The sequence below is a fragment of the Trinickia violacea genome (assembly GCF_005280735.1).
Taxonomy (GTDB): Bacteria; Pseudomonadota; Gammaproteobacteria; order Burkholderiales; family Burkholderiaceae; genus Trinickia_A; species Trinickia_A violacea.
Map to the genome: position 1 here is coordinate 1 of NZ_CP040078.1, position 110,947 is coordinate 110,947.

The window sequence follows — 110,947 nt, forward strand, 5'->3', positions numbered from 1 at the left end:
ATGAAGGCAGGGATTTCGGGGACTATGCTGTCCATGGCGATGCTTTCTGGATGTGCATCGATCGTAAGTGGCACGAACCAGATTGTGTCCGTGCAGACGGTGAAGGACGGTGACCAGCTTGATGGTGCGTCGTGCAAACTTGAGAATAGCAAAGGTGTTTGGTTTATTAAGACACCGGGCTCGGTGGTCGTTCATCGTGCATATGGTGACCTCAGCGTGAGGTGCGAAAAGGATGGCATTGACCCGGGACTCGCTACGGTCAAATCGCATACGAAAGGAATGGCTTTCGGCAACCTCCTATTCGGCGGCGCGATCGGTGTCGGTGTAGATGTGGGTTCCGGGGCTGCTTACGACTACCCTACGGCCATTACCTTGAGCATGGGTCACACGTCGGTGATTGACTCGTTTCCGACCAAGGCGACTGCCACCGCGTCGCCAACAACAGCAGCTTCGATCACCACGGCAGGACCGCCGCAATCGGCTCCCGTCTCAGCGCATGTCTCGACGAACCGTGGCAAGGAAGTGAGACTGTCGTGGCATGCGACGTGGAGCAAGCGCTGCGTCGGCGAGGAAGCGCCTAATCTGACGTTCATCCACGAACCGGCTCACGGACGTGTCGAAGTGCGCAGCGAACCGGTCCAACTTGCCAATACGGCATCCATGTCTGCCCCGTGCGACGGCGCGACGGTCCTCGGTATAGTGGTGTACTACATCCCGAATACCGATTATCTCGGGCAAGATCAAGTCGAGTATAGAATTGCTTCGCGATACCGGACGTATACGCGCGAAGTTTCGATCCAGATTAACTGACGACGCGACCGGCAAAACATCGCGACAATCCATTGCACATGAGAATACGCGGCCGATTTGCGACGCGACCATCTCTTGTGGGTCGATGCCGTGTGAAAACGCATTGATCGCCTAGACGGAATCAACGTATTCAGGACGGGCGATTCATGAAGCGATTCGTTGAAGGTGATGACCGCAAGCAGGTAACGCTACTGCCCGAGTGTCTGGACGATTTCGTTGCCGAGGACAACCCGGTCAGGATCGTCGAGGCCTTTGTTGAAGAACTTGAACTGGAAACACTCGGTTTCGTCGGCGTTACGCCATCAACAACGAGCCGCTCGTCCTACCATCCGGCAGTGCTACTGAAGATATACATCTACGGCTACTTGAACCGGATTCAATCGAGCCGCCGCCTTGAGCGTGAATGCCAACGCAATATCGAGCTGATGTGGCTGACTGGCCGTCTCGCGCCGGACTTCACAATGCAGCACGGAATCTGCTCCCCCCGACTTCGCGTTTCATGTTTCCATACAGCCTCGACCCAAAGCAGTCAGTTAATCTTGCCTAAAGCGGCCATTCCGAAATAGTCAGGTGCGGTGCAATTTGATCAACTCAGGCGCATACCAATGAAAATCGGCTGTACTTGCGGCGCGGTCATCATCGACCAAACCGATTACCTCGCCTATAAGGGGCACCTAGTGGCTGACGAGGACTGGGAAGACTTTGCCGAGTCGAGTCGATCGCTTGGCGAGATCGATCAGTCGTTCGTGCGGCACTGCTATCAATGCACGTCGTGCGGCAGACTGTACGTCGACGATCACGATCGGCGGTTGCTGGCATTTGTGCCCGAAACGACAGTGCCCCAATCGGCGCTGAAGTCTATCAAAGGGACTCTGTGGAAGGCACCGTTGATCGGCAGGTGGACTTCCGCGCCACTCGCCGGTGAATCAAAAGGAAACCTTTACTGCAACGGCGGGGACGGCGTCGTTGAGCAATACGACACTTGGGAGGCGCTCGAACAAGCCTACTTTGCGTTGTTCTTTCGGCTGAAAGGGCTCGGTTTGCTCAGATCGGCGCTGCTTCATAACGGCAGCAAGCAGGTCCATGCGTGGGCAGATACCGACCACTAGTCGCATGTTCATGCGTGGGCATCCAGGCGATTTCGACAGCGGGCGCGAGCGACCGAAATTTGCCGACTTCTGCTTAGCTTAATGCCTTGATTTCGGGGAATAATCGGTGGATTCCGATGGGACCCATTCAGCACTTTCCGCATCGAAGGTGTAACCGGCGATCGGCATTACGCTCAGTTGGTAAAGTTCATCTTTCTCATCGCGTATCGCCAGCCAAGCAGTTGGCTGAACGCCATAGACTTGCTCAGCATCTCTCTTGGCCTCGTTCACAGTCGGGTACCAGTGATCGCCTTCAACTTGGCGCTTCGAAAAAGAGAAGTAACGGATGAGCAAAACACCATCCGTCAGCCCAAGGATCAGGATCGATTCTATGTTTGGCAATTCCTGGGAGTTGGCCTTCGCCCACAAGCGCATCGTTTCCTCGAAAGTTTTGCTTTCGCGCCAATTGTCAGCGATCTAGCCATCGAAGTCGAATGACCGGTTGAATCCGCAGCGGCACTCTGCTCACCAGCGTTCGGCAGCACGCGACCCACTGCAGCCGGTCGCCCGGTCGGGCATCCAAGGGCAGCTAACAGGGTCATCCGGTCATCCACGCCCGCTTCTCGGGGGGAAGCAGTTCGGCCACTCCTGACATTCGCGTATCCGCCATCGTGAGGCGGCGGCTACAGACTGCATTCCTGACGTTCGCTCGTCAGCAGCTGCGAGTGACAGCTCTCGCTGCAATCAGATGCGTACTTGCGACCTCTTGCCGACATTCGGATCAACGCGACGGTAACGGTCGCTGTCAAGGTCAGGCGGCCGCTCATCGACGCCGGTTCCCTCGCTGCTTGTTGCGGGCATTCGGATCAGCTTTCGTTGTGCGGAACGGTTATGCGGCGACGGGTGCGGGCCTCAACGTCGTACACGTTAAAGTCATTCATCGTTCTGCCATAGAGGTGCAGACTGACCGCGCGGGGCCGCTCAGTTGGAACGCCGGTAACGTGAATGTGATCGGGATTGGGTACGAAGCTGGTTACGGATCCGCTCCGTAACAGGACGATACCCCCACGCACCAGGTCAATCTCTTTGTCGGCTCCTCGATCTGGTGACACCCTCACATAGGCGCGCTCCTCCAAAACGCCTTCGACCACGCCGACGACACCCCAACTTCCATGGTCGTGCACCGGTGTCCATTGACCTGGAAGCCAAACGAGTGCGTACAGCGAGAGCGCTTTATTCGGGGCCTCATAGATGAGGTTACGGGTATAGCCCGCGTCGCTGCTCAGATAGTGATGCGGTCGCAAAAACGTACTGGCATGCACGATTAGATCGAGCATCAGCGGAGCGAGCGCAAGTACGCAGTCGTCCGGCTCCGACTGGAGATCACAGCGAGCGGTGGCTTGGTTGATGAAGCTGTCGAGAACGTCTGAGGTCATGGGTATTTTGTGCCTCGATTCGGCTTAGTGCGGTGTGCCTCAGGATCTTCCTGTGGGGAGCGTTCCGGGCTCCAACCCGCGAGCGCCGTACGTACCGCATTTGGGGCTATTGCTACTCTTTGTGCCGTTCGGGAGCGCACATAGCGAGGTACGCCAGGCGCTGACCCGTCGACACAGCGCGGCACGGTGCAGAAATACTCAACACGGCGTCAGGAGCAGGGGACCGTAGCAAACAGCATGCCACCGTTCGGCGAACTCGACGATCAGAGTCGCGTTCTTTGACACCCCGTCGACCCCGGCACCTGAATGTCGGGAGAGGCCTGCGGATTCAACCGGTCGATGCAACACACTAGTCGCTGCGTAAGCAGTGGAGGTGTTGCAAATGAAGCAGAGACGGCGGATTTACTACACAGACTGCCAGAAGGCGTTGATGTGGGAGCGGTGGCGCAAAGGCGACACGCTTCATCAGATTGCCAGACTGTTCGATCGCTACCACTCGTCTATACAAGGGATTCTCGCGAAGACCGGCGGAATCCAGCCAGCACAACGACACCGCTCCAGGCTTGCCTTGACGCTTGCCGAACGAGAGGAGATTTCCCGCGCAGTAGTCGCCGGCCACTCAATCCGATCTATAGCAGCCCGACTAGGGCGTGCCCCATCTACTATCAGCCGCGAGGTCCGGCGAAATGGTGGAAGCCAGTGCTATCGGGCGAACCAGGCTGACCAGCTCGCGTGGGAGCGCGCACAGCGCCCAAAGACATGTAAGCTCGTCAGAAATCGAACGCTCGCCCAGGTGGTGGCCAGCAAGCTTCGACTGCAGTGGTCGCCAGAACAGATTGCGGGTTGGCTTAAGCACGTGTATGCGGTCAACAAGGACTATCAGGTGTCGCACGAGACAATCTATCGGAGCCTTTATATCCAGGCCCGTGGTGCGCTTAAAAGAGAGCTGCTGGAACACCTACGGCGTTCACGCGGCATGCGTAGATCGCGCCAACACACACTGAAGACCGAAGACCGTACGAACATCCGGGATGCCGTATCGATCAGTAATCGCCCTGCCACGGCAGAGGATCGCGCGATACCCGGGCACTGGGAAGGCGATTTGCTGTTCGGCAGCGCCAACAGCCAGATTGCAACACTCGTCGAACGCCGGACCCGGTTCGTGATGCTGGTGAAGATTGCCAGCAAGGACTCTGAGGCTGTAGTCAACGCTCTAATAAGGCACGCCGGCAAGCTGCCGCAGGAATTGTACAAATCGCTGACTTGGGATCGTGGCACAGAGATGGCTGATCACAAGCGCTTCACTGTCGCGACCGACATCAAGGTCTATTTCTGCGATCCTCAGAATCCTTGGCAACGCGGCACGAACGAAAACACGAACGGGCTCTTGAGACAGTACTTCCCAAAAGGAACCGATCTCTCTGTCTATTCGCAGGCGAAACTCAACGCCGTCGCCAGGCGACTCAACGAACGTCCGCGTAAAACACTAAACTTCGACACACCAGCTGAACGATTCCATCAAGCCGTTGCATCGACCGGTTGAATCCGCACCGAGCTTCGGTCGTACGGCGCCGATGTTCGATCGTCTCTTCTTGGGCGAACCCGGAAATTCTTCTCCCACTGCCGAGGCCCAGTGTCGGAGGGACATCGAATTTCCGTAGTCGACCCGTCTGAGCCATTCAAGCGCCACCGACGAACGTCCGATTGTCGGCATAGTACGGACCCTTTCGATGGCGCCACGAAAACCGCGCGAAAACAGGGGGACTGTCATTCTTCCGGCGCGTTCCCGGTGATCGATGGAAGACTGAACTCGAATGTTGCGCTGTATCCGGCATTGTTCATCGCACGCAGTTCTCCGCCGTGAGCTCGAACAATTGAACGGCATATCGACAACCCAACGCCCATGCCCTCAGGTTTCGTGGTGAAAAAAGGCTCAAAGAGCTTGCTGGCGTTCTCAGCATCAATCCCCTTTCCCGAATCTTGCACCGCGACAATCACACTGCCCTCGTCGCTGCGGCGCAACTCTATCAAGAGCTCGCGAGCCCGATCCTCAACGTTGACCATCGCCTGGATGCCATTCATGATCAGATTAGTCATCACTTGCGCCAACTGGATCCGATCGCCGAGGACGACGGGCAGGCCTGTCGCAAGCTTCGTTTTCAACGTAACGCTGTGATTCAAGACCTCGCGTTGCACGAGGGGGATAACGTCGTTGACCACCTCGTTGATCTCAAGTCGCGTCATCTGTGGGGGTGTCCGCTTGGCTAGCATGCGCACGCGCCGGAAAAGTTCCGCCAAGCGTTTGCTTTCATTAACGACGCGTCGTAGGCAGGTCAGTGCCTCCTCCAAGTTGGGCGCGTCCCGGTCGAGCCATCGCAGAGACGCTGTGGTGTAAGCGGTGATCTCGCAAAGCGGCTGCGCAAGTTCGTGAGCCAACGATGCACCCAATTCCCCCGCCGTCGTCAAACGAGCCACGTGGTGCAGCGCTTCTTCCTTCCGCTTGCGTTCAGTAATATCGGTGCTCGTTTCGAGCGTCGCGATCGGTCGACCCTGATCATTTCGCAGCAGCGCCCAGCGGGTTTCCACTGCGGCTTGTAACCCATCTCGCCGGGTATTGATCAATTCTCCCTCCCAGCGGCCCGTTGCAAACAGAGATTCCTTGATATCACCAAGCGCCACGGGAAAACGCGTGCGCAGGACAGAGTCAGCAACCTTGCCGAGCACCTCTTCCTTCTTCCATCCGTAAAGCGCTTCAGCGCCGTTGTTCCAGTAGGTAATGACGTCATCCATATCGCGAACCATCACGCTATCGCGGGTGAGGTCGAGAAGCTGCGCCTGCTTCCGATGGAATTCACTTAGTTGGCGAGCCCGGTGCACGAGCGAGGTAACAACGAGGGATGTGGTGAGGAAAGCAACCAATGCTGCGACATCCTGCACGCTATTTACTCGGAAGCTGAAGATCGGTAGCGTAAAGAAAAAGTCGAGGCAGCCAACAGCAATCACCGAAAATATGGCTGAGCAAACGAGGCAGTTCATTAGAGACAGCAGCAAGATCTCAATCAGATAGACAAACGCCGCGACCGTCAAGCCGACACCAAATCGGAAACACAGCCATGTCGAAAGCGCCAAGCCAATGCCACCGCCGGACAAGATTTTGGCAATCGCGCGCGATCTAGCGATCCGGTCGGCCTTCGTGTCTGGGTGCATCATTTGGTACGCACGGTACGCAAAGCGATCGTTCATTCCAGTATTGAGTTTCATGGGAACCCCAGTCGCCGATCCGACAGCTCCGTCAGACGCAGACGGTGAACCACGCGGTCGTCTTCTCCCCTATTAGCAGAATTGGGGCGCCATTCTGACTCCGCCGTGCGAGCTTACTCGCATCAGCCCCCCTGTCCATCGGCGGCAACCCTCCTGTGAGTCCTCACCTATCGCTAAATCCCCTTTTTTCCGCTTCACCTTGGCTCAGCTGGATCGACTGATGCCGATTTCGTCTTCTCACATACCATTTCGTAACGGCGGTAAAGACTGCTTAGGGCTTGAGTCGCGACATTCGCAATGACCAGCCGCAATGTCCGAAGTTGGCCGAACCCGGAAATTTTTTGCCACCGCCAGGCTCTGTTGTCGGAGTAACCTCGAATTTCGCTAGCCGCCCCTGAAGGGACATCTGCGCCCGACTCGCAGCCGTCCGCTCACAGGCGTGGAGCGGTCCTCGTCGTCACTGACGATCACCACGCAGTTATTTGCGTGCGGGTCTATGCCACAATAGTTCATGTCGCTCTCCGCAGGGTCGAAGTGCTTTTCGCAAACTGACTATGAAGCGAATCCTGATCATTAAAGTCACGTCCCTCGGCGATATTGTGCAGGCGCAACCGGTTGTTTCCGACCTGCGGCGCGCCTTTCCCGGCGTGAAGGTCGACTGGGCCGCCGACGAGATGTTTGCCGACGTTGCCCGCTGGAACGTCGGAATAGATCGAGTCCTTTGCGCACCGTTGCGCCGCTTCAAGAAGGAGCGCAGATGGGAGAACCTGAAAGCGATCGCTTCGGCGATTGTCGAGCTGAGGCGGGAACGATACGACGTCGTGATCGATATTCACGGCGTTTATAAAAGCGCCATCATTGCTGTTCTGGCGCGCTCATCGCGCCGTCTGGGCTATCGGTCGCGCGATCTCGGCGAACGCGGCGCGGCGTTTGCCTATACCGGACGGTTTTCCCGCCCGGAGTGCCATGCGTGGCACGGCATGCGCGTGAGCGTCGCCGAGGCGCTTGGCTATCGGCTGGAGGGGCCGCCAGTCTATAACCTGCAGCTGCCACGTGCCGAAGCGGACGTGGGTGCCACACGCACCGCTCCTCCGGTCGCGATTCTGTTTCACGCAACTTCCAATGACGAGAAGAAGTGGCCGGCGACCCACTGGGCCGCTGTCGCACGCGAATTGACCGAACGAGGCTTTCGTGTCGTATTGCCGTGGGGCACGCCGAAAGAACGGAGTGAGGCCAGCCTGATCGCGTCGCAGGCGCCAAGCGCCGCGCTGTTACCACCGATGAGTGTCGTCGAAATCGCGCAGGCGATCGAGGCCGCCGCGCTGGTCGTCGGCGTAGACACAGGCTTTGTTCACCTCGCACACGCGCTGCGCAAGCGCACAGTGATGATTTTTGTGGCGACGTCGCCGGAGCATTGCGGAATCCATAGCCCGCCCCATTCGGTGTCGGTTGGCGATGGCCGGAGCGCGCCCTCAGTTATGGACGCGCTCCGGGCCATAAACAACGTGCATGGCCAATAGAGCTCACGCGATTCCGACATCCGAGACGCACACCGCAAGCGGGGGCTGGCATGCGGCCGCCGAGTTGGGCGCAAGCGTCACGGCAGCGCCGTCGTACTGGCGCGCCGCGCCGCGTGAACATCCGCATCTGTTCGAGGACACCCGCTACGGTGCACGCTGAACGACACCCTTCCGTTCGCGATGTACGGCTGCCCCGGCTTCGCCGAGGCGCCGTACCCGGAACGTCGGCCTGCTCGCTCTAGATTTGCAAATGCTGGCTGACGTAATCGATGAAAACGCGCAGCTTTGGCGACGAATAACGGCTTGCCGGCCACAAGATCCAGAAGGTGACGGTCTGGTCGATGAAATCGTCGAGCACGATCTGCAACGCACCGCTCGCCAGTGCCTCCCGCACGAGGAAGGTCGGCAGGAAGGCGAGGCCCTTGTTTTGAAGCGCCAGAAAGCCCAGCACTTCAATGGTGTTGCTGACGAAGGTTTGCGGCAGCTCCGGCTCGGCTTCCGACGCAGCAAGCTGAAACGGCCAGCGCTCCAGCTTGCCGCTAGCGGGAAATTTATGCAGTAGACAAGCGTGTCGAACGAGTTCGGAAGGGTGCGCGGGTATGCCGTGCTGCTTGAGATAACCGGGCGAAGCAACCAGCACCTGACCGCACGAGCCGAGGCGCCGCGATACCAGCCTCGAGTCGTGCTGCTCGCCGGTGCGTATGACCGCATCGAAGCCTTCTTCGATGACATCCACCATGCGATCGGAGAGATCGACATCGAGCTCGATGTCCGGGTACTGCATCATGAACCCGTCGAGCGCCGGCATGATCAGCCCAGAGAGTTGCGGCGTGCTGATCCGCAGCCTGCCGCGCGGACTGCCGGCGGCGTCGGACAACTCGGCTTCCGCCGCTTCGACTTCGCCGAGGATGCGTCGGCACCTTTCCAGAAACAACGCACCTTCGGACGTCAGCGTGATGCTGCGCGTGCTGCGGTGAAAGAGCCGCACGCCTAGTCGTTCCTCGGTGCGCGCAATGCTTTTGCCGACAGCTGAAGACGACACGCCGAGCAGACGTCCCGCCTCGGTAAAGCTGCGGGTCTCTGCCACCTGCACAAACATCGCAATCCCGCTGAGGCTGTCCATTAGCGCGTCCCGAGGTCTTTGAAAGACATTGGCAAATGTCTCAATTGCGGACTGAAGTGTCCTAGATATTCGGAACCTTAGCCTATTTTTCTCATGTCAGTCCGTCCATACACTTCTCCTCAAGGTCGAAAGCCCGCTGTTGATCAAGCGTCACCAGCCTCTCAATCTCGAGGAAATCATGTCCAAGCTTCATTCCGCAGTCAAAGTCGGTCCTTACGAATTTGCCCATCGCGTGGTGCTGGCTCCGCTCACCCGCATGCGCGCCGAAGAAGGCGCCAAGCCCGGCCCGTTGATGGCCCAGTACTACGCCCAGCGCGCGTCGGAAGGCGGTTTCCTGATCGGTGAAGCGACGATCGCCGCACCCAACGGCAACGGCTACCTCGGCGCGCCGGGTCTCTACGACGACAGCCAGATCGCCGGCTGGAAGCTCGTGACCGATGCCGTGCACGCCAAAGGCGGCCGCATCTTCCTGCAGCTGTATCACGCCGGGCGCCAATCCAACAGCCAGTTGCAGCCGGGCGGCGCTGAGCCGGTGGCGCCGTCCGCGGTGCCGCACGGCGGACTCGCCTATACCGAAGCAGGCTGGACCCCGAACACGCCGAGCCGCGCGCTGACCATCCCCGAAATCGCCGAGCTCGTCGAGCGCTTCCGCACCGCCGCCATCCGCGGCAAGGAGGCCGGATTCGACGGCGTTGAACTGCACGCCGCCAATGGCTACCTGTTCGATCAATTCCTCCAGGACGGCAGCAACAAGCGCACCGACATCTACGGCGGATCGTTCGAAAACCGGGCCCGCTTCCTGATGGAAGCCACCCAGGCCGTCATCTCTGTGTGGGGCAGCGACCGCGTGGCTGTGCGCCTCGGTCCGAGCGGCACCTGGGGCGATATGTCCGACAGCGATCCGGAGGGTCTCTTCACCTACGTCGCGCAGGAACTGGCCAAACTCGACCTGGCCTACCTGCACCTGATCGAGCCGCGCGTGCTGGGCAACGTCGACGACGCGAGCAAGGATCAGAACCCGGTCGCCGCGCAACGGATCCGCAAGCACTACACGGGGACCATCATCGCCGCCGGCGGCTTCAAAGCCGCTACTGCCGAAGCCGTCCTGCAGACAGGCGACGCCGACCTGGTTGCCTTTGGCCGCGATTTCATCGCGAACCCGGATCTGCCTGAACGCTTGCGCCTTCAGCTGCCGCTGAACCCGTACGACCGCCCCACGTTTTTCGGGGGCACCGACGTCGGCTATACCGACTACCCGCTCTATAGCCATGACGCGGTAGCAGCGTAAGCGGAGCGCACGATGACCTCCACGCCCCAGTCCACGTCCCTTGCGCCGTTGTACTGGCTGGCGCTGGGAACGTTCGCAGTCGGCACCGAGAGCTTCATGATTGCCGGCCTGTTGCCCGACATTGCTTTGGATCTGCATACGAGCATCGTCGCAACAGGCCAGCTAGTCACGGTGTTTGCTTTGGCCTACGCACTCAGCTCGCCGGTCCTGACGGCACTGACCGGCACGTTCCATCGGCGCACGCTGATGATCCTGGCACTGTCGGCATTCACGCTGGCGAACTTCATCGCCTGGGCCGCCCAAAACTATTGGGAATTGATGGCGGCCCGCATCCTGCTCGCCGCAGCCGCCGGTCTGTATGTTCCCGGAGCCAACGCACTGGCCGGCGCGATCGCCGGTCCGGAACGGCGCGGCACGGCGCTCGCCATCGTCAACGGCGGCATTACGATCGCGGTCGCCTTTGGCGTGCCGCTGGGCGCATTGGTCGGAGAACGGCTCGGCTGGCGGATGACCTTTGCGGGCGTCGCCGCCCTGTCCGCCGCGGCTACGGCCGGGTTGCTGTTCGGCCTGCCGCGCAACATCGGCGCACGATTGCCGACTGCCACGCTGCGCGAGCGTCTCCATGTCGCACGTCAGCCGGTCATCCTGATGACCTTGCTCGTCACTACGCTGTGGGCCATGGGCGCCTATACGATCTATACGTACCTGGCGCTGTTCGTTGCCAAATCCACGCCGTTGCATGGCGCGCAAATCGGCTACGTGCTGTTCACCTGGGGCGTTGCGGCAGCCATCGGCGTGTTCATCGGCGGCAAGGCGGTGGATCGCCTCGGCCACGGCCGCGTGATCATCCCCTGCCTGAGCGTGTCGATCCTCGCCTTCTCGCTCATGTCGGCGAGCGCGCACTGGCTGCCGACGACGTTGGCGCTAATCCCCGTCCTGATCGGTGTTGTGGCCTGGGGCATTTCTCACTGGTCCTTCTACCCCGCTCAGCAAGCAGGGCTGATCAACCTCGCTGGCCTGCGAGGCACGCCCATTGCCCTGTCACTGAACGCTTCGTTCATGTATCTCGGCTTTTCGCTCGGCGCCGCGCTCGGTTCCCTGACCTTGAGTCTCACCTCGGTAAACAACCTTGGCTGGACCGCTGCTGCGTGCGAAGCCGCAGCGCTGATGCTGACAGCAAGCATCGGGGGGCATTTGGTCAGGGTACGTAAAGGAGCGATCACTGCCGCATAAGGTATCGCTACCTCGATAAAATCATGCACCACGTCCTGAACCGCTCGACGATCGACATTCCTCAGAGAGGTCATCGCAATACTGATCTTCTGGATTTCTCGTGGCTTCAGATAACGAAACGCCTCCGCAGCTTCGTCCTCGCCGAGAGCCATCAGCAGCAGCGCCCGAAGCAATATACAGCTTCCTAAACGCTGCGAGAATTTCCGACGGAGGAACGGCGCAACCGTGATCGCGCATCGTCTGCGAATATGTCATGGGTCCCTTGGGCATCGACATCGGCTGGCGTCAACATCGAGCCACACGCGGCTACCAGTAGGTTAGGAACAGCCACGCCAGAAAGAGAGCGCACGCTAGCAAAACTAGCGCGCTCAGCGCTCGCCTAGGCATAGGCTACATCCGCTATTTCTGCCGGCACTAACGAGTGTTCATCAGTGTCCGGTGCAAGTTCAGCGTTGCCAAGGCGGAAGGTCGAAACGATTTGTGCCAAGCCACTCGCTTGCTCACTAAGCGACTGAGCCGCCGCTGCGGCTTGTTCCACGAGCGCCGCGTTCTGTTGGGTCGCCGAGTCCATTTGCGAAATGGCATTGCCAACTTGCTGGATGCCGGAGCGCTGTTCGCTCGAGGCCGCAGCGATCTCATGGATGATCGAATCCACGCGCTTAACCGCTGTGACGACCTCACGAATTGCGGAGCCTGCTTCGGACACCATAACCGAACCATTGCCCACTGTCGCAACAGACTCTTGAACCAAACGCTTGACATCCTTTGCCGCCGTAGCGGCGCGCAGCGCCAGGGTGCGCACTTCGCTAGCTACGACGGCGAACCCCCTGCCTTGTTCACCGGCCCGGGCCGCTTCCACTGCCGCATTGAGCGCTAGGATGTTTGTCTGAAATGCAATTCCCTCGATGACGCTCACGATTTCGCCGATCTTGGCCGACGAGCTCGAAATCTCCTGCATCGTTCCAATCACTTTTTCAACCGCCTGACCGCCACGATCTGCAATTTCGGAGGCCGTATTCGCCAGTTCGTTGGCACGCGAAGCGTTGTCGGCGTTATTCGTCACCATCGACGTCATTTGCTCCATGCTGGAAGCGGTCTCTTGAAGCGATGCAGCCTGTTCTTCGGTGCGCTGAGATAGGTCGGTGTTTCCGACGGCGATCTCCTGAGTGGCGGACTTGATCGATTCTGCAGAAGTCCTGATTTCTCCGACCGTGCGTGCGAGCTGCGAGCGCATCTCTTCCATCGCATACAACACGCTGCGTTCGCTTGTTCCTGTCGTCTTTATCCGAACACTGAGATCGCCGCGAGCGATGCGGCGAGCAGTCTCGGCTGCATACTCGGGGTCGCCTCCGAGGGTACGATTCAGGGAGCGGTTCAGCAGGATGACGACTGCCGAGAGCATGAGCCCGGCGATCGCCAGGATCGCCCCTGACTGAATCAGCGAGTGGCGAAACGCACTATCGATGTCGTCGGTGTAGACGCCGTTGAGGAAAACCCAACCCCAAGGCTTGAAAGTCGAAACCCGTGTGAGCTTCGGTACCGGTTTTTCCTCGCCCGGGCGCGGCCACACATAATGAATGAAGCCGGCCCCGCTTGCCTTTGCCACATCGACGGCGTCCCGATACAGCAATGTGCCGTTCGCGTCCTTGAAATCGCCGAGCGCCCGGCCGACAAGCTCGGGCTTGAACGGATGCATGAGCATCTTCGGCTCGTCAGTCATGACCGTGTAGTAACCGTCTTTGCCAAAGCGCAGGCCTTTGATGCGCGCCAGTGCCTCTTTTTGTGCAGCGTCTCGCGTCATCACGCCTTGTTTTTCCAGGTCGGCATATTCGCTTACGAGGCTGATGACGTTGTCCGCGTTGTTCGCCAAGTCGCTCTTGCGTTCTTCGATGCGCACGACGCGCGACGACCACGCTTGGAAAGCCGTGACCGCGATCAGGCATGCGAGACTCAGGTACAGGGGCAGCCACAGTTTCTGCGCAAACGTTTTCGTTCTCATAGTCGACTCATCGCACAGTTCCAGCAGGGATGCCGTGGATGACGGCATATTCCGCAACTACTTAATTAGGGTAAACACCTAATCCGTTCAACGCCAGGGCGCGCTTAGTCGCGATGCCATAACGCGCACCACCACAGTTTTGGCTCTCGGAATCGCCAGAACCGTTTGGCCGACAGACGCTGTCGGTTTTTCTCAGCATCTCTAATTAATGTCTAGCGAAATAACGAATTTCGAGCCGAACGCGTCACAGTGATGTGTATGGGCTCGTAGCCAGACAAAGCTCTCGTTGATCGTACGCCCGTCAAAGTCTGCAGATCGAACTGGTGGTTTCACACACTAAAGACTCCGAAGCGGCCGCGTGTTGATTAGGGTTTGCCCCACTCAAAACAATTCGAAACGAAGCCGTTATTGACGTTGATCTCAACGATGTGGGCGTTGGTTCAAACATGAAAAAGCAAACGTTTGGCCGAAGTCTGTGGCTGTCGTTACTTCCGAGCTTGATCTGTTTGGCCGTGATTCCCGGGGTCGACGCATGGTTACTGCGTCAAGTGCATCGAACAAACCTTGCCCCGGTTTTTCGCGGTCCGGCCAGGCGTAACCTTTCTGGCCATCCTCTGCTCGAGGGATTGCCTGCGCCCGGTCGTGAAGGCGACGTTTGACGCGAAGTCGGGACTCGACACTATTTGCTTGGGCTGAGTTCCGAAACGAAATAGCCTGCTGCGGAACGCTGAACATGTTAGACGCTGAAATTGCCGCGACACTGCTTAACCGGCGGGACCGCAGTCACGCGCAACCCGAATGCCATTCGCCGCTCGCGCTCTTGCAAGAGGGGAAACTTAACTTCAAGCATGGAAGCGGCGACGTTCGCTCTGCAGATCCAGCCGAAGACTGGTGCCTTAGCATCGAATGGCTGACGTTCTCCGACGGCTCCCACGCCTTACGTGTCGCCATCCCGAATGAACGAAGCTGTTGGTCGCCATGGGCAGCCACCGAGTCGACCCAGTAACACGACGTCAGTATTTCGCGCCAGGTCGAGGCTGCAGAGCCGAGACTGCGATGTGAGATTCGAAGCTTTCACAAGTCACTGCAGGAGATGAACGTGAACATGGTGAAGACAGAGATCGAACAACTCGAGAAGGCACTGAACGCGTTGGTGCATCACCCGCAACTCATCCGCCGCGACTATTGGACGTCGCAGATTGAAAGTGTGTTGGAGCGGACCGGCCTGTCCCCGCAAGATCGAAAACGCCTGCAAGCCCTGCGCGATTTGCTTGGTTTCCTGACGGGCGAGTGTACTGCTATATCGCCGTAGCGCGGCCCCGGCATGCCGAGTCGTCGATGACGCAAGGGCGATCAGTCTGCGGTGAACGCTGTGTCGTGTCGCCACCAGAAGTCGTCATCGCACTCGGCGATCTCTACATCCATTTGACTGCAGCCGCCCAACGTGGCACCTACGGGCTGAAAGTCCGTGACGCACAAGTGAATGTCGGTTGTTGCCGAAAGAGCTGTCGTTAAAAGCAACACCGGCGATCGTCGCTTCATGGCCGGTGTCTGCCCGATGCGGTCGGTCCTAGTCGACCTAGGGTGTGTGAAAACGCGCTGATCGCCTAAACTGAATCGACGCGTTCGTTGAAGCGCTCGAATAGAGCGCAAACGCGCCAACGAGTTTAGTTGCGATCGCTCGTCGTTGCTCAATAACGCGCCAATGAAGGTGTGGATGCTGGCATCTTGCGCGCGTGGGTAGCCTGTTCAAAGCCGTACGTGTACCGGATGAGTTGCGGCTCGCTCCAGGGTCGTCCGATAAATTCGATGCCTACAGGTACGCCACGCGGTGCGTCATCCGTTGGCGAAGCAAACCCAGCGGGAACGACGATCGATGGGAAACCTGTAAGCGCAGCCAGAATACCATTACGCTCGCTCTGATCGTACTCTCCAATCGGTACCGGCAAGCGTTTTTGATGCGGGTAGACCGCCGCATCCAAATGATTTTCAGCCATCAAATTTGCAAGATCAATCTTGAGAGCATGAATTTTTATCAGCCGGTCCTTGTAGGCGGTTTCATTTAGGCCATTTTTATAGCTTTGAGCTGACAGCAGGAATTTTTGCAAAGATTGATTCGTCTTCCCAGAATTAATAATATCATCCAATGAATGCGCGGGCGCCTTGGGGCTATAGGTATTCAAATAGCTGTTGATACTGCTCTTATATTCATATTTCTGAACATCAAGATCCGCGTTCAATCTATCGGTATCCAACTCAGGTGCTGCTATAGGGACAACGATTGCCCCGTTTTTCTTCAGCATATCGATGGCATTTGCCATCACTCGGTTAACCTCCTGATCCTCGGGCCCCTTGCCGAAAAGCGCTTCCAGCACGCCGATGCGCGCCCCTTTCAGCCCAGTTTTGTCCAGAAAAGCCGTGTATGTTTTGGGTATGTGGCCATCGCTCAACGCCGTAACCGGATCGGCCGCGTCATAGCCGGCCATGACATCGAGCATTCGAGCGGCATCGGATACAGAGCGCGTAATCGGCCCCGCTTCATCCTGCGTGAAGGACACCGGCACAATGCCGGCGCGGCTAACCAGTCCGAGAGTCGGGCGAATGGACACCAGGCTATTGGCAGAGGCTGGCGAACGCAGTGAATTTGCGGTATCCGAGCCAGTACCGACGGTTGCAAAATTGGCAGCAAGTGCCGCCGCTGTACCACCGCTCGACCCACCGGGCGTCAATTTTAGATCGTATGGATTCTTGGTTTGCCCACCCAGCGAACTCACAGTGACACCGCCCAGGGCAAATTCCTGCAGGTTGGTCTTGCCAAGGATCAACGCGCCATTTTTCTTCAGTTGGCTTACTACATAGGCATCTTGCGGGGGCTGTGCGCCTGCTAATGAAGCGGAACCCGCAGTGGTCGGCATATCGGCGGTATCGTAGTTATCTTTTAGTACTGTTGGTATGCAGTACAGCGATGATATTTTTCCGGTACGTTTAAACTGGCGATCCATTGCGTCGGCTTGCTCAAGAGCGTCTGGATTAACATAGAGCATTGCATTTAATGCGGGACCTTGTTTGTCATACGCCTGAATTCGATCCAGATATTGCTGCACCAGACTATGACAGGTCAGAGTGCCACTTCGCATCGCCTGATGAATGCCGTTTATGGACGCGTCCATCAAGCCAAATGAAATACCTGCGCAATAACCTACCGACGGTAGTAAACCCGCCACCAATGCCATAGCAAATGGAACTCGCTTGAATGGTTGCCTCACTTGGCTGCTCCTGATTTATCGGAATGTTTGTGGAAACGACAATTGTGTGTTGTTGGGCCGACATCGATTACCTGGAAACGCGGTGCGTACTGAACCTGACGATGGCCGGCTGGCGGGTAGCGCCGCTCAGATTTCTGCAATGCGCAATAGATTGGTCGTGCCGGCCTTGCCAAACGGCATGCCTGCCGCAATGGCGACCTGATCGCCCTCACGGACCACGCCTTCCCGCATGGCGATTCCGCGCGCGACGGTGACCATTTCATCGATCGACTCGATATCCGCACTGACGGTGGAATGCACGCCCCACACCAGCGCCAGGCGCCGTGCTGTGGCAAGCCGCGGCGCGATGCTCAGAATCGGCGCCAGCGGTCGCTGCCGCGCCGCGCGCAAGCTCGTGAAGCCGGACGTCGTATAGGTAATCGTGGCCGCCGCGCCGAGCGTGTGCGCGACATTGCGCAGCGCCGCACAGATTGCGTCGCCACGCGTCGGTAGCGGGAGTTCCTCATGAGCGTCGATGAGGCTCCGATACAACGGATCACGCTCGGCTTCGCCGATGATCCGGTCCATGATCGAGACGGCCGGGACCGGAAAGCTGCCGCTCGCGGACTCCGCCGACAGCATGACCGCGTCGGCCCCATCGAAGATCGCGGTCGCAACGTCGGACGCCTCGGCGCGTGTAGGCACCGGCGCCGAGATCATCGACTCGAGCATCTGAGTCGCGACGATCACTGGCTTGCCGTGATCGCGACACGCGCGAATGATCCGCTTCTGCACGCCCGGCACGCGCTCGGGCGGCAGCTCGACGCCCAGGTCACCACGCGCCACCATGACAGCGTCGGAAACTTTGACGATCTCGTCCAGCTGTTCAAGCGCCGCGGGCTTTTCGAGCTTCGCCATCAACCATGCGCGATCGCCTACCCACGCACGGGCCTCGATCATGTCTTGCGGGCGTTGAACGAACGACAGAGCGATCCAATCCGCCCCCAGGGACAGGGCGAATTCAAGATCGATCAGGTCCTTTGCTGTCAGCGCCGGGATCGGCAAAACGGCGTCGGGTACGTTGACTCCTTTGCGGTCCGACAACACGCCGCCGTGCGTGACGCGCGTGCGGATCGACTCGCCGTCGCTGTCGAGCACTTCGAGTCGAAGCTTGCCGTCATCGAGCAGCAGCGATTGGCCGCGCTTCACTGCCTCGAACAGCTCCGGATGGGGCAGACAGACCCGCTCGGCATCGCCAACAGCAGGGTTTCGGTCAAGCACGAATCGCGCGCCGGGCGTCAGAGTGACTTTGCCCGACGCAAAAGTGCCGACCCGCAATTTGGGGCCCTGCATGTCGGCGAGGACCGCGATCGGCCGCCCGGACACGCGCTCGACCTCCCGCACGATTTCATAGCGCCGACGATGGTCATCGTGCGAGCCATGGCTGAAGTTCAGCCGAAACACGTCCACACCGGCGTTGAAGAGCTCGGAAATCGTTTGGAGGTCAGAGGTTGCGGGTCCGAGGGTTGCAACAATCTTGGCTTTTCGTAGGCGAGGCATGATTGGTCACCAGAATGAACAGCGGTTAGCGCCGACTTGCGAGCGCGGCATGGCTCATCACTTGCTGGCGATTTCATGCCCGGACAGCAATTCGATCACCCGGCACAACGCGGAGTGGTCGAGCTTGCTCATGCCGTTCGCGGCACAGGCGTTCATCAGTTCCTGCGCGGATGCGGTATGAGGCATGGAAACGCCAAGCGCCTTGGCACCCTGCAAGGCCAGGTTGAGATCCTTCTGGTGCAGCTCGATGCGAAAGCCCGGATCGAAGGTGCGCTTGATCATCCGCTCGCCATGCACTTCGAGAATCCGCGACGCCGCGAAGCCGCCCATCAGTGCCTGGCGCACTTTCACCGGATCCGCACCGGCCTTCGACGCAAACAGCAACGCTTCCGACACCGCCTGGATGTTCAGAGCGACGATGATTTGATTGGCCACCTTGGTGGTCTGGCCGTCGCCGTTGCCGCCGACGAGCGTGATGTTCTTGCCCATCAACTCAAATAGAGGCTTGACCTTGTCGAACGCCTCCTGCGAGCCGCCGACCATGATCGTCAGCGATGCGGCCTTTGCTCCCACTTCGCCACCCGATACTGGCGCATCGAGATACGGGCTGCCTAGCGCGTTGATTCGCGTCGCGAATTCCTTCGTCGCTAGCGGCGAAATCGAACTCATATCGACCACGATCTGGCCGGCGCCGAGCCCCTTCGCCACGCCATCGTCGGCAAACAGCACGGCGTCGACGTGCGGCGTATCAGGCACCATCACGATCACTATCTCACTCTGGCGCGCGACCTCTTCCCCGCAGTGACAGACCTTGCCGCCAGCCGCCACGAGCGCGTCAGGCACTGGATTGCGGTCGTGCAGAAACAGTTGGTGACCGCCTCGTTGCAGGTTGGCCGCCATTGGGGCGCCCATGATGCCAAGACCAATGAATCCCACTTTAGCCATAACTTCCTCTTCTGAATGTTCAGGTTTTGCAAAAGACCGTCGGGAGCAAGTTTCCCGCCGGAAGGTCAGACGAGCACCTCGGGGTTGATGCAATTCCGCGGCCGTTCGCCGTTGAGAACGCCGAGCACGTTCCCGACCGCGATGTTGCCCATTGCAATTCGCGTTTCGATGGTGGCTGACGCGATATGCGGGACGATGACGACATTCTCGAGTTCCAACAGCCCGTCCTCGAGGTCTGGCTCGTTCTCGAACACATCGAGCCCCGCGCCCCAAATCATCTTGTCCCGCAGCGCAGTGACAAGCGCGCGCTCGTCGATGAGCGGACCACGCGCGGCATTGATCAGGACTGCCGTTTTCTTCATCAGAGCAAACTCTCGCGCGCCGAGATAATGCCGGGTCTCCGGCGTCAGGGGCAGATGCAGCGACAGGAAATCCGATTCGCGCAGCAGGGTTTCCTTATCCACGAAGGTGGCGCCTAGTTCGTCCTCGAGCGTTCGATTCGGATGCGCATCGGTGTAGATGACCTTCATGTCGAACGCCTTCGCCTTACGGGCGAATTTCGCGCCAATCCGCCCGAGGCCAGCCACGCCAACCGTCTTGTGGTCGATATCCTGGCCGATGAAGGCCATTGGCGCCCAGCCTTCCCAACGGCCCGCGCGCACATAGCGCTCGGCTTCCGAAGTGCGGCGCGTGACCGCGAAGAGCAGCGCCCATGCGTGAGCTGCCGTGGCGTCGTCGAGCACACCGGGAGTATTGGTCATGACGATCTTGCGCGCCGTGGCCGCCGCAACATCGAAGTTGTTGAACCCCACCGCGTAGTTCGCGAAGATTCGGCACTGCGGCCCGGCAGCGTCGAGGACCGCCGCGTCGACGGTATCGGTGAGCAGCGTGATGACCGCGTCGCGACCCCGCACGGCCTCGAGCAACTCGTCACGTGTGAGCGCGCGGTCGTGCGGGTTGACTTCGACGTGGTGAACGGCGCGCAGCGCATCGATGTTTTGCTGCGGAATCATTCGGGTTACGTAGATATTCGAGTGAGCCATGAATCGTTCTCTAGCTGAAATGTTGAAAATAGATGGACCGATCAACCAGCAAGCCCAAGCAGCCGGGCGGCCACCTGCTCGGCCAGCGCCTGATCGTCGGCCGGCGCGAGCCCGCTTACGCCAATTGCACCGAGCACTCGCCCGTGCGCGTCGGCAAGCAACGCACCGCCCGGCAGCGCAGTAAGCAGCGGGTCGCAAAAAAAGCCGATTGGCACATCGTCGGCTCGCAGCCGTTCGAGGAAGGCAACCGTGCTCGTACCCATCCGGGTACAGGTGTAAGCCTTCTGCTGCGCGAGCTGAATGCTGCGGACGGGCGCCCCGTCCATCCGACGGAACACGATCAGAAAACCAAATGCGTCGCACACGGCAACGCAGACCGGCTTGGCGTACGCACTGCGCGCATGCGTGCATGCGGCAGTGAGCAGCTTGTCGGCAATTTCCAGCGATAGGCTCTGCATGGTCTTCTCTCCTTTCCTGACTTAGCTCTGGTTGACGGCACGCTGCGACTCGTCGAGCTCGGCTCGACCTTCTTCGTTGACGAGCGCAGCGCTCGGAGCGATACCCGAACGACTCCGGGTCCGCTTGTAAACCCACGCGGTCAGCATCGGAGTGAGTACTGCGGTCACGATTACCGACGCGGCGACCTGAACGGTCGCGGCTGGCGCGATAGCTGCGTAGCTGTGGTCGGAAAGCGCGATGGCCTGCGGCGTACCGGCAGCATTGCCCGCCGTGCTCGACGCGGCGGCACCCGCGACGCCGGTGCCACCGAGCAGGCGGTCGGCGACGATACAGACGAAGCCGGTGACCACGAACACGGCAATACCAAGGACGATGCCCGGCGTTCCGGCCGTGAAGACCGATTTGAGGTTGATCCCCTGCCCCAGCGTAAAAGCCATGAATGGCACGATAAGCGGCTCGTGCTTGCTGAAGAAATCGCGCAATTCGCGGTCTAGATTGCCAAGAATTGCACCGGCGAAGATGGGCGCAATGACCGATAGCATCGTCAGCCACGGAATGTTCGCGAGGCCCGCCCCCACAAGCACCAGCATCGTCACGAAGGGGCCGGTCTCGATGCTTTGCGCCACGTACGTGCCGGAGTCTTCCTTATTGCCGAAAGCGCTTGTCAGCGCGAGGAACATCCCGCCATTGGTGTCGTTCATCGCGGCAAGAATCGCCAGTGTCGACAAGCCGAGGAGATTGCCGTGGAACAGGTGTGCAACGGCGAGCGCGATCGCGATCGCAATGCCGACCTTGGCGAACAAGATGCCGAAGCCGCGCTTGAGCATGGTTGGCGCGGCGTGCAGTGTCATCTTGGTGCCGACCGTGAAGAGGTACATGGCGAGCACCGTCGGATAACCGACATTGGTCAGCGCCTGCGTGAACCCGCCGATCTTCAATGCATTCGGAATGAAAGTGTTGATTGCCATACCGATAAAGAGCGGCACGACCATCAGGCCGCCGGGCACTTTGTTGATAGTCTGAAATATGCGCATGATGCGTTCATCTCCTTGGGTACTGCATGAGTCCCTGGCGACGCCGTCGGCGCCGCCTCTCCTGGTGGTGCTCCGTCATGTCCTCCGCGTGCGCGGGTGCGCCGCCTGGAGCTGGCAGCGAAAAGCGGTCGGGTACACCCGCCCGGTGCGGCGTTCGATCATCAGCGCTTGCGTGCCAGCGGATCGGGCGAGTTGCCTGGCATATCTATATTAGGAATGCGAACTATCTACATTGGATTCCTCAGTGCGGCACCGCGCATGTCACCTCGCGCTATGGCTGTCAAATCGCCAGCACGAGCACGCCAACCGTCTGGCCGGGGGTAGGCGAGGTCATATCGGCCGTCGGCACGAGCGCTACAAAAGCGTGAAGTCCACGGACACGAGCCCTGCTATCCGTCCGCCGGCGGTGCCCGCGGTCTTCGGGAAGAACATCCCGGTGTAGGAGCCGGTCGTCACGACCATCTCCGGCGTGAGCGCGATACCGCGCCGTTGCGTGCAGTGGTTGACGAGCCACGGGAGCAGCCTGCGCGGATCGCCAGCGGGATTCGCAGGGCGCTCCTCAGCGATATTTGCGCCCTCGAACTGAAAGCGCAGCGCCGGCGCGACGAACGGGAAGTCCTCCTGATAAGGCACCCACTCGCCCACCACAAGCGCGCCGTGATTCTGCAGATCGGCGAGTTGCGCGAGCTTGTCCACCTCGGGCCACGCAGCGTACCGGCTTGCCACGATCTCGATCGCCGCCGCCATCGATCCGATCGCGGCATGCACCTCTTCATCCGGATAGGGGTCGCTGCGCGCCTCGAACGCTCGTGCAAAGCGGAATGCAATTTCCAGCTCCAGTCCGAGCGGCGCGAACGCGCGGCGCGGCAGTCGCGCGCCGCTCACATGCAGATCGCCGGCCGGCAGCGGCGCGCCCTGAATCGGACCCGTCGGCGATTTCGCACCGACCTTCCAACCGCCGGTCCGCGCGCCACGCAGCGCCAGAACTTCGTGCTGGATCGCGTATGCGGCATCGGCGTCGGCGGGCGCGAGGTCGGCCGGCAAGGCCTCGATGACGGTGTGATCGCCGCGTGCCTGTGCGAGACGGCGGCTCAGAATGGTTTGGTCGGTCATGGTCGGTTGTGCTGCAAAAGTGGAGTCACACGCCAGCCTGTCGGGCCGGCTGAGCGCCGGGGGCGGCGCTGAATTCAAATTTCCATTCGGGTTGCATGCGCGACGCGAGGACTACGCCGAGCGCCATCAGCACCATGCTGACGACGAACGGCAGCTCCCAGTTGCCGAAGCGATCGATCAGAAAGCCCGACGCCACAGGCGAAATGATCGCTGCGAGGGCCGAGCCCGTATTCATCATCCCGCTCGCGGTGCCGGAATGCTCCGGCGCGATGTCCATCGGAATCGCCCACATCGGACCGATCGTCATCTCCGAGAAGAAGAAGCCGGCGGCAAGACACGTCATCGACAGATACAGGTCGTGCGCGAACATCAACGGCACGAGCGAGACGAGCGTGAGCAGCATGCAGACAGACACCATCCAACTGCGTGCACGCTTCAGGCTGCCGGTATGGTGGTAGAGCTTGTCGGTCACGATGCCGCCCAGCGTGTCGCCCACTACGCCCGCAAAGAAGACCACCGAGGCAAACAGCGCGGACTTCTGCAGATCGAGGTGGTAGCTGTGCAGGAAGTACTGCGGTATCCAGCTCAGGAAGAGCCACAGCGTCCAGCCGTAGCAGAAATAGACGATCGTGACGGGCGCCATGCGCTTGAAGAGCCGTCCCCACGGCACGCGCGCGACCTTCGGCTTCGGCACGGGCAGAACGTCGAGTTCAGCGCGGGTGATACGCCGGTGATCCGCCGGATGCTCGGTAAAGGTCAGGGCCCAGGCGACGACCCAGAGCATGCTCATCACGCCGCTGATGTAGAACGCTTCGCGCCATCCCCAGTGCACCATGACGATGACGATGACGCCCGGTGCGACCGCATTGCCGATGCGCGACGCGGCATGCGTGATGCCCTGTGCAAAGCCGCGCTTTTCCTTCGCTACCCAGCGCGCCATGGCCGTGGTCGAGGCGGGAAACGTCGCGCCCTCGCCGAGCCCGAGCAAGAGACGCGCGGCGAGCAGCGACATCAGGCCGCCCGCGAACCCGGTCAGCAACGTCGCCAGTGCCCAGAGCGCACCACAGAAGATCAGCGTGCGTTTCGCGCCGAATCGGTCGCTGATCCAGCCGCCGATGATCTGAAACGCGAGATACGGATAGGCAAACGCCGAGAAGACCAGGCCGATTTCCGTATGAGAAAGATGAAATTCCTTGCCGAACCCGGCTGCCGCCGTACTGACGTTGACTCGGTCGAGGTAAGTGATGAAGTACATGATGCTTAGCATCACGAGAACAACGCTGGTCGCGCGAATCGCACGAAACCGCTTCATGATCTGTCTCCGTTGCTTTACGTCGACGCGCTCAAAATGGCGCACCGGGTCCGTCTCGATGAGCGTTCGCTCACGAACATGTCGCTTTAAGCCACTACGTTCTGTGCGTAGCTTGAGTTGAATAGTGAAAATGCGGCGATACCGGATGCCGTTGCATGATGGGTGGCGAGAACACGCGCACCATGCTCGTGCGACTGCGGTTGCAGTTGAAAAAGGTCGGGAGGCGATCTCGACCTCCCGTGACGCGTCAAGCGATCGATCAGGCGGCTGCCTTCAGCGTGTTCGCCTTTGCCTGCGAAGCAAGGAAAGCCATGGCCTCGCCCACGCCGCTTGCAGCGAGCGGCACGCCGGCGAGCTTCAGCCCCATCTCGCAGCCCGCAAGCGTCGCCATCAGCGTGAGGTCGTTGCAGTCGCCGAGATGACCGATACGGAACATGCGCCCCTTCAACTTCCCGAGGCCGGTGCCGAGCGACATGTCGAAACGGTCATAAATCGTCTTGCGCACTGCGTCCGCGTCGATGCCCTCGGGCGTCATCACGCCGGTCAGCACCGGGCTGTAGACCGCGGGATCGGCGCACTGGATCTCGAGCCCCCATGCGCGCACCGCGCGGCGGCACGCTTCGGCGAGGCGCTGATGACGCGCGAACACGTTGTCGAGCCCTTCGCCGAGAATCATCTCGATCGATTCCGCGAGGCCATACAGCAGATTCGTGTTCGGCGTGTACGGCCAGTAGCCGGTCTTGTTCATCTCGACGATCTCGGTCCAATCCCAGAAGCTGCGCGGCAGCTTCGCCGTCTGACTCGCTTCGATCGCCTTCGGCGAGATCGCGTTGAAGCTGATGCCGGGCGGCAGCATCAGGCCCTTTTGCGAGCCGGAAACCGTCACGTCGACGCCCCACTCGTCATGCCGATAATCGGCCGACGCGAGACCCGAGATCGTGTCGACCAACAGCAGCGCCGGATGCCCCGCCGCGTCGATCGCTTGGCGCACCGCCGCGATGTTCGACGTGACGCCGGTCGAGGTCTCGTTGTGCACGACGCACACGGCTTTGATCGTGTGTGCGGTGTCGGCTCGCAGACGCGCTTCGATCCGCTCGGCATCGACCCCGCGCCGCCACCCTTCGATGCCCGGCAGGCCGAGAAACTCGGGCTTGAGGTCGAGCTTTTCCGCCATCTTTTTCCACAGCGTCGCGAAGTGCCCGGTCTCGTACATGAGAACGGTGTCGCCGGGGCTCAGCGTGTTCGAGAGCGCCGCTTCCCAGGCACCCGTGCCCGATGCCGGATAGATCACCACCGGGTGTTGCGTCTTGAAGATCTTCTTGATCCCCGAAAGCACCTGCAGCCCGAGAGCGCCGAACTCGGGACCGCGATGATCGATGGTCGGGTAGCTCATCGCCCGCAGAATGCGGTCGGGCACGGGACTGGGCCCGGGAATCTGCAGGAAGTGGCGGCCAGCGGGGTGAAAGTCTAGCTTGAGCATCGGTCTTGTCCGGTTGAATTTTGCATGCAAAATACTTTAGCACCGGAATCCGGGAAGAGGAAGAAAAACTTTCCGCGACAGCAAGGAGGCATATCTGGTGGGGTCAGACGGGACCCGATGCTCGAAAGTGAGCGATGCGGTAAGATGGAACAAAAGACAAAAAAAGGATTTTGTATGCAAACGACATCCATTCCGCAGGAGCCGGCTTCGCTGCACCTGCTTCCGAAGGTTGAACGGCAGCGGTTGCACGACACGGTGGTCGAGCATCTGCGCGGCTTTATCGTCGAAGGCATGCTCGCGCCGGGAACGAAACTCAACGAGCGCGAGTTGTGCGAGACGCTTGGCATTTCACGCACGCCGCTGCGCGAAGCGCTCAAGGTGTTGGCGGCCGAGGGGCTGATCGAGATTTCGCAGAACCGGGGCGCGACGGTGTCGCGCATGACCGAAGCCGAAATCCGGGAGACGTTCGAAGTGATGAGCGGACTGGAAGCGTTCTCAGGGGAATTGGCGTGCCAGCGCATCACGCCGGCCGAACTCGCCGAGATCAAGGCGCTGCATTACGCGATGCTTGCCTGCCGCGCGCAGAACGACTTGACCGGCTACTACAGCCGTAATCAGGAGATTCACGACCGGATCAACGAAGCCGCGCGCAACACGGTTCTTCGACAGACGTACGTGGCGGTGAACCGGCGGCTCCAGGCCCTTCGGTTCCGCTCGAATTTCCAGACCCAGAAGTGGGATTGCGCAGTTCACGATCACGAGGAAATGCTGAAGGCACTCGATGCGCGCGATGGCAAGCGTCTCGCCGAAATTCTTCGCCAGCACCTGCTCGACAAGCGGGACGCGATATTGCAGGCAGGTCAAGCCAACGAGCCTTGACGCACCAGCACGCGTGTTGGAGGCGCCGCATGCGTCGGTCCTTCCACCCGCGGCTCGCTGGCGCGCAGTGCGTATGCGGCGGTCGGCGGCCACCTCATCCCCCCAGCCGCCCGCTGCTCTGGCGTAGGTGTCCATTCGACGTCAATGTCTTCAAACGTAACATTTGCAAATCCATGCTGGAGTAGTTCTCTCCAACCGGCTTCGCACCTGGTGCGCGAATCACCAAAGCGTAAGTGCGTTAGGTACGCCTTCGCAATGGGTCGAAATACGTTTAGGAAAGCTTCCCCGACTTCGCCGAGCAGAAAGGCTCGGCCAATGATGGCGACAAACCTACCGCCCCTACGCAATACCCGGCGGATTTCACGCATGACTTGCTCTATGTCGTCCATCAACATCAAAGCCATGTGCGACAGGACGTAGTCCACCGATCCGGTTTCAAGCGACAACTTTTGCGCGCGCTCGTTGATCAACCTGATATTCGGCGGCAACACCGCTCGAGCGGAAATCTTTCAAATAGGCTTCTACTTGGGAGTTCATGGTTGCGTAACCGGATCACTTAGGTTCTGGTTTTACTTCAAGGCTTCGAGTCGTCATCTTCGCCGAGAATCGTCAGCAAACTCGTCCTCAATGTCGAATGTGTCTTGCTGGCCGACCAGCGACTGCTGCCGGCGTATGCTCGGAACCACGCCGACGGCGCTCGCCGCAAGCAAGGCGCGGTGCAATGCCTGAAGGCGACACGTTTCCGCGAAAATCGAACGATGGATGCCGCAAGCAAACGCATCCGGCGACGCGAAGCACATCACTTGCGAGGCTGAATGGTCGCCATCGCGAGACCCGCTCCTACGAACGCGCACGCAGCGGACACCAGCGCGACGGCGCGCAGCGCATCAGCAATGGCGTCGGCTTCCGCCAGCGCCACGGGTGTCCGAGGCGGCGTATGGGCATCGCCCATTGCAGCCCCGGCTTGCGCATCCGGCTCCAGCAACTGCCCAGTCTGGCGTGCGTCCACAGGAACATGCCGTTCATCGAGCCGCGCCGTCAGCGCCGCGTGGTGCGACCACACGAACACGATACCGAGCACCGCAATCGCCAGCAGGCTCGCCACGCGTGCAACCGCGTTGTTGATGCCGGATGCGATACCTGCGCGATCGCCCGGCACCGAGCCCATCACGGTCGTCGTGAGCGGCGCGACCGTGATCGTCATGCCGAGCCCGAGCACGGCGAGCGCAGGGAAGAACCCGGCCCAATAGCTGCCGCGCACGAACGGCAGCGCGAGCATCACGAACCCGATTCCGGCGACGCCCGGGCCGGCGCTCAACAGGACCCGTGAACCGAAGCGGCTCGTCAGGCCGCCGGTAAAGCGCGACAACAAGCCGATGATGACCGGCATTGGCAACAGCGCCGCGCCCGCTTCGGTTGCGGTGTAGCCATATGCGCGGATCAGCGTGAACGGCAGGAAAAAGAATGCACCGCCGAGGCCGAAGTAAAGCAGCAGCGTGACGAGGTTGGCGCCGGTGAAATCACGCGAGCGGAACACGTCGAGCGGCATCATGGGGATGCGGCTCTTCGCTTCGATCATCACGAATGCGGCCAGCACGAGCACGCCGCCGCCGATCGCGCACAGTACGAGCGGATGCGCGAAGCCACGCGCCGAGGCCTGGGTCAGACCATAAGTGAGGGCGGCGAGCCCCACTGCCGCGGAGAGCGCACCGGGCCAGTCCAACTCTTGAGGCGCATCGAGCTTGTGGCTGTTCGGCACCGACGAAATCGCGAGCGCAATCGTCGCCGCTGCAAGCGGGACGTTGAGGAAGAAGATCGCGCGCCACGACAACGCGTCGACGAGCGAGCCGCCCGCCACCGGCCCCACCGCCGACGTGATCGCACCGACGCCCGCCCAGGTGCCGATGGCCCGTCCGCGCGCTTCGCCCTCGAATACGGCGCCGATGATCGCGAGACTGCTGGGTACCAAGAGCGCCGCGCCAATGCCCTGCACCGCGCGCGCGGCGATCAGCGAACCCGCGTTCGGCGCGAGCCCGCAAGCGGCGGACGCCAGCGTGAAGAGCCCAATGCCCGCGATGAACACCGTGCGGCGGCCGAGCTTATCGCCCATCGATCCGCCCACCAGCACAAGGGACCCGAGAAAGAGCAGGTAGGCGTTGACGATCCATTGCATCGCCGCGACGCTCGCGCCGAGCTCGCTCTGGATGGCGGGCAGCGCGACATTGACGACGGAGCCGTCGATGAACGCCATGCTCGAGCCGAGGATCGTCGCGGCGAGCGCAAGACGCTTGCGCCGGCACGGACGGTCGACCGCGGTGGGCTGAGTGCGGATGACGAGCTCGTCGCACGGGCTCGCTTGCGCAGCGACGACGTGCGCGTTTTTTTGGTCGCTATCGAGAAGATCTGGGTTGGCCAAGATTGCTCCCGTGCCGGTCGATGGCGACTAGCATAGCAACCGAAGAGCAGGACCGCTCAGGCGGCCGCTCCTGGCGGCTTGTTATGGCGCGCAAGGAATCGATCCAGTTGTCCAGCAAACGCCTTGCTATCGTGTGGCGTGTACGGTGCCGGGCCGCCCGTCGCGACACCCGAGCTGCGGAGCTGATCCATCACGTCGCGCATCGTGAGGCGCTCCTGGATATTCTCGCGGGTAAACCAGCTTCCGCGCGGGTCGAGCACGTAACCACCCTTGTCGAGGGCAGCGGCGGCGAGCGGTATGTCCGCCGTAATCACGAGGTCGCCTTTCGTGACCAGCTCAACGATGCGGTTGTCGGCGGCGTCGAAGCCCGCCGGCACTTGCAGTGCCTTGATAAAGGGGGAAGGCGGCGTGCGCAAATACTGATTAGCGACCAGCGTGACGCACACTTTGGCACGCCGCGCGGCGCGATAAAGCATGTCCTTGACGACAACCGGGCAGGCATCTGCGTCGACCAGCACTTGCATCGCGGGACTTCCAGAAGAATGTTGGGACCGTCATCTTACCGCCCGCACGCCGGTTATCCGATTTATCGCCGACGGGGTCTTGCGGGCATAAGCCGGCCCTCTAAGGGCGGGCGGACCGGATGCAGTTGCGTCGCCGATGGGCGCGAACGGCATCCGGTAGCCGGCGTCAATCAAGGCGTGCCGGGTGGCTGGCCCTGGTCCCTGGCCACCTGCGCTTCTTGAGCGATCTGTCCGCGAAGCGTCTCGAAGCGCTTCAGCACATTGGCTCCAAAAAGCGGATCGGGGCTAGCCGGTACGGTCGCATCCACTGCCGCCCAGTCCTGTTCTGTCAGCACCTGCGCAGCGCGAGGCATCACGTCTCGCTCTTCAGTGGAAATGTGATGACGGTAGTACACAAGATACGTGGCCACTGCTGCCTCCAGAGCCACGCGCGGGATGACCTCATCTCCCGCAGCTTGATTAAGGCGATTCAGGAGTTCCTCGCCGGCCGCAGCAATCACGCGATGCTCCTGAAGAAGGCGGTTCACTACCAATAGGGTCCCGGGATCCCGTTCGGCGAGCCGTTCGTACGCAACATCCTCCCGCGGATGATGAACACGATCGGAATAATTCCGCATGTAGTAGAGGATATTGCCCATAAGAGCGTAATCCGGGTCCTCGCCCCGGTGGAACGCAGTGAGTTGTTCTTCCAGAGTGTCGAGCAGCGCTGCGAAATGAATGTGCTCGGTGTGCCATACAGCGAGTGGGTCGGCCATGGCGCGCTCCGTGGAAATGGGCCAAGTACACGATAGACCGTCTGAAACAAAGCGCGGATGCATTCCTTGGGGCGTCATGTTCCGCAACGCCCAGCGCGATCAGTGCAATTGAAATGCTACTGAGTCCAACCCGAGAAAGACTGACATAGGTCAATTCATTGCGGTATCAGTGCGCGAAGATCGAACCGGAACAGATGGCAGGTGAGACTTGCGTCCCACGGCTGGGCCTTCGAATGATTCGGCGGCTGACCGGGCCGCGTGTTGAGCCGCCGTCTGAACGTCCATGCGACTCGACGCACGGATGTGCGTCGAGCGATTCAAGCGCGGTGCTGCCGCCCACACCGCAACTTTCAATTTCAACCGTGCAACCGGCGAGCCACGTCCACCACGCGAGCCCCATAGAGCTTCGCGGTTTCCAAATCGCCCGCCGCCATCTCCTCGACCGACGCGTCCGCAGGCGATTGCACGAGCAGCCCGACCGAACCGCCGAGGTTGTTGACGTCATGGCGCGTGGCGGCCTTCGTGTTCGCCGGCGGCAGCCCCAAGCTCACCCACACGCCGCCGTGTTGCGACGCGAGCGTCTGCAGGTAGATCAGCGTCACTTGCTTGTCGCCATTGAAACTCGCGCTGTTGGTGAAGCCGCCGAACACCTTGTCCTGCCATTCGCGCGTGAACCACTTCTTCGACGTCGCGTCGGCGAACTTCTTGAACTGCCACGGCACCGAGCCCATGTAGGTCGGCGCGCCGAGGATGATGGCATCGGCGTTCGATAGCGAAGCCCAGCCGTGATCATCGACGTTGCCGTCCGAATCCACCACGATCAAGTCGGCGCCGGCGCCTTCGGCCACTGCCTCGGCAACGCGCTTGGTGTGTCCGTATCCCGAGAAATACACAACGATGGCTTTCGCCATAAAACCTCCTGTTCGAAGAATGAAATGAGTATCGAAGGAATGCGCAAGGATGATGTACGACGCATGGTGCCGGCTTCGGATATCTGGCACGAAGCCTATGCACTGACATTAATGTTACTACATCAGTTACATTTTAGCATGCGAGCACTGTCGGCGATGACGTGCAATCAAATTAACCGCACACGCGGAAACGTTGCAATCAGAGGCGAACGAGTTCGATAGGCCCGAACCACGTCACGGCGAAGTACCCCGAGCGAGTCGAGAACTTACCGTCGGTCCAGCCTTCCGGCACCTTGAAAATGGCGGCGACGCCCGACTTCAGACCGGTCACGTCGCAATGCACCGGATGGCGGACGATTTGTTCGAGATCGTCCTTCGACGCCAACATCACATAGTCGGTCGTGCGAATCCAGCGTCCGTCGGCGGTCGTGAAAAGCACGTAGTGCCCTTTGGACTTCTCGATCTTGAGCAACGGAACGGTCTGCCCGTGGACTGACTCGCCCCACGTTCCGACGAGACTGTCCGGATCGTTGCGTGAGCACGCGGCAAGCGCGACGGCCAAGGCAAGGATAAAAAGCGGTCGTTTCATTGCAGCGTGCGGGAGAACTGGCTGTATATCGCGAGGATGCGGGTTGACGTGACTACCCATGCAGGTAAACGGCCTGCACGAGCGTTTCTTGAGGCGGGGAGGAGACCCGCTTTCGCGGGCTAGACGCGCAGTAGTGTCTGCGGATCGGGTTCGCCGTCGAAGTACTTGCGCAGCGCTTCGACGAATACGGCGTTGTCCTCGGTCGCGCGAGCAAAGAGCGTGATCGACGAGCGAAACTTGAGGTAGTCCGGGTAGCCGAAGATCTCCTTGATCGAACGGCCTTCGACGAGATTCACGAGCCTGGTCGATTCCCGCAGGCGCTCGCCAAGCACGGGGTGGCGCAAATAAGCCTGAGCCTCGGCCAGCGACGAGATCGCATACCGCTGCGCCATCGCGCTCTCTCCGAGCCCCTCGATCTGCGGAAACACGAACCACATCCAGTGGCTTCGCTTGTGGCCGGCGCGCAATTCCTCCGTCACCAGCGCGTAGACCCGATCCTGGGCATCGACAAAGCGCTGAAGGTCATAGGCATCATCCATCTCGCCCTCCATATCGGCTGGCGCGGCTTGCCGCTCGCGATGATTCATTCTCGCGCCCGCCCGCGGCGCACGCAATTGCAGCGCAAGAATCGGCGTGCCGCCCTCACGCGCGCGAGAGGCGCAGAGAGTCAGCGCGCTTTAGCCTTGGTTGACGTCGGTCGACAGCTTAGTTGCCAGCATTCGCGGCAAGGCGGGCGGCCTGGGGCCGCCGCCACAGCCGCACGGCCAGCCCGGCGCCCGACGTCACCACCGCCAGCGCCGTGACCGCCATCCAGCCCCATTGCGCGAGCAGCATGCTGCCGAGCGCGGCGCCCGCCGACATGCCGATGAACATGCCGACGAACAGCACGGCGTTCAACCGGCTGCGCGAATGCGGATCGATGCCGTAGATGATGGTCTGGTGCGCGACCAGCGTGACCTGAAAGCCGAGATCGAAGCCGACCGCGCAAATCGCCAGCAGGACCAGCTGCGCGCGCGGCGGCATCAGCGGCGCGAGCGCCATCGCCGCGAACGACACGATGGCGAGGCTCGCGCCGAGCCGCGTGACGAGTTCCGGTCCGCGGCGATCGGCGAGGCGCCCCGCGAGCGGCGCGGCCAGCGCGCCGGCCGCGCCCGCGAGGCCGAATGCGCCCGCCGCTGCGCTGCCGAGGTGGAACGGCGCGCCATGCAGCATCATCGCGAGCGTCGACCAGAATGCGCTGAAGCCCACCGCGATCATGCCTTGCGCGAACGCGGCGCGCCGCAGCGCGGCGTGATGCTGCCACAAATGCCCAAGCGAGCCGAGCAGCTTGCGGTACGAGAGGTGCGTCGTGGGCGCGAAGCGCGGCAAGCCGCGCCAGGCCGCCACGCCGATGGCCGCCACGCTCGACGCCGCGATCAGGAACATCGCGCGCCAGCCGAAGTGCTGGGCGACGTAGCCGCTCACCACGCGCGACAGCAGAATGCCCAGCAAGAGGCCGGTCATGACGGTTCCCACGGTCTTGCCGCGATGCGCATCGGGCGCGAGCGTGGCCGCGGCGGGGACGATGTCCTGGGCCATCGTGGCCGCCACGCCCATCGCGAGACTCGCGGCCAGCAGCAGGCCGATCGACGGCGCGGCGGCGGCGAGCAGCAACGCCAGAACCAGCGCCGCCGCCTTGTAGAGAATCACGCGGCGACGGTCGAACCGGTCGCCGAGCGGCGCGAGAAACAGGATGCCGAGCGCGTAGCCGAGTTGCGTGAGCGTCGGCACCAGGCCAACCATGCGCGCCGAGGCGCCCATGTCCGCGCTCAGCACGCCGAGCATCGGCTGGCTGTAATAGAGCGGCGCGACCGAGAAAGCCGCGCCGGCGGCCAGCAGCAGCACCAGCTGCAGGGGAAGCGCCGGGGTTTCAGCGGGGATCTTGATTTCCGCGGCGACCGTTGCATCCGCGTCGTGCATGGTAGACATCGAACGTATCCCTTTGATTTACGAATTGGTCGAGAGTGTGCTTGTTGAATCCGCGTGACGGTAGTAGCACGCGCCGAACATTTGCTATACGCTCGACGCATGACCAAACCACGCCCCTCCCCGCCGCTCGCCGGCGGCTTCGCTTCGTCCGCGACCAGCGATCGTCTCCAGTTGATGGAGACCTTCGTGCGCATCGTGGAGGCCGGCAGTCTGTCGGCGGCGGCCGCGCAATTGAACGCGACGCAGCCGACCATCAGCCGCCGTCTCCAGGCACTCGAGCAATCGCTCGGCGTGCGCCTCCTGCAACGCACCACGCACGTGATGCGCCTCACCGTGGACGGCGAGCGCTGCTTCGAACGTGCCAAAGAGCTGCTCGCGAGCTGGGCGTCGTTCGAAGCCGATGTGCGCGGCGCGCAGGAGGAACCGGAAGGCACGCTGCGCATCACCGCGCCGCATGCGTTCGGCCAGGAGCAGTTCGTCGTGCCGTTGGCCGCGTTTCTGCACCGGTATCCGCGCGTGTCCGTGGAGTGGCTGCTGCGCGACGACGTGCGCGACTTCGTCGCGGCCGGCATCGATTGCGCGATCCTGGCCGGCGAACCGGCAGACCCGGCCGTCGTCGCGATCAAAATCGCCGCGGTGCCGCGCATCGTCATCGGCTCGCCGTCGCTCTTCGAAGGCGCGCGCGTGCCGCAACACGCCACCGAGCTCGCCGACTTGCCCTGGCTCGCCTTGCGCACGTACTACCGCAACGAGGTGAAGCTGACGCATAAAACGACGGGGGAAGTCGTGAGCATCCCGATCCGTCCGCGCGTCAGCACCGATAATCTCTACGCGCTGCGAAGTTCCGCGCGTCTTGGGCTCGGCATCGGCATTGGTTCCGCGTGGCTGCTGCACGACGATCTCGCGCAAGGCAAGCTGCTGCACCTCGCGCCGGATTGGCGGGCCCCTCCGTTGCCGGTATATCTGACCTATCCTCACGCGCAGTTCTACCCGTCGCGGCTCGTGCGCTTTGTCGAGATGATGCGCGAGGCCGTGCCGGGCATCGTCGAGGGATGAGCAGGGGTTACTCAAGCTCGGCGCCCTTCAGCTCGGGGATCAGGAACAGCGTCGCGATCATATCGAGCCCATAGAGGCCCGCGAGCAGCGCGATGGCGAATGGGAAGGAATAGCGGCTTGCCAGCGAGCCGACCACGACCGGCCCGAAACCGCCGACCGCCCGCCCCAGATTCCACAGCACGTTCTGCGCGGTGGCGCGCGCGGCGGTCGGATAGCCTTCGGACATCAGCGTGCCGTAGCCGCCCACCATGCCGTTGACGAACACGCCCATCAGCGCGCCGGCCCACAGCATGGCGGCGGGCGTCGACAGATGCGCGTACGCGATGACCATGACGACCGCGCCGATCTGATAGAGCAAGAACGTCGGCTTGCGGCCGATGCGATCGGCGAGCTGCCCGAACACCCAGATGCCGGCCATCATCCCGACGACAGTCGCGGCCGTCCACACGCCCGACTTCGTGAGCGAAAAGCCCATCTGCTTCGAGAGAAACGTCGGCAGCCAGATCATGATCCCGTAGTAGCCGAAGTTCTGGACCGAGCACAGGATCACGATGCCGAGGCTCGTGCGCGCCGTGCGGCCATCGGCGACCAGCAGTCGGAATGCGTTCGGCTGTTTCTCAGGGGACTTCGCGCGGCGCACGAACACCTCGGGCTCATGCAGCCGGTTGCGCATCACCCAGGCGACCAGCGCCGGCAGCACGCCGACGAGAAACATGCCGCGCCAGCCGATGTGGAGCAACAGCAGCGGCGTCAGCAGCGCCGCCAGCAGCACGCCGGCCTGCCAGCCGAGCGCGACATAGGACGACACCCGGGCGCGTTTGCTCGCGGGCCACGCTTCCGCCGCGAGCGCCATGCCGATGCCGAACTCGCCGCCGAGCCCGATGCCGGCGATCGTGCGGTAGGCGAGCAGGTCCCAGAATCCGCGCGCAAACGCGCACATCCCCGTGAAGATGGCGAACAGCAGGATGGTCCACGTCAGCACGCGCACGCGGCCGAAGCGGTCGGCGAGCGCGCCGAAGATGAGGCCGCCCGCGACCGCGCCGATCAGCGTCCAGGTGACGAGCGCGCCGCCCTGCCCGCTCGTCAGCTGCAAGCCGGCCGTAATGGCGGGCAGCATGAATCCGAGGATGAGCAGGTCGAAGCCGTCCATCGCGTAGCCGATGGCGGAGCCGGCGAGCGCTTTCCACGCGTAGCCGCTGACCTGCTCGGAGCGCGGCGAGCCTGCCGTGCCGACTGTCGAAGAATTCATGTCCGCTTCCGTGCCGTTGGTTTTGAAAACTGCGGGCATTCTACGGAAATCAATATAGACCTTCAGGACAGGCGTTTTTCGGCACGGGAATTCTCCGTCATGAACACAACGTCCGATCAGGGCGTCCAGCGATACACAGTGATGCTGGAGCCCTTGACGTTGTTCTTCGTCACGACGTACTCGCCCGTCGATCGAAGGTAGGCCCGGATGCCGTACATCGAATCCATGGCGCTGCCGGCGTCCACGGCACTGCTGTTGGTATTGACCAGCGTGGCGTCGAGGCGGCCTGTGGCGAGGTTGAAGGCGTCGATGTTCGGCAGGGCTTGCCCGCTGCTGCTGAACCAGTAGCTGACGAAGAGATAGCTGCCGGCCGCGTCGATCGACTTGGCGTCGACGTGGGGGAGATTGATCACCGGATTCGGCGCGGTGGTGTTGCCCGCGCTCCAGCCGTGATACACCTCGATCCGCGTGCCGATCGACGTCCAGTCCGTGCTCCCGACGATGCCCTGCGCGAGAATCATCGTGTCGCTGTCCGCGAGGTAGACGATGCGCGTCAGCGGCTGGATGCTCGCGGGAATGCGGATCGGGATGCCAGGCCCCCATGCCGGCTTGCCGCTGGCGTCGAAGCCGGTCAGCGGGTAGTGGTAGATGTAACCGGTCTTGTCCAGGCCGGCCCACACGCCGCCCTTGCTGTCGATACAGAATCCGCTCGTGACCCGCAGGGTCGTATTGAACGCGGCGCCCGGAATCGAGGCATCCGGAATCGCGATGTAGCCGTTCGCCGCGTTGAAATGGAAAAAGTAGAAGATCGGCGGGTTTTGGCCGGACGCCACGAGGATCCGGTTCGCGCCGACGGAAACGAGCTGCCCGAAGTGCTCGTCGCGCTGGGTATCGCTCATGTCGATGCGCGGGTCCGACGGGTAGGCGAACGGATCGACGGTGTTCGCGACGAAGGTGCCTCCCGCGCTGCCTTCGTAGAGGTTGGTGCCGCCGTAGAACAAGGCGCCATCGGTAACCGGGTCCGGGGCGGCGACGCCCTCGAAGTTGAGGGACTGAAGCGTCCACTGCAGGTCGCCGGCACCGTTGTACGCATGAATGTCGGTGCCGCCGTTGCGACCGAGGTCCCAACTGCCGCCCCACGGGTTGTTGAGCACGTAGAGATTGCCGGCCGTGTCCTTGCCGATGCCGACGACGCGGGTGAAGCGCTTCGCGCCGACCTGGCCTTTGATTCCCGTCGTGGTGTCGAGATAACCGCCTTGAATGCCGAAGGTACCGGCCAGCGTCGGCCTGCCCGAGAGGGTGTAGCGCTTGATGTTCATGTCGGGGCCCTCGTCCCCGACCATGAGCTGCCCCGCCGACGCATCGAAATAGAGCGCCGACGGCTGCGCCCCGCCGGGCATCTGGATGGTGTTCAGCAGGGCGCCGGTTGGGCCGAACTCGTCGATCGCGCCCGCACTCTTGCGTGCGACCCAAACGTTGCCTGCGCTATCCAGGGCGAGCGCACCTGGGCCTGAGATGTCGATGTCCCGCTGCCAGACACCGCCGGTGGTATAGACCCGGACGCGATTGCCGTAGAAGTCGCTCGCATAGAGGAGCGAGCCCGCCGTGGCGAGTCCGGTGATGACGTCGATCCGAGGCACATTGTTCGATGCACTGACCTGAATGAGAAGATCCCGGGCCCCCGTGGCGCGGTTGTATCGTCCCACCGCTCCGCTTCCATACGACTTGTTGTACTGGTGTGCCGCGAAGATCGAAGTCGCGTTGCCCGTGATCGCGCTGCCCTGAAACTCGCCGTGCGCGCCGATCGAGCCGAGGCTCTTGTGGTTCTGGTAGATCGCGACGCCGCCCTCGTACTCATCCCACATGGAGGCCGCATAGATGACGCCTTCGGGCGCGACCCACATGGAGCGCGCGGTGTTGCCCACATGGGCGGCAAGGGTGCCATAGCTGTTCGCCAGCCAGTCAGTGGTGTTTTGCGCGTGACAAGCCGGCGCAATCGTGGCGATCGCTGCGGCGAGGAGCGCAGCATGAAATCGTTTTTTTACGGCCATGACGAATGCTCTCCTGAGGGTAGGAATCCATTCATATGACCATATGCAGCCCGCTGCGCCTTTGCAAGCTCGCCGTGAACCATGTCACGTCACAAGCCGAATTCCCCTTTCATCATGCTCATGCGATCGACCACCCGCCGCGCATAGCCCTTGGCGCCCCCGCTGTAGCGATATAGCGCGTTCTCGAGGTTTCCATCCGATGCCGTTATGTAGTTATGCAGAATTTCTGAACCGATGCGGATATTCGTACCCGCGTCAGTCAAATCGGACGTGCGAAGGACGCGGTCTCGGTGCTGAGATGGGAGCACTTGCATGAGTCCCTTGGCGCCAACAACACTGACTGCAAACCGGTCGAAACTGGATTCGACCGCGATCACGGCAAGCAGCAACAACGGCGAGAGTGTGTAGCGCCCGGCGGCGTTCAGCACCGCGTGACCGATGTCCAATGCGTCGGGCAGCCCGATATGAAAACGGGCACTCACGACAGTTGCGATTTCCTCTGCTGTGGGCGTGCTCTCTCTGGGCGTGTCGAAAGTTGTTGACGTCGCGCCATAAGACAGTCCCGCAAGCGACCCGAGGACCACGATCGCCGCCGCGACGACCATACCGCGGAGGCGATGCGCAATCGCGCGTGGCCAATCTGTCAAATCTTCGTTCAGATTCGCGATCATGGCCTACGACCAATCAAACATCGGGAACATCGGCCGCTCCCCTGCGGGAGGGTATATGCACCAGGTGCCGTCTCGATGACGAAAAAAGAACATGGCGACTGGACCTGCCGCCTTCAGGGTCTCGACGCACACATAACGTTGAACTGTGGATCGCCTGGTCCTGAACGCTGTGACATGGACCTGGGTCCCAGGCGCCGGGCCGAGCCAGTGATCGACCATCAGTCGCAAAGATTTTCCCGCGCTAGCCATCATCCTCTCCTACTCAAAACGACCCAGCCTCGAAGAGCGTCTCAATACGATCGGCTTATCACTCACGCAATCGAACCATTCGTATCACGATCATTCTTATATGCATCGTTCTATAGCGAATGATATGTCTTCGAACGAGATAGTCAAGGATATTAGGGAATCCCCCAGGAAATGTCGCCGCTCGCGTCACCCGCCCTAACACAGCGCTACTTCGGCATCGCTACGATGCCCGGCACTGACTTGATCTGCGCTCACCCGTACCGGAAACCATCAAGCAATCTGTATCGGTACTGTACCGGCAACACTCGATAGACTTGCTCAACTGCGTATTCGACCGGACCCTTCACCATGCCACTCGACCTCTTGAGCGCCCTGCCCGCCGGCATCCTGTTCGCGCTCGTCACGACGATCACGCCCGGCCCCAACAACGCGATGCTGCTCGCCTCGGGCGTCAACTTCGGCTTTCGCCGCACGCTGCCGCACATCTGCGGAATCAGCGCGGGGGTGGCGGTGTTGATGCTGTCGGTCGGCTATGGCCTCGGCGAAGCGTTCCGCCTGTTCCCGGCGCTGTACACGGTGATGGAAACCGCGAGCGTGCTCTACCTGCTGTACCTCGCTTGGAAAATCGGCACGTCGGATCAAGTGCAGGTGAAGAAGGGCGAACCGCGCCCGATGACGTTCTTCCAAGCTGTCGCGTTCCAATGGATCAACCCGAAAGCCTGGATGATGGTGCTCACCGCCGGTACCACGCTGCACCTCTCCGACGACTTCGGCTTCAACGCGATCCTGATGGCCGTGGTGTTCATCGTGATCGGCTTTCCGAGCATCAGCCTGTGGGCGGCCGGCGGCCTCGCGATGCGGCGCTTCCTGTCGAACCGGCAGCGGCTGCGTACGTTCAACATCACGATGGCGGTCCTGCTCGTGCTGTCGCTGTATCCGGTCGTCGAGCACTTCATCGCTTAAGCGGGTAGCGAGCGGGGTGCTCCATAATCGTGGCATCGCCACGCGCTGAGCCCCCGGACATGAATCTCCACCGCCTCGACCTGGTTTCGCTTTCGCTCTTCACGCTCGTCGTTCGCAGCGGAAGCATCAGCAAAGGCGCCGAGCTTGCGCATCTCGCGGTAGGGGCCGCGAGCAAGCGCATCGCCGATCTCGAAGCCGCCGTCGGCACCGAGCTGTTCGAGCGCCATTCCCGAGGCATCACGCTGACGGCAGCCGGCGACGCGCTGCAGCGCCACGCCCAGCGCATCCTGAACGACGTCGACCAGCTCTCGGCCGATCTTTCCGATTACGCCGCGGGCGTCGTCGGCGTGGTGCGGCTGTGGGCGAACACGTCGGCGATCACGCAATTCCTGCCCGCCGAGATCGCGGCCTTCACGGCGGCGAATCCGGAAATCCGCATCGAGCTCGAGGAGCAGAACAGCGAACAGGTGGCGCTGGCCGTGGTCGACGGTCAGGCCGATTTCGGCATCCTCGCGGATCAGATGCCGACGCTCGGCTTACAGACCACCTTCTACCGTCGCGATCAGCTCGTGCTGGTCGTGCCGACCTCCCACCCTTTGGCCCGCCGCAAGTCGATTTCCTTCGACGAAGCACTGGACTTCGATTTCGTCAGCCTCGCGCGCGATACGTCGCTCGCCAAGCGTCTGCAACTGGCCACCGATGCTTCCGGCAAACGCCTGAAATTGCGCATCCAGGTGCGCAGCTTCGACGCGATGTGCCTGATGGTCGCCGCGGGACTCGGCATCGCGGTGCTGCCGGATGCGGCCGTGCGTCCGCATCTGCGCTCGATGGGCTTGCACAAGATCGCTTTGTCCGAGGATTGGGCCGAGCGCCAGTTGCTCATTTGCGCGCGCGATCTCGGCGCGCTGCCCAAGCCCGCACGCTTGCTCGTCAACCATCTGATCGGCGCGGCGCCAGGTACCACGAAGGCGGCCTGACCCGCAGCTCGATCGCCTCGATCGTCGCGACGCAGCTTTCGCGTTTCGCGAAAGCTGGTTCTCCCACTGCCGCATTCCGCCCGCGCGCGCTCGCGCGCAGAATCGTTTTCATGACATCGCGCCTCGGTCACTCCACTGACGCAGGCGCCTATGGAGACACCCCCATGAGCGGCCAATCCCCCTTCCCCGCGTCGCCCGCCGCGCTCAAAGGCGTGCGCGTGATCGAAATGGGCCAGCTGATCGCCGGCCCGTTCGCCGGCAAGACGCTCGGCGATTTCGGCGCCGACGTCATCAAGATCGAGCCGCCCGGCTCCGGCGATCCGCTGCGCAACTGGCGCTTGATGAAGGAAGGCACCTCGGTCTGGTGGCAAGTCCAGTCGCGCAACAAGCGCTCGGTCGCGCTCGATCTTCGCAGCGCGGAAGGGCAGGACATCGCCCGCCAGCTGATCGCCGAGGCCGACGTCCTCATCGAAAACTTCCGCCCCGGCACGCTCGAAAGCTGGGGCATGAGCTACGAGCAACTGTCGGCGCTGAACCCGCGGCTCGTCATGCTGCGCATCTCCGGCTACGGTCAGACCGGCCCCTATCGCGACCTGCCGGGATTCGGCTCGATCGGCGAAGCGATGGGCGGACTGCGGCACCTGACGGGCGAGCCCGGCCGCGTGCCCGTGCGTTGCGGCATCTCGATCGGCGACACGCTCGCCGCGCTGCACGGCGTGATCGGCGTGCTCACCGCGCTCTATCACCGCGACGCGAACGGCGGCAAAGGGCAAGTCATCGACGTCGCGCTTCACGAAGCCGTGTTCAACGTGATGGAAAGCCTGATCCCCGAATACAGCGCGTTCGGCGCCGTGCGCGAAGCGGCCGGCAGCGCGCTGCCCGGCATCGCGCCGTCCAACGCGTATCGCTGCGCCGACGGCTATGTGCTGATCGCGGGCAACGGCGACAGCATCTTCAAGCGCTTGATGACGGCGATCGGCCGCGCCGATCTCGCCGCCGACCCGGCGCTCGCGAACAACGCGGGACGGGTCGAACGCGTCGACGAGCTGGACCGGGCGATCGAGCGCTGGAGCGTCGAACGGTCCGTGAAAGACGTGCTCGCCGCGTTGTCGGATGCGGGCGTGCCCGCCGGCAAGATCTACACGGCCAAGGACATCGCCGAAGACCCGCACTACCGCGCCCGCGACATGATCCTTCGGCAAACCACGCGCGACGGCTACGAAGTCGACGTGCCGGGCATCGTGCCGAAGCTGATGGCGACGCCGGGCTCGATCCGCTCGTCGGCGCCGAAGCTCGGCGGCGACACCACCGACGTGCTGCGCGAGATCGGCCTTTCCGACGCGCGCATTGCCGAACTGCGCGAAAAAGGAGCGATTGCATGAGCACGAACGTCTGGAACGGAGAACACCGCCGCATCCATATGCAAGAGGTCGGCACGCGCGACGGTCTGCAAGCCGAATGCGCATTCGTCGATACGCAGGACAAGATCGCGCTCGTCAACGCGCTGTCGGACTCGGGCGTGGCGAAGATCGAAGTGACCGCGTTCGTGTCGCCGCAAGCGATCCCCGCGCTGCGCGACGCGGAAATCGTGATGCGTGAGATCGAGCGCAAGCCGGGCGTCGTCTATACGGCGCTCGTGCCCAACGTGCGCGGCGCCGAGCGTGCCATCGACGCGCGCGCGGACGAGCTGAACCTCGTGATGTCCGCGAGCGAAAGCCACAACCTCGCGAACCTGCGCATGACGCAAGCGCAGTCGTTCGGCGCGCTCAAGCAGGTCGCGAGCCTCGCGCGTGCGTCGAAGCTGCCCGTCGACATCTCGCTGTCTTGCGCATTCGGCTGCCCGATGGAGGGGGACGTGTCGGAGGCCACCGTGCTGCACTGGTCGCAGCGCCTCATCGAAGAAGCGGGCGCGCGCGGCATCACGCTTTGCGATACGACCGGCATGGCCTATCCGAGCCAAGTCGCGCGGCTCACGGCGATGTTCATCGAGCACTGGCCGCACACCGAATTGACGCTGCATTTCCACAATACGCGCGGCATGGGCCTCGCCAACGTGCTGGCCGCGATCGACGCGGGCGCGAATCGCTTCGACGCGTCGCTCGGCGGAATCGGCGGCTGTCCGTATGCGCCGGGTGCGAGCGGCAATGTCTGCAGCGAAGAGATCGTGCATGCGCTGGAATGCATGGGATACGACACCGGCGTCGATCTTGCCGCGCTCATCGCGGCGTCGAAGCGCTTGCCGGCGCTGATCGGCCATGAAACGCCAAGCCAGATCGTCAAGGCGGGACGGCGGCTCGATCTGCATCCGCTGCCTGCGGATTTCGCCGCGATCCGCGAGCGGGCGTTGCAACGCGACGCGGCTTCTGCAGAACCGCGAGGTTGAGCGCAAACTATTTCGCCATCACATTGGGCGCCCGCAAGAACAGACGATTAAAAAATCGCAAAGGCGCCCGCGTGCCCACACAGGAGACGACAACATGCAAGAAACCCACATCGCGCAGCCACCCAAAGCGCACTGGTACGACGGCCTCACGCCCACTCACTGGCGCGTGCTGCGCGGCAGCTTCCTCGGCTGGATCTTCGACGGCTTCGAAGCGCTCGCGCTCGTCGTCGTGCTCGCGCCGATGCTCAAGTCGGTGCTCACGCCCGAGCAGGCGTTGTCGACGCCCGTCTACGCGGGCGGCGTGATCGGCATCACGCTGCTGGGCTGGGGCGTCGGCGGTCTGGTCGGCGGCATCCTCGCGGACTATGTCGGGCGCAAACGCATGATGCTGTGGTCGGTGTTCCTCTATGCGATGTTCTCCGGGCTGACCGCGTTTTCCGGCTCGTTCTTCGTGCTGTGCTCGCTGCGCTTTCTCACGGGCCTCGCGATGGGCAGCGAATGGAGCACCGGTGTTGCGCTCGTTTCGGAAACGTGGCCCGAGCATGCCCGCGCCAAAGGCGCAGGCTTTCTGCAATCGGGATTCGGCTGGGGGACGCTGCTTGCGGCTGTCGTCTGGTATGCGCTTTCGTCGGCGCACCCGTTGGGTGCCGAGACCTGGCGGCTGATGTTCGTCGCCGGCGCGTTGCCTGCGTTGTTCGTGCTCTATCTGCGGCGCGGCTTGAGCGAATCGGAGAAGTGGCAACAGGCCGTCAAGGAGAAGCGTTGGAGCGCGACTGCCGATGCAAGCGGCCGTGCTACGGCTAAAGCAGGCAACGCGGACAAGCGCCCGTTCACGCTCAAGCAATTGTTCAGCGAGCGCGAAGCGCTGCGCCGCACGCTGTTGACGATGCTCCTGTCGGTCATTTCGACCACGGGCTGGTGGGCCATTTCGAGCTGGCTGCCGACGTTCACGGTCTCGCTGGCAAAAGCGACGAGCGCCGCGGACGCCCTCGCGTGGGGCTCGCGGATCTCGATCGTCTACACCGTCGGCGCGATCGTCGCGTATCTGGCGTCGGGCTTCATCGTCGATTCGATCGGCCGGCGCGCGTTCCTGTGCATGACGTTCGTGGGCTCGCTCATCACGACGATCATCACGTACCACTACACGGCGACGCTAAGCGGAATGCTGATCATCGCGCCGATCAACGGGTTCTTCACGCTCGGCTGCGCATATGCATGGATGGCGATCTATCCGTGCGAGCTGTTCACGCCGACGGTGCGCTCGACGGCCATCAGCTTCGTGTTCAACGCGGCGCGTTTGATCGCTTGGGTGTTTCCGATTCTGTCGGGCTCGATGATCAAGGCGTTCGGCGGGGTGTCGCATGCGGCGCTGATCATGAGCTCGTGCTACGTGCTCGGGATCTTGATTCCGTGGTTCTTGCCGGAAACGCGTGGCAAGGGGTTGCCGGAGTGAGGCTTGGGGGCAAGGCAAGACGCGGCGCCGTGTCAAACAACCCGCCGCACGAAGCTCCACAATGCATCGTCGGTCGAATACGGGACGTTGAAGCGGAACCACTCGCTTGGCGCGTCGTCGGGCCTGAAATACGAGCCCGGCGCGAGCCAAATGCCGTCGCGCAACGCCGCTGTCACCACCTCTCCCGCGCGCTCCGCTTCGATCGGCAATCGCGCCCATAAGAACAGCCCCGCGCGCGGCCGATGAAACACCTCGAGCCCGAGCGCATCCATCCGCTCCTCGACGGCGATGTGCGCTTCCTTGAGCTTCTCGTTGACCGTCTCGACATGCCTCGCGTAGCGCCCTTCGACCATCACCTTGTCGACGATGCGCTCGATCGTCTCCGACGACGTCAGCCCCACTGCCATCTTCGTGCGCGCGAGTTCGCGCAAGACATCGCGCTCCGCGACGACATAGCCGCTTCGCAGTCCCGGCGTGATCGTCTTCGAAAATCCGCCCACATAGAGCGCGCGCCGCAAACCCTCCATCGCGGCGAGCATCGGCGCGCCGGGCGCCGCCAGCTCGCGGCTCACGTCGTCTTCGATGACCCACAGCCGATGCCGCTCCGCGATCTGCAGCAGCCGGAACGCCGAGGCCATGCTGAACGTCGCGCCGGTCGGGTTTTGCAGCGTCGTGTTCACGAAGATCGCCTTGGGCCGGTGTTCGGTCACGAGCGCCTCTAGCGCGTCGGCATCGATGCCGCTTGGCGTGCGCGGCACGCCAAGCACGACGAGCCCCGCGAGCTTCAATATCTGCAGCAGATTGCAGTAGCCCGGGTCTTCGACGATCACCGCATCGCCCGCGCGCAGCAGCGTGCGCACGATCAGGTCGAGCGCCTGGGTCGCGCCCTGCGTGAGCAGCACGTTCGACACGTCGACGGGCAGGCCGTGGCGGTCTAGTTGCTCCGCCACACGCTCGCGCAGCGGCGCGAATCCATACGGATGCCCGTAATCGGCGAGCCGCGCCGCCGGCACGCGCGCGAGCGCGCGCAGCGCGTGATGCAGGCCGCCCTCGTTGATCCACTCGTTGGGGAGCGTGCCGCAACCGGCCTTGATCGGCATCGAATGGTCGGCGAACACATCGGATAGCAGCCAGGTCGCCGTCAGGCTCGGCGGCTGCCAGTCGAGCACCGCGGCGCGCGCCGCCGGTCCGCGCGCCGCGACCCGGTAGCCGGAGCCGCGCCGCGCGACGACGAGCCCCATCGAAACCAGACGGTTATAGGCCTCGGTCACGGTGAACGTGCTCAAAGCATGGGTCTGCGCGAGCTGCCGCACCGACGGCAGCAGCGCCCCCGCGCGCAGCGACTGTCCTTCGATCGCTTGCTCGAAGCCGCGCACGAGCTGCTCGACGAGCGTCGGCGCCTGGCTTCGGTCACGCTCCAGATTCAATTCGACCATGCTGAGAGACTCGCTTTCGACCAATACAGTTGACCGTAACTTACCAGCACAGTTAGCAGATCAGTCCACCAACTGTTTATGCCGCCATTAAACAGCGGACGCTAGAGTTGCGCTACCACTTCAATGAGAAACGGAGATCTCTCATGACATCGCGCCCCGTCATCGACGACCTGTCGAACTTCTGGATGCCGTTCACCGCGAACCGCCAATTCAAGGCGGCGCCGCGCCTCTTGGAATCGGCGAAAGGCATGTACTACCGTTCCACGGACGGCCGTGAAATCCTCGACGCCTGTGCGGGCCTGTGGTGCGTGAACGCCGGTCACTGCCGGGACGAGATCGTCGCTGCCGTGCAGCAGCAGCTGAGCACGCTCGACTTCGCGCCGACCTTCCAGATGGGCCACCCGCTCGCGTTCGAAGCCGCGACCAAAGTGGCCGAGGTGATGCCCGAAGGGCTCGACCGCATCTTCTTCACGAACTCGGGTTCGGAATCGGTCGACACCGCTTTGAAAATCGCCCTCGCCTACCATCGCGCGCGCGGCGAAGCGCAGCGCACGCGGCTGATCGGGCGCGAGCGCGGCTATCACGGCGTCGGCTTCGGCGGCATCTCGGTCGGCGGCATCTCGCCGAACCGCAAGACGTACTCCGGCTCCTTGCTCGGCAACGTCGATCATCTGCCGCACACGCATAGCCTCGAACACAACGCCTACTCGAAAGGCCAGCCCGCGTGGGGCGCGCATCTCGCCGACGAACTCGAGCGCATCGTGACGCTGCACGACGCGTCGACGATCGCCGCCGTCATCGTCGAGCCGGTCGCGGGCTCGACCGGCGTGCTGATTCCGCCGCAAGGCTATCTGCAGAAGCTGCGCGAGATCTGCACGAAGCACGGCATTCTCTTGATCTTCGACGAAGTGATCACGGGCTTCGGCCGGCTCGGCAAGGCGACGGCCAGCGAGTACTTCGGCGTGACGCCGGACCTGATCACGATGGCCAAGGCGATCAACAACGCGGCGATTCCGTTGGGCGCGGTCGCGGCGCACCGCAACGTGCACGACACGGTCGTGAACAGCGGCGCACCCGGCGCGATCGAGCTGTTCCATGGCTACACGTATTCGGCGCATCCGGCGGCGACCGCGGCCGCTGTCGCGACGCTTGATCTCTATCGCAAGGAAGCGCTCTTCGAGCGCGCGGCAAGCCTAGCACCGGCGTTCGAAACGGCAGCGCATGCGCTGCGCGGCGCGCCGCACGTGAAAGACGTGCGCAACCTCGGCTTGGTGGCGGGCATCGAACTGGAATCGCGCGACGGCGCACCGGGCGCGCGCGCCTACGAGGCGTTCGTCAAGTGCTTCGAAGCCGGCGTGCTCGTGCGCTACACGGGCGATATCCTCGCGTTCTCGCCGCCGCTGATCGTCGACGAAGAACAGATCGCGCGCATCTTTGGGACGGTGAGGGACGTGCTGGCTGGCGTGAAGTGATGTGAAGTGAAGCGCACTGGTATGAACCGTCATACCGGTGCGCGATTGATTCCCTACGCGAACGCATTACCGAAACCGCGCTGCCACGCGCTAACAAACGTCATCGCCTTACGGTTCGCATTCGTCGGCTCGATAGGACCGACCGAGAAGTCGGTATTCGCACGCATTGTTGAGCGCATTAACCGTGTGCGACATTAGCCTGGTTTGGAGACCGCCAATTAAACGATCGCTTCCGATAACCAAGAGGCAACAATGTCCCACCAGAAGTCGGCTGAAATTGCTGCGCGGTTCGACCGCCTGCCCCCGTCGCGCACCGTCTGGACGATGGTGATCCTGATCTCGCTCGGCGGGGTATTCGAGTTCTACGATCTGTTCTTCACGGGCTACGTGGCGCCCGGCATGGTCGAATCGGGGCTCTTCAAGCCGGAGTCGCTCGGCATCTTCGAATCGCTCGCCGGGCTCTCGGTGGCCGGTTTCGGCACCTTCGTGTTCTCGACCTTCGCGGGGCTGTGGATCGGCGCGCTGATCTTCGGCTCGGTCGCCGACCGCTTCGGGCGACGCTTCATCTTCACGTGGTCGCTCGTCTGGTACATGGTCTGCACGATCATCATGGCGTTCCAGGCCACCGGCGAGTGGATCAACATCTGGCGCATCATCGCGGGCATCGGCATCGGCGTCGAGCTCGTCACGATCGATTCCTACATCTCCGAGCTGATTCCGAGCGCCGAGCGCGGCCGCGCGTACGCCGCGAACCAGTTCATCACGTTCTCCGTGGTGCCGGTGATCGCGTTCCTCGCCTGGGCCATGAAAGGCTCGCATCCGTTCGGCCTCGAGTATTGGCGCGTGGTGATCCTGATCGGCTCGGTCGGCGCGATCGCCGTGTGGATCATCCGCCGCAACGTGCCGGAAAGCCCGCGCTGGCTCGCGCGTCACGGCCGTGTCGATGAGGCCGAGCGCATCATCGCGGATATCGAAGCGCGCGTCGCCAAGGAAAAAGGCACCCTGCCGCCGCTCGGGCAAATCGCGGTCGAGGAAAAGGAAGGCCGCGGTTCGTACGCCGAGATCTTCGGTCCGCTGTATTTGAAGCGCACGATCATTCTGTCGATCTTCAACATGGCGCAAGTGATCGGCTTCTACGGCTTTGCGGCATGGGTGCCGACGCTCTTGATCCATCGCGGCGTCCATGTGACGGCGAGCCTCGGCTACGCCTTCGTCATCGCCATCGCGAACCCGTTCGGTCCGCTGTTCGGCATGTGGTTCGCCGACAAGGTCGAGCGCAAGACGCAAATCTGCACCGCGCTGTTCGTGATGGGCGTCGTGATCGCGCTCTTCTCACAAGCGTCCGACCCGACGATCCTGATCATCCTCGGCGTGCTGTTCACGCTCGCGTCGAACATCATGTCGTACGCGTATCACGGCTATCAAGCCGAGCTGTATCCGACGCGCGTGCGCGCCCGCGCAGTGGGTTTCGTCTATTCGTGGAGCCGGATTGCGGCGGCGTTCGCGGGCCTCGCGATCGGCATTCTGCTGCACGGCTATGGCGTGCCGGGAGTGGCGGTGTTCATCGGCGCGTCGATGGTGGTCGCGATCTGCATGATTCTGCTCGGGCCGTCCACGCGCGGACGATCGCTCGAGTCGATCAATCATTGATGGGAATTCGGTGACGAGCCTGTGACAATCGTCTGGCGTTTCGCACCTATCGCACCCGCAACGTGCGCAACGCCAGCGATCGGCGTAGGCTTGAAAGCGGCGCCGTTGTCGCGCTACCTCGCGCGGCCGGTGCCGATGAGGGGGACACCGATGAAAGTACCCATCAGAACCGGCACCCACATCGAAGGCATTCACTGGGTGGCCGAATACTCGGAGACGGCGCACGAGATTCGCGTGCTGCGTGAAGGGTTCGAGGTCGGCGTCTATAGCGCGCCGCCGACGCTATTCGGCGACGAAGCCGACGCGGGCTCGAAAAGCTGCGCCGACCATCGCGCCGCCGAAGCCGCCATCCGCGCGTTCCTGATGCGCTTCGTCGCCGAGCACGACGCAGAGGAATAGCGGGGCCGCAGCCCCTCTCGCCCGGGCGGCAGGCTTACTTGGCGGACGGCGCTTCCCCGGCGTCTTCGTCGCGAAACACCTTGTCCGCCAAGTGAAACGCGGAATTCGCCGCCGGTACGCCACAGTAGATCGCCGTCTGCAGCAGCACTTCCTTGATCTCGTCGCGCGTCACGCCGTTGTTCTTCGCCGCGCGGATATGCATCGCCAGCTCTTCGCCGCGGTTCAGCGCCACCATCATCGCAATCGTCAACAGACTGCGCGTATGGCGCGGCAACCCTTCGCGCGTCCAGATCTCGCCCCACGCATAGCGCGAAATGAAGTTCTGGAATTCCGTCGTCAGCTCCGTGCGGTTCTCGAGCGAACGATCGACGTGCGCGTCGCCGAGCACCGCTCGGCGCACCTTCATCCCGGCTTCGTAGCGCTCTTCGTCGTTCATGGCTGCCCCGTCAGGAAGTCGAGCACGGTCGGCGTAAATTCGCCGGCTCGCTCGATATTGGAAATGTGGAAGGCGTCCAGTTCGACGTAGCGCGCGCCGGGAATGCCGCTCGCGAGCGCGCGGCCTTGCTCGGCGGTCGTCGAGACGTCGTGCGTGCCGGTGATCACGAGCGACGGCACCTTGATGCCCGCGAGTTCGCCGCGCAGATCGGCGGCATCGATGGCCTCGCAATTCGACGCGTAGCCTTCGTTGTCCGTGTGCACGAACACATCGCGGATCTGAGCGAAGACGAGCGGCTCGCTCTCGATGAACTTGGCGCTGAACCAGCGCGGCAGAACGGCATCCGCAATCGCGAGCATGCCCTCTTCACGCGAGCGTTTCGCGCGCGGGACCCAGACATCCGGCGAGCCGATGCGCGCCGCCGTATTCGACAGCACGACGCGATTCAAGCGCTGCGGATGCCGCGCGGCAAGCGCGATTCCCGTCAGGCCGCCCATCGAAATGCCGCAGAAATTCACGCGTTCGATCTTGAGCGCATCGAGCAGGCCGAGCACGTCGCCGGTCAATTGCTCGATCGTGTAGGGCCCCTTGGGGGCGTCGGAATGACCGTGGCCGCGCGTGTCGTAGCGCAGCACGCGGAAGTGCTTCGAGAACGCCTCGACTTGCGCGGTCCACATCGACAGATCCGCGCCGAGCGAATTCGACAGCACGAGCCACGGCGCGTCGGCGTTCTGTGCGCCATCGACCCGATAGTGAAGGTTGATGCCATTGACGGCGGCGAAGGGCATTGCGATTACTCCTGGTCGGTTGCGGTGGCGTGCAGCGAGAGCACGGCGTCGACGTACGCATGCGCCTGCCCGACGTACTGCGCCGGGTCGAGCAGCTGCTGCAAGCGTGCGAGGGGAAGATGGATGGTGACGGCGGCGTCGGCGGCAAGCACGTCGAAGAGCGTTCGGCCCGATTGCACGGCGGTCTTCGACGCGTGCTCGACAAGCTTGTGCGCATCGAGCCGGCCGATCTTGTCGCCGAGCGCCAGCATCACCGCCTCGCCGAGAATGAGTCCGTGCGTGACGCCGAGATTGGCCGCGAGCCGCTCGACGTCCACATTGAGGCCGGCGACGATCTGCGCGATCTGCGCGAGCGCGCCGCCGGCGAGGCGCGCGAGATCGGGCAACGCATCCCATTCGGCCTGCCAGCCGCCGAGCGCGCGCTCGTGCTCTTGGACCATGCCCGCGAGCACGGTCGCGACGAGCCCGGGGGCGCGCGCCGCCGCGGTGAGCACCGCCGCGCAGCCGACCGGATTGCGCTTGTGCGGCATCGTCGACGAGCCGCCCTTGCCGGCCGCGGCCGGCTCCGCGAGCTCGCCGATTTCGGTCTGCATCTGCAGCGAGATATCGCGCGCGATCTTGCCGAGCGTGCCGATCAACATGCCGAACAGCGACGCCGATTCGGCAATCCGGTCGCGCTGCGTGTGCCACGGCACGGCGGGCAGTGCGAGGCCCAGCTCGTGCGCGAGCGAGGCGGCCACGGCGGGCGCCGCCTCGCGCAAGCTCGCGAGCGTGCCGGCCGCGCCGCCGAATTGCAGCACGAGCACGCGCGCGCGCAATTCGGCGAGGCGTGCGCGGTGCCGCAACAGGGCGTCGAGCCACTGCGCGAACTTGAGGCCGAGCGTCATCGGCAGCGCCTGCTGCAGCCACGTGCGGCCGATCAGCGGCGTCGCGCGATGTTGCTTGGCGAGCGCGGCGAGCGCATCGCAGGTGGTGCGCAGATCGGCGTCGATGAGCGCGAAGGTGTCGCGCAGTTGCAGCACGGTGGCCGTATCGATGATGTCCTGGCTCGTCGCGCCCCAGTGGACGAATTTCGACGCCTCGGCATCGATATCCTTCACGCGCGCCGTGAGCTGCTTGACGAGCGGGATCGCAAGATTGCCGCCGAGCGCCGCGTCGCGCGTCAGCGCGTCGGCGTCGAGCGTCTCAGCGTGACACGCGGTTTCGATCGCGCCGACGGCCGTCTGCGGAATCACGCCATGCGCCGCCGATGCCCGCGCCAGCGCCGCTTCGACATCGAGCATCCGCTGCAGCGTGGCGCGCGGCGACCACACGTCGTTCATCGATTGCGTGCCGCAGATGAGGCTGGTGAGGCGTGCGCTGGCTTCGAGCATGGAATGGATGGAGATTGAAAACCGCGCCTTGGCGGCAAAGGCGAGAAACGAGCGGCGCGCGAGACTCGTGTGTTGCCATTGTCTCGCGAAGCCGCGTTATTCGTATGCGCGAATACGCGCGGCCGGCTCAGGCGCGGCCAACTCAGGCGCGGCCAGGTCAGGCCCGGCCGCGCCGGGCCGGGATCAAGCCGAAGCCGCGGCGTGCGTCGCGTCGATGAGCGCGATGCCCGTCAGCTTCTGCAATTCGTCGAACGAGATGTCGGAGAAGATCTCGCGCACGGCGAGCCCTGCCTGGGTCACGTCGATCACGGCGAGATCGGTGTAGATGCGGTCGACGCAGCCGACGCCCGTCACCGGATACGAGCACTCGGCGACGAGCTTGCTTTCGCCCTGCTTCGTCAGGTGCTCCATCATCACGTACACCTGTTTCGCGCCGATCGCGAGATCCATCGCGCCGCCGACGGCCGGAATCGCATCGGGCGCGCCGGTGTGCCAATTCGCGAGATCGCCTTGCGCGGAGACCTGGAACGCGCCGAGCACGCAGAAGTCCAGATGACCGCCGCGCATCATCGCGAACGAATCGGAGTGGTGGAAGTACGCTCCGCCTGTGAGCAGCGTCACGTGCTGCTTGCCGGCGTTGATCAGCTCGTCGTCCTCTTCGCCGGGCGCGGGCGCGGGGCCCATGCCGAGCAAGCCGTTTTCGCTGTGCAGGAAGATTTCGCGGTCGGCGGCGAGGTGGTTCGCCACCAGCGTCGGCACGCCGATGCCGAGGTTCACGTAAGCGCCTTCAGGGATGTCCTGCGCGACGCGCTTGGCCATTTCATCGCGGGTCAGTCGTTTCATCTTTCAGTCTCCTCGGCGCTTAAGCCGCTTGCTCGGCATGTTCGTCGCGATGCACCGTCTGCGGCACTGCCACCACGCGCTGCACGAAGATGCCCGGTGTGACGATCACTTCCGGATCCAATGCGCCGAGCGGCACGACTTCCGACACCTGCACGATCGCCGTCTTGGCCGCGCTCGCCATGATCGGGCCGAAATTGCGCGCCGTCTTGCGATAGACGAGATTGCCCCAGCGGTCGCCCTTGTACGCCTTGATCAGCGCGAAGTCGGCATGGAGCGGCGCTTCGAGCACGTAATGCTTGCCGTCGATCAGGCGCGTTTCCTTGCCCTCGGCGAGCTTCGTGCCGTAGCCCGTCGGCGTGAAAAAGCCGCCGATGCCGGCACCCGCCGCGCGGATGCGCTCCGCGAGGTTGCCCTGCGGCACGAGCTCCAACTCGATCTCGCCCGCGCGATAGAGCGCGTCGAACACGTAGGAATCGGTCTGGCGCGGGAACGAGCAGATGATCTTGCGCACGCGCTTGGTCTTGAGCAGCGCGGCCAGGCCCGTGTCGCCGTTGCCTGCGTTGTTGTTCACGATGGTCAGATCGCGCGCGCCCTGCTCGATCAGGGCGTCGATCAGCTCGGACGGCATCCCGGCCGTGCCGAAGCCGCCGATCATGATCGTCGCTCCGTCGTGTATGTCGGCCACCGCCGACTGGAGGGATTCGAAAATCTTGTTAACCATGCTGTCTTCCTCATGATGCGGCGGGCTGCCGGCCGCTGCGTGATGGGGCCCGCCCGAAGGCGTGGCCGGCGTCTCCGTCAGCCGTCGCGAGGGGGGTGCGTCGGCCACGTTTTGTTCGACTATCGAACATAGATTCGATTAGCGAACGTTTCAGCGCATCATAGAGGCGGGGCGAACCGCTTGTCAAGGTCGAGGTCGGCAGCGGTCCACCTGCGCTATGCCGCGAACGGCAGCCCCACATAGTTCTCCGCCAGCGATTGCGCCGCTGCGTGAGAGCTCGTCACGTACTTCAGCTCGGCCAGCTTCATGCGATTGCCGAAGGGCGTGTCGTCGTAGGAGGGGTGCAGCATGTTGGTCATGAAATACGAAAAGTGCTCGGAGCGCCAAATGCGTTCGAGGCAGGTCCGCGAGTAGGCGTCGAGCAAATCGGTGCGCGCGTCGCGATAGCGCGCCGCCAGTGCCTGCGACAGCACCCGCACGTCGGCCACCGCGAGATTCATCCCCTTCGCGCCGGTCGGCGGCACGATGTGCGCGGCGTCGCCCGCGAGGAAGAGACGCCCGTATTGCATCGGTTCGGTGACGAAGCTGCGCATCGGCGTCACGCTCTTTTGCGTAATGTGCCCCTCGTTCGGCAACCATCCGCTCGTATTCTCGAAGCGCGTGCGCAGTTCCGCCCAGATGCGCTCGTCTGACCAAAGCGCCAAGTCTTCGTCGGGATGGCATTGCAGGTAGAGACGCGTGACGCTCGGCGAGCGCATGCTGAAGAGCGCAAAGCCGCGTTCGTGATGCGCGTAGACGAGCTCGTCCTTGGAGGGCGCCGCGTCCGCGAGGATGCCCAGCCACGCGAACGGATAGACGCGCTCGTAGGTGCGCAGCACATCGGCCGGAATCGACGCGCGCGAGATGCCGTGAAAGCCATCGCAACCGGCCACGTAGTCGCAATCGATCCGCATCTCCACGCCGCGATGCTTGAACGTGACATGCGGCGCGTCGCTTGGCAGTCCATGCAGCGACACGTCTTCCGCGTCGAAATAGAGCGTCTGGTCATGCTCGAGCGCAGCGGCAATCAGATCGCGCACGACTTCATGCTGGCTATAGACGGTGATCGAGCGGCCGCCTGTGAGCGCCGTCATGTCGATCCGGTGCAGCTCGCGCCCGAACAGCAGCTCGATGCCGTGATGCACGAGCCCTTCGCGCTGCATCCGCGCGCCGAGCCCGGCCTCGTTGAGCGTATCGACCGTGCCCTGCTCGAGCACGCCGGCGCGGATGCGGTTCTCGCAATAGTCGCGCGAGCGCGCCTCGACGATCATCGAATCGATGCCTTGCAGGCGAAGCAGATGGGAAAGCAAGAGGCCCGCAGGCCCTGCGCCGATGATGGCGACTTGTGTGCGCATGTTCGTCTCCAGAACTTTGATTCGATTAGTGAAACGATTGTCGGCGCTTTCCCCAATATACGGCAACGCGATTATGCAGATACGTTGTATACGGAATAGAGATAAAGGTGGCGCAAGATGGCGGCGATGCAAGAACTCGACTTGAACTTGATCCCTTACTTGGTTGCGATGGAAGACACGCGCAACGTGAGCCGCGCCGCCGAGCTGCTCGGCGTGAGCCAGCCGCGCGTGTCGACGGCGCTCGGCCGCTTGCGCGAGTATTTTGCCGATCCGCTCTTCGTGCGCACGTCGCGCGGCATGGAGCCGACGCCGCGCGCGCTCGCGCTCATTCCCGCCGCGCGCGAGGCGCTCGGGCACATCGAGCGCGGCGTGCTCGACGCCCAGCAGTTCGACCCGGCCACGACGACCCGCACGTTCTCGATCGCCCTCTCCGACGTCGGCGAGATCGTGTTCCTGCCGCGCCTCTTGCAGCTCTTCGCTCAGCGCGCGCCGCATGCCAACCTGCGCTCGGTTTCATTGCCCCCCGCGCATGTCGAACGCGGGCTCGAAACCGGCGACGTGGATCTCGCGATCGGCTATTTCCCGGACCTCTCGGGCAGCAATTTCTTCCAGCAACGGCTGTTTACGCACCGCTTCATCTGCTTGATGAGAAGCGGCCACCCGCTAGCGGGCGGGCCGCTCACGCTCGATCAGTTCCTCGCGTGCGGACACGCCGTCGTGCGCGCCGAAGGGCGCAGCCAGGAAGTGCTCGAAAAGTTTCTGGAGAAAAAGCGCATCCGCCGCCGCGCGGTGCTCGAGACGCCGCACTTCATGAGCCTGCCGTTCATTCTCGCGCGCACCGACTTGATCGCGACCGTGCCGCACGCGATCGGCTTCGCCTATGTCGCCGAGCATGCGTCGATCACGCTCGTCGAGCCGCCTTTGCCGCTCCCGCATTTCGATCTCAAGCAACACTGGCATCGCAAGTATCACAACGATCCGCGGATGTCGTGGCTGCGCGGCGTGGTCACCGAACTGTTCAACGACGCTGCCGACGAATGGCCCAAGTAACGACCGAAGGAAACGGCGCGAAATGAAGCCGATGGACAGGGCCGACCCGCCCGGGCGGCGCCCCGAAAAACATGGAACAATGCAGAACGCGGAACGGATAGCGACAGTCCGGCCGCTTCGAAGCGGCACAGGTGGCAAAGTTGGCACGTGCGGCACATTAGGAGCCAAGGATGACGAACGAATCTCGAGCGAAGAACAACCACGGCGACGCGTTGAGCCGTCCGACGCGCGAAGAAGCGGAAGCCGCGGTCCGCGTGCTGTTGCGCTGGGCCGGCGACGATCCCACGCGTGAAGGCTTGCTCGAAACCCCGGCGCGCGTCACGCGAGCGTATGAAGAGTTTTTCTCGGGCTATCTGCAAGATCCGCGCGAGATTCTCGCCCGCACCTTCTCCGAGGTGGACGGCTACGACGAAATGATCGTGCTGAAAGACATCCGCTTCGAAAGCTATTGCGAGCATCACATGGTGCCGATCATCGGCCGTGCGCACGTCGCGTATCTGCCGGAGCATCGCGTCGTCGGCATTTCGAAGCTCGCGCGGCTCGTCGACGCGTTCGCGAAGCGTCTGCAGATCCAGGAGAAAATGACCGCGCAGATCGCCGATACGTTGAACGAGATCCTGCAGCCGAAGGGCGTCGGCGTGATCCTCGAGGCGGCGCATCAGTGCATGTCGACGCGCGGCGTGCACAAGCCCGGCGTCGAGATGGTCACCTCGCGGATGCTCGGCACCTTCCGCACGGACCCGTCGACGCGGCGCGAGTTTCTGTCGATCGTGTCGAACAGCACGGCGTACAACGTGCCGAATACCTGACGCCTTGCGGCGCTTATTTGTGGTTGGTCGCCAGCGCGCCCGCGCGCTTCGTGCCGCCGAACAACTCCGTCAAATACTGGCTGTTCTGGTCCATTAATATATTTACGTACAGGCTACAACAAGATTTCGAATCTTACAGACCTGTCTGGCGCGGCGTTCGGATCTTACGGGGCGGGTCGCAAATCCGGCGTCAGGCGGGATTCAACCGAGATTCAAGCGGAATTCAAGACTTGGCTTCGTCGCGGCGATCGCCCTCGCGGATCTTGCCTTGCGACACGCTGCTGCCCGGCGGCACGCTATGCGTGAGCCAGACGTTGCCGCCGATCACCGAGCCCCGTCCGATCGTCACGCGCCCAAGAATCGTCGCGCCCGCATAGATCACGACATCGTCTTCGACCACCGGGTGCCGCGCATTGCCCTTGACGAGCGCGCCATCGCCGTCGGCCGGGAAACTCTTCGCGCCGAGCGTCACCGCCTGATAGAGCCGCACGCGCTCGCCGATGATCGCCGTCTCGCCGATCACGACACCCGTGCCATGGTCGATGAAAAAGCTCGGGCCGATCTGCGCGCCGGGGTGGATGTCGATGCCGGTCGCCGAGTGCGCGATCTCGTTGATGAAACGCGCGAGCAACGGCACGCCGAGACGATGCAACGCATGCGCGAGCCGGTGATGCATCACCGCCAGCACGCCGGGATAGCACAGCAGGATCTCGGTGATGTGCTGCGCAGCCGGATCGCCCGCATACGCGGCCTGGATGTCGCTCACGAGCAGCGCGCGAATCTGCGGCAGCTGCGCACCGAAATCGCGCGCGATCGCGAATGCCTTCGTCTTCAGTTCATCGTTGGTCGCGTCGGCGTGCTCGGGCAGAAAGCGCAGCGCGCGCCGGATCTGTTCGGCGAGCAGCCGCAGCGTGCTTTCGAGCGTGGTCCCGACGTAATAGTCGACGCTTTCGTCGGTCAGATCGGGGGCACCGTAATGCGTCGGGAACAGCGCGGCGCGCAGGCCGGTGACGATGCCGCAGATCGCATCGCGCGACGGCAGTTCGCGAATGCCGCGCGGATGGCGCGTGCGATGCAGTTCCTCGCGCGAAGCGCGCAGCTCGGCGACGATTTGCTCAAGACCCCAGTTGTGGGACTGCGAATTCGACATGATGACGCGGCAGCCGTCGATATCGGCTGTTGAGTGAAGTGTTCGCAAAGATTACCGCTTTTTCGCCGCCTTCGCGCAAGGCGGCCACGAACACCCTGTCCAGCCCGGGGACGACGCGTGTTGCGCGCGCCATCCCGCTGTCGAGGCAATCAGATCGTCACGCTGCTCGCGTCGATCCAGCGCACGGCCCACTCGCGTGCGTGCGCAATCGCGGAAGCTTCATCGGTAAAGCGCAGCTCATTCGGAAAGAAACGATTGGCGACGAGTTCTCCGTCGCTCGAACGGGAGATCACGACATACGGTTGGTAGGTGCCGTCGCCCGAGCGCGCCGGCGCGCAGTTCAACAAGTAGCCGCGATGTGTGAATGCAGCATCGAAATGCATGAGTCACCTGCCCTGAGTGCCCTGCCTGGTTTATTCGAGTTGTACGCACAATGGGTGAGTTCGCCGCGGGTTTGAACGGCACGCATGACGAACATTTAATGATGGCGTGCAAGCTCTGCGGAAAGGATCATACTCTGTACGAAGTGCGTGTTCTACGAAAAAAAATCGGACGCTAACCCATCTTTACGGTTCCAGTGCGCGACCCTCATGCCTGAGCGGCGGAACGGCTTTTGCAGCGCTTTCATTGATTGCTTCTTTATGGGGATCGTCATGAACGCGACAATCGACAACCCGATGGTCGTGCGCGAAGCCGATCGCGCGACCGATGAACCTGTTCTTCAACCTGGACCACTGGGATTGACGAGCCAGCGTCCACACAGCGTCGATATGAATAACGATGGCTCGTTCGACAGCACCGTCGACACCGACGGCAAATATCGCGAAGCGGCGCGGCTCGCGAACGGCCAACCGATATCGCCAGACGAGTTGACGTGCAGCGAGGCGACGCTCGACAACAACGTGCCGGAAGCCAGCGACGGGTTGGCCGGATTCGACAGCCGCGTCGGCTGCAACAAGGTGCTGCTTGCGCTCAAGCCCGGCTACGACGTCGTCGACAAGGGCGTACAACTCACCCAAATCCCCTACCTGCAGATGCACGGCAAGATGCGCCGCTCTGTAAACGATATCGATTGGATATGGGAGTTGCAGCACACGCGCGCCACGCGAATCTTCGAGATTCGTCCCGCGAAGCCGCATTGACTCGAGCGTTCGAGGCTTGCTCATGAAGATCGTCGTCATCGGCGCCAGCGGCACGCTCGGACGCGCCGTTGCGGCCGAACTCAAGACCCGCCATCAAGTGATCGAAGTCGGCGCGACGCACGGCGATCATCACGTCGACGTGACGAACCTGCCGAGCGTCGAGCGGCTTTTTCACGAGATCGGCAAAGTCGACGCCGTGGTGACGGCCATCGGTAAAACGCATTTCGGCCCGTTTCACGAGATGACGGCCGATCAGTTCTGGATCGGCCTGCGCGACAAGCTCATGGGTCAAGTGAACGTGGTGCTCGCCGCGCAGCATCACGTGAGCGACGGCGGCTCGTTCACGTTGACGAGCGGCATTCTGGCGGACGAGCCGATACGCGACGGCGTCAATGCGACGACCGTCGATCTCGCAATCGAAGGTTTCGTGCGCGGCGCGGCGATCGAGTTGCCGCGCGGGATTCGGATCAACGCGGTGAGCCCCACGGTGCTCGAAGAATCGATGAGCGCGTACGGGCCGTATTTCCGCGGCTTCGAGCCCGTCACGGCGCAGCGTGCGGCCCTTGTGTATTGCCGCAGCGTGGAAGGTGCGCAGACGGGGCGGGTGTATCGCGTGGGGTATTAGGCGTGCCAGGCAGGCGTGACGCGGCAGAATCGATACGGCGATAACGAGCCGCCGACAAAAGCATTGCGGATCGAGCAGGACGAAGGATCGAGCTGCACGCGATAGTTGCTCAAGATCTCGACCGTGTGTTCCATCAACGCATTGTCCTGCGCCAGGATCGATTGCCGATCCGACGTGCGCTCCGTCAGCTCGCAGCGTCTGCCGTCCGGCGTCGCGGCAGCCGGCACCACCATCGCGTGCATGTGCAGGCTGTCGACCATGCGCGTTGCAAACGAACACACGCCCGCATTTTGCAGAACGCCGACCGCAGTCAGACGGTGATTGATTCGCTCGAGGCTTCTGGCGCGCCAGTCGAGCGCGAACGGCACCAACGCGTAGGTTGGGCCGCCGCGCGAATCGATGATCTGGCGCACACGTGCCGCGTATCCGCTGCCTTCCGGAAAGCTGCCCTTCACGGACACAAACGCAATCGACGGAGGAAAGGCAGGTACGACCCATCCATATGTCGGCTGCTGATCGACGACGAGCACAGTGGTATGAAGCGGGTCGTCGAAGCGCGGCACATCGACGCTGAACGCTTGGCTTGCCCACGGTTCGTGACCCCACGTCTGTACGCCGCCGAACAGGGCTACGGCCGACGCGGCAACAATCACGTAAGACGCCCAGCGGCGCGCAGCCGCCTCGGACAATACGCGATTCAACAACAGCCAAATCGCGAGCGGAGTCAGCACTTCTATCGCGACGATGTAACGAAAAATGCTGAACAGTTTCATCCAGACGACGAAGCCGATCGCCACGCATGCAAGCACATAGGCGCCAGGCGAAGGGCTCGGCGCGGAACGGGCGGGCGCCTCCCTGCGACTGACGGAGATCAACGCTTTGATCGCCCACCAAACAAACAGCACATACGCGACGGGCCACACGATCTGGTGCAGCCGGACTTGTCCGGCGCGAAGCGAATTCAGCGAAATGATGAACGGCCACAGCAAGGTCTCGCGCACGTTCTTCGGCAGCCAGCTCGTATCGGCAACGCCGCCTGCGCTTGCGAGCGGATTCGGAAACGTCGAGCCAAATTGCGGGAAGAGCGGATTGCCGAACGTGTGCCACATCGTCCAGAACCAGTAGCCGCCCGTCACCGCCATGCCGAGCAGCACGCCGACGCCGAACACGAAGGCAATCCGAATGCGCGTCCACAGCGACCCGGAGACCACATAAAGGCTGGCGCAAAGCGCGACGGCATACGTTGCGTTGGTGAGCTTGAGCCCCGCACCTGCGCCGACGAGCATGCCGGCAACGACCATCGCACGAACCGCCCGCGACGGCCAGACGCCGAGTTCCCCCCACTGACGCACGACCGTCAGCATCGAAGCGAGAACGAATAGCGCGGTCGTATCGTCGCCCATCGAGTTGCCGAGGCCGGACAGAAAATTGACCGTCAGCACACCGGCGGCAGCGAGAAACAGCGGCACTCGATAGCGGTCCTCATCGCGCAACTCGCTGCACACGGCTTTCGCAATGCCGAGCACCAGGACGAACGTCAGCCCGTGGACAACACCCATGACGAAGCCCACCAGCGGCGCGGGCCAGTACTTCGTCATCAGGTAGTACGGAACATCGAGCAGCGGATTGAAATACGACTGCATCCCGGCAGGCGCCAGATCGATGCCGACCTTGCCGTCGAGCAGTGCGAACGCGTTGTAGCGATGGTAGTTGCCGAGGTCCCAATTACTGTCCTGGCCAAGCCACAACGAGATCAGGCCAAACAACAACGGCACCGCGACGCTCGCGCGCCGATGCAGTTTCGCAGCGTTCCAGTCGATCGATCTCATCCAGGCAGCCACTTTCGCCATCCAGGGGAACCTCGTGATGTGAGTTGTTTAATGAACGGCGCGCGTTCGCTTGACTTAGCGATGCCGAAACACCCAGAACTTGGCGGAAAGGAAATTCACGCCGAGACCGGCGACCGATCCCACAGCGACCGCGAAGAGCGGCAGGAATCGCATCGGATGAAGCAGGAAGACCGTAGCCGAATAGGCGGCATAGTTCACGGCTCCGCCGCCTGACATGGCGAACAGATACCGCCACCACTCGCTCCAGAGCGAGGGCGAGGGCGGGCGGGCCGCGGTTGCCGCTTCGGCATTCGCCCGCGGCGTAAATGTGTAGTGCCGATTGATTTGCCAAGTGGCGAACACGGCGCACAGGAACGACACGACGCGGCCGGCGTAATAGCCAAGACCCAGCGCAAGCATCAGATACAGGACGCCCGCGTCGACGAGAAACCCCGCCACGCCCGCGATGCCAAAGCGAACCAGCTGCTTGCGCATGTCAGCGGGCGGGCGTGTCTGCGCCCGGCGCCGGGATGCCGAGGTAGGTCAACCGCTTGGCCTCCGCGCGGCCGCGCGTGACGGTGTCGAGAATCAAACCGCACGTCAGCAGCATGGCCCCGAGCAGCATGAGCGCGGCACACAGCAACGCGGTGGGAAGGCGCGGCACGGCCCCGGTTTGCAGGTAAGTCATGGCAAGCGGCAACGCGAGCAAAATCGAACTCAACGCGCAAGCGAAGAAGCCGAGCGAAAAGAACATCAGCGGCTTTTCCAGCTTGAACAGCTTGAGGATGGTCAGCAGGATGCGCAGGCCGTCGCGGTAGGTATTGAGCTTGCTCGCCGAGCCTTCCGGCCGCGACTTGTACTGCGTTTGAACCTCCGCGACCGGCATGCGCAACTCGAGCGCGTGCACGGTCAACTCCGTTTCCGTTTCGAATCCGCTGGCGTGAGCGGGATACGACTTCACATAACGGCGCGAAAAGACGCGATATCCGGACAGCATGTCCTTGAACGTCCTGCCGAAAATCCGGGCGACACATTGCGTCAGCAAGACGTTGCCGAATCGATGGCCGAGCCGATATGCCGCTTGCTCATCGGTCACGCGGGAACCGACGACCATATCGAGCCCGTCCTCCTGAAGCCGGCGAACGAGATCGGGGGCGGCGGCGGCATCGTAAGTGTCGTCGCCGTCGACCAGCACGTAGACGTCGGCTTCGACATCCGCGAACATCCGGCGAATCACCTCGCCCTTGCCCTGCAGCGGAATCCGGCGCACGGTGGCGCCGGCCGCTTGGGCGAGCGCAACGGTGTCGTCCGACGAGTTGTTGTCGAAGACATGGATGCTGGCCTCCGGAAGCGCCTTCCGGAAATTGCGGACCACAGAGCCGACTGTCGCGGCCTCGTTGTAGCACGGCACGAGTACCGCGATCCGTTGCGGGGAAATGCCGCGCGAGACTGTCATGGATTCGTAATATTGAATGGCGGTTGAGCCGGACAAGGCGAGATGCAGCGTGTCCGCCTCAACGATGTGCGAACAAAGCGCCTTGTCATGGCGGCAAAACGCGCAGCGGAGAGCACCCGGCACTAGCCGGCCCCGGCCTCCACTGGCCGCGGCATCCTAAAGGCCACAGATGGCGCTGTCAACTTTGACGCGCGCCGGCTCGGCTCACCCCCATACGCGCTCGATCACCGTCCGCGCAAGCGGTATCAAATGCTCTCCCCCCAGCATCCCGAACAGGCCGACGAGTGCGATTGTCGGCGGCGCCGGGGATTTCACATCGAACACACTGTAAATCACGCCGACCAGCAAACCGAGCGCCAGCGAGACTAGGTAAGGTTTCATCGACGGCGCCCCTCACATGTTGATGACGACGCGTCCGGCCGTACCGGCGGCCACCGCTTCGTAGGCCTCGCGCGCCGCCACGAGCGGAAAGCGCTGCGCGATGACCGGCGCCGTCAGCTTGCCGCTGTCGAAACCGTCGGCGAGCGCCGTCATCAAGCGCGCCGATTCGGCGACGCCAAGCTTGGCGCTGTCCGCGCCGAAAAGCTGCGTTTCGTTGTGGTAGAAGTCGATCAGGTCGAATTCGACGCGGCGCTTGCCCGTCGCGCTGATTTCCACGACGCGGCCGCGACGCTTGGCGAGCTTCAATGCCGTCTCGAACATCACGCCGCCCACCGCGTCGAACACAACATCAGCGCCGCCGCCCGTGAGCGCCTGGACGCGCTCGACAGCCGAGTCGTCGAGCAGCACGAATTCGTCCATCAGTTGCGCCGCAGGCGAGCCTTCCGCGGGCCGCTCGCGCGCCACGCCGATTACGCGCGCGCCGCGCGCCTTGGCTCGACGTTTTCCAGGACTTCGGGACGGCCGAACGACTTGACTTGAATCGCTTTCATGGCGAAACGCTCCTGGTGAGGTTGGCTGCCGAATACAGCGCATGACCGGAGTCTAGGTGTCCGGTATCCCGTCGTGCTGACAAGTGCTTTCGATTTTCGGACATAGTTCGCGCCAGGGCCTACGGCTATTCGTCGAGCGGATCGGCGGGATCGCCGGTTTCGGCGCCCGCGGCCTTGAGTGTCTGATGCGGATAGAACTCGGTGGGCGGCGCGCCGAGCTCGCGTCGAAACATGTCGCTGAAGCTGCTCGGCAGATAGCCGAGCGAACGCGCGACGCTGCTGACCGAGCGCCCCTCCGCCAGACGCGACACCGCGACCGCCAGCTGGACCTGCCGCCGCCATTCGGCAAAGCCGATACCCAGCTCACGCGTGAAGAGCCGTGCCAGCGTGCGCACGCTCGCGCCGACGGACTCGGCATGCTGCTCGAAACTGATGTCGATCGACGGGTTGTCGATCACGGCGCGGCAGAGCGATTCGAGACGCCGGTCCGACGCGCTCGGCAGGGCAATCCGCAGCGAATAGCGCGGCGCGTGCTCGAGTTCGAGGACCACCATCCGATAGGCGGCGTCGAAATAAGCCCGATCGCGCTCGCCTTCATGCTCGGCGATCGTCGTGATCAGCTCGCGCAGCAGCCCGTTGATCTCGAACACGTCGCACTGCCGGCTCAGATGCCGCACAAACGGCGCGCGCAGATAGACGTTGCGCATCTCGACGGCGCTCATCATCCGGATCGAGTGCACGGTCCCCGCCGGCAGCCAGACGGCCCGCTGCGGCGGCACGAGCAGCGCCTCCCGGCCGACCTCCACCCACATCACGCCCGAGACGGCGTACAGCACCTGGGCCCAATCGTGCGAATGCGGCTCGATCTGGAGCCCGCGCGGATAGCGGCGTGCGAGCGCGCGCCCCTGTCCCGGGGCATCGTGAAGATCGGGGGGCGCAGCTTTGGGCATGGTGGTTCGGTTTTTGACGGACAGCTTTCGGTGCGGCGGCGCGCGCTAGCGCGGTCGATTGAACATCATGCGCCAAATAGTTCGGCGCAAAGATGACGGCCCTCGCCGGTCAGGCCGGCGCTGCCGGTGCCGTCGTCGGCGAGGGTCATCTCGACCAGGCCCGCCGCCTCCAACTGCACGAGCAGCCGGCGCAGCGTGCTCATCGGCAGCGCCGAGCGCTTGCTCAACTTGGCGAGCGACCACGCCTTCGCCGGCGTCGTCCGCGAGGCGTCGTGCAATTGCATCAGCAGCGCGGCGATGGCGGGATCGAGGCCGCCTTCGTCGCCGTCGTTACCGCGGTTGCTACCGCTTTCGCTGTCGCTATCGATCACGCCGCTCACCCGCCCTTCACGCCTTGCGTGTTCACATACAGGGAATAGAGCCCGTGGCTTGCCGCCATGAAGAGCCGATTGCGATGGCGGCCGCCGAAGCAGACGTTCGCGCAGCGCTCCGGCAGCGCGATATGGCCGATCGCCTCGCCTTGCGGCGTGAAGACCCGCACGCCGTCGAGCTCGTCGGTCCCCATGCCCCAGCCGCACCACAGGTTGCCGTGGACGTCGACGCGAAAGCCGTCCGGCGTCCCGGCACCGGCGTCGATCAGCACGCGGCCGTTCTTGATCGATGCGCCGTCCGCGCCGACGTCGTACGCGCGGATCTTGCGCGGTTCGGCGCGCGATTCGACGATGTACAGCATCGATTCGTCCGGCGAAAACGCGAGACCGTTGGGGCCCGCGAGATCGTCGGCGACCACGGACAGCTCGCCCGTCTGCCCATCGATTCGATAGACGGCGGGAACCAGTTCGGACTCCTGCTGTTCCCCCTCGTAGAAACTGTCGATGCCGAAGGTCGGATCGCTGAACCAAATCGAGCCATCCGATTTCACGATCACGTCGTTCGGCGAATTCAAGCGCTTGCCCTGGTAGCGGTCGGCGAGCACGGTGATCGAGCCGTCGTATTCGGTGCGCGTCACGCGCCGCGTCAAGTGCTCGCAGGTCACGAGCCGGCCCTCGCGGTCGCGCGTATTGCCGTTGGCGTTGTTCGACGGCTTGCGAAACTCGCCGACCGCACCCGTCGCTTCATCCCAGCGCAGCATCCGGTTGTTCGGAATGTCGCTCCACAGCACATAGCGCCCGTCGCCGAACCACACCGGCCCTTCGGACCAGCGCGCGCCCTGATACAGGCATTCGACCGAAGCCGATGCGATACGCAGCGCGTCAAAGCGCGGGTCGAGCACCCGGACGGCCGGGTCGGGATAGCGGCGGGAGTTGTCTGTCATGAGAGGCCTTCTCGTTGATCGCAGGCGTCGATCTTCGCACGACGGCGGATCGGCGTCGAACGATGGCCCGACCCAACGGGCCGAGTCAACAGGCCGAGTCCATTGAAACGACGTCGCACCATAAGTGCTCACACCCCATATACGCGATGCGCTTTTTATGTCGTGACGCTGCGCAATCATTCGTATCGGTCCAACGCGGCGTTATGTCGCTAAGTGGGCAGGGCTTGAGGTGGGACAATCTCTTCATCGTAAATAAATTGTTTCCACTGGCCATGCTGACTCCTACCCTCGCCCCTTTACGCAACCCGAGCAACCCGAATATTGCGGCCCGCACGGTCCTTCCGATTGATCGCCCGGCTGCGCGCCCCACCCCGGCATTGCGCCAAAACGCCCATTGCTCGAGCTGCGCCATGCGCCATCTGTGCATGCCGCAGGGTCTCTCGGCCGACGAAATGCCGAAGCTCGAGGCGCTCATCTGCACCGCGCAAACCGTCAAGCGCGGCTCCACGCTGTACCGTTCGGGCGAGGCGTTCAGCAATCTGTACGCGGTCCGCTCGGGCTCGCTGAAAACCGTCCTCACGCACCGCGACGGCCGCGAGCAGGTCACCGGCATCCATCTCGCCGGCGAAGCGCTCGGTCTCGACGGCATCAGCGACGACACGCACACCTGCAGCGCCATCGCGCTGGAAGACAGCTCGGTCTGCATCATCCCTTACGACGCCCTGAAAACCCTGTGCCGCGAAGCCGGCTCGATGCAGCACCGCCTGCACAAGCTGATGGGCGAGCAAATCGTGCGCGAAACGTCGCAGATGATGCTGCTCGGCTCGCTGAACGCCGAGGAGCGCGTCGCCACGTTCCTGCTCGACGTCTCGGAGCGCCATGCGAAGCGTGGTTATTCGCCGAGCGAATTCCATCTGCGCATGACGCGCGAGGAAATGGGCAGCTATCTCGGCATGACGCTCGAAACCGTGAGCCGCATGCTGTCGCGCTTCCAAAAGCGCGGGGTCATCGAAATGGAAGGCAAGCTGATCCGTATCTCCGATTTCACCGCACTGCGCAACATGTAAGCCCATTTGCTAAAGTTGACCCGTTTGATTCGGCTCACTCGACAAACGGATCGACTATGGCAACTCGCAAAAAGCACGGCATTCGCGTCGGCATCGGCGGCTGGACCTTCGAACCCTGGCGGGGCACGTTCTACCCGTCGGACCTCACGCAAAAGCGCGAGCTCGAATATGCAAGCCGTCAACTGACGTCGATCGAAATCAACGGCACGTTCTACGGCACACAGCGCTCCGACAGCTTCGCGAAGTGGTACGACGAGACGCCCGAAGGCTTCGTTTTCGCCCTCAAGGCGCCGCGTTTCGCGACGCATCGCCGGGTGCTCGCCGAGGCCGGCGAGTCGGTCGAGCGTTTCTTCGCGAGCGGCGTCATGAGGCTCAAGGAAAAGCTCGGGCCGATCAATTGGCAGTTTGCGACGACCAAGCAGTTCAACGCCGAAGACTTCGAAGCCTTTCTCGCGCTGTTGCCGCCGGAAGTCGATGGGCAGGCGGTGCGGCACGCCGTGGAAGTCCGTCACGACAGCTTCAAGCACGCCGATTTCATTGCGCTTGCCCGCCGCTACGGCGTGGCCGTCGTGGTCGCCGGCGATTCTCAGTACCCGCAGATCGCCGATCACACCGCGCCCTTTGTCTATGCCCGCATCATGGGCACCGCCGAAACGGAAGCGCAGGGCTATTCCGATGCGGCCCTCGATCTCTGGGCCGAACGCGCGCAGCAGTGGGCGGCCGGCAGCACGCCCGACGGACTCGAAACCGTCGCCGAGCCGCCTCGCAAAGCGAGCCAGCGCGATGTCTATCTCTACGTGATCAGCGGCTTCAAAGTGCGCAATCCGGCGGCGGGAATGGCGATCATCGACAGACTTCGGAAGGCCGGGTAGCACCTCAATCCAGAAACGCCCCCGCTCGCTTTTTCAGCTCCGCGCCGAAATCGTCGAGCCAGCCGATCGAAAGCCGCCAGCTCTGCCAATACAGGTCGACGTCGAGAACCTTGCCCGGCGCGATGTCGACCAAGTCGCCCGCCGCGAGGTGCGCGGCAATCATCGGCACCGGACACATCCCCCAACCCATTCCCGTCATCGCCGCGCGCAGGAAACCGCCGACGTGCGGAATCCAATGCAGCGGCGGATCGACTTCCGCGCGCGTGATGCGCCGGATAAAGCGCGTCTGCAACGCATCTTTCGGATTGAACACGACGCACGGCGCGCGCCGCAGCGAATCGCGGTTCACGCCGTCCGCAAAATAGCGCGCCGAGAACGACGGCGACGCCACGGCCAAATAGCGCATCCTGCCAAGCCGCATCGAACGGCACCCCTGCACCGGCTCGGCCTGCGTCGTGACGGCACCCTGCACGCTGCCGTCGCGAATGCGCTGCGCGGTGTGGTCCTGATCGTCGATGACGAGATCGAGCAGCGTTTCCCGCTCGACGCAGAACGGTGCGGCCGCATCGACGAACCAGGTGCCGACGCTGTCGTCGTTCACGGCCACCCGCAGCGTCGGCCACGCTTCCGCAAGCGTGCCGGGCATCGACGGCATCTGCCCCGTCAACTCCGACTCGAGCAGCTTCACGCGCTCGGTGTGGCGGCACAGAAGCGCGCCCGAGGGCGTCGCGGTGCAAGGCTGTCCGCGCTTCACGAGCACGCTGCCGACGCGCTCTTCGAGCAGCTTCACACGCTGCGAGACCGCGGACGGCGTGACGTTCAGCGCGCTCGCCGCACGCTCGAACGAACCGTAACGGATGACGGCGGCGAGCGCGTCGAGCAGGGCATAGTCGAGCATTAGCGTTCCTTAATCGACATTAGCTAAATTAGCTTTTCTTACGCATGCGAAACACGCAGACTAGCCCCGTTCGCTTCTCTCGTCCACCCGTCTCGTCCCCTCAATCGAAATGAACTGGACCGCTTATTCGCACGGCGCGGCATTGTGCGCCTCGCTCATCGTCACCATCGGCGCGCAGAACGCCTTCGTGCTGCGCCAAGGCATCATGCGCTCGCACGTCGGCAAGATCGTCCTGTTGTGCACGCTGTCGGATCTCGTGCTGATCGCGGCAGGAGTGGGCGGCGCCTCGGTGCTCGTCGAGCGCTATCCGGTGTTCATCCATATGGTGCTGTACGCGGGGCTCGCCTATCTCGCGTGGTTCGGCATCAGCGCGTTGCGGCGCGCGCTGCGCCCGGGGCACGCCGTGATGGATGTCGGCGCGCAAGCGGCGCACGGTTCCGGCGCGGCAACGGCCGCCGGCGGCGCGCCGGCCGCGCAACGCGCGTGGCCCGTCATCCTGATGACGCTCGCGTTCACCTGGCTCAATCCGCACGTATATCTCGACGTGTTCCTGCTGATCGGCACGGCCGGCGCCCGCGAACCGGAAGGCGCGCGCATGGCGTTCGCGCTCGGTGCGATGTCGGTCAGTCCGCTATGGTTCGTGGGTCTCGGCTATGGCGCGCGTCTGCTCGCGCCCCTGTTCCGCCGTGCGAGCGCGTGGCGCGTGCTCGACGGCGCGATCGGCAGCATGGTGCTGCTGCTCGCCGCAACGCAATTGCGTTAGGTCTCATCCGCGCGGCACTTGCGCCGCGCAACGCCCCTCGCATCGTTCCGCCCGGCGGGCCCTAGGCAGCCGGGCGTTCGGAAGCCGCATTTGCATGTCACACGAGCATGGTATATACCTGCAACGCGGCATCGGTGGCTTCACGTCGGACAGGTATGCCGAATGCCGCTTATTCAGCGCTTGTCCAAGCGATCATACGAGTAGAGGACACGATGGGGTACTTGAGAATCCTCGGCTACGGCATCTTGTGCGCGATCGTCATCGCGCTCTTGATCGTCATGTGCGCGATCCTGAAGGAAAGCGTCATCTCGCACGGCGCCGATCAACACGATCAGTCCGAAGGCGTTGTGATCCGGTCGTCTGCACCGGCCGGCGTGGCCAAGGTGTCGGCGTCGCAGTAGCGCGAGTCGTTCCAACCTGACGAATTCCGCCTCGAGCACGGTGCCGACTTCATCAGACCGCGCGTGCTCACGCGCGGCCGGCGATCAAAGCCGCGATAGCGGCTCGTTGGCGTCAATCAAGCGTTCTGCCGATACTTCGCGCCGGCTTTCGATCAAGCGGCGTGCAAATCGCAAGTCTCGCGCTGCATCGACGCCGATGGCCGCCTTGACGCAATCCCCTTCGAGATAAAAGCGAATGAAGCTGCCGCCTTCGGATTGCCGGCGTTCGACGACCGTGTGCGCTGCGCTGGGGAAGCCGTAGATCTGCAGATTGACGCCGTGCTGATCGGACCAGAACCACGGCAACGGTTGATACTGCACCGCCTGCCCGAGCGCCGCCTTCGCCGCGCAAATGCCCTGATCCTGCGCGTTCTGCCATGACTCCAAGCGCAGCCGCCGCCCTGCCCATGCGTTGTGCGCGGCCGCGACATCGCCCGCCGCGAAGATAAACGGATCGGACGTGCGGCATTGCTCGTCGACGATGATGCCCCCATCGCACGCAATGCCTGCGGCGCGCGCGACGTCGTCGTTGGGAATGAGCCCCACGCCGGTCACCACCGCATCGCAAACCAGCTCGCGACCGTCGCGCAGCGTGACCGCGAGCTTGCCGTCGGCCTGCCGCGTGAAGCCCGTCACCTCCGCGCCGAGCAGCACGGGCACACCATGCGAAGCGTGAAGCTCGGCGAGGTAAGCGGAGACGTCGGGCGGAACGGTGCGCTCGCACAGCCGCCGAGCGCTCTCGACAACCGTCGCATGGCCGCCCATCTTGCGGCACGTCGCAGCCACCTCCAAACCGATCCAGCCGCCGCCGATCACGACCAGCGACGCGCCCGGCTGCAACAACGGACGCAACGCCAGCGCGTCGTCGAGCGTGCGCAGCCGGTAGATGCCTGGCAGGTCGGCGCCCGGCACGCTCAGCTCGCGTGCGCGTCCACCCGTGCAGAAGATCAGCGCGTCGTAACGCAGCGTTTCTCCGCCGTCTAGCGTGACGCGCTTGGCCTCGGGTTGCAGCGCCGTGATCCGGACGTTGCTCCGCCAATCCAGTGCAAGATCGGCGAGGTCGTTTGCGCCGAACAGATGCGTGCTTTCGGTCGGCTTCTCGCCGGTCAACACCGCCTTGGAGAGCGGCGGACGCTCGTAAGGCGGATGCGATTCGTCGCCGACCAGAACGATGCGTCCGCCAAATCCTTCCTTGCGCAGCGTGCGCGCCGCCCAGCCGCCCGCCTGCCCCGCGCCGGCCACGATGATCGTGGATTCGCTCATGTGCTCAACCTCGCCGATGACGAACACTCACTGGGCCAGCGCGATGCGCGGCAGAACCTGAACCGCCACACGCCCCGCTTCGACACGTAGCGGATACGTCTGCACGGCTTTCTCGCAAGGCGCCTTGCGAGCTTCGCCCGTGCGCAGATCGAAAAGCCCTTGATGAAGCGGACATTCGACGCAGCCATCCTCGACGAAGCCCTCGGATAGCGGCGCCGTTTCGTGCGTGCAGAGATCGTGCAGCGCAAACAGTTCGTCGCCCACGCGGAAAATCGCGATCGCTACGCCATCCGCGCTCACGGCGCTCGGTTCGTCTTCGACAAAATCGTCGAACGCGCCGATGTCATGCCAGGTGCTCATATGCGGCTCCTTCTTCAGATCGGGGTGGCGAGCAAGGTCTGGACACGCGACGTGTCGTAGACCACGCGTTTTTCGCTAAACAGCCACACGCCATCGCGTTTGACGACGGTGTCCCGATAGCAGCCGGCCTGATAGACGACGGAGTCGCCTGCTGCGCCGGTACTCACCACGATGTAGCTGGAGGTCGTCTTGATCTCGTCGTCGTTCATCTCGTCGATGACGAGGCCGCCCAGCGCATGACGATAGGTGTGCGCCTCGAAGATGTTCGCGTGACGCAGCGCGACGATGCGGTCGCGCATCATCTTGCGGTTGCGGCAGTAAATAATGGGCGCCGGCAGCCCGCGGTCCGCGTTCTCCTTCGAGACGATCGTGTAGCTCGCGTCTTCCGTGAAGAAGTCCGGCCATGCTTCGAGCTTTCCGCTGTCGATCGCGTGGGCGTAACGGTGCTGAAGCGCGCTCAGTTCGAGCCAGCATTGCAGATGCTTATCCATGTCAGTAGCCCATCGCCTTCTGATATCCGGTCCAGAATCGGCGGATCAAGTTTTCGGTGATATTGCTGTTGGTCTGCTCCGGAGCGTCGAGCCCCATGCCGATATACGACGTCTTGTCGCCATCGCGCACCGTGCCGCGCTGAACGAGCTCCGTCGCCTCGGTGTCTTCCATCGAGATGTAGCCGGCGGGACCCACGAGATTCGTCTGCAGCAGACGCAGATCGCGCAGTTCCTGCGTGTCGTCTTCGTAGCCGAAGAAGTGGAAGATCAGCTCGAAATTGTTCGGGCCTTTAGGCAGCAATTGCCGCGCAACCAGCGTGTTGTGGATCTGCTGAATGACGAGCTGCGGGAAAATCGGCTGGATGTGATTCGTGCAATCCTCGTCGAATTCGGAGATCTGCCCGAGCACCGCGGGATCTTCGAGCGCGAAACCCTCTTGCATCGAGCGGATTTTCTGGTCGGTGTACGCCGTTGCCGTATTCGTATCCGCGAGCGGCTTGGTCACGGTGATCAGGCTGTGCAGGCCATGCGTCTCGTCGGGAATCGAGCGCGCGCTCATGCCGACACGGAAAATGTTGAAGGTCGTATGGAACAAGTGCAGGAGACTCGCGTGATACGGGTCCTTCACGTTCTCAAAATAGAGCTTCCAGTTCGACTTCGAATATTGGCGCGTGCAGCCCAGGAACTGAATCGGCTTGTGGAATACGCGGTCGACCCACGGCCGCATCTGCGGACCGATGTAGTCGACAAGCGGCGGCGTCTCGTCGCTGAACGTCGCGAACACCAGCCCCTTGTATTCCTCGACGCGCAGCTTCTGCAGACCGTGTTCGGCCGGACTGAATGCCTTGGCCATGCCGATCAGCATCGTGCTGCCCTGCTTCTGTCCGCGCCTGAACGGCACGCCCTGCAGGTCGCCTTCGCACGAGTAGTTCCACTGGTGATAAACGCAGGTATGCGACGACGCATTGCCGTATTTCTCGCGGCACACGACCGCGCCGCGATGCGCGCAGCGGTTCACCCAGCACGCAAAGCCGTTCGCGGTGCGGGTGACGACGACGGGCGTGTCGCCGACAAACGTGCTCTTGAAATCGTTGACGTTGGGAATTTCGCAAGCGAGCGCAACGAAACTCCAATGCGGGCCGCGATAGATGCGCTCCTGCTCGCGCTCGTAGACTTCCTGCGAGCTGAAAACGCTATAGGGAACGCATGAGCCGTCGGGCTGGGGAAACGCGACGCGCCGTTCCGCTGCGCGCTGCGTGAGCTCTGCAAGTTCTGCCGCTTCTGACATTGAATGTCTCCGTATCAGGTCGTTGTGGGGCAAATCTTAAGAACACCTTTTTTCTACCGCTATCCGAAACCGGCGAATTGCTCGCCAGTACTATCCGTTTTTTGCGAGCACGGAAGCCTTCATGGATTGCGGCGACGCAACAAGGCCGTATTCATCGAATGAATGGACGCACGCGCCAAAGCGCATTCGAATGCCGTCCTGACGCGAACCATTTTTTCTGACAAAATCGAGCCATCCCTACGTTCGCAGCCGTTTGTTTTCAGGAATCCTTCCATTGCGGCGCGACGACTCGGAGAAAATCGATGCCGCTGTCCCCCAAAAGCGAGGCACTGTCGGGGCTCTACCGCAATTGCCTGTTTCGTTCCGACGTTCGCGTGAACGTCCACGATCAGGTTGCGCACGAGCTTGCCGATCACGTCTTGCGTTGGAAACGAGGCGCGCCCGATGCCGCTCTGTTCAAAGGCGAACTGAATCAGCTCACGGTGTACGCGTTGCAATACGGGGCGGACGTCGAAGTCGTCCCGAGCCCGTTCGACGATTTCGCGCTGGTCCATACCTCGCTGCAAGGCGGGGCCGAAATCGAAGCCGATGGACACACGCTCAACGTGTCCGAAGGGCGTACCGCGATACTCGCGCCGCGCGATCGCCTGCGGATGCGCTGGTATGCCGGCACGCGGCAATTGATCATCAAGATTCCGAATGCGCTGTTGCGTGCCGCGACGGCGCAAGATGCCGCTCATGAAACCGGCCTGGTGCCCGGCTATCTCGTGCCGCGCGAACTGAATCTGCAATGGGACCTGCTCGTGCAATCGCTGCTCGGGCTGCTCTCGATCGAGCAGGCGTCCTCCGTGGACCCATCGTGGCGCGATCATTTCGAGCGCAACATCGCTTTGTTCCTGCTCGCTCATCAGCCGACAGCGCCGCTTTCGCCAGTCGCGCCAATCGGTTCGGCGCTCGAAGCGGCCGCCCACGGCCACGGGAGCTTCGACGATTACGCGGGCGCTTCGCGCCACACCGATGCGTTGCTGGAATACGCGAATGCGAAGCTCTCCGCTCCGGTGTCGCTCGAAGATCTTGCCAACGCCGTCGGGGTCAGCGTGCGTTCGTTGAACGCATTGTGTCAGCGGCACTTCGGCGTCGCGCCGATGACCTTGCTGCGCAATATGCGGCTCGATGCCGTTCGGGCGCATCTCCTGCTCGCGCCCAATGCAAGCGTGACCGAAACCGCGCTGGCTTACGGCTTCGGTCACTTGGGCCGCTTCTCGGCCTACTATCAGGCGCGCTTCAACGAATTGCCGCGCGAGACGCAAAGAAAATCCGGAGTCCTTTAAGCGCGCTGGCGGGAAATTCGCCAGAATGCCGGCTGGCGCGCCGGAAATGCGCCCTCTGCAAGCTCGGGTGGCTGCTGCTATGCTCGTCGTTCGCATTCGAGCCGGACGCAATCCGGCGTCCCGCTAGTCGAATCGAAACTCACCGTCTTGACCGAACAATGGAGGTTGCTGTGGCAAAAGGATATTGGGTTTCCGCTTATCGGAAGATTCTGGACCCCGAGGGGTTGGCCGCTTATGCAAAGCTCGCCACGCCCGCGATTCAGGACGGGGGCGGACGGTTTCTCACTCGCAGCGTAGCGGTGTATGCGAGCGGCGTGGGCATTCAGGAACGTACGGTTGTCGTCGAGTTCGACAGTCTCGATAGCGCACTCAGCACTTATAAAAGCGACGCGTATCAAGCGGCCCTCGCCGCGCTCGGCAATTCGGTCGAACGCGATTTTCGGATTATTGAAGGTACCGAATAAGCGCATCGCGTGAATGTGAACGACGCGCCGCCGCTGATGCGGCGGCGCCGTCGGATCACATTCAGCGGCGCGAATTCGCGTCGCGCAGTCATCGCGCACTCATTGCGCACACAGTCAGGCGCGTGCCGCGGCGATATCAAATGCTGCGCCCCGCCCGTATCAGTTCCCTCCAACTCCGCGCCACATTCAACAACGACCGTTTCGGCGGCTGAACGCCCGCTTGTCGATGCGCCATCTGCTGCAGATCGTGCCAGTCCTCCTCCAACGAGCGCGCATGATGGTCGGGTGAGAACGGCCATTCGATTGCGACAGCTCGCACGTGCGCGGCGTGCCGGCCGTTCTCAAACCTCTCCAGGTAGTCGTTGATCGCGGACGCCTCGCGCAGCGCCATGTCCCGGGAGCCCATGGCAACGAAGTCTTCAACGCCTTCGATATGGACGCACCACAACGGATCGCTCACTTCCCTCCTCCATATCGTCACGCCGGTTTCAGCCGTTCCCATTTCAAGTCCGAAAAGCAAGGTCCCTGGGTTGCCTCACCGAATTTCACATCGTTGCTCAGATAGCCCTCCCGAGAAAGCTCACCCGTCGACATGTCGACGGGCACGCAAATCTCGCTCGCAGTGTGAACGTGGGTATCCTCCGCGCGTCCGAGACGCAAGAAACAGGCTCGGATGGAGATGGCGCCGGCGTCGTCGACCACCGTCGTGAAGCGCAGGGTCGCCACAGGCTTTGACGCAAAGCGATCGAGCCACGCGTGCTGGCGAATGAATCGCTGCATGACGCCGTTACCGAGCGCCTTGATCGCATCGACACTGAACGTGCTCCTATCGAAGATGAACACCCCTTTGCCTTGCCCGGTTCCGTCCAGCTTGAACACGATTTTCTCGGATTGCCGGAAGACGATGTCTTCGATCGCGCGCTCGGAAACCACCACATTTTGAGCGGTGAGAAACAGACCGTTCACGAAGTAGGCTCTATCCGGAAAGGCGTCGCTATCGAAGATCGAACGCCTTAGCGGCTTCAGCGCGAATATTTTTCCGTACCACCCTTTCATGCTCGGTACCACCACGCCGCCGTAGTAGTTATCCGGAATCCAGCCTTCCTTGAACGTTCCGCTAAACACTGCGTAGACGCGCAGCCAGGGCGCGTATAGCACGTCGCCAAAGACGTCCCGTGCATAGGTGTCCGCCAGATTCAGGATCGACGGGTCGGCGCGGCCGTAGTGCTTCTCCAATAGCTTGAGCACCCTTGCGGCCCGCATGGCATGGTCCCGGTGAAACTTGAACCGAGCCACCTTGGAGATCGTCAGAGACAAGGCGCAGACGTCGTTCGAGAATTTGCAGCGTCTCGCCACTCAATGGTTAGCCTCCGACTTCTATAAGGTCGCACGCGAAAACCACTATCGGCAAATCAAGCCTCGCCTCTTCTTCGAGCATCTCCTGACGTTCACACCCGGGGCCGGCGTGTTGCCCTTTACGCCTGACCACATCGACTACGAGTGGGGGAAGCTCCTAAGCGAAACTTCCGGGCGCCAGCCTCTCTAACGCGACCTATTCCCCGCCGCCAAGGCAAGCAGGGAATAGGTCGCGGCGCTTCGTCACCTGAACCAATGAGACGATCGATGCCGAACTCGCCGATCTATTGGCCGGGTACGGCATCGAATTTCAAACGAATTTCTCGTGAATACTTACCCCATCTCACGACTGCGACAGAACCCAATTCTCTGCTCGCTCACCGTAAATTCACATTCATGACCAAATTCAACAATGGGAAGCCGCCCCAATTATCGTAAGGGTTGGTCGAATGTTGATAGCCAGGCCCAAACCTGCCCCCTCTTCCGTCAGGAATGGAAGTGTTGCTGGCATTCGCATAGTAATCTGATGATGGAAAATAAAATGGTCGAGGGAAAAGCGCCGGCAGTTTGCATGAGTAATCATTTAGCGACTCCCACCAACACCATACGCCATCCGGCGGGTTCCGCAGCGTGTAAATCGTGCCCGCATTGTTAAATGGAAAGGAGTAGGCCCAGACGAAGTTTCCACTTTCGGTATGGCGCTTGTTCCACCACTTGACACCCGGGACGTATTGAGAATACAGCGCATCATCTTGATAAGACGGAGAATCTCCTAAGCCGGTTCCAGTGTTCAGCCGAATCATGGGAACATTGAACGTAAGCGTTTCCCGTATCCCCCCGTTGGTCCCGTATTGGAATTCGTAATAGCACACGTCATAGCAAGCTTCGTTAGTAGTCTGTGGCGCTACCGATATGGCCGGCGGCAAAGTGATCTTCAGAATCTTCGTCGGAATAGGCGTGGCGAGGGAGACCGGATTGCCGCCGCATAATGCGGTGCTTTGTGCCATCGTCACTGGGTAGGCTGCTTGCGCGTAAGCCTTGAACCCTGGCCAAACACCTGAGCCGTTAAAATACTGACACTGCGTGGCTTTGGCTGCATCGACGCGCAAAGACCAGAATAGATTTCTTGGCGTATTGACCGTGAAAACTTGATCCAGGTACATCAAGTATGTCTTCTTAGAATTGCTTGGAAATATCCCATTCGTTGGGCCCGGATCGATCCCGATCGCATTCTCGATGCCGTACGCGTTGATTCCAAGATTCCCGAAATTAGCGATGTCCGCATCCGTAAAGAGCTGAGGGGAGCCGATTCCATAGATGTCGTCACGTCCCACATAAAGGAGGAATTCGACGCCTTGATCTTTATAAACCGGAAACAAGTTGCTTGCGACGCGGCGCAACTGACTGGCATTTTGAGGGATGTCGAGGCCTTTTTCGATGTTCAACAGCCATCCATCGAGCTTGAGTTTGACGGCAAGCGCCTGAAGCTTATCGAGAACCGGGACAGCGTAATTGGCTTTGTCGCCTTCACCGAGTCCGTTGTACGTGCCAAGTAGATTCTCCACGCTAGCAATTGTCCCGGCATCGTGGTCGATATAGACAACACCGTAAATCTTGACGCCGTGGGAATGTGCAGCGGTGACCCATTCCGGATCAGGCGCGCTAATGTGGGCACCGGATCCCGCCTCTCCGCCGAAGCTGATCATTTTTCGGATAAATGCCCAGTTCTCGAAGGTTACCGGATTGTAGGTGGCGGGAAATTCCGGGTAGGTTTTATTAGAAGCTGCCCGCGTGCGATAGATAGCTGTAAATTCCGCACCTGTGTCAGTCCGACTGCTTCCAATCCAACTACGAGTGAGATTCGTATTGAGCGGTGTATTGGATGGGGCTACGTAACCGGCCAGATTATTCGGATCGACAGATTGGATTGTATGATATCCGGCGCCATTCTGAGCCGGGTCCAAAGCCCAAGTGAAGGTGTTTGCAGCTCCCGCCTGTGCTGAGAAAAGAAAAGCCAGAATCAAGACGAATAGATGATGCTTTTTCATGCATTAATCTCCGCAACAAGTATTCACGCCAAATTGATTTGAAATTTGGCGCCACGTCCGTCCAGCAATTCGGCAAGTTCAACATCGATGGCTTTTTTGGTTCAGACGACGATGCGTACGCCATCGATACTTCTATTGCCGCCAGACGATCTCGATCATGTTCAGTTCGGGACGATCGGCGGGCAGGTAGAACAGGAGAGCCTTGTGATCGAACAGCCAACGCATCCCATTAGCAGTGCAGTGTTCGCAATGTTGTCAATCCGGTCTCTCCTTGGAAGTTTTCAATACACTAACACTTTGCTTTCATTTTTTCATAATAGGGTTTATGCCTAATGGGCATCGTTGTTACAAAAATCGGAACGCCGCGGCGTTCCGACGTATGCGCGCCCCATCACGCCTCCATTCCAATTAGGCGTGGCGACCGGTTTGCGAAATGTTCGAGAAACGCCGCCCGCTTCACCGGCTTGTTGACGATCTCGCCCGTTTCCACGTCGACGTAATGGTTCGCCGCAAAAGCGAACGAAATCAGGTGTCCGCGTTGCTCGCCACGAAGCTGGTAAACGCGTTGTAGGACGGATTCAGCGCAGTGCCGTTGAGCATGATGCCGTACGTCTGGTCCCCGCTATCGAGCACGTAGTACATCACCGACTGAATATTGTGGGTCTTTCTATTTTTATAGAACTGACCCAGCATATTGGTGATGTAGTTCGCACGATCGGCTTCGGTTTGCTCGGGGCCCGTGTTCCACTCGGTGATGATAAAGGGCACACCGTATCGGGCCTTGCAATACGTCGGCAGATCGAAACCGGGTCCCGCACCGTCGATGCCGATGTCGATGAGCAGCTTGCATTCGAACGCTTTATCAAGCCGCGCGAGCACCTTTTCAAACTTCTCGAAATCGTAGCCGCCATACAAATAGACGTCCCTGCCGATGCTCTGATCGCTGGAGGAAACCAAGAACCGTTCCTCGCCTACCGTAGTCAGCAGCAACGTGTTGGGTTCTGCCGAGTCGAAGAAAACCACTCTCCCATACTTAACGACAGACTCGATTGGCTTCCAATAGAAGCGCTTCGCGCCGAATACCAGCGCATTTTTTGTCAACGATTTCAGCAATCCACGCTTCGGCGCCTTCTCGAAGATCGGTCCAGCATTGGGCGTGGCGTAGGCATCGATATCCATCCAGTTCTCCGACTACAGGAAGGCTAGCGGTATCTCGCTTGTGCGGCTTCCTTGGGCGTACAGGGAAGAGACTACTGTGGGTAGATTGAGAGGCAAGCAACTTCGCAGGTCGATACTAGCGGCCGGGTCGGCGGGCTAAGCGCGCGGCGGCACAAACTCGTGTGATGTTGTCCGAAAACGTTGAAATAGGAGACTTTCGAAAATCTTTACCGAGGCCATATGGCATGATGTTTGCCTAGTTGATGGCCCCGCGCCTAACAGGAGATCGGAAAGTGAGCAAACCATCATTTCGCGATGCCGCAGAGATCGGCAGTGAAGAAATGTTCAATCACCACGAAGTTGCGGCACTCCGCGATGACCTTGCACTCGCGCTTCGTGCCGCCGCGCACTTCGGGCTCGGCGAGGGGGTTTGCAACCACTTCAGCGTGGCGCTTCCAGGCGAGCACGGCTTGTTTCTGCTTAACCCGCGCGGGCTCATGTGGGCCGAGGTCATGGCGGACGACATCGTCATCGTGGACGCAGCCGGAAACGTGGTTGCCGGGCGGCACGAAGCGGAACCCACAGCGATGTTCATTCACGCCGCCATTCACCGGATCGCCAAGAAAACCTGCGTATTACATACCCACATGCCATACGCAACGGCGTTGACGCTCACGGAAGACTGCGGACTCGATACCACGCTGTCGCAAAACGCGATGAGGTATCACGGCCGAGTGGCGTTGGACCGGAACTACAGCGGCCTCGCGCTGGACTCCACGGAAGGAGAGCGCATCGCTCATGCGCTCGATGGGAGGGATATTGGTTTTCTCGGGAACCACGGTGTCGTGGTCTGCGGCGATCGTATCGACTACGCGTTCGATGACTTGTACTACCTCGAGCGCGCATGCGCGACCCAGGTCATCGCGCTTTCCACCGGACGTCCGCTGCGGCCGGTGGCGGCGGATATGGCCCAACAAGTGGCAACGCAGATTCAGGGGGAGCGATTGCAGTCGGAACTGTTCTTCGCCGCGTTGAGGAGAACCCTCCCGTCCCGCTAAGCGTATTTGTCGCCAACCGAAGCGGCACTTGCACGGCCCAAAGCCAATGCAAGCGCCGCACGGCTAGCGCTCGATGTCAGACCAGGCTGTCTCACATCCGCACGATATCGAGCAAGATCTTCTTGCCATCCTTATACGAGAACACCGAGATCACGCCATGCTTCAAGTCCCCTTGAGCCGTGAAGCTGGTCTCGCCGATCACGCCCTTGTAGTCGGTTGACGGCATTGCCGCGAGCACCTTTGCTGCGTCGACGGAGTTTGCGCGCTTCATCGCGTCGACCATGATATACACCGCGTCGTAGGCGAACGGCGCATACACCTGCAGCGGCTGATGATAGCGAGCCTCGTACTTGCGCGCGAACTCGGCGCCGCCCGGCATCTTCTCGAGCGCCATGCCTGCCTCCGAGCAGACGATGTTATCGGCTGCGGGACCCGCCAGTTTCATGACGTCGGTCGAGCAGACGCCGTCGCCACCCAGTATCTTGGCTCGCACGCCCAATTGCCGGGCCTGTTTGGCGAACGGGCCACCGGTGGCATCCATCCCGCCGTAAAGGATCGCATCGGGATTTTCGCCCTTGATCTTCGTAAGGATGGCGCGAAAATCGACGGCCTTGTCGTTCGTCGCATCGTGCGACAACACGGTCATGCCCGAAGCTTTGGCCGCTTGCTCGAATTCGTTGGCAAGACCCTGCCCATAAGCCGTGGAATCGTCGACGATAGCGACTGCCTTTACCGCAAGGCTTTTCGCCGCATACGTGGCGAGGGCGGGCCCCTGCTGCGCGTCCGTGGCGACCACGCGGTACGTCGTGTTAAAGCCTTGCTGCGTGTACGCCGGATTCGTCGCGGCCTGCGAGATCTCGACGATGCCGGCATCGTGGTAGATCCGCGATGCGGGAATCGACGTGCCGGAATTCAGATGGCCGACGACGCCGATCACCTTATCGTCGACCAGCTTTTGCGCGACCTGCGTGGCAGTGCGCGGATCTCCCGCATCGTCTTGCGGATCGAGCTGCAGGGTCACGCGCTTACCGCCAATGAGCAGACCGCCGGCATTGATCTCTTCGACTGCGAGCCGCGCTCCGTTCTCGCTATCCTTGCCCAGATGAGCAATGCCGCCCGTAAGCGGGGCAACGTGCCCAATTCGCACGACCTCTTGTGCATGAGCTGCCAGCGAAAGGGCCATGGCCGCTGTCGCAATCAGGCCGTTCTTGTCGATGTGTCTCACTTCCTTGTCTCCTTGACGGGCGCACGCTTGCGCCCATTCGTTCAGTCATTGACGGACGATGGCTTAAGCCCGCAGTGCTAATGACGGCCGCGCCACTTCATGCTGGCCTGTCCCTATCGCCAGCCCGAAAAGATCTTTCGGGTCTTGCGGAGCGGGAATCAGGTCCAGTTCGATGCCGATGCGCCTTTCACGCGCGACAGCATGCAGATAGCGCAGTGCCGAGAAGTCTTCGAGCGCGAAGCCGACCGAATCGAACACGGTGACTTGCGACGGGAACTCGCGTCCCTTCTTTTCCCCCGACACGATGCGATGAAACTCGACGACCGGAAAATCCGCGGAAAGCTGCTGGATATCGCCTTCGATTCGCGTCTGCGGCTCGTACTCGACGACCACGCTCGCGCGCCGCAGCACATCGGCGTGCAGTTCCGTCTTTCCGGGGCAGTCGCCGCCGACGGCGTTGATATGCATCCCGTCTTCGATCATGTCGGGCGTCAGAATCGTTGCGTTTGTCTTGTCCGCGGTTACGGTCGTCACGATGTCCGCGCCGCGCACCGCCTCTGCCGTGGATTCGCTGCGAATGATCCGAAGGCCCTTGTAGGGCGCCAAGTTGCGAACGAGTTTGCCGGTCGCCGCCGGGTCGACATCGAACACCCTGATCTCTTCGATTCCGAGCATCTCGTGAAACGCGATCGCCTGGAATTCGCTTTGCGCTCCGTTGCCGATCAATGCCATGGAACGGGAGTCCGGGCGCGCCAGGAAGCGGGCAAATAGCGCCGATGTCGCAGCGGTGCGAATCGCTGTCGTCAGCGTCATTTCGCTGAGCAGCAGCGGATAGCCCGTATCCACATCGGCGAGCACGCCGAAAGCCATCACGGTCAGCAAGTCGGCCTTCGTGTTCTTGGGGTGCCCGTTCACGTACTTGAACGAATAGAGCTTGGCGTCGGATGTCGGCATCAGCTCGATCACGCCGTCGGTCGAGTGGCTGGCCAGCCGGGCCGTCTTTTCGAACGTATGCCAGCGGCGATAGTCCTGCTCGATGTAACTCGCCATCGAGGCAAGAACCCGAGTCACGCCGACTTCCTGAACGAGTTTTGAAACGTCATTCACATCGATATATCGAGTCATGCTTCATACTCCTTATCATGCAACTAGCGACTTCCAGATAGCGCCTGGGCGTATCGGAAAGCGCTTCAGTTGCGTCCTTCGAATCCCAACAAGACGTTGACTGCATTGATGCCGATCTCGTCGACCATATATCCCCCCTCCATCACGAACAGCGTGGGGACGTCGAAACCGGCGATGATTTCACCGATGCGCAAGTAGTCCGGCGTGCGCAGTCGGAAGTGACTGATGGGGTCGTGTTCGAATGTGTCGACCCCGAGAGAAATGACCAGTGCATCGGGCGCATGCCGCATGATCGCCGAGCCGGCGTGATGCAGCGCGGCCTCGTATTCGTTCATTGCGGTGCCTTTGGGCAGGGGCAGATTCAAATTGAATCCTTCCCCCGCACCCGCGCCCCGCTCGGTCGCATAACCGGCGAAGTACGGATACGAAACGCCGGGCTCGCCGTGTATCGAAACGAACAGCACGTCGGAGCGATCGTAAAAGATGTCCTGTGTGCCGTTGCCGTGATGGAAGTCGATGTCCAGAATCGCCACGCGCCTCGCGCCGCGGTTGAGGCCATGCTGGGCTGCAATCGCTGCGTTGTTCAGATAGCAGTAGCCGCCCATGTATTCGCGCCCCGCGTGATGTCCGGGCGGACGGCAAAGTGCAAATGCCGCGCGCGCGCTTTCGCCAAGCGCGTCCATTCCCGTCAAGGCCGTGTTCGCGCTCGAACACACTGCCGTCCAGGTCCCCACGTTGATCGGCGAACCGGCATCCATCGAGAAAAAACCCAGCTTGCCGTCGATGGTTTGCGGCAGCTCTGCAGACGGCAAGCCGCGCACGGGCCACACGAGCGGAAGGGCCTGGCAGCTGCGGCCGGTCGCTGTCCATTCGTCCCATGCGCTCGCGAGGAAGTCGATATAGCGTTCGCTGTGCGCGCCGATATAGCTTGTGCGATCGTAGGATTTCGGAAGAACCACATCGCCCAGTCCGGTGGACTCGACGCGCGCGAGCACGGTCTCCGCGCGCTGAGGTTTTTCGAATGAGTCGGAGATCGCGCCGTCTTTGAGTTCGACGCCGTGGTGCAGGCGGTGATCGCTGCTGTAGAGGGTAAGCATGGTTGACTGCCGCGTTGAAGATAGCGAACAGTCTACTGAACGAGCGATGGAACGGTTTTGCTTTCGATTGCGCCTGAGCCTACACTCTTGGAAAAACCGCCTACAGACTATCGAATATGAGCACAAATCGCCCAAAAATCGCCATGGATGCCGTCGACCGCTCGATGCTGCAACTCCTTCAGGATGACGGCGCGCTGTCGAATGCGGCTCTGGGCGAGAAGCTTTCGCTTAGCGTGACGCCCTGCTGGCGACGCCGCAAGCATCTGGAAGATCAGGGTGTGATTACCGGCTATCAGGCGAACATCGACCGGCGCGCGATCGGCCTGAACCTGCTCGCGTTCGTGCACATCACGTTCAACAGTCACTCTGACAAAACGGCCGACAATTTCGAAGCGGTCATTCGCGGTCGGCCGGAGGTGCTCTCGTGCCACAAGATCACCGGCGCCGCGGACTATCTTCTGCAAGTCGTAGCGGCCGATCTGGACGCCTATGGCGAATTCATCGAGCGCGTGTTGAGGCGGCAGGCCGGTATCGCTTCCATACAGTCGAGTCTCGCGCTACGCGAAGTGAAGTATTCGTCGCGTGTTCCGATTCCGGAAGGAGAGTGAGTCACATCTCGCGCGACTCATGCCGGCAGCCGCCGATCCCGCGCGGCGCCGCCGCCCGCTGCGGCACGCAGCTCGGCCAATAGCGCGTCACCGGCCCATGAAGGACGCACGTCGCTTCGCTCAGCCTGCCGCACGAGCTCGCAAAGGCGCTCGTTCACAGGCGCCCTGCGTCCGACGCGCCGGGCAAGCGTGACCACTTCGCCGTTGATCCAGTCGATTTCCGTCGCGCGTCCCGCCGCGAGGTCGTCGGACATCGACGAGCGCGCCAGCGGATCGATCGTCAGCATCGCGCGTCCGAGCCGCGCGAACCACGCATCGGGAATGCCGAGGACGCGCGGCATCCACGCGGGCGGGATCGGTGTGAGCCGGGCAGGCTGGATGCGAGCCCGCGCCAGCAGCGCGAGCGCTTCTTTCTGCGCCATGCCGAGGCAACGACGATAAGCGCGTTGCGCAAGCTCTTCCTTCAGCGGCCGGTTCGAGAGCGCGTTGATCGCGTTGTTGAGATTGAGCAGCAGTTTGGCCCACTGCACCGGGAGCATGTCGTCGTGCTGAGTCAGCGGCAATCCCGCCTTCTCGAAATCGCCGACGAACGGCTGCAAATCCGGCGCGCGCTTGATCTCCAGTTCGCCCGCCGAGCCTTGGTGAAAGGCGCCGGGGCCGCGTTCGACGACGTTGAACGGCACCATCCCTTCCAGCACCGTGTTGCGCGGCAACGCGGCGCGCAACACGTCTGCGTTGCCGATTCCGTTCTGGAAGCTGACCACGACCGTCTCGGGACGCAGGACGTTTGCCAGCTCGGCCGCGACCGCCGCTGTCGCCGCGGACTTGACCGTGACGAGCACGAGATCCGCAGCGGCGGCAGCGGTGAGGTCCGTCGACGCGTCGATGCACTCGGGGGACACGAACCAGCGTCGATCGCCGAATTGGGTCAGCGTGAGCCCGTGGGTGCGCAGCATCTCGCCGACGCGCGCACGCGCGACGAACACGACGTCGCTTCCACCGGCGAGCAACCGTCCGCCGAGGTAGCAGCCGATAGAACCCGCGCCGTAGATACAGATCTTTGCCATGTGATTAGTCGGCGTAGCCAGGGCTCCGGCGATCGAGCCGGCGCAGCAGCCCCGGCCACACGAGCGCCCCGGCGCCGGCGCCCTTCGTCGCCTGAGTGATCTGCTGCGCGATGCCATCGCGGATCGGTTGCGCGATCGGCAAGAGCTTCGAGCCGCCCGCCTGCGCGCGGACCTGGATCATGCACGACGCTTCGAAGAAGTACATGGCAACGAAAGCGTCGGCCGGCGTGGCGCCGACGGTCAACAGACCATGGTTGCGCAACATCAGGTACGTGTTGCTGCCGAGATCGCGCACGAGGCGAGGTTTCTCGTCTTCGTTGAGCGCAATGCCTTCGTAGTCGTGATACCCGAGCGACGCGAGCACGCCGAGCGACTGCTGGGAAAGCGGCAGCAAACCCGCTTCCTGAGCCGATACGGCGACGCCGTTGATCGAGTGGGTATGCATCACACAGAGGGCGTCCTCGCGTGCCGTATGCACTGCACTGTGGATATTGAAGCCCGCCGGATTGACGTCATAGGGCGAGTCGGACACCTTGCGGCCGTCGAGATCGATCTTGACCAGCGATGACGCGGTGATCTCGTCGAACATCATCCCGTAGGGGTTGATCAGGAAATGATGCTCCGGGCCGGGCACGCGCGCGGAAATATGCGTGAACACCAGGTCGTCCCAGCCGAACAGCGCGGTGAGCCGGTAGGCTGCCGCGAGGTTGACGCGCGCTTCCCATTCATCGGGGGAAACGGTGTGCTTCAGGTTGAGGTCGGATGAGGCCATGTCGATGCTCCTTGTTCAATCGTCCCGGCAATTCGGAAAACTGAGGTTGCGCTCTGTGCATGCGTGTCAGAGCTGTTGGCGCATCATGTCGGGAATCTCGCGCGGAATCTGTCGGGTAGCCGACAGGTCATGCGACCCATCAGCGGCACATGCCGCAGCCCGCTTCCCTCAGACCAACACCCCCTCTCGCGCGACGATGCTTCCCGCCGCCACGACGAGCTTGCGGACCGGCCGCGCGACCACAGCTTCGGCGAGCGTCTGCGCGTCGACGAGCACGAGGTCCGCGCGATGGCCGGGAAGCAAGCCGTAATCCGCGAAGCCGCAACCGCGCGCCGCGCTGTGTGTCACGCAATCGAGGGCGATCTCGAGCTCGTCATCGCGCCGGAAATCGTTGCGCATGCCGATCAACATCGCGCGCTCGAGCATGTCGGGCGTGCCGTAAGGCGTCCACGTATCGCGAATCCCGTCATTGCCGCCGATGACCGTGACGCCCGCCGCGCAGCAGGCCGAAACGGGCGGCACCGCGACCGACGCAGGCGCAGTCGTCACCAGCGCGACGTCGAGTTCGGCCATGCGCGCGAGCAGCGCATCGCGTTCGCGCTCCCCGAGATCGCCAAGACAGAACCCGTGGCTGATGACGACCTTCCCCTGCATCCGCAGTGCCGCGGTACGTTGGAGAATCAGGTCGAGCGAATACGCGCCCATGGTCGAGCGCTCGTGAAGATGGATGTCGAGACCGCAGCCGTGCCGGTCAGCGAGTCCAAAGAGCAGATCGAGCGCCTCGACCGCATCGCCTTCGATTGCGCATGGATCGAGCCCGCCTAGCAAGTCGGCTCCTGCGTGCAGCGCATCGGCGAGCAAACCATCGGTGCCCGGCCGCTTCAGCACGCCCGATTGCGGAAACGCGACGATTTGCATCTCCATCTGCCCGCGCAATGTCTCGCGCGTCGCGAGGACGCCGTGCAAGTGCCGCAGGCCGGCATCGGTGTCGATGTCGACATGCGTGCGCAAGCGCGTCGTACCCGCGGCAAGGAACGCCCGCGCCAACGCGAGCGACTGCGCCCCGGCATCGTGGCCGCTCGCCGCCCGCCAACGGCGCTCGTTTTCGATGCGGTCAATCAGGCGCGGCGCCACTTCGTTGCGGTACCAAGGCATGCCCCAGTGGGTCTTGTCCAGATGCGTATGCCCCTCGACCAGGCCGGGCAGCAAGAGCAAGCCTGCGCCGTCTTCAATGAGGCAACCGTCTTTTGCTTCGATGGACGGGCCGATGCATGCAATACGGCCATCCTCGACTAGGACGTCGAGTGAACTGCCCGCGCCCGTGCGCACATTGCGAATCAGTAGGCTGTTCATGTCGGAATCACCTTAGCGCCCCACCTTCCGCGGCGCCATGTACGCAAGATAGTCGACGATCAGATCGATCTCGCGATCGCTCAATTGGTCCGGCGGGAAAGCGGGCATGGTCCGGCCGGGCCAATTCCGAACCGATGCGGGATTGCGAATGTAGCGGTGTAACGCAGCGGGCTTGAAGTACTCGACGGGATTCATCGGCACGTTGAGGTCGGGGCCGGTGTCCGCGCTGCCCGCGTGGTTGAGCCGATGACACGCGAGGCACTGCGTGATGAACAGGCTTTGGCCCGCGCGGATCGGATCGGTTGCCGGCAGCGCCGGATCGACGGCGAGCGCCGGCCAACGTGACGATGGGGAGGGTTGCGTCGTCAGCTTCGCGATCTGGTATGGCCACTGCTCGCTGCGCACGGTCGCCGCTTCCTTGCCGACCCACACCAAATAGAACGGCCCCGCGCTGACCGGCTTGCCCGGCAGCTTCGGCCACGGCTTCGCCGGATCTTCGACCGCGAGCCAAGCGACGGCTTTCGCGGAGTCACGGTTGAGCACGAGGTCCATCGGAAGTTGAGCGGCGAAGCCATCGGTCGCAAGCGCTTCGAGGACGCTGTCCGCGGGTAACTTCGCGCCGTCGAGCAAGCTGGCCAATGGCACTGCGCGGTAGGTCATCGGCGTTGCGTAGGCGACATCTCGCGAAACATGAATTTCTGCCGCGTCAGGACGCGCCAGCAACGCGGCTTGGCTAAACGACTGGGTCTTGCCGCCAATGGTGAGCTCGATGGCGGGCTGCGCGGCGGCACCACGCGCGATGATCATGCCAAGCGTCAGCAGCAAAACCGCGAACCACACGCGTTTCGACATTTCTCCTCCCTGGATTGTTGTTCCCGGCGATATCGGCGGCAAAGTTGCCAAGGCGCCTCCCGGCAAATATAAGCCGCCGATTCATGCGGTGAGCGGATTATGTCAGCGGCGGTGAAACGGCGATAGCCCGCGCGCCAACTCCGATTTCCGACGATCAAAACAGCGATGCCGAACGTCTCTGATGCCGAGTCGAGCATGGCAATATGCCACTGTCAGCACGCTGCTCAGGCGGGACTTCTACCCAACGCACGAGGAAGGTTGTCCATGGACGACGCACATACCTTTAACGGGCTCCGTCCCCGGTTACAGAAGATCGCCTATCGAATGATGGGGTCCGTGGCGGAAGCCGAAGACATCGTGCAGGAGGTCTGGCTGCGCTGGCACGCAGCAGCCCAAGAGAGCATCGACAATACGGAGGCGTGGCTGGTCTCGGTCACGACACGGATGTCCATCGATCGTCTGCGGGCCGCGAAGATTCAGCGTGAACACTACACGGGCATCTGGTTGCCCGAGCCGGAGATGAGCAACTCGCCGGCCACCCCCGAGGAGTGTGCGGAGCGTGCCGACGACGTGTCCGTCGCATTTCTGCTTTTGCTCGAGCGGCTGACGCCGGAAGCACGGGCGGCCTTTCTGCTGCGCGAGGTGTTCGACGCGGACTACTGCGAAGTCGCCGACGCCATCGGCAAGACAGAGGCGGCGTGCCGGCAACTGGTCAGCCGCGCAAAAGCGCATCTGCGCGACGATCGCCCGCGTTACGAAGTGTCGCGCGAGACGCATCTTCGCCTGCTGCAAGCCTTCGTGCAGGCGCTGGAGCGTGGCGACTTCCACGCGATCAACGCCGTGCTGGCCGAAGATGCCACGCTGATCGGCGACGGCGGCGGGAAAGTCCAGAGCTTTCCGAAACCGATGGTGGGCGGACGGCGCATCGCTCAACTCTTCTATGCGTCGTTTCTGCGCTATCACAGCGAACTCAGCGTCAAGCTCGTGGTGCTCAATGGTCAGTGGGCGCTGCTGCGCTTTATCGAAGGCAAGCTGGAATCGGCGCAGTCGTTCGAAACGGACAACGGTCGCATCGTTCGCATCCTCGTGCAGCGCAACCCCGACAAGCTGGCACGCATCGCGGCGGCCTACGCCGACGCGTGAACGACTTCTCCTCGCGCGCAAGTGCGGATCGCGTCGCGTTGATTGGTGCAGCATGGACAACGCTGTGAGTCCGCTCACAAGCCTACCGCGGCGTGCCACGCGCACTTACGATGATTTCGTGCGGCCCATCACCGCTGACGGCATCCGCTTCGCTCGGTTGCTCACTCATCGTCGCCTGGAGAAATCATGACGCAGCGTATCAACTACATTCAGCAATCGCCGGAGCTCTTCAAGAAGTTCCTCGAGTTCAGCAACCTGTTGAAGGACAGCGCGATCGAAGAATCGATTCGAGACCTCGTCTCGACCCGCGCCTCGCAGATCAACGGTTGTGGCTTCTGCCTCGACATGCACGTGAAGGAAGCGCGCATCCATGGCGAGCGTGAATTGCGCCTCCACCATGTCGCAACGTGGCGCGAATCGACGCTCTTCTCGCCGCGCGAGCGTGCCGCGCTGGCCTGGACCGAAGCGCTGACGACGCTTCCCGCACACGGCGTGCCCGACGAACTCTACGAACGCGTGCGTACCCAGTTCTCCGAGAAGGAACTGTCGGACCTGACGTTTGAAGTCATGGCCATCAATGGATGGAACCGCGCGAATGTCGCGTTCAAGACCGTGCCCGGTTCGGCCGACAAGGCGTTTGGCCTCGACAAAGCCAACCTCGCCTGAAGTCCGGCGAGGGTCCGCAGCCCTTCTTTCACCCCGGCCCGCGCCTGCGGGCCGCATCATTTGGGGAGCACACCGCCATGCTTCGCTTGAAAACCGCCGCACTGGCCGCGGCCGCCGTCGTTTGCGCATTGATGGGCGAAGCCAGCGCCGCGCCGCCCTCGGCCGTCGTCTCGCCGCTGATGACGAAGGCGCTCGACGACTCTCCGGGCAAGGAAGCCACGATGATCACCGTCGAGTATCCGCCCGGTGCCGCCGACCCGGTCCATCGGCACAACGCGCACGGCTTCATCTATGTGCTGGAAGGATCGATCGTGATGCAAGTGAAGGGCGGCAAGGAAGTGACGCTGACGCCCGGACAAACGTTCTATGAAGGCCCGAACGATATTCACACGGTTGGACGCAACGCAAGCCAGACTCAACCGGCAAAGTTCCTCGTGCTGCTGCTGAAGGACGAGGGTGCGCCCATTCTCGTGCCGGAGAAGTAAGCCCGACCGCACGGCCACGCCACAAAAATTCGGCGGCCGATGTCACAAATGGCGGCGCTGATACGTCTAGTCGAGTATGAACTTCTCGACGCGCGCTTCCATGCCAGATTACTCATCACGCCACCCCGTCGCCGGCGCCGACGATCCGTTCGCGAGCAGCTTTGCGACCAGTTACGCCGGCGTCGTTTCGTTTCTGGCCGTTGCCAGTGAAGGCAGCTTTACCCGTGCGGGCGATCGCCTCGGCATCGGCCGTTCCTCGGTCAGCCGCAACGTCCAGAAACTCGAGGCCCAGCTCGATGCACGTCTGTTCCAGCGCACGACGCGCAGCACGTCGCTGACACGCGAGGGCGAGCTGTTCTACGAGAACTGCCGGCCGGGCATCGAGCGTATCGTCCAGGCGCTCGAAGACATGCGCGAGCTGCGCAGCGGCCCCCCGCGCGGCCCTCTGCGCATCGGCTCCACGCCCGGCTTCGGGCGCAAGATCGTCGCGCCGCTGCTGCGCAGCTTTCACTCGCAATATCCCGAGATCACGCTGGAGTTGCTGCTGAACGATCACCCCGCCGACTTCACGGCCGATCGCATCGACGTTTCGTTTCGCGAGGGACGCATGGAAGACAGCGGGATCGTGGCGCGGCAGTTGATTCCGATGCAAATGATCGTTTGCGCGTCGCCCGCCTATGCACGAATCCACGGGTTGCCGCGCCACGTCGACGATCTGGCGGCGCATCGCTGCATCAACTTCCGGACGGCGTCGGGCCGCGCCAGGGAGTGGGAATTCAAGATCGACGGTCTGGCTCAGCGGCGCCATCCCGTCGCGCAGCACACCTTCAACGACCCCGATCTGATGCTGCAGGCGGTGCTCCACGGGCTCGGTATCGCGCAGTTGCCGGCCTATCAGGTATGCGATTTGCTCGGCGACGGGCAGCTGGTCAGTTGTCTCGCGCAGCACGCACCCGACGACAGCGGCCACTACCTCTGCTATCTCAGCCGCAAGCATCTTCCTGCCCGCATCCGTGTGTTCATCGACTATATGACCGAGCAGACGAGGGCGCTCGATCTGCACAGTGTGACGACGATGACCACGTTGTCGACAGTCGATTGATTGCGTGTTCTATACGCGCTCCATCCGTGAGCGGTCGACTAAGCGTCGGATACGCGTCAGCGAACCCGAGAATGCGTCATGGACGACAAGACGTTACTGCCCCCTCCGTTTTCCCTCCTCGACCGATATCGGGGCCGGGATTTTCATCCGCTGTACACCACGACTGTCACCGTTTCCGGCGGCGAGACGGGACACGGCCGCGCTTCCGGCGTGGCCCGTTCGGATGACGACAATCTTGTCGTGGAGCTGCGGCTGCCCACGGCGTTCGGAGGACCCGGCAAAGGGACCAACCCCGAGCAGTTGTTCGCCGCCGCATTTGCCGCGTGCTTTCACGGGGCGCTGAATCTGCTGGCAAAGCATGCCGCTCTGGAGATCGACGAGACGGTTGTCGAAGTGCGAGTTTCGTTTGGCCGCGATCCGATGGACGGAGGCTACGCATTGGTCATCGATGTTCGGGCCCGAATGCCGGGCGTCGAACGAAGCCTCGCGGAAGCGCTGGTTCGACATGCCGAACGCCTGTGCCCCTACGCAAAAATGGCGAGACAGGGGACCGTCAATATCGTGACGGTGATTGACTGACGCAAGATTCGATTGGTGCCGGGAGCACAACACCGTGGGCCTGTTTTCGTGTCTACCGCGATATGCCAGGCCTCCCTACAATGACTTCGTGCGGCCCGTTGCCGCTCACGAAAATTGGAGGATGAATCATGAAGATCGTCGTCATCGGCGGCACTGGCCTGATCGGCTCGAAGACGGTCGCCATTCTGCGCCAGGGCGGCCATGAGGTTGTCGCCGCCGCGCCCAGCAAAGGCGTCAACAGCCTCACGGGAGAAGGGCTCCAAGAGGCCATGACCGGCGCGCAGGTGGTGGTCGACCTCGCCAATTCGCCCTCGTTCGAAGACAAGGCCGTGCTGGAATTCTTCGAGACGTCCGGCCGCAACGTCCATGCAGCGGAGGCTGCAACCGGCGTCCGGCACCATGTCGCGCTATCGATCGTCGGAGCCGATCGGACTCCCGAGAACGGTTACTTTCGCGGCAAGGTCGCCCAAGAGAAGCTGATCGCGGCCTCCGGCATCCCCTACACCATCATCCGCTCGACCCAGTTCCTCGAATTCCTCCGCGGCATCGCCGATGCGGGTACCGATGGAAACGTCGTCAGGCTTTCGCCGGGCATGTTCCAGCCCATCGCCGCAGAGGACGTGGCGGCCATCGTCGCCGACGTGGCGCTCGCCGCGCCGCGCAACGGCATCGTCGAGATCGCGGGCCCGGAGCGGGCGCCGTTCAACGAACTCATCGCCCGCTATCTGAAGGAAGTCGGCGACCCGCGCGAGGTCGTGTGCGACCCGGAGGCCCGTTACTTCGGCGGCTTGGTCGAAGCGCATTCGCTCGTGCCGTTGGGCGAGGCGCGCCTGGGCCGCATCGGTCTCGACGAATGGCTCCGGCGCTCGAAGGCAGCCGGTTGATCGCGCATCCGCCAATCGAAGGATCGGTGACGACCTGCAAGGCCGGGCAGCGCATCACGCTGCAAGCATCCGCGCGAGCATCGCTTTGAACATCGCGACCTCGTCGTCACTGAAACTGGCCAGCAACGCGCCATAGACATCGGCGAGTATCGCCGGCATCCGATCGGTCTGGTGCTCGCAGGTTCCTACGCTGTTGCCGCCATGTTTATCCTGCTCATCGGCGTCGCTTCGTCGTTGCCGATGCTGGTATTCGCGGTCTTTGGGGCAGGTCTTGGGACGGGCGGCTCGCAGACCGGCGTCAATGCACTGGCGGCGGCCTACTATCCGACCTCCAGCCGCGCCTCCGGCGTGAGCTGGGCACTTGGCATTGGCCGGGTGGGTTCGATCGTGGGCTCGATGGTCGGCGGAGTGCTGTTAGCCATGCATCTGGGCCTGCCCATCTTGTTTGTTCTAGTCGCGATTCCCACTATCGTCGCCGCACTCGGCATGTTTGGCATGGGACGCCACGAGGCCGCGCTCAGGTCGTCTGAAGTGGCTCGAACGCTCCCGGGTTCCGTCAAGCCTTAGGCGACCGTCAGCGCCGTCGAAGGGTTGTCAGTTGCAACCGTGACTGTTCGCGGTCTTGTAACAGGTGGTTCCGCCAGGGCCGCGAGCCACGCCTTTGCCGTTCATCGTCTTCGCCTCGCCGCCCCGGTTGGTCTGCGTCGTCCGCACGCCATTCTGGTTCGTCTGAGACGTCCAGGCCGTACCCGTGTTCTTGTTATAGCCGGCGGCCGACTGTCCGTTGCCGCAGGCCGTCTCGCCGCGGGCGTTCGTCGCACATTCTGCAAACGCGTTCGCGGACAGCATTAGGCATGCCAGCACTATCAGAGTCTTCATGAACATGTCCTCCCGAGGGCTGCGGCACCCGAGGTACGCTCCGCTTCAATTGAAGCTTGGCCCAGGGTGCTGACCAGTATCGCAAACTGGCTGCATTGGATATGAGTTTAGGTCTTTCCGGAGCATTTTCCTCCCTCAAGCTAGCATCCACTCCCGCAGATTTAAAGCGAACGGCAGGCGATGCAATCGAAGCCGCCATTGCGCAGGCGCTTTGCGGGTTCGTCGGCGGATTTGCATCCCTTAGTTAAGGGTAAGCCCATGACCAACACACCATCCGGCTTTGCAACTCGGCAACTCGACCATGTCTCCGTATGGAGTTTGATCAAGCCGTATTGGGTCTCCGAGGAACGCGGCACTGCGTGGGGACTGCTGATGGCAATCGTCACCATGGACCTGTTGATGGTAGCCATCAACGCCCGTTTGAACATATGGAGCCGCGATTTCTACGACGCACTGGAAAGCAAGAACGTACGCGAGTTTCCGCAACTTGTGCTGATTTTTGCGGCACTCGCATTCGCGTTCATCATCCTCTCCGTGTACAACCGCTATCTGCGCCAGATGCTTGGCTTTCGATGGCGCCAGTGGCTGACCCGGCGCTATCTGAACAGATGGCTGGACGGCGGCACGTTCTATCGAGTCGAGCGCGATCGGCTTGCCGACAATCCGGACCAGCGTATCGCCGCCGACCTCAGCCTGTTCGCGACCACAACCCTTTCCCTGACGCTCGATCTGCTGTCGACGGTCGAGACGTTCGTCTGGTTCTCCATCGTCCTGTGGAACACCGCGGGCGCTATGACTGTGATGGTCGGTTCGTCATCCGTTCAGATTCCGGGCTATATGCTTTGGGCAGCCATCGTCTATGCGATTGCCGGTGCGCTCGTGACCAACAAGATTGGTCACCCGCTCGTTTCGATCAACTACCAGTTGCAGCGCGTCGAGGCGGATTTTCGGTTTGGCTTGATCCGTCTCCGCGAAAACGCCGAGGAGATTGCGTTTTATGAAGGCATGCCAATCGAGGAATCGAATGCCAACGACCTTTTTACCCGCATTCGTGAAAACTGGTGGCGCTTTATGAAATATACGAGGCGCTACAGCTTCGTACTCAACTTTTATGCGCAAGTCGCCGACATCTTTCCGATCATTGTTGCCTCGCCGCGCTATTTCACAGGTGCGGTCAGTTTCGGCACGTTGATGCAAATCACCGACGCATTCAGTTCGGTTAGCGACTCTCTCTCGTGGTTCATCAACAATTACGACACGCTCGTCGAGTGGCGTGCGACGGTCAATCGTTTGAGCGAGTTCGAGCGCGTCATGCAGCAATCCCATCTGAAGGAGTCTGTCTCGCCTGCCACCGAGCACGGCGGTATCAACCTGCACTATGTCGATGAGAACCGGCTGGTCACGCGCAACCTCTCGCTTGCGGTGCCAGACGGCAAAACGCTTGCGAATGTGCGCGACATCGTAGTGAAGCCGGGTTCACGGTGGCTGATCCGTGGGAAGTCGGGCTCGGGGAAAAGCACGTTTTTACGCGCGCTCGCGGGTCTCTGGCCGTTCGGCAACGGCTCGATCGATGCACCCGTGGGCGCGCGCATGATGTTCATCCCCCAGCGTAGCTATTTGCCGGCAGGCACCTTCAAGGCCGCACTGGCCTATCCCGCGAAGGCGGACACCTTTGGCGACGACGAGTGCCGCGAGGTACTGCGGGCGTGCCGGCTCGAAGGCTTTGCAGACCGCCTTCAGGAATCGGATCCCTGGTGGCGCATTCTTTCCCCGGGCGAGCAGCAGCGGCTGGCGGTTGCGCGTGTGCTGCTGCACAAGCCCGACTATGTGTTCCTCGACGAAGCAACCAGTGCGCTCGACAGCGAAACTGAAGCGCATCTGTATCACCTGCTCACAGAACGACTGCACAAAGGAGCGATCGTCAGCGTGGCGCAGCGCAAGTCCCTTGTGCAGTTCCACGAGGAGACGCTCGATATCAAGTGTCCTCCCGAATGGGGAGGAGCGACCTGATCGTATTCGGGCGTCACCTCAGCGAATGGCCGCTGCAATCGGGGCGACACGTCGGGACGGCGAAGCACGCATCGCTCAGGGCGCGGGCACGACGCGGTAGTAGACGCCGTTCGCGCCGTAAGAGGGCTGGAACCACGCATTGCCGCACAGGTAGTAGGTCCCGCCCTGCACCGAGGGCTTGATGCAGCCGGCCGGCAGCGTCGCGTAGATCGCGCCCATCGCGAAGTTCGCGCTGGGCGGCGGCGGGGGTGCCGCGGACGTCGCGCCGGCGACGTAGCCGGCGTTGTAGGCGTTCGCCGAGTTCGCGGCGGCATAGCCGCTGTTGTACGCGTTCGCGGCGACGGCCTGTGTGTTCGCGGAGGCGATCGCAGCGCCCGCCGCTACACCGACCGCCGCGCCCGCGGCGGCTGCGCCTGCAGTGGACCAGCCGCCGCAGTTGTAGCAGCTCGATCCGTACACGTTCACCGTGGTCGGCGGATGGTAGGCGGCATAGGTCGTGTTGCCGTAGTAGGTGCTGTGATACGCGGTCGCGCCCGACGAGTTCGTATAGGTCGTATAGCCCGATCCCTGGACGTGCGTGGCCGTGCCTCCATAGTTGTTGGTCGCCGTGGTGCCCTGGCCATAGGTGTGCGTCGCGCTGCCGTACTGATTCGAGTAGGTCGTCTGATTCGAGCCGGCCTGGTGCGAGGCCGTGCCGCCATAGGCGCCGGTCGCCGTGGTGCCCTGGCCATAGGTGTGGGTCGCGCTTCCGCCGTACGGATTGCTGAAGCTCGTCTGCCCGGAGCCTTGGGTGTGGGTGGCCGTGTCGCCGTAGCGGTTGGTCGCCGTGGTGCCCTGGCCCGGCGTGTGCGTTTCGCTGCCGCCATAGGCGTTGCTGCGCGTCGTCGGTTCCGAGCCGGACGGACGCGACTCCATGCCGCCCGACGGCTCCGGGCGCGACCAGCCGCCCGCGTGCCCCCAGGCGCCGGCGGGGCCCGAGGCGAAGGCCGGAAGCAGGAGTCCGGCCACATAGATGGCAACCGTCTTCACGATGCGCCTCCTCATTGAGGATTAGCGGCCTTGGCCTTCGGCGGCGGCTTGAGGCCCGGCGCGTTTGCGGCGTCGGGACGCGCGAACGCGATGGGCGCCGCGCCGGTCGTGCCGGACGGCACGAACGAGTTCGCCGGAACGGCCGGATCCAGGACCCAGTTCGTGAGCGCCAGCACATGGCGCAGCCGCGCGGGATCGTTGAGGTAGACGGCGTAGATCCGCCGCGGCAGCTTGTCCTCCGTGCCGATCCAGGCCTGCACGAACGCGTCGCCCGTCACGTACGCGACCATGTCCGTCGTCGTGTTGTCGACGACGGTCGACTGGCCGATATAGAACGCGATCTTCAGGCTGTCGGCGATGTCCTTGTACGGGTCCGCGACGAGGACATCGGTGAACGGGAAATAGATCGCTCCGACGTCGTAGGCTTTCTTCAGCGCGTCGTCGATCGTCGGCGGCGCGTCGGCCACGGCGACGAGGTTCTCGGCCGGGGAGAAGGCCGTCATCGTCTTGCCGTCGTAATAGAACTCCGAGCGCGGACCGTCGCCGAGCGTGATCACGCGCAGCTTGTCGGGCCGCTGCATGAGGACTTCGGACTTCGTCGAGTAGATGAGCGGCGGCCCGATCCGGCTCGGGCTCTCGTACGAGACGATCGCCGTGAACGTCATCGACTTCGCGGCCGCGAGGCGGTCGCAGGCGGCCTTGATGACGTCGAGCGCGTGCTGGTCGAGCCCCGGCTGGTAGTCGGGTGCAGCGGCCTGCTGCGCGTGCTTCGCCGCGGCTTTCGAGGGCGCGTTCGCCCGTTGCTGCGCACCGCCGCTCGCGGCGAGGCACACGCCCAGCGCGAGGGCCGTTGCGCGCAAGACCGGTTTCCACGCAGTCATGGCAGCCTCCGAGATCTAGCGTGGCGTGACGGCACGCTCGGTGGCGATCAGGGGATCATCCCGCATTCGAACATCTTGTTGGCGATCGGCGCGGCCACGCGGTCGATGAACGCGGCGCGCATCTGCGGGTCGTTGTGCATGGCCTGGATCGCCATCTGCTCGCCTTGCGGCTTCGGCATGCCTTTCTTCTCGGCGCGCTCTTGCCACAATTGCTCGCAGCTCGACTGCTGGTACTTCTGCACGATCCTGTTCGCGACGGCGTCGAGCATCGGGTATTGCTGGGCGGCCGCGACGTTCGCGAACAGCAGCGCGCTCGCCGTGGCAAACCAAAGACTGCGCTTCATCATGATGTGCCTCGAAGGTGCCGGGAATGGACGGACGGGCACGAGTCCGGGCTTTCCCGCTGACTCGAACCGCGGCTTAGTTCTCGATTTCATCAGACGACTTCGCCGGGCCACGCGGGGCCGACTGCGTCCGCCTTCTCGAATCAGAGTAAGGGGCGGCGAGCGATGCGGGTAGTGGACCTTGGTCCTATACGTCGCCGCCTTGCTGGATCGTGATCCGGGTCAGTTGGTGCGATCAGGACAACAGCATGTGTGTCCCCGCATCACTACCTTCCGGGCAGCGGCACTCGTAAGATTCGCAATCGTGCGGTGCGGTGCAACGGCGATTGCGACGCTCCTCCGCTCTACATCGCCCAACTTGCGCTGTCCACCGCCATGGGAATGGTCGCTTCACCCGATCGATCAATCCCGGGCAAATCGACGGCAAGCGCGATTTTATCTACCAACGGAGCATGCAATATGAAGCTTGAACCTCTCCTGACTCCCGACGACGCGAACCGTAGAAACCTGATACTAGGCGGCGTCGCAGCGACGATCGCAGCTGTCGTACCGGCTGCCGCGACGGCCGAGACCGGCCGCGCGTCGACGTCTGCTGCCGTGCCCGGCCCTACGGGGATTCAATCGGTGGGCAGGATCACCACCAAAGATGGCGTCGAGATTTATTACAAGGACTGGGGCCCGACGAGCGGTCCGGTCGTCACGCTTAGCCATGGGTGGCCGCTTAGCTCGGACAGTTGGGACAATCAGGCTTTCTTCCTTGCGTCGAATGGCTTCCGGGTGGTCGCCCATGACCGGCGCGGGCATGGCAGGTCCAGCCAGCCCTGGGATGGCAACGACATGGATCACTACGCGGACGACCTGGCTGCGGTAATCGATACGTTGAACCTGAGGAACGTGACAACGATCGGCTTCTCGACCGGAGGCGGCGAAGTTGCCCGGTATGTCGGCCGCCACGGCACCGCGCGCGTAGCAAGGATCGGCCTGATCTCAGCGGTACCTCCGCTCATGGTCAAGACCGCGGCCAACTCCGGCGGGGTGCCTATTGAGGTTTTTGACGGAATCCGCGCAGGAATGATTGCAGATCGCTCGCAACTGTTCCGGGATATCGCAAGCGGCCCCTTCTATGGCTTCAACCGCCCCGGCGCAAAGGCTTCTCAAGGGATGATCGAATCGTGGTGGATGCAGGGAATGATGGGCGGCTTCAAGAATACCTATGAATCGATTCGCGCGTTCTCGGAAACGGACTTCACTGCGGACTTGAAGAAGTTCAACAAGCCGACGCTGATCGTGCATGGCGAGGACGATCAGGTGGTGCCGGTCGACGTTGGCGGACGCGCGTCGAAGAAACTGGTGCCGCACGCCATTCTGAAGATCTACGAGGGTGCGCCGCACGGCCTGGCTGAGACACACAAGGATCAACTCAACCAGGATCTCTTGGCCTTCCTGCGTAGCTGACCCAAATCAACCAGGGAACCGGCCTGCCCGGTTCCCGCCTCAGGATCTCCGGCTGCTCGAGTCCAGTGGCACGGACCGTAAACGGATATTGTTTTAAAGGTGCGAGCATTCGGAAGACATGTAGTAGGTTTTCGCAGAAATCCGACGCAGGAGTCCGGATCCATCCACGTGATCGCCCGTGCCGCACAGCATCAGAGCGCGAAAGCGGCGACAAGGCATACAGAGAAGGCAACCACGCTTACATGCAGAAACGGAGAATCGAACGGTGCACCATCTAAGCATTGCCGTCATTGTGTTTGCATGCGTGTTTGGTAGCGCCCTGCTCGGATTGTGTCTGCGCTCTCTGTTGCCGGAGCACCATCTCAGCGATGAATCGATCGGCGTTATCAAACTGACGATCGGATTGATAGCCACGATGGCCGCGTTAGTGCTTGGGCTGTTGATCTCGTCGGCGAAAAGTTCGTTCGATACCGCGAACGCCGCGGTCGTACGCGACGCCACCGAGATCATTCTGCTCGATCGCGCACTTGCCCAGTACGGGCCTGAGACGCAGGAAATCCGCGCCTTGCTGAAGCAGTCCGTCGTCAGGGGAATCCAGAAGGCCAGTTCTGGCGACTCGGATCAACTGGCAAGCCTGCGTAGTCCCGACGAGCTTAGACGCGGGGAAACCATTCAACGCAGGCTGGCGGCACTCTCGCCGCATAGCGAAGCACAGCGTCAGCTACAGGCGCGCGCCATCCAGATCGCCGGCGAAGGGCTAGCGATGCGAGAGCTTGCGCTGCTGCAAGCAGTAGGCTCGACCCCCATGCCGCTACTGATCACGCTGGTGTTGTGGCTGTGCATCATCTTCGGCTCGTTTGGCCTGTTCACGCCCCCCAACACGACTGTCGCCACGACGTTTTTTCTGGGTGCGGTATCCACTTCCATCGCAATATTTCTGATCCTGGAAATGAACACGCCGCTCGGCGGGACTATCGCTGTCTCGCTTGCACCGTTGCGCGAGGCGCTCACCATGCTTGGCCAGTAGCCACGGAATCCCCGACTCAACCGGCGTCCACGCTTTTTCACGCCCATCCACGCGGCACGTTGCCGATCTCACGCCGCCTTGCGCGCATCAGCGATACGCTGCGGCGCCTCGGGGCGTGCATACAAGCGTTCGAGATACGCCTGCAAACGCGGGAACGCATCGATCAGGCGGAACTCATTGGCCCAATCGATCAGATAGACCGTCACGCAGTCGGCAACCGAAAGCCTGTCTCCGACAATGAATTCACGCGCTTCGAGATGCTTGTCGAGGATCGCAGCCATGCTCATGAAATCGTCTCGCGCGAGTTCGATATCGGCCGGGAGGCGTTTGTCCGGCGGATAGAGCATCGTGTGCCGGGTGATTCTCCAGAGCGGTTGTTCGAGTTCGGTAACCGCAAACAGAGTCCAGCGATAAGCCTGCGCCCGCTCATCGAGATCGACAGGCAACAAGGCTTTCTCCGGATATTTATCCGCGAGGTACAGCACGATCGCCGCCGACTCGGGAATGATCCGGTCGCCGTCGACCAGCACGGGAACCTTCCCCGCTGGATTGAGGCGCAGGAACTCGGGCCGCTTATGCTCACCTTCGAGCAAATTGACCGACACGTATTCAAAATCGCAGTCGACTTCCTTGAGACCCCAAAGCGCGCGTTGCGAACGCGTCCCAGCAAATCCGTAAAGTTTCATCACGATCCTCCCATTCCCCGCTCGATGACTAGTGGCAAGGACGTCCCGCTTCATGCTGTGCCCCATGCTCGGGCGCAGCCGCCGCGTAACCCGCCCCCGCGCCGCTACGGACCTCGTCATACCGATCGTGATGACGCAGCCAGTCCATCATGTTGTGCTGTTCGTCGCGCCCCTTCGGCGTCAGGTCGAGCAGGGTGTAGGCGCCGATGAGCGGCTCGCCGCCGCGTGCATACGCTGAGAACGTATGAAACACATCGCCGGATTCGTCCTTGTAAAACACACTGACACCGGGTAGTTCGTCGCTGTCGAAGCCGGCCGCCGCGACGTCGATCCGGTCGAAGTTGTAGTACACCTTGCCGTCGACCCGCTGTTCCGGCGTGAACGACACGTGATAGTCGTAGTTGAAGTCGCTGCCATACGACGACACCCAGCGGAAATGCCAGCCCATGCGCTTTTTGAACGCCTCGAGTTTCGCAAGCGGCGCGCGCGACACCGCGACGTAGGCGACATCTCGCTGTTCGACGTGCAGCAGCGCACCGTCGACATGATCGGAAAGGAACGAGCAGCCTGGGCACCCCTCCTCCCAGTCCGGCCCGAACATGAAGTGATAGACGATCAACTGGCTGCGCCCGTTGAACAGTTCGGCTAGTGTCTTGCTGCCATGCGGCGTATCGAAGGTATAGCTCTTGTCGACTTTCACCCATGGCAACGCGCGGCGCTTTTCGGCGAGCGCGTCGCGTGCGTGCGTCAACGCCTTTTCTTCGGCCAGATGCGCCTTGTGCGCAGCGAGCCATTCTTCCCTTGAAACGATTCGATGCTGGTCCATTGATGCGCTCCTCTGCAGTGATCAGGCGAATTGCCGTTCGAGGCCGTCGAGTGCCTGGTTCCAGCCGGCCTGGTGGCTTTCGCGCGCGGCTTCATCGAAGAACTGCTCGTGCTCGAGTGTGAGCAGCGTCGCCTCGCCGTCGAGCCGCAACGTCAGCGTGACGAGCGACTCCCGCTCCGGTGTGCTGCGCCATGCCCACGTATAGACAAGCCTCGCGTCGCGCACCACTTCGCGGAATGTGCCGCTCACATCGTGCTCCTCGCCATCCAGTGCGCGCATGACGATGCGAAAGCGCCCGCCCACGCGCACGTCCATCTCCACATGGATCACTTCGGCGTCGTAGGGATGCATCCACTTCACGATTTGCGACGGTTCCGTCCAGGCGCTGTAGATTTTTGCGGGCGGGGCGTTGATGCGGCGCTGGAGCGTGAGGCTGGGTGCGGCGGGCATGAGTCTTCCTCCACGAATGCGGCAAGGCGATCGAGTGTCTCGGCCCAGAAGCGCTGATAGCGCGTGAGCCATTCCATCGCTTCCTCCATCGGCTCGGCAGAGAGCCGGCACGCGACGGTGCGGCCGGTCTTCACACGCGTGATCAGACCGGCTTCAGCGAGCACGTCGAGATGCTTCATCACGGCCGGCAGCGACATCTCGAACGGCTGCGCGAGTTCGCTCACGGACAGATCCGCGCGCGCGGACAGACGTGCAAGGACCGCGCGCCGAGTCGGGTCGGCCAACGCGGCGAAGATACGGTCTAATGCGGCTTCCTCAAACTTAACCATGTGGTTGAGTATAGGAACTCGCCCGGCAATGTCAAGCGGGCTTGATCTGCCAGGAGTCTTGGTGTTGTCGTCCATCGCCGAGCTGGGTGGCGGTATCATCCGCGACCTGCTGATCGGTGCACTGCCACCTAGCGTGCCTCGATGGCACGATTTGCTAGCAGACTGGCGTCGTTCGCCAGTGCGTGGTGCGATCTGCAGATTTACGATGACCTCATCGAAGCCCCATCGAATGAGGAAGTCATGACCAAGCGATCCAACACCGCCCTAATCACCGGCGCATCCAGCGGCATCGGCCGGGAACTGGCAAAGATCCATGCGAAGAAGAGAGGCGACCTCGTACTGGTAGCGCGCTCACGCGACAAGCTCGACGCGCTGAAGCGTGAACTGGAGACTCAGTACGGCATCTCCGCGACCGTGATCGCCGAGGATCTATCGAAGCCGGGCGCCGCGCAACGCATCTTCGAGCAGACGCAAGCGCATGGCATCACGATCGACGTGTTGATCAACAACGCCGGCTTTGGCGGGCATGGGCTGTTTCACGAGCGAGACCTGGCCGACTTTCAGGCGATGATGCAGGTCAACATGGCGGCGCTGACTGAGCTGACGCACCTTTATCTCAAGGGCATGGTGCAGCGCAATCGCGGTCGCATCCTGAACGTGTCGTCGACTGCGTCGTTCATGCCCGGCCCGCTGCAGGCGGTGTATTACGCTACCAAGGCTTACGTGACTTCATTCACCCAGGCCATCGCCGAAGAGGTGGCCGTCTATCACGTCACGGCGACCGCGCTGTGCCCCGGGGCCGTGGCCACCGGATTTGTAGAAGCCGGCAACCTGGAGGGCGTGGATATCTGGAAGCGGGCGAAGTCGGCGCAGTCGGTGGCGCAATGCGGCTATGACGCCATGGAGCGTGGCGAACTCGTCGCATTCAATGAGGGCAAGCTGAAATTCTTGCTGACCTGGGTCGTGCCATTGCTGCCGCGCAAGACCATGCTCAAGATGTCGCGTCAGGCAATGGAAAAGGCTTGATCACCAGCCCGCATCAGGCGATACGCGATGAAACGAGCCAACCGATTCGTGATCGGCACCAACTGGAGGTTGATGCTGAGCGACATGCAAATCGATCCTTCCGCGGTGCTGGCCCACGCGGGGCTGCCTGCCGATCTGTTCCATCGTGGCGACATCGCGCTGTCTCCGCCTGACTACTTTCGGCTGTGGCGCGGCTTCGAGCTGGCCGCAGGCAATCGAGAAGTGGCGTTGCTGCTTGTCGAGCACTTCAACGCCGAAGCCTTTGACGCCCCCATCTTCGCCAGCCTGTGCAGCCCGAATTTCAACATCGCCGCTAAACGGCTGAGCCGCTACAAGCCTTTGATCGGCCCGATGCTGCTGGATGTGGATCAGAGCCTGAAATCGACGCGCTTGACCTTAAGCGTTTATGGCGCGGAGGGTCGACTTCCTTCTTCGCTCAGTCTTACTGAATTGGTGTTCTTCTGCCAACTGATCCGGGTCGGCACGCGCGAGCACATCGTGCCGCAGGCCGCTTGGCTGCCCGAACTACCGCGAGACATCGCGCCTTATGAAGCGTACTTCGGGTGCCCGTTGCGCCAGGCCGACCGAACCGAAATTCGCTTCTCGGCGGCCGATGCAGCCAAGCCATTCCTGACCTCGAATGCCGCCATGTGGGACTTCTTCGAAAGCAAGCTGAACCAGAAGCTGGCCGACATGGACGCTCGCGCCAGCACGACTGAGCGGGTTCGTGCGGTGCTTCTCGAGGCGCTACCCAGCGGTGAGGCGAGCATTGAAACCGTTGCTGAGAGGTTGGCCATGAGCAAGCGGACTTTGCAGCGCAAGCTGACTGCGGAGGCCGAGAGCTTTCAAAGCATCCTGACGTCAACCCGGACCGAACTGGCCGACCACTACCTGAAGCAGTCGACGCTGTCGTTGGCGGAGATTTCTTTTCTGCTCGGATTTCAGGAACCCAACTCGTTCATTCGCGCGTATCAAGGGTGGAAAGGGATGTCGCCAGGTTCCTTTCGAATGCAGGTCCATTGACTTGCCTACGGTGCCGGGCGTTTCTGAGCAATCGAAGTTCGCGATGAACTACTGTCCTTGGTGAATCGGCATGACATTCCGGCGAAGGGAGTCCTTGTCCAACTGACTCCTTTCATGTCTGGCAGAGTTTCGGAATCAGACGCGAAGGTCATTGGCGAAATCGCTTTTTACTTTTGCTGACCACCGCGCAGTCGCAGCGGGTCCGCCTCAGCCCGCCAGGTCGGACAGTTGTCGGCCACAAGGCGACGTTTAAGACGCAAGTGCGAATGGCCGCTTCATCGCTCACCTCGGCCGTCGGAGGGTTGGCCTCGTCAGCCGCCCGTCGGAGACGTATGTCCCAGCACGGCCGCGATCGCAAGAACGGCCAACATGACGAGCGCTTCAATGGAGAGCCAAGCGTCGAAGCGGCCTTGCGCGGCCATGAAAGCCGAACCGTCCTGCCGCGCTTGGGCGTGTAGATCGGGCAAGACCAGCACTCGGTTCCAGCCGCCCAATGCCACCGCCGCGGCGACGCACGCGAGCTTTGCCAAGATTATCCAGCCCCAGGCCATGCCGAAGAACGGCACGCTCGCCTGCTCGGTGTCCTGCATCACGTTGTAGAAGCCGGTGATCAGAACGACGAGAAGTGCAGACGTCGCCAGATGCGATAGCTCCGTGCAGAAAGCCGCCCTGTGCTCGGCCGCCGCGCGAGCGTTCGGCGCGAGCCGGCGCAGCATCACTGCCGCGACGATCACGCTGCCGGCCCATAGCGCTGTCGCGCACAGATGCACGACGTGGATGGCTTCTCGCGCCGAGAAGTCATCCATGTCGGCTGCGTGGCTGGCTGCGGCCTTGCCCGCCGCCCACGCGACGAGGCCCGCGGCGAATAGCGGCAGGCCGCGCCGGTCGGAAAGGCGGCTCAACGCTGCGAGCAGCGCGCCGATGAACCCAACCGACCACGCGACGCCGTAGTGCGACTCCGTGAGCACGGCGGTGATTGCGGGGCCTGCCTCGGCAAGCGGCGAGCCGCTCATCACGCCTGCTTGCAGCCAGAGGTACGCGAGGGCTGCGAGCGTCAAGGCGAGCGCGAGACCTGCCTGCCAACCGCGCAGCGTGGCCGGCACGCCCATGCCGCTGCGCTTGCCCATCACGGCGCACGCGAGCGAGCCGGCCGCCATCGCGAACACGATATCCTGCACGGCTGCCACGGCGATCTGTGCAACGACGAGCGGCTCCACGGTCACTTCACCGTAAAGCTGTAGTGACCCTGCGTGCGATGCCCGTCCGCCGCGACGGCGACCCACGAGATCGTGTAGACGCCCGGCGCCTGATGGGTCGGGTAGGCGTGCGCGTGCGCGAGCTGACAGCCGGCGATCAAGAGTGCGGCAACGGTGCCCCGTGCGTTTGTGTGCAGTTTCATGAAATGTCTCCTATTGGGTCAGAACAGCGGCTTGCCGATCGAGTTTGGGAAGAGATCGTCGAAGTAGATATGGGCTTGCACCAAGACACCTGTGTGCGTGCCGGTCCTGCTATTGACGGGAATCTGCGCTTCGATACCGAACTGCCCGTAGCGATTGATCCAGATCACGCCGGGGTTGATCGTGCCCGTTGTCTGTCCTGAGCACGCGCCAGCCGTGCAGGTGCTCATCGGGAATTCGACGACCGGAATCAGATTGGCGAACAGCTGCGGCAATCCGAGATCCTTCACCTGCTGCTGCAGGTACGGAATGCTGTACTGCAGCGTCAGGCCCCAGCCGAGCGAGTTCGGTCCCTGGTCCGACGACGCGGTCGTCAAGTTCGGGCCGATGGTGCCGGTGATGGCGAACGGCCGCAGGTACCCAAGCGACGCCGGCAAGTCGCCGAAGCCCTTGCCGAAATAGACGGTCGGGGTGAACGTCGAAAATGAATTCGCGATCGCTTTCGAGCCGGTGCCGCCGAGCGTCGCGAGAAGCCCGACCGACGCCATGAACTCGTGCTTCGCATTCGCGTAGACGAGATATTTCGCGCCGAGGGTGAAATTGTCCCAGCCCTTCGCGTTGCCGTCCGGCGAGTTCTGGCTCGCGTAGTTGCTCGCGATGCTGAACGCGAGATTCTTCGTGATCAGCTTGTCCCACTCGTAGGACACCGTGTTGACGTTCATGTCGTTACCGTTGCTGTCGGGCGTCTTGATGTGGCTGTACTGCAGGTTGAATTCATCGCCGACGCCGGGATCGTCGACGGCCATCGTGGCCGGAAAGACGCGGTCGCCGACGACCGCATGGGCTGACGCGTCGAGTGAAAAGAGGCACGGCGCAAGCGCGCATAGCGCTGCGGCGCCCCGTTTGAGAGTGGTTCGCATGTTGAGGTCCTAATCGAATTGTCGTGATGCATTCGCGCAGGCCGCCCCTTTGGGGAACTGAGTTGTTCTCCCCAAGGGGCACACGGCAGGCACGCGTCAACGCAGCAAGGCCGTTCACCGGCATCACCGCATTGGCTGAAAACGTCTTCGAAGATCAGGACCAGTCGGGAGGAGCGCGCGGCTGAGCCGGCGACAGCACCGTGTACGGGCGGAACGCAGCGGTGACGAGGGGTGGAGGAAAGGAAGGACGCAGCGGCGCGACGCTCGATGCGACGGCCACGCTAGGCAAGGCTGGCGAGTGCGCGATCAGTCCGCAATACGGGCACGCGTCGCACAGCGGCGACGAATCGGAGCCATGGTGGTGCCCGGCATGGGCATCCAACGCGACCTCGACGGCTTGATGATGGTGATGGAGATGGTGCGCGTGATGCTCGACGTTGCCATAGGCTCCGCGCAGCACCTGAGACACCGTCGGCGCGACCACGCTCAACAGGATGGCAAGCATCCCAAGCCAGGCACCGATCTTCTGACGGTGGCGGTTGAGCATGGCGAATAGGCGAGACGCTAAAAGAGTTAGTTGTGTTCCGGCGATAGCGGGACGAATACGTCACGCGTCACCGTGAGCCGGATGGCCGCTGGCCCGGCAGATATCCCCCCTCAAAGCCAGACAGGGCGGGAAAGCTGGCCGCAATCCCGGGCGCGGCGGGAACAGCGCTGGGCGGCGCGGTTCGCAGGCCCGGGGCCAGATAAAGGAACTTCCACCCCAGATAGGTCTCTGCGCCCTCGAAGTCCTCGTATTGGCGTGGAAATCCCGCGCGCTTGATGGTGGCCACCTCTGATCTGCTGAAGACACCGTAGAAACGATTGCCCCACATCATGAACACCCAATCATTCTTGCCAGTGATCGGATCCGGATAAGGGCGACGGAGGTGATGCAAAGGCGTAGGAAAGCGGGTGTCGTTGAGCAGGTCATCGACCGATGCGGGGTAAGCCCGGCCGACGCGGTAATACCGCAGAATCGCCTGCCGGTACTGGTTGCCGGCGAACAGCAGCTGCTTCTCCTGCTCGCGGCGCCGTTGCAGCGACCACACGTCGAGCGCGCCGGCCAATGCGATCGACATCAGCATCAGTGCGATCAAGAGCGCCAGCAGCACCAGCCCGCCCTGACGCGCAGCACGTGGCCCCAAGCGCTGCCTCGCACGCGCTTTCGCGGGCCCGGCGCCGCGCGAAGAGCAGGCGGTGCCGCTCATTTGGCGACTCCGTCCGCGCGCGGCGGCGCACCCTGCGGACTGCTCGCCGGCGCCACATCGTAGACGCCCGGCTTGGTTTCGTCCGGCGAAGCCATCACAGCCCATTTGTCATCGCCATTGACCGGGTCGACGGGAACGGCGCGCAGGTAATGCTTCGCCACCAGTTCGTCGAGCGTCTCGGGATACTGACCGTTGTCCCCGTAGTACTGGTCGATTGCATTGCGCATCACCGCGACGTTCTGCTGCCGGACCTGCTCCTTCCCGCGTTCGATGCTGTGCATATAACGCGGCACCGCTATCGTCAGAAGCAGGCCGATGATGGCCATCACGACAACGAGTTCGATCAGCGTGAAGCCGCGGGTCTTGTGCGTGTGAGCGGGTTTCATGATGCGGCGTCACCATTGTTTGTACGGGATACCGTTAATGCCGACGCGTTCGGATTTCGACGACACGTCGAACACATCCTTGCCAGCCTGTTCGCTGCTGATGGCCGGGTCGCCGCCCGCCGCCTGGTCCGGCGGCTCGCCATAGGCCCGCACGCTCCACGTTTCCTCGGCAAGCGTGTCCGGGTCGCCGCTGAAGAATGGATCGCGCGGCACGTGACGCAGGAACATCAGCAGGCCGCCTTTCGGATCCTTGGCGTTCTTCACGCCGGTCACGAGTACGGTCAGCGTCGGCGGATAGCCGGATGCGTCCGCTTCCTTGTCGATGAAACCGGTATCGCTCGCCTCCTTGTAGGCGTCGAGCGCGGTACGGATCTCGCGCAACGCATCGCTCAGCTGCTGCT

Annotated in this window: 113 protein-coding genes and 6 pseudogenes (1 of these 119 cut by a window edge); 45 read left to right on the plus strand and 74 right to left on the minus strand. The window is 62.4% G+C overall.

Going from position 1 to position 110,947, the window contains the following annotated elements; all coding sequences use genetic code 11:
* Positions 1–33: 33 nt before the first annotated feature.
* From FAZ95_RS39430 to FAZ95_RS21950, 3 genes and pseudogenes are all read left to right on the plus strand, one after another.
* The gene (locus FAZ95_RS39430; RefSeq protein ID WP_217497463.1) at positions 34–810 is read left to right on the plus strand and encodes a hypothetical protein; all 777 of its coding nucleotides are present in this window, start codon (positions 34–36) and stop codon (positions 808–810) included.
* 146 nt (positions 811–956) lie between these two features.
* Positions 957–1,268: pseudogene (locus tag FAZ95_RS21945) on the plus strand (transposase); the annotation flags it as partial.
* Positions 1,269–1,415: 147 nt separating this feature from the next.
* A complete protein-coding gene (locus FAZ95_RS21950) occupies positions 1,416–1,919 on the plus strand; it encodes a DUF8617 domain-containing protein (protein WP_137334660.1) in 504 nt (167 codons plus the stop codon).
* 78 nt (positions 1,920–1,997) lie between these two features.
* Here the strand turns inward: FAZ95_RS21950 and FAZ95_RS21955 are convergent, their stop codons facing one another.
* Positions 1,998–2,333 (minus strand): hypothetical protein, encoded by a 336-nt coding sequence (locus FAZ95_RS21955; protein ID WP_137334661.1) that lies wholly within the window; start codon positions 2,331–2,333, stop codon positions 1,998–2,000.
* A 431-nt stretch (positions 2,334–2,764) separates the two neighbouring features.
* A complete protein-coding gene (locus FAZ95_RS21960) occupies positions 2,765–3,334 on the minus strand; it encodes a cysteine dioxygenase family protein (protein WP_137334662.1) in 570 nt (189 codons plus the stop codon).
* A 382-nt stretch (positions 3,335–3,716) separates the two neighbouring features.
* On the opposite strand from FAZ95_RS21960, the gene FAZ95_RS21965 reads away from it, so the two are divergent.
* The gene (locus FAZ95_RS21965; RefSeq protein ID WP_137334663.1) at positions 3,717–4,877 is read left to right on the plus strand and encodes an IS30 family transposase; all 1,161 of its coding nucleotides are present in this window, start codon (positions 3,717–3,719) and stop codon (positions 4,875–4,877) included.
* Between the two features lie 224 nt (positions 4,878–5,101).
* Here the strand turns inward: FAZ95_RS21965 and FAZ95_RS21970 are convergent, their stop codons facing one another.
* Positions 5,102–6,595: an ATP-binding protein gene (locus FAZ95_RS21970; RefSeq protein WP_137334664.1), complete on the minus strand. Its 1,494-nt coding sequence runs from the start codon at positions 6,593–6,595 to the stop codon at positions 5,102–5,104.
* Positions 6,596–7,149: 554 nt separating this feature from the next.
* On the opposite strand from FAZ95_RS21970, the gene waaC reads away from it, so the two are divergent.
* Both waaC and FAZ95_RS39435 read left to right on the plus strand, forming a co-directional pair.
* Positions 7,150–8,115: a lipopolysaccharide heptosyltransferase I gene (waaC, locus tag FAZ95_RS21975; RefSeq protein ID WP_137334665.1), complete on the plus strand. Its 966-nt coding sequence runs from the start codon at positions 7,150–7,152 to the stop codon at positions 8,113–8,115.
* Complete coding sequence (locus FAZ95_RS39435) at positions 8,105–8,275, plus strand: hypothetical protein (RefSeq protein ID WP_175425719.1); 171 nt, start codon at positions 8,105–8,107, stop codon at positions 8,273–8,275. Before waaC ends, FAZ95_RS39435 begins: the two co-directional genes overlap by 11 nt.
* A 78-nt stretch (positions 8,276–8,353) precedes the next feature.
* On the opposite strand, the gene FAZ95_RS21980 is transcribed toward FAZ95_RS39435, so the two are convergent.
* Complete coding sequence (locus FAZ95_RS21980) at positions 8,354–9,238, minus strand: LysR family transcriptional regulator (protein WP_137334666.1); 885 nt, start codon at positions 9,236–9,238, stop codon at positions 8,354–8,356.
* Between the two features lie 178 nt (positions 9,239–9,416).
* On the opposite strand from FAZ95_RS21980, the gene FAZ95_RS21985 reads away from it, so the two are divergent.
* Both FAZ95_RS21985 and FAZ95_RS21990 read left to right on the plus strand, forming a co-directional pair.
* Positions 9,417–10,526, plus strand: a complete 1,110-nt coding sequence (locus tag FAZ95_RS21985; protein WP_137334667.1) for an alkene reductase — start codon at positions 9,417–9,419, stop codon at positions 10,524–10,526.
* Between the two features lie 12 nt (positions 10,527–10,538).
* Positions 10,539–11,759: an MFS transporter gene (locus FAZ95_RS21990; RefSeq protein WP_137334668.1), complete on the plus strand. Its 1,221-nt coding sequence runs from the start codon at positions 10,539–10,541 to the stop codon at positions 11,757–11,759.
* 17 nt (positions 11,760–11,776) lie between these two features.
* On the opposite strand, the pseudogene FAZ95_RS40530 reads toward FAZ95_RS21990, so the two are convergent.
* Both FAZ95_RS40530 and FAZ95_RS22000 read right to left on the minus strand, forming a co-directional pair.
* A pseudogene (locus FAZ95_RS40530) lies at positions 11,777–11,911 on the minus strand (magnesium and cobalt transport protein CorA); the annotation flags it as partial.
* A 227-nt stretch (positions 11,912–12,138) separates the two neighbouring features.
* Complete coding sequence (locus FAZ95_RS22000; RefSeq protein WP_137334669.1) at positions 12,139–13,758, minus strand: methyl-accepting chemotaxis protein; 1,620 nt, start codon at positions 13,756–13,758, stop codon at positions 12,139–12,141.
* 1,105 nt (positions 13,759–14,863) lie between these two features.
* On the opposite strand from FAZ95_RS22000, the gene FAZ95_RS22005 reads away from it, so the two are divergent.
* Positions 14,864–15,070, plus strand: coding sequence for a hypothetical protein (locus FAZ95_RS22005; RefSeq protein ID WP_254700402.1), 207 nt, complete (start codon positions 14,864–14,866; stop codon positions 15,068–15,070).
* Positions 15,071–15,449: 379 nt separating this feature from the next.
* Here FAZ95_RS22005 and FAZ95_RS22010 read toward each other — a convergent pair whose 3' ends face one another.
* The 9 genes from FAZ95_RS22010 to FAZ95_RS22050 all read right to left on the minus strand — a co-directional run bounded on the left by FAZ95_RS22010 (position 15,450) and on the right by FAZ95_RS22050 (position 25,949).
* Positions 15,450–17,024 carry an amidase family protein gene (locus tag FAZ95_RS22010; RefSeq protein WP_254700237.1) on the minus strand — a complete coding sequence of 525 codons (1,575 nt, stop codon included), beginning with the start codon at positions 17,022–17,024 and terminating at the stop codon, positions 15,450–15,452.
* A 126-nt stretch (positions 17,025–17,150) separates the two neighbouring features.
* The gene (gene pyk, locus FAZ95_RS22015; RefSeq protein WP_137334671.1) at positions 17,151–18,563 is read right to left on the minus strand and encodes a pyruvate kinase; all 1,413 of its coding nucleotides are present in this window, start codon (positions 18,561–18,563) and stop codon (positions 17,151–17,153) included.
* A 57-nt stretch (positions 18,564–18,620) separates the two neighbouring features.
* Entirely contained in the window at positions 18,621–19,508 is an 888-nt protein-coding gene (glxR, locus tag FAZ95_RS22020; RefSeq protein ID WP_137337537.1) for a 2-hydroxy-3-oxopropionate reductase, read from the minus strand.
* 65 nt (positions 19,509–19,573) lie between these two features.
* Positions 19,574–20,551 (minus strand): 2-hydroxyacid dehydrogenase, encoded by a 978-nt coding sequence (locus tag FAZ95_RS22025; RefSeq protein ID WP_137334672.1) that lies wholly within the window; start codon positions 20,549–20,551, stop codon positions 19,574–19,576.
* Positions 20,552–20,592: 41 nt separating this feature from the next.
* Positions 20,593–21,009: a GlcG/HbpS family heme-binding protein gene (locus FAZ95_RS22030; RefSeq protein ID WP_137334673.1), complete on the minus strand. Its 417-nt coding sequence runs from the start codon at positions 21,007–21,009 to the stop codon at positions 20,593–20,595.
* 21 nt (positions 21,010–21,030) lie between these two features.
* Positions 21,031–22,044, minus strand: coding sequence for a 2-keto-3-deoxygluconate permease (locus tag FAZ95_RS22035; RefSeq protein ID WP_137334674.1), 1,014 nt, complete (start codon positions 22,042–22,044; stop codon positions 21,031–21,033).
* Between the two features lie 354 nt (positions 22,045–22,398).
* A complete protein-coding gene (locus tag FAZ95_RS22040; RefSeq protein ID WP_137334675.1) occupies positions 22,399–23,157 on the minus strand; it encodes a 2-keto-4-pentenoate hydratase in 759 nt (252 codons plus the stop codon).
* A 25-nt stretch (positions 23,158–23,182) separates the two neighbouring features.
* On the minus strand, positions 23,183–24,469 hold the full coding sequence (locus FAZ95_RS22045; protein ID WP_137334676.1) for an MFS transporter: 1,287 nt from the start codon (positions 24,467–24,469) through the stop codon (positions 23,183–23,185).
* Positions 24,470–24,728: 259 nt separating this feature from the next.
* Complete coding sequence (locus FAZ95_RS22050) at positions 24,729–25,949, minus strand: pyridoxal-phosphate-dependent aminotransferase family protein (protein ID WP_137334677.1); 1,221 nt, start codon at positions 25,947–25,949, stop codon at positions 24,729–24,731.
* 174 nt (positions 25,950–26,123) lie between these two features.
* Here FAZ95_RS22050 and FAZ95_RS22055 point away from each other — a divergent pair, with 174 nt between their 5' ends.
* Positions 26,124–26,828, plus strand: a complete 705-nt coding sequence (locus FAZ95_RS22055) for a GntR family transcriptional regulator (RefSeq protein WP_137334678.1) — start codon at positions 26,124–26,126, stop codon at positions 26,826–26,828.
* Here the strand turns inward: FAZ95_RS22055 and FAZ95_RS22060 are convergent.
* The 8 genes from FAZ95_RS22060 to FAZ95_RS22095 all read right to left on the minus strand — a co-directional run bounded on the left by FAZ95_RS22060 (position 26,810) and on the right by FAZ95_RS22095 (position 33,991).
* Positions 26,810–27,319, minus strand: coding sequence for a class I SAM-dependent methyltransferase (locus FAZ95_RS22060; RefSeq protein WP_302674752.1), 510 nt, complete (start codon positions 27,317–27,319; stop codon positions 26,810–26,812). The genes FAZ95_RS22055 and FAZ95_RS22060 overlap by 19 nt on opposite strands.
* Positions 27,320–27,627: 308 nt before the next feature.
* Positions 27,628–29,244 carry an MFS transporter gene (locus FAZ95_RS22065; protein ID WP_137334679.1) on the minus strand — a complete coding sequence of 539 codons (1,617 nt, stop codon included), beginning with the start codon at positions 29,242–29,244 and terminating at the stop codon, positions 27,628–27,630.
* Between the two features lie 56 nt (positions 29,245–29,300).
* Positions 29,301–29,768, minus strand: a complete 468-nt coding sequence (locus FAZ95_RS22070; protein ID WP_137334680.1) for a YaiI/YqxD family protein — start codon at positions 29,766–29,768, stop codon at positions 29,301–29,303.
* A gap of 170 nt (positions 29,769–29,938) precedes the next feature.
* A complete protein-coding gene (locus tag FAZ95_RS22075) occupies positions 29,939–30,523 on the minus strand; it encodes a hemerythrin domain-containing protein (protein ID WP_137334681.1) in 585 nt (194 codons plus the stop codon).
* 356 nt (positions 30,524–30,879) lie between these two features.
* Complete coding sequence (locus tag FAZ95_RS22080; RefSeq protein WP_137334682.1) at positions 30,880–31,434, minus strand: flavodoxin family protein; 555 nt, start codon at positions 31,432–31,434, stop codon at positions 30,880–30,882.
* A gap of 199 nt (positions 31,435–31,633) precedes the next feature.
* The gene (locus tag FAZ95_RS22085; protein ID WP_137334683.1) at positions 31,634–32,023 is read right to left on the minus strand and encodes a lipoprotein; all 390 of its coding nucleotides are present in this window, start codon (positions 32,021–32,023) and stop codon (positions 31,634–31,636) included.
* Positions 32,024–32,142: 119 nt separating this feature from the next.
* Entirely contained in the window at positions 32,143–32,562 is a 420-nt protein-coding gene (locus tag FAZ95_RS22090) for a DUF1810 domain-containing protein (protein WP_137334684.1), read from the minus strand.
* Positions 32,563–32,728: 166 nt separating this feature from the next.
* Positions 32,729–33,991, minus strand: a complete 1,263-nt coding sequence (locus FAZ95_RS22095; RefSeq protein WP_137334685.1) for an MFS transporter — start codon at positions 33,989–33,991, stop codon at positions 32,729–32,731.
* Positions 33,992–34,090: 99 nt separating this feature from the next.
* On the opposite strand from FAZ95_RS22095, the gene FAZ95_RS22100 reads away from it, so the two are divergent.
* Positions 34,091–35,047 (plus strand): LysR family transcriptional regulator, encoded by a 957-nt coding sequence (locus tag FAZ95_RS22100; protein ID WP_137334686.1) that lies wholly within the window; start codon positions 34,091–34,093, stop codon positions 35,045–35,047.
* Between the two features lie 7 nt (positions 35,048–35,054).
* Here the strand turns inward: FAZ95_RS22100 and FAZ95_RS22105 are convergent, their stop codons facing one another.
* The 3 genes from FAZ95_RS22105 to FAZ95_RS22115 form a co-directional block, all read right to left on the minus strand.
* Positions 35,055–36,296, minus strand: a complete 1,242-nt coding sequence (locus tag FAZ95_RS22105; protein ID WP_254700239.1) for an MFS transporter — start codon at positions 36,294–36,296, stop codon at positions 35,055–35,057.
* A gap of 116 nt (positions 36,297–36,412) precedes the next feature.
* Positions 36,413–38,347, minus strand: a complete 1,935-nt coding sequence (locus FAZ95_RS22110; RefSeq protein ID WP_137334688.1) for an SMP-30/gluconolactonase/LRE family protein — start codon at positions 38,345–38,347, stop codon at positions 36,413–36,415.
* Between the two features lie 89 nt (positions 38,348–38,436).
* Positions 38,437–39,018 (minus strand): transglycosylase SLT domain-containing protein, encoded by a 582-nt coding sequence (locus FAZ95_RS22115; protein ID WP_137334689.1) that lies wholly within the window; start codon positions 39,016–39,018, stop codon positions 38,437–38,439.
* A gap of 597 nt (positions 39,019–39,615) precedes the next feature.
* Between FAZ95_RS22115 and FAZ95_RS22125 the strand changes: the two genes are divergently transcribed.
* From FAZ95_RS22125 to FAZ95_RS22145, 5 genes are all read left to right on the plus strand, one after another.
* On the plus strand, positions 39,616–40,230 hold the full coding sequence (locus tag FAZ95_RS22125; protein WP_137334691.1) for a LysE family translocator: 615 nt from the start codon (positions 39,616–39,618) through the stop codon (positions 40,228–40,230).
* A gap of 59 nt (positions 40,231–40,289) precedes the next feature.
* Positions 40,290–41,207 (plus strand): LysR substrate-binding domain-containing protein, encoded by a 918-nt coding sequence (locus FAZ95_RS22130; RefSeq protein WP_137334692.1) that lies wholly within the window; start codon positions 40,290–40,292, stop codon positions 41,205–41,207.
* Between the two features lie 164 nt (positions 41,208–41,371).
* Positions 41,372–42,589 (plus strand): CaiB/BaiF CoA transferase family protein, encoded by a 1,218-nt coding sequence (locus FAZ95_RS22135; protein WP_137334693.1) that lies wholly within the window; start codon positions 41,372–41,374, stop codon positions 42,587–42,589.
* A complete protein-coding gene (locus FAZ95_RS22140; protein WP_137334694.1) occupies positions 42,586–43,590 on the plus strand; it encodes a hydroxymethylglutaryl-CoA lyase in 1,005 nt (334 codons plus the stop codon). Before FAZ95_RS22135 ends, FAZ95_RS22140 begins: the two co-directional genes overlap by 4 nt.
* Positions 43,591–43,684: 94 nt before the next feature.
* On the plus strand, positions 43,685–45,043 hold the full coding sequence (locus tag FAZ95_RS22145) for an MFS transporter (RefSeq protein WP_137334695.1): 1,359 nt from the start codon (positions 43,685–43,687) through the stop codon (positions 45,041–45,043).
* Positions 45,044–45,075: 32 nt separating this feature from the next.
* Here the strand turns inward: FAZ95_RS22145 and FAZ95_RS22150 are convergent, their stop codons facing one another.
* Positions 45,076–46,479 (minus strand): aminotransferase-like domain-containing protein, encoded by a 1,404-nt coding sequence (locus FAZ95_RS22150; protein WP_137334696.1) that lies wholly within the window; start codon positions 46,477–46,479, stop codon positions 45,076–45,078.
* Positions 46,480–46,622: 143 nt separating this feature from the next.
* On the opposite strand from FAZ95_RS22150, the gene aptA reads away from it, so the two are divergent.
* The 3 genes from aptA (at position 46,623) to FAZ95_RS22165 (ending at position 50,000) form a co-directional block, all read left to right on the plus strand.
* Positions 46,623–47,951 carry an omega-aminotransferase AptA gene (gene aptA, locus FAZ95_RS22155; RefSeq protein WP_137334697.1) on the plus strand — a complete coding sequence of 443 codons (1,329 nt, stop codon included), beginning with the start codon at positions 46,623–46,625 and terminating at the stop codon, positions 47,949–47,951.
* Between the two features lie 324 nt (positions 47,952–48,275).
* Complete coding sequence (locus FAZ95_RS22160; protein ID WP_217497487.1) at positions 48,276–49,601, plus strand: MFS transporter; 1,326 nt, start codon at positions 48,276–48,278, stop codon at positions 49,599–49,601.
* 150 nt (positions 49,602–49,751) lie between these two features.
* Complete coding sequence (locus tag FAZ95_RS22165) at positions 49,752–50,000, plus strand: hypothetical protein (protein WP_137334699.1); 249 nt, start codon at positions 49,752–49,754, stop codon at positions 49,998–50,000.
* 34 nt (positions 50,001–50,034) lie between these two features.
* Here the strand turns inward: FAZ95_RS22165 and pcaC are convergent, their stop codons facing one another.
* From pcaC to pobA, 6 genes are all read right to left on the minus strand, one after another.
* Positions 50,035–50,436, minus strand: a complete 402-nt coding sequence (pcaC, locus tag FAZ95_RS22170) for a 4-carboxymuconolactone decarboxylase (RefSeq protein WP_137334700.1) — start codon at positions 50,434–50,436, stop codon at positions 50,035–50,037.
* Positions 50,433–51,224 (minus strand): 3-oxoadipate enol-lactonase, encoded by a 792-nt coding sequence (gene pcaD / locus FAZ95_RS22175; RefSeq protein ID WP_137334701.1) that lies wholly within the window; start codon positions 51,222–51,224, stop codon positions 50,433–50,435. The genes pcaC and pcaD overlap by 4 nt, the downstream gene beginning before the upstream one ends.
* Before the next feature lie 5 nt (positions 51,225–51,229).
* Positions 51,230–52,597: a 3-carboxy-cis,cis-muconate cycloisomerase gene (locus FAZ95_RS22180; protein WP_137334702.1), complete on the minus strand. Its 1,368-nt coding sequence runs from the start codon at positions 52,595–52,597 to the stop codon at positions 51,230–51,232.
* 183 nt (positions 52,598–52,780) lie between these two features.
* The gene (locus FAZ95_RS22185; protein ID WP_137334703.1) at positions 52,781–53,440 is read right to left on the minus strand and encodes a CoA transferase subunit B; all 660 of its coding nucleotides are present in this window, start codon (positions 53,438–53,440) and stop codon (positions 52,781–52,783) included.
* Positions 53,441–53,459: 19 nt separating this feature from the next.
* Positions 53,460–54,161, minus strand: a complete 702-nt coding sequence (locus FAZ95_RS22190; RefSeq protein ID WP_137334704.1) for a 3-oxoacid CoA-transferase subunit A — start codon at positions 54,159–54,161, stop codon at positions 53,460–53,462.
* Positions 54,162–54,376: 215 nt separating this feature from the next.
* Positions 54,377–55,555 (minus strand): 4-hydroxybenzoate 3-monooxygenase, encoded by a 1,179-nt coding sequence (gene pobA / locus FAZ95_RS22195; RefSeq protein ID WP_137334705.1) that lies wholly within the window; start codon positions 55,553–55,555, stop codon positions 54,377–54,379.
* A 126-nt stretch (positions 55,556–55,681) separates the two neighbouring features.
* On the opposite strand from pobA, the gene FAZ95_RS22200 reads away from it, so the two are divergent.
* On the plus strand, positions 55,682–56,605 hold the full coding sequence (locus FAZ95_RS22200; RefSeq protein ID WP_137337539.1) for a LysR family transcriptional regulator: 924 nt from the start codon (positions 55,682–55,684) through the stop codon (positions 56,603–56,605).
* A gap of 170 nt (positions 56,606–56,775) precedes the next feature.
* Positions 56,776–57,414, plus strand: coding sequence for a GTP cyclohydrolase I FolE (gene folE, locus FAZ95_RS22205; RefSeq protein WP_137334706.1), 639 nt, complete (start codon positions 56,776–56,778; stop codon positions 57,412–57,414).
* Positions 57,415–57,637: 223 nt separating this feature from the next.
* Here folE and epsC read toward each other — a convergent pair whose 3' ends face one another.
* Both epsC and FAZ95_RS22215 read right to left on the minus strand, forming a co-directional pair.
* Positions 57,638–58,564: a serine O-acetyltransferase EpsC gene (gene epsC / locus FAZ95_RS22210; RefSeq protein ID WP_137334707.1), complete on the minus strand. Its 927-nt coding sequence runs from the start codon at positions 58,562–58,564 to the stop codon at positions 57,638–57,640.
* A 149-nt stretch (positions 58,565–58,713) separates the two neighbouring features.
* On the minus strand, positions 58,714–58,947 hold the full coding sequence (locus FAZ95_RS22215) for a hypothetical protein (RefSeq protein WP_137334708.1): 234 nt from the start codon (positions 58,945–58,947) through the stop codon (positions 58,714–58,716).
* 387 nt (positions 58,948–59,334) lie between these two features.
* Between FAZ95_RS22215 and FAZ95_RS22220 the strand changes: the two genes are divergently transcribed.
* Entirely contained in the window at positions 59,335–59,706 is a 372-nt protein-coding gene (locus tag FAZ95_RS22220; RefSeq protein ID WP_254700405.1) for a DUF3005 domain-containing protein, read from the plus strand.
* A gap of 22 nt (positions 59,707–59,728) precedes the next feature.
* The gene (locus tag FAZ95_RS22225; protein WP_137334709.1) at positions 59,729–60,331 is read left to right on the plus strand and encodes a short chain dehydrogenase; all 603 of its coding nucleotides are present in this window, start codon (positions 59,729–59,731) and stop codon (positions 60,329–60,331) included.
* Here the strand turns inward: FAZ95_RS22225 and FAZ95_RS22230 are convergent.
* The 8 genes and pseudogenes from FAZ95_RS22230 to FAZ95_RS22265 form a co-directional block, all read right to left on the minus strand.
* Positions 60,328–62,160: a glycosyltransferase 87 family protein gene (locus FAZ95_RS22230; protein ID WP_217497464.1), complete on the minus strand. Its 1,833-nt coding sequence runs from the start codon at positions 62,158–62,160 to the stop codon at positions 60,328–60,330. The genes FAZ95_RS22225 and FAZ95_RS22230 overlap by 4 nt on opposite strands.
* 75 nt (positions 62,161–62,235) lie before the next feature.
* Positions 62,236–62,655 carry a GtrA family protein gene (locus tag FAZ95_RS22235; RefSeq protein WP_137334711.1) on the minus strand — a complete coding sequence of 140 codons (420 nt, stop codon included), beginning with the start codon at positions 62,653–62,655 and terminating at the stop codon, positions 62,236–62,238.
* Between the two features lies 1 nt (position 62,656).
* The gene (locus FAZ95_RS22240; protein ID WP_137334712.1) at positions 62,657–63,616 is read right to left on the minus strand and encodes a glycosyltransferase family 2 protein; all 960 of its coding nucleotides are present in this window, start codon (positions 63,614–63,616) and stop codon (positions 62,657–62,659) included.
* A gap of 204 nt (positions 63,617–63,820) precedes the next feature.
* Positions 63,821–63,997 carry a DUF1427 family protein gene (locus tag FAZ95_RS22245; protein ID WP_137334713.1) on the minus strand — a complete coding sequence of 59 codons (177 nt, stop codon included), beginning with the start codon at positions 63,995–63,997 and terminating at the stop codon, positions 63,821–63,823.
* 12 nt (positions 63,998–64,009) lie between these two features.
* Positions 64,010–64,492 (minus strand): annotated as a pseudogene (locus FAZ95_RS22250) (zinc-binding dehydrogenase); the annotation flags it as partial.
* Between the two features lie 181 nt (positions 64,493–64,673).
* The gene (locus FAZ95_RS22255; protein WP_137334715.1) at positions 64,674–65,498 is read right to left on the minus strand and encodes an AraC family transcriptional regulator; all 825 of its coding nucleotides are present in this window, start codon (positions 65,496–65,498) and stop codon (positions 64,674–64,676) included.
* 65 nt (positions 65,499–65,563) lie between these two features.
* The gene (locus tag FAZ95_RS22260; RefSeq protein WP_437437773.1) at positions 65,564–65,869 is read right to left on the minus strand and encodes a helix-turn-helix domain-containing protein; all 306 of its coding nucleotides are present in this window, start codon (positions 65,867–65,869) and stop codon (positions 65,564–65,566) included.
* 5 nt (positions 65,870–65,874) lie between these two features.
* Positions 65,875–66,813: an SMP-30/gluconolactonase/LRE family protein gene (locus FAZ95_RS22265; protein WP_137334716.1), complete on the minus strand. Its 939-nt coding sequence runs from the start codon at positions 66,811–66,813 to the stop codon at positions 65,875–65,877.
* A gap of 272 nt (positions 66,814–67,085) precedes the next feature.
* Here FAZ95_RS22265 and fnr point away from each other — a divergent pair, with 272 nt between their 5' ends.
* On the plus strand, positions 67,086–67,880 hold the full coding sequence (fnr, locus tag FAZ95_RS22270) for a fumarate/nitrate reduction transcriptional regulator Fnr (protein WP_437437807.1): 795 nt from the start codon (positions 67,086–67,088) through the stop codon (positions 67,878–67,880).
* 56 nt (positions 67,881–67,936) lie between these two features.
* Complete coding sequence (locus tag FAZ95_RS22275; RefSeq protein ID WP_137334717.1) at positions 67,937–68,752, plus strand: DUF72 domain-containing protein; 816 nt, start codon at positions 67,937–67,939, stop codon at positions 68,750–68,752.
* 4 nt (positions 68,753–68,756) lie between these two features.
* Here the strand turns inward: FAZ95_RS22275 and FAZ95_RS22280 are convergent, their stop codons facing one another.
* Positions 68,757–69,650, minus strand: a complete 894-nt coding sequence (locus FAZ95_RS22280) for a LysR family transcriptional regulator ArgP (RefSeq protein WP_137334718.1) — start codon at positions 69,648–69,650, stop codon at positions 68,757–68,759.
* Positions 69,651–69,759: 109 nt separating this feature from the next.
* Between FAZ95_RS22280 and FAZ95_RS22285 the strand changes: the two genes are divergently transcribed.
* Together FAZ95_RS22285 and FAZ95_RS22290 are read left to right on the plus strand one after the other, a co-directional pair.
* Positions 69,760–70,413, plus strand: coding sequence for a LysE/ArgO family amino acid transporter (locus FAZ95_RS22285; protein ID WP_137334719.1), 654 nt, complete (start codon positions 69,760–69,762; stop codon positions 70,411–70,413).
* Positions 70,414–70,625: 212 nt separating this feature from the next.
* Positions 70,626–70,814, plus strand: coding sequence for a hypothetical protein (locus FAZ95_RS22290; RefSeq protein WP_137334720.1), 189 nt, complete (start codon positions 70,626–70,628; stop codon positions 70,812–70,814).
* Positions 70,815–70,898: 84 nt separating this feature from the next.
* Here FAZ95_RS22290 and FAZ95_RS22295 read toward each other — a convergent pair whose 3' ends face one another.
* From FAZ95_RS22295 to andAc, 4 genes are read right to left on the minus strand one after another with little or no spacing between them, the layout of a single operon-like run.
* Positions 70,899–72,116 (minus strand): NAD(P)/FAD-dependent oxidoreductase, encoded by a 1,218-nt coding sequence (locus FAZ95_RS22295; protein WP_137334721.1) that lies wholly within the window; start codon positions 72,114–72,116, stop codon positions 70,899–70,901.
* Between the two features lie 27 nt (positions 72,117–72,143).
* Entirely contained in the window at positions 72,144–72,476 is a 333-nt protein-coding gene (andAb, locus tag FAZ95_RS22300) for an anthranilate 1,2-dioxygenase ferredoxin subunit AndAb (protein ID WP_137334722.1), read from the minus strand.
* A gap of 14 nt (positions 72,477–72,490) precedes the next feature.
* Complete coding sequence (gene andAd, locus FAZ95_RS22305; protein ID WP_137334723.1) at positions 72,491–72,967, minus strand: anthranilate 1,2-dioxygenase small subunit AndAd; 477 nt, start codon at positions 72,965–72,967, stop codon at positions 72,491–72,493.
* Position 72,968: 1 nt separating this feature from the next.
* Positions 72,969–74,255, minus strand: coding sequence for an anthranilate 1,2-dioxygenase large subunit AndAc (gene andAc, locus FAZ95_RS22310; protein ID WP_137334724.1), 1,287 nt, complete (start codon positions 74,253–74,255; stop codon positions 72,969–72,971).
* Between the two features lie 302 nt (positions 74,256–74,557).
* Between andAc and FAZ95_RS22315 the strand changes: the two genes are divergently transcribed.
* Positions 74,558–75,586, plus strand: a complete 1,029-nt coding sequence (locus tag FAZ95_RS22315) for an AraC family transcriptional regulator (RefSeq protein ID WP_137334725.1) — start codon at positions 74,558–74,560, stop codon at positions 75,584–75,586.
* Between the two features lie 170 nt (positions 75,587–75,756).
* Entirely contained in the window at positions 75,757–76,050 is a 294-nt protein-coding gene (locus tag FAZ95_RS22320; RefSeq protein ID WP_137337543.1) for a DUF1330 domain-containing protein, read from the plus strand.
* 136 nt (positions 76,051–76,186) lie between these two features.
* Here FAZ95_RS22320 and FAZ95_RS22325 read toward each other — a convergent pair whose 3' ends face one another.
* Positions 76,187–76,510: a hypothetical protein gene (locus FAZ95_RS22325; RefSeq protein WP_137334726.1), complete on the minus strand. Its 324-nt coding sequence runs from the start codon at positions 76,508–76,510 to the stop codon at positions 76,187–76,189.
* 17 nt (positions 76,511–76,527) lie between these two features.
* Positions 76,528–77,313 (minus strand): hypothetical protein, encoded by a 786-nt coding sequence (locus tag FAZ95_RS22330; protein WP_254700243.1) that lies wholly within the window; start codon positions 77,311–77,313, stop codon positions 76,528–76,530.
* A 16-nt stretch (positions 77,314–77,329) separates the two neighbouring features.
* On the opposite strand from FAZ95_RS22330, the pseudogene FAZ95_RS22335 reads away from it, so the two are divergent.
* Positions 77,330–77,596 (plus strand): annotated as a pseudogene (locus tag FAZ95_RS22335) (hypothetical protein); the annotation flags it as partial.
* A 187-nt stretch (positions 77,597–77,783) separates the two neighbouring features.
* Here the strand turns inward: FAZ95_RS22335 and FAZ95_RS22340 are convergent.
* On the minus strand, positions 77,784–79,454 hold the full coding sequence (locus FAZ95_RS22340) for an endo-beta-N-acetylglucosaminidase (RefSeq protein WP_137334727.1): 1,671 nt from the start codon (positions 79,452–79,454) through the stop codon (positions 77,784–77,786).
* A gap of 525 nt (positions 79,455–79,979) precedes the next feature.
* Positions 79,980–80,294, minus strand: a pseudogene (locus FAZ95_RS22345) (hypothetical protein); the annotation flags it as partial.
* Positions 80,295–80,875: 581 nt separating this feature from the next.
* Here FAZ95_RS22345 and FAZ95_RS22350 point away from each other — a divergent pair.
* On the plus strand, positions 80,876–81,670 hold the full coding sequence (locus tag FAZ95_RS22350; RefSeq protein WP_137334728.1) for an aldolase: 795 nt from the start codon (positions 80,876–80,878) through the stop codon (positions 81,668–81,670).
* Positions 81,671–81,761: 91 nt separating this feature from the next.
* On the opposite strand, the gene FAZ95_RS22355 is transcribed toward FAZ95_RS22350, so the two are convergent.
* The 3 genes from FAZ95_RS22355 to FAZ95_RS22365 all read right to left on the minus strand — a co-directional run bounded on the left by FAZ95_RS22355 (position 81,762) and on the right by FAZ95_RS22365 (position 85,117).
* Positions 81,762–82,853, minus strand: a complete 1,092-nt coding sequence (locus tag FAZ95_RS22355; protein WP_137337545.1) for a branched-chain amino acid ABC transporter substrate-binding protein — start codon at positions 82,851–82,853, stop codon at positions 81,762–81,764.
* Positions 82,854–82,958: 105 nt separating this feature from the next.
* Positions 82,959–84,020, minus strand: coding sequence for an ornithine cyclodeaminase (ocd, locus tag FAZ95_RS22360; protein WP_137334729.1), 1,062 nt, complete (start codon positions 84,018–84,020; stop codon positions 82,959–82,961).
* A gap of 65 nt (positions 84,021–84,085) precedes the next feature.
* The gene (locus FAZ95_RS22365; RefSeq protein ID WP_137334730.1) at positions 84,086–85,117 is read right to left on the minus strand and encodes a histone deacetylase family protein; all 1,032 of its coding nucleotides are present in this window, start codon (positions 85,115–85,117) and stop codon (positions 84,086–84,088) included.
* 116 nt (positions 85,118–85,233) lie between these two features.
* Here FAZ95_RS22365 and FAZ95_RS22370 point away from each other — a divergent pair, with 116 nt between their 5' ends.
* The gene (locus tag FAZ95_RS22370; RefSeq protein ID WP_137334731.1) at positions 85,234–85,725 is read left to right on the plus strand and encodes an Lrp/AsnC family transcriptional regulator; all 492 of its coding nucleotides are present in this window, start codon (positions 85,234–85,236) and stop codon (positions 85,723–85,725) included.
* Positions 85,726–85,742: 17 nt separating this feature from the next.
* Here the strand turns inward: FAZ95_RS22370 and FAZ95_RS22375 are convergent, their stop codons facing one another.
* From FAZ95_RS22375 to FAZ95_RS22390, 4 genes are all read right to left on the minus strand, one after another.
* On the minus strand, positions 85,743–86,792 hold the full coding sequence (locus tag FAZ95_RS22375) for a 2-dehydropantoate 2-reductase (RefSeq protein ID WP_137334732.1): 1,050 nt from the start codon (positions 86,790–86,792) through the stop codon (positions 85,743–85,745).
* A 4-nt stretch (positions 86,793–86,796) separates the two neighbouring features.
* Complete coding sequence (locus tag FAZ95_RS22380) at positions 86,797–87,564, minus strand: class II aldolase/adducin family protein (RefSeq protein WP_137334733.1); 768 nt, start codon at positions 87,562–87,564, stop codon at positions 86,797–86,799.
* Between the two features lie 168 nt (positions 87,565–87,732).
* Positions 87,733–88,917 (minus strand): amidohydrolase family protein, encoded by a 1,185-nt coding sequence (locus FAZ95_RS22385; protein ID WP_137334734.1) that lies wholly within the window; start codon positions 88,915–88,917, stop codon positions 87,733–87,735.
* Positions 88,918–88,929: 12 nt separating this feature from the next.
* Entirely contained in the window at positions 88,930–89,769 is an 840-nt protein-coding gene (locus tag FAZ95_RS22390; protein ID WP_137334735.1) for a c-type cytochrome, read from the minus strand.
* A gap of 264 nt (positions 89,770–90,033) precedes the next feature.
* Between FAZ95_RS22390 and FAZ95_RS22395 the strand changes: the two genes are divergently transcribed.
* From FAZ95_RS22395 to FAZ95_RS22425, 7 genes are all read left to right on the plus strand, one after another.
* On the plus strand, positions 90,034–90,912 hold the full coding sequence (locus tag FAZ95_RS22395; RefSeq protein WP_137337546.1) for an RNA polymerase sigma-70 factor: 879 nt from the start codon (positions 90,034–90,036) through the stop codon (positions 90,910–90,912).
* A 186-nt stretch (positions 90,913–91,098) separates the two neighbouring features.
* Positions 91,099–91,578: a carboxymuconolactone decarboxylase family protein gene (locus FAZ95_RS22400; protein ID WP_137334736.1), complete on the plus strand. Its 480-nt coding sequence runs from the start codon at positions 91,099–91,101 to the stop codon at positions 91,576–91,578.
* A gap of 77 nt (positions 91,579–91,655) precedes the next feature.
* Positions 91,656–92,063 (plus strand): cupin domain-containing protein, encoded by a 408-nt coding sequence (locus FAZ95_RS22405; RefSeq protein ID WP_137334737.1) that lies wholly within the window; start codon positions 91,656–91,658, stop codon positions 92,061–92,063.
* A 100-nt stretch (positions 92,064–92,163) separates the two neighbouring features.
* Entirely contained in the window at positions 92,164–93,165 is a 1,002-nt protein-coding gene (locus tag FAZ95_RS22410; protein ID WP_137334738.1) for a LysR family transcriptional regulator, read from the plus strand.
* 78 nt (positions 93,166–93,243) lie between these two features.
* On the plus strand, positions 93,244–93,744 hold the full coding sequence (locus tag FAZ95_RS22415) for an Ohr family peroxiredoxin (RefSeq protein WP_137334739.1): 501 nt from the start codon (positions 93,244–93,246) through the stop codon (positions 93,742–93,744).
* Positions 93,745–93,872: 128 nt separating this feature from the next.
* The gene (locus tag FAZ95_RS22420) at positions 93,873–94,628 is read left to right on the plus strand and encodes an SDR family oxidoreductase (protein WP_137334740.1); all 756 of its coding nucleotides are present in this window, start codon (positions 93,873–93,875) and stop codon (positions 94,626–94,628) included.
* 171 nt (positions 94,629–94,799) lie between these two features.
* Positions 94,800–95,195: an MFS transporter gene (locus FAZ95_RS22425; RefSeq protein WP_175425720.1), complete on the plus strand. Its 396-nt coding sequence runs from the start codon at positions 94,800–94,802 to the stop codon at positions 95,193–95,195.
* A gap of 27 nt (positions 95,196–95,222) precedes the next feature.
* On the opposite strand, the gene FAZ95_RS22430 is transcribed toward FAZ95_RS22425, so the two are convergent.
* On the minus strand, positions 95,223–95,507 hold the full coding sequence (locus FAZ95_RS22430; RefSeq protein WP_137334742.1) for a hypothetical protein: 285 nt from the start codon (positions 95,505–95,507) through the stop codon (positions 95,223–95,225).
* Between the two features lie 258 nt (positions 95,508–95,765).
* Here FAZ95_RS22430 and FAZ95_RS22435 point away from each other — a divergent pair, with 258 nt between their 5' ends.
* A complete protein-coding gene (locus FAZ95_RS22435) occupies positions 95,766–97,517 on the plus strand; it encodes an ABC transporter ATP-binding protein/permease (RefSeq protein WP_137334743.1) in 1,752 nt (583 codons plus the stop codon).
* A 75-nt stretch (positions 97,518–97,592) separates the two neighbouring features.
* Here the strand turns inward: FAZ95_RS22435 and FAZ95_RS22440 are convergent, their stop codons facing one another.
* The 3 genes from FAZ95_RS22440 to FAZ95_RS22450 are packed head-to-tail and all read right to left on the minus strand — an operon-like array spanning position 97,593 to position 99,774.
* Positions 97,593–98,546, minus strand: coding sequence for a hypothetical protein (locus FAZ95_RS22440; protein WP_137334744.1), 954 nt, complete (start codon positions 98,544–98,546; stop codon positions 97,593–97,595).
* 11 nt (positions 98,547–98,557) lie between these two features.
* Positions 98,558–99,427 (minus strand): DUF2092 domain-containing protein, encoded by an 870-nt coding sequence (locus tag FAZ95_RS22445; protein WP_137334745.1) that lies wholly within the window; start codon positions 99,425–99,427, stop codon positions 98,558–98,560.
* Between the two features lie 47 nt (positions 99,428–99,474).
* Complete coding sequence (locus tag FAZ95_RS22450) at positions 99,475–99,774, minus strand: hypothetical protein (protein ID WP_137334746.1); 300 nt, start codon at positions 99,772–99,774, stop codon at positions 99,475–99,477.
* A 456-nt stretch (positions 99,775–100,230) separates the two neighbouring features.
* Here FAZ95_RS22450 and FAZ95_RS22455 point away from each other — a divergent pair, with 456 nt between their 5' ends.
* Together FAZ95_RS22455 and FAZ95_RS22460 are read left to right on the plus strand one after the other, a co-directional pair.
* On the plus strand, positions 100,231–101,226 hold the full coding sequence (locus FAZ95_RS22455; RefSeq protein WP_137334747.1) for an alpha/beta fold hydrolase: 996 nt from the start codon (positions 100,231–100,233) through the stop codon (positions 101,224–101,226).
* A gap of 265 nt (positions 101,227–101,491) precedes the next feature.
* Positions 101,492–102,253 carry a bestrophin-like domain gene (locus tag FAZ95_RS22460; RefSeq protein ID WP_137334748.1) on the plus strand — a complete coding sequence of 254 codons (762 nt, stop codon included), beginning with the start codon at positions 101,492–101,494 and terminating at the stop codon, positions 102,251–102,253.
* Between the two features lie 68 nt (positions 102,254–102,321).
* On the opposite strand, the gene FAZ95_RS22465 is transcribed toward FAZ95_RS22460, so the two are convergent.
* Genes FAZ95_RS22465 through FAZ95_RS22480 form a run of 4 tightly spaced genes read right to left on the minus strand, consistent with a single transcriptional unit; the run spans position 102,322 to position 104,619 of the window.
* A complete protein-coding gene (locus FAZ95_RS22465) occupies positions 102,322–102,939 on the minus strand; it encodes a glutathione S-transferase family protein (RefSeq protein WP_137334749.1) in 618 nt (205 codons plus the stop codon).
* A 28-nt stretch (positions 102,940–102,967) separates the two neighbouring features.
* Positions 102,968–103,765, minus strand: a complete 798-nt coding sequence (locus FAZ95_RS22470; RefSeq protein WP_137334750.1) for a DUF899 domain-containing protein — start codon at positions 103,763–103,765, stop codon at positions 102,968–102,970.
* A 21-nt stretch (positions 103,766–103,786) separates the two neighbouring features.
* Positions 103,787–104,116 carry an SRPBCC family protein gene (locus FAZ95_RS22475; protein ID WP_367873689.1) on the minus strand — a complete coding sequence of 110 codons (330 nt, stop codon included), beginning with the start codon at positions 104,114–104,116 and terminating at the stop codon, positions 103,787–103,789.
* 5 nt (positions 104,117–104,121) lie between these two features.
* Positions 104,122–104,619, minus strand: a complete 498-nt coding sequence (locus FAZ95_RS22480) for an ArsR/SmtB family transcription factor (RefSeq protein ID WP_367873173.1) — start codon at positions 104,617–104,619, stop codon at positions 104,122–104,124.
* On the opposite strand from FAZ95_RS22480, the gene FAZ95_RS40885 reads away from it, so the two are divergent.
* From FAZ95_RS40885 to FAZ95_RS22495, 3 genes are read left to right on the plus strand one after another with little or no spacing between them, the layout of a single operon-like run.
* Positions 104,573–104,788 (plus strand): TRIC cation channel family protein, encoded by a 216-nt coding sequence (locus tag FAZ95_RS40885; RefSeq protein WP_437437774.1) that lies wholly within the window; start codon positions 104,573–104,575, stop codon positions 104,786–104,788. The two genes, FAZ95_RS22480 and FAZ95_RS40885, sit on opposite strands and share 47 nt — an antisense overlap.
* Positions 104,785–105,570, plus strand: coding sequence for an SDR family NAD(P)-dependent oxidoreductase (locus tag FAZ95_RS22490; protein WP_137334754.1), 786 nt, complete (start codon positions 104,785–104,787; stop codon positions 105,568–105,570). Before FAZ95_RS40885 ends, FAZ95_RS22490 begins: the two co-directional genes overlap by 4 nt.
* A 27-nt stretch (positions 105,571–105,597) precedes the next feature.
* Positions 105,598–106,593, plus strand: a complete 996-nt coding sequence (locus tag FAZ95_RS22495) for an AraC family transcriptional regulator (protein ID WP_137334755.1) — start codon at positions 105,598–105,600, stop codon at positions 106,591–106,593.
* Between the two features lie 311 nt (positions 106,594–106,904).
* Here FAZ95_RS22495 and FAZ95_RS39440 read toward each other — a convergent pair whose 3' ends face one another.
* The 7 genes and pseudogenes from FAZ95_RS39440 to FAZ95_RS22535 form a co-directional block, all read right to left on the minus strand.
* Positions 106,905–107,810 (minus strand): CopD family protein, encoded by a 906-nt coding sequence (locus tag FAZ95_RS39440; protein ID WP_175425721.1) that lies wholly within the window; start codon positions 107,808–107,810, stop codon positions 106,905–106,907.
* A 2-nt stretch (positions 107,811–107,812) separates the two neighbouring features.
* A pseudogene (locus FAZ95_RS40710) lies at positions 107,813–107,899 on the minus strand (copper resistance protein CopC); the annotation flags it as partial.
* Between the two features lie 111 nt (positions 107,900–108,010).
* Complete coding sequence (locus FAZ95_RS22515) at positions 108,011–108,910, minus strand: hypothetical protein (protein WP_254700250.1); 900 nt, start codon at positions 108,908–108,910, stop codon at positions 108,011–108,013.
* A 154-nt stretch (positions 108,911–109,064) separates the two neighbouring features.
* Positions 109,065–109,457, minus strand: coding sequence for a DUF2946 domain-containing protein (locus tag FAZ95_RS22520; protein ID WP_137334758.1), 393 nt, complete (start codon positions 109,455–109,457; stop codon positions 109,065–109,067).
* Between the two features lie 67 nt (positions 109,458–109,524).
* Positions 109,525–110,160 carry a type II secretion system protein gene (locus tag FAZ95_RS22525; RefSeq protein ID WP_367873177.1) on the minus strand — a complete coding sequence of 212 codons (636 nt, stop codon included), beginning with the start codon at positions 110,158–110,160 and terminating at the stop codon, positions 109,525–109,527.
* Complete coding sequence (locus FAZ95_RS22530) at positions 110,157–110,546, minus strand: type IV pilin protein (protein ID WP_137334759.1); 390 nt, start codon at positions 110,544–110,546, stop codon at positions 110,157–110,159. The genes FAZ95_RS22525 and FAZ95_RS22530 overlap by 4 nt, the downstream gene beginning before the upstream one ends.
* 9 nt (positions 110,547–110,555) lie before the next feature.
* On the minus strand, positions 110,556–110,947 hold the 3' portion of the coding sequence (locus tag FAZ95_RS22535; RefSeq protein WP_137337549.1) for a type II secretion system protein. The gene runs 136 nt beyond the window's last position; the window shows 392 of its 528 coding nt (coding positions 137–528); its start codon lies off the right edge, out of view — the gene reads right to left on this strand; its stop codon occupies positions 110,556–110,558.

Excerpts from the sequence above, each read along its gene's own strand:
- FAZ95_RS39430 (WP_217497463.1), top strand. The coding sequence starts at position 34 with ATGGCGATGCTTTCTGGATGTGCATCGATCGTAAGTGGCACGAACCAG.
- FAZ95_RS21950 (WP_137334660.1), top strand. The coding sequence starts at position 1,416 with ATGAAAATCGGCTGTACTTGCGGCGCGGTCATCATCGACCAAACCGAT.
- FAZ95_RS21955 (WP_137334661.1), bottom strand. The coding sequence starts at position 2,333 with ATGCGCTTGTGGGCGAAGGCCAACTCCCAGGAATTGCCAAACATAGAA.
- FAZ95_RS21960 (WP_137334662.1), bottom strand. The coding sequence starts at position 3,334 with ATGACCTCAGACGTTCTCGACAGCTTCATCAACCAAGCCACCGCTCGC.
- FAZ95_RS21965 (WP_137334663.1), top strand. The coding sequence starts at position 3,717 with ATGAAGCAGAGACGGCGGATTTACTACACAGACTGCCAGAAGGCGTTG.
- FAZ95_RS21970 (WP_137334664.1), bottom strand. The coding sequence starts at position 6,595 with ATGAAACTCAATACTGGAATGAACGATCGCTTTGCGTACCGTGCGTAC.
- waaC (WP_137334665.1), top strand. The coding sequence starts at position 7,150 with ATGAAGCGAATCCTGATCATTAAAGTCACGTCCCTCGGCGATATTGTG.
- FAZ95_RS39435 (WP_175425719.1), top strand. The coding sequence starts at position 8,105 with ATGGCCAATAGAGCTCACGCGATTCCGACATCCGAGACGCACACCGCA.
- FAZ95_RS21980 (WP_137334666.1), bottom strand. The coding sequence starts at position 9,238 with ATGGACAGCCTCAGCGGGATTGCGATGTTTGTGCAGGTGGCAGAGACC.
- FAZ95_RS21985 (WP_137334667.1), top strand. The coding sequence starts at position 9,417 with ATGTCCAAGCTTCATTCCGCAGTCAAAGTCGGTCCTTACGAATTTGCC.
- FAZ95_RS21990 (WP_137334668.1), top strand. The coding sequence starts at position 10,539 with ATGACCTCCACGCCCCAGTCCACGTCCCTTGCGCCGTTGTACTGGCTG.
- FAZ95_RS22000 (WP_137334669.1), bottom strand. The coding sequence starts at position 13,758 with ATGAGAACGAAAACGTTTGCGCAGAAACTGTGGCTGCCCCTGTACCTG.
- FAZ95_RS22005 (WP_254700402.1), top strand. The coding sequence starts at position 14,864 with ATGGTGAAGACAGAGATCGAACAACTCGAGAAGGCACTGAACGCGTTG.
- pyk (WP_137334671.1), bottom strand. The coding sequence starts at position 18,563 with ATGCCTCGCCTACGAAAAGCCAAGATTGTTGCAACCCTCGGACCCGCA.
- glxR (WP_137337537.1), bottom strand. The coding sequence starts at position 19,508 with ATGGCTAAAGTGGGATTCATTGGTCTTGGCATCATGGGCGCCCCAATG.
- FAZ95_RS22025 (WP_137334672.1), bottom strand. The coding sequence starts at position 20,551 with ATGGCTCACTCGAATATCTACGTAACCCGAATGATTCCGCAGCAAAAC.
- FAZ95_RS22030 (WP_137334673.1), bottom strand. The coding sequence starts at position 21,009 with ATGCAGAGCCTATCGCTGGAAATTGCCGACAAGCTGCTCACTGCCGCA.
- FAZ95_RS22035 (WP_137334674.1), bottom strand. The coding sequence starts at position 22,044 with ATGCGCATATTTCAGACTATCAACAAAGTGCCCGGCGGCCTGATGGTC.
- FAZ95_RS22040 (WP_137334675.1), bottom strand. The coding sequence starts at position 23,157 with ATGACCGACCAAACCATTCTGAGCCGCCGTCTCGCACAGGCACGCGGC.
- FAZ95_RS22045 (WP_137334676.1), bottom strand. The coding sequence starts at position 24,469 with ATGAAGCGGTTTCGTGCGATTCGCGCGACCAGCGTTGTTCTCGTGATG.
- FAZ95_RS22050 (WP_137334677.1), bottom strand. The coding sequence starts at position 25,949 with ATGCTCAAGCTAGACTTTCACCCCGCTGGCCGCCACTTCCTGCAGATT.
- FAZ95_RS22055 (WP_137334678.1), top strand. The coding sequence starts at position 26,124 with ATGCAAACGACATCCATTCCGCAGGAGCCGGCTTCGCTGCACCTGCTT.
- FAZ95_RS22070 (WP_137334680.1), bottom strand. The coding sequence starts at position 29,768 with ATGCAAGTGCTGGTCGACGCAGATGCCTGCCCGGTTGTCGTCAAGGAC.
- FAZ95_RS22075 (WP_137334681.1), bottom strand. The coding sequence starts at position 30,523 with ATGGCCGACCCACTCGCTGTATGGCACACCGAGCACATTCATTTCGCA.
- FAZ95_RS22080 (WP_137334682.1), bottom strand. The coding sequence starts at position 31,434 with ATGGCGAAAGCCATCGTTGTGTATTTCTCGGGATACGGACACACCAAG.
- FAZ95_RS22085 (WP_137334683.1), bottom strand. The coding sequence starts at position 32,023 with ATGAAACGACCGCTTTTTATCCTTGCCTTGGCCGTCGCGCTTGCCGCG.
- FAZ95_RS22090 (WP_137334684.1), bottom strand. The coding sequence starts at position 32,562 with ATGGATGATGCCTATGACCTTCAGCGCTTTGTCGATGCCCAGGATCGG.
- FAZ95_RS22095 (WP_137334685.1), bottom strand. The coding sequence starts at position 33,991 with ATGTCTACCATGCACGACGCGGATGCAACGGTCGCCGCGGAAATCAAG.
- FAZ95_RS22100 (WP_137334686.1), top strand. The coding sequence starts at position 34,091 with ATGACCAAACCACGCCCCTCCCCGCCGCTCGCCGGCGGCTTCGCTTCG.
- FAZ95_RS22105 (WP_254700239.1), bottom strand. The coding sequence starts at position 36,296 with ATGAATTCTTCGACAGTCGGCACGGCAGGCTCGCCGCGCTCCGAGCAG.
- FAZ95_RS22110 (WP_137334688.1), bottom strand. The coding sequence starts at position 38,347 with ATGGCCGTAAAAAAACGATTTCATGCTGCGCTCCTCGCCGCAGCGATC.
- FAZ95_RS22115 (WP_137334689.1), bottom strand. The coding sequence starts at position 39,018 with ATGATCGCGAATCTGAACGAAGATTTGACAGATTGGCCACGCGCGATT.
- FAZ95_RS22125 (WP_137334691.1), top strand. The coding sequence starts at position 39,616 with ATGCCACTCGACCTCTTGAGCGCCCTGCCCGCCGGCATCCTGTTCGCG.
- FAZ95_RS22130 (WP_137334692.1), top strand. The coding sequence starts at position 40,290 with ATGAATCTCCACCGCCTCGACCTGGTTTCGCTTTCGCTCTTCACGCTC.
- FAZ95_RS22135 (WP_137334693.1), top strand. The coding sequence starts at position 41,372 with ATGAGCGGCCAATCCCCCTTCCCCGCGTCGCCCGCCGCGCTCAAAGGC.
- FAZ95_RS22140 (WP_137334694.1), top strand. The coding sequence starts at position 42,586 with ATGAGCACGAACGTCTGGAACGGAGAACACCGCCGCATCCATATGCAA.
- FAZ95_RS22145 (WP_137334695.1), top strand. The coding sequence starts at position 43,685 with ATGCAAGAAACCCACATCGCGCAGCCACCCAAAGCGCACTGGTACGAC.
- FAZ95_RS22150 (WP_137334696.1), bottom strand. The coding sequence starts at position 46,479 with ATGGTCGAATTGAATCTGGAGCGTGACCGAAGCCAGGCGCCGACGCTC.
- aptA (WP_137334697.1), top strand. The coding sequence starts at position 46,623 with ATGACATCGCGCCCCGTCATCGACGACCTGTCGAACTTCTGGATGCCG.
- FAZ95_RS22160 (WP_217497487.1), top strand. The coding sequence starts at position 48,276 with ATGGTGATCCTGATCTCGCTCGGCGGGGTATTCGAGTTCTACGATCTG.
- FAZ95_RS22165 (WP_137334699.1), top strand. The coding sequence starts at position 49,752 with ATGAAAGTACCCATCAGAACCGGCACCCACATCGAAGGCATTCACTGG.
- pcaC (WP_137334700.1), bottom strand. The coding sequence starts at position 50,436 with ATGAACGACGAAGAGCGCTACGAAGCCGGGATGAAGGTGCGCCGAGCG.
- pcaD (WP_137334701.1), bottom strand. The coding sequence starts at position 51,224 with ATGCCCTTCGCCGCCGTCAATGGCATCAACCTTCACTATCGGGTCGAT.
- FAZ95_RS22180 (WP_137334702.1), bottom strand. The coding sequence starts at position 52,597 with ATGCTCGAAGCCAGCGCACGCCTCACCAGCCTCATCTGCGGCACGCAA.
- FAZ95_RS22185 (WP_137334703.1), bottom strand. The coding sequence starts at position 53,440 with ATGAAACGACTGACCCGCGATGAAATGGCCAAGCGCGTCGCGCAGGAC.
- FAZ95_RS22190 (WP_137334704.1), bottom strand. The coding sequence starts at position 54,161 with ATGGTTAACAAGATTTTCGAATCCCTCCAGTCGGCGGTGGCCGACATA.
- pobA (WP_137334705.1), bottom strand. The coding sequence starts at position 55,555 with ATGCGCACACAAGTCGCCATCATCGGCGCAGGGCCTGCGGGCCTCTTG.
- FAZ95_RS22200 (WP_137337539.1), top strand. The coding sequence starts at position 55,682 with ATGCAAGAACTCGACTTGAACTTGATCCCTTACTTGGTTGCGATGGAA.
- folE (WP_137334706.1), top strand. The coding sequence starts at position 56,776 with ATGACGAACGAATCTCGAGCGAAGAACAACCACGGCGACGCGTTGAGC.
- epsC (WP_137334707.1), bottom strand. The coding sequence starts at position 58,564 with ATGTCGAATTCGCAGTCCCACAACTGGGGTCTTGAGCAAATCGTCGCC.
- FAZ95_RS22215 (WP_137334708.1), bottom strand. The coding sequence starts at position 58,947 with ATGCATTTCGATGCTGCATTCACACATCGCGGCTACTTGTTGAACTGC.
- FAZ95_RS22220 (WP_254700405.1), top strand. The coding sequence starts at position 59,335 with ATGAATAACGATGGCTCGTTCGACAGCACCGTCGACACCGACGGCAAA.
- FAZ95_RS22225 (WP_137334709.1), top strand. The coding sequence starts at position 59,729 with ATGAAGATCGTCGTCATCGGCGCCAGCGGCACGCTCGGACGCGCCGTT.
- FAZ95_RS22230 (WP_217497464.1), bottom strand. The coding sequence starts at position 62,160 with ATGAGATCGATCGACTGGAACGCTGCGAAACTGCATCGGCGCGCGAGC.
- FAZ95_RS22235 (WP_137334711.1), bottom strand. The coding sequence starts at position 62,655 with ATGCGCAAGCAGCTGGTTCGCTTTGGCATCGCGGGCGTGGCGGGGTTT.
- FAZ95_RS22240 (WP_137334712.1), bottom strand. The coding sequence starts at position 63,616 with ATGACAGTCTCGCGCGGCATTTCCCCGCAACGGATCGCGGTACTCGTG.
- FAZ95_RS22245 (WP_137334713.1), bottom strand. The coding sequence starts at position 63,997 with ATGAAACCTTACCTAGTCTCGCTGGCGCTCGGTTTGCTGGTCGGCGTG.
- FAZ95_RS22255 (WP_137334715.1), bottom strand. The coding sequence starts at position 65,498 with ATGCCCAAAGCTGCGCCCCCCGATCTTCACGATGCCCCGGGACAGGGG.
- FAZ95_RS22265 (WP_137334716.1), bottom strand. The coding sequence starts at position 66,813 with ATGACAGACAACTCCCGCCGCTATCCCGACCCGGCCGTCCGGGTGCTC.
- fnr (WP_437437807.1), top strand. The coding sequence starts at position 67,086 with ATGCTGACTCCTACCCTCGCCCCTTTACGCAACCCGAGCAACCCGAAT.
- FAZ95_RS22275 (WP_137334717.1), top strand. The coding sequence starts at position 67,937 with ATGGCAACTCGCAAAAAGCACGGCATTCGCGTCGGCATCGGCGGCTGG.
- FAZ95_RS22280 (WP_137334718.1), bottom strand. The coding sequence starts at position 69,650 with ATGCTCGACTATGCCCTGCTCGACGCGCTCGCCGCCGTCATCCGTTAC.
- FAZ95_RS22285 (WP_137334719.1), top strand. The coding sequence starts at position 69,760 with ATGAACTGGACCGCTTATTCGCACGGCGCGGCATTGTGCGCCTCGCTC.
- FAZ95_RS22290 (WP_137334720.1), top strand. The coding sequence starts at position 70,626 with ATGGGGTACTTGAGAATCCTCGGCTACGGCATCTTGTGCGCGATCGTC.
- FAZ95_RS22295 (WP_137334721.1), bottom strand. The coding sequence starts at position 72,116 with ATGAGCGAATCCACGATCATCGTGGCCGGCGCGGGGCAGGCGGGCGGC.
- andAb (WP_137334722.1), bottom strand. The coding sequence starts at position 72,476 with ATGAGCACCTGGCATGACATCGGCGCGTTCGACGATTTTGTCGAAGAC.
- andAd (WP_137334723.1), bottom strand. The coding sequence starts at position 72,967 with ATGGATAAGCATCTGCAATGCTGGCTCGAACTGAGCGCGCTTCAGCAC.
- andAc (WP_137334724.1), bottom strand. The coding sequence starts at position 74,255 with ATGTCAGAAGCGGCAGAACTTGCAGAGCTCACGCAGCGCGCAGCGGAA.
- FAZ95_RS22315 (WP_137334725.1), top strand. The coding sequence starts at position 74,558 with ATGCCGCTGTCCCCCAAAAGCGAGGCACTGTCGGGGCTCTACCGCAAT.
- FAZ95_RS22330 (WP_254700243.1), bottom strand. The coding sequence starts at position 77,313 with ATGCGGGCCGCAAGGGTGCTCAAGCTATTGGAGAAGCACTACGGCCGC.
- FAZ95_RS22340 (WP_137334727.1), bottom strand. The coding sequence starts at position 79,454 with ATGAAAAAGCATCATCTATTCGTCTTGATTCTGGCTTTTCTTTTCTCA.
- FAZ95_RS22350 (WP_137334728.1), top strand. The coding sequence starts at position 80,876 with ATGGCCCCGCGCCTAACAGGAGATCGGAAAGTGAGCAAACCATCATTT.
- FAZ95_RS22355 (WP_137337545.1), bottom strand. The coding sequence starts at position 82,853 with ATGGCCCTTTCGCTGGCAGCTCATGCACAAGAGGTCGTGCGAATTGGG.
- ocd (WP_137334729.1), bottom strand. The coding sequence starts at position 84,020 with ATGACTCGATATATCGATGTGAATGACGTTTCAAAACTCGTTCAGGAA.
- FAZ95_RS22365 (WP_137334730.1), bottom strand. The coding sequence starts at position 85,117 with ATGCTTACCCTCTACAGCAGCGATCACCGCCTGCACCACGGCGTCGAA.
- FAZ95_RS22370 (WP_137334731.1), top strand. The coding sequence starts at position 85,234 with ATGAGCACAAATCGCCCAAAAATCGCCATGGATGCCGTCGACCGCTCG.
- FAZ95_RS22375 (WP_137334732.1), bottom strand. The coding sequence starts at position 86,792 with ATGGCAAAGATCTGTATCTACGGCGCGGGTTCTATCGGCTGCTACCTC.
- FAZ95_RS22380 (WP_137334733.1), bottom strand. The coding sequence starts at position 87,564 with ATGGCCTCATCCGACCTCAACCTGAAGCACACCGTTTCCCCCGATGAA.
- FAZ95_RS22385 (WP_137334734.1), bottom strand. The coding sequence starts at position 88,917 with ATGAACAGCCTACTGATTCGCAATGTGCGCACGGGCGCGGGCAGTTCA.
- FAZ95_RS22390 (WP_137334735.1), bottom strand. The coding sequence starts at position 89,769 with ATGTCGAAACGCGTGTGGTTCGCGGTTTTGCTGCTGACGCTTGGCATG.
- FAZ95_RS22395 (WP_137337546.1), top strand. The coding sequence starts at position 90,034 with ATGGACGACGCACATACCTTTAACGGGCTCCGTCCCCGGTTACAGAAG.
- FAZ95_RS22400 (WP_137334736.1), top strand. The coding sequence starts at position 91,099 with ATGACGCAGCGTATCAACTACATTCAGCAATCGCCGGAGCTCTTCAAG.
- FAZ95_RS22405 (WP_137334737.1), top strand. The coding sequence starts at position 91,656 with ATGCTTCGCTTGAAAACCGCCGCACTGGCCGCGGCCGCCGTCGTTTGC.
- FAZ95_RS22410 (WP_137334738.1), top strand. The coding sequence starts at position 92,164 with ATGCCAGATTACTCATCACGCCACCCCGTCGCCGGCGCCGACGATCCG.
- FAZ95_RS22415 (WP_137334739.1), top strand. The coding sequence starts at position 93,244 with ATGGACGACAAGACGTTACTGCCCCCTCCGTTTTCCCTCCTCGACCGA.
- FAZ95_RS22420 (WP_137334740.1), top strand. The coding sequence starts at position 93,873 with ATGAAGATCGTCGTCATCGGCGGCACTGGCCTGATCGGCTCGAAGACG.
- FAZ95_RS22430 (WP_137334742.1), bottom strand. The coding sequence starts at position 95,507 with ATGAAGACTCTGATAGTGCTGGCATGCCTAATGCTGTCCGCGAACGCG.
- FAZ95_RS22435 (WP_137334743.1), top strand. The coding sequence starts at position 95,766 with ATGACCAACACACCATCCGGCTTTGCAACTCGGCAACTCGACCATGTC.
- FAZ95_RS22445 (WP_137334745.1), bottom strand. The coding sequence starts at position 99,427 with ATGACTGCGTGGAAACCGGTCTTGCGCGCAACGGCCCTCGCGCTGGGC.
- FAZ95_RS22450 (WP_137334746.1), bottom strand. The coding sequence starts at position 99,774 with ATGATGAAGCGCAGTCTTTGGTTTGCCACGGCGAGCGCGCTGCTGTTC.
- FAZ95_RS22455 (WP_137334747.1), top strand. The coding sequence starts at position 100,231 with ATGAAGCTTGAACCTCTCCTGACTCCCGACGACGCGAACCGTAGAAAC.
- FAZ95_RS22465 (WP_137334749.1), bottom strand. The coding sequence starts at position 102,939 with ATGAAACTTTACGGATTTGCTGGGACGCGTTCGCAACGCGCGCTTTGG.
- FAZ95_RS22470 (WP_137334750.1), bottom strand. The coding sequence starts at position 103,765 with ATGGACCAGCATCGAATCGTTTCAAGGGAAGAATGGCTCGCTGCGCAC.
- FAZ95_RS22475 (WP_367873689.1), bottom strand. The coding sequence starts at position 104,116 with ATGCATCCCTACGACGCCGAAGTGATCCATGTGGAGATGGACGTGCGC.
- FAZ95_RS40885 (WP_437437774.1), top strand. The coding sequence starts at position 104,573 with ATGTCAAGCGGGCTTGATCTGCCAGGAGTCTTGGTGTTGTCGTCCATC.
- FAZ95_RS22480 (WP_367873173.1), bottom strand. The coding sequence starts at position 104,619 with ATGGACGACAACACCAAGACTCCTGGCAGATCAAGCCCGCTTGACATT.
- FAZ95_RS22490 (WP_137334754.1), top strand. The coding sequence starts at position 104,785 with ATGACCAAGCGATCCAACACCGCCCTAATCACCGGCGCATCCAGCGGC.
- FAZ95_RS22495 (WP_137334755.1), top strand. The coding sequence starts at position 105,598 with ATGAAACGAGCCAACCGATTCGTGATCGGCACCAACTGGAGGTTGATG.
- FAZ95_RS22515 (WP_254700250.1), bottom strand. The coding sequence starts at position 108,910 with ATGCGAACCACTCTCAAACGGGGCGCCGCAGCGCTATGCGCGCTTGCG.
- FAZ95_RS22520 (WP_137334758.1), bottom strand. The coding sequence starts at position 109,457 with ATGCTCAACCGCCACCGTCAGAAGATCGGTGCCTGGCTTGGGATGCTT.
- FAZ95_RS22525 (WP_367873177.1), bottom strand. The coding sequence starts at position 110,160 with ATGAGCGGCACCGCCTGCTCTTCGCGCGGCGCCGGGCCCGCGAAAGCG.
- FAZ95_RS22530 (WP_137334759.1), bottom strand. The coding sequence starts at position 110,546 with ATGAAACCCGCTCACACGCACAAGACCCGCGGCTTCACGCTGATCGAA.